This is a genomic window from Salinadaptatus halalkaliphilus (assembly GCF_006543045.1).
GTDB classification, from domain to species: Archaea; Halobacteriota; Halobacteria; order Halobacteriales; family Natrialbaceae; genus Salinadaptatus; species Salinadaptatus halalkaliphilus.
Window position 1 is genome coordinate 1 of the sequence record NZ_RBZW01000033.1, and the last position, 115343, is coordinate 115343.

107 protein-coding genes, 1 tRNA gene and 2 pseudogenes (1 of these 110 running past the window's edge) are annotated in these 115343 nt (G+C 63.3%); 68 read left to right on the forward strand and 42 right to left on the reverse strand.

All coding sequences use genetic code 11. The features are described 5' to 3' along the window. Positions 1-89: 89 nt before the first annotated feature. Positions 90-725, reverse strand: a complete 636-nt coding sequence (locus tag D8Y22_RS12870; protein ID WP_141465110.1) for a hypothetical protein — start codon at positions 723-725, stop codon at positions 90-92. 224 nt (positions 726-949) lie between these two features. Between D8Y22_RS12870 and D8Y22_RS12875 the strand changes: the two genes are divergently transcribed. Further along, on the forward strand, positions 950-1378 hold the full coding sequence (locus D8Y22_RS12875; protein WP_005580585.1) for a 30S ribosomal protein S12: 429 nt from the start codon (positions 950-952) through the stop codon (positions 1376-1378). A 2-nt stretch (positions 1379-1380) separates the two neighbouring features. Further along, the gene (locus D8Y22_RS12880; protein ID WP_141465111.1) at positions 1381-1989 is read left to right on the forward strand and encodes a 30S ribosomal protein S7; all 609 of its coding nucleotides are present in this window, start codon (positions 1381-1383) and stop codon (positions 1987-1989) included. Positions 1990-2304: 315 nt separating this feature from the next. Here the strand turns inward: D8Y22_RS12880 and D8Y22_RS12885 are convergent, their stop codons facing one another. The 3 genes from D8Y22_RS12885 to D8Y22_RS12895 all read right to left on the reverse strand — a co-directional run bounded on the left by D8Y22_RS12885 (position 2305) and on the right by D8Y22_RS12895 (position 4650). Next, a complete protein-coding gene (locus D8Y22_RS12885; protein ID WP_141465112.1) occupies positions 2305-3723 on the reverse strand; it encodes a heme o synthase in 1419 nt (472 codons plus the stop codon). A gap of 99 nt (positions 3724-3822) precedes the next feature. Continuing rightward, positions 3823-4149 (reverse strand): DUF7111 family protein, encoded by a 327-nt coding sequence (locus D8Y22_RS12890; RefSeq protein ID WP_141465113.1) that lies wholly within the window; start codon positions 4147-4149, stop codon positions 3823-3825. 87 nt (positions 4150-4236) lie between these two features. Beyond that, positions 4237-4650, reverse strand: coding sequence for a Rieske (2Fe-2S) protein (locus tag D8Y22_RS12895; RefSeq protein ID WP_141465114.1), 414 nt, complete (start codon positions 4648-4650; stop codon positions 4237-4239). Between the two features lie 91 nt (positions 4651-4741). Between D8Y22_RS12895 and D8Y22_RS12900 the strand changes: the two genes are divergently transcribed. Then, the gene (locus D8Y22_RS12900) at positions 4742-5851 is read left to right on the forward strand and encodes a saccharopine dehydrogenase family protein (protein ID WP_141465115.1); all 1110 of its coding nucleotides are present in this window, start codon (positions 4742-4744) and stop codon (positions 5849-5851) included. Positions 5852-5924: 73 nt separating this feature from the next. On the opposite strand, the gene D8Y22_RS12905 is transcribed toward D8Y22_RS12900, so the two are convergent. From D8Y22_RS12905 to D8Y22_RS22415, 6 genes are all read right to left on the reverse strand, one after another. Next, a complete protein-coding gene (locus D8Y22_RS12905; protein ID WP_141465116.1) occupies positions 5925-6809 on the reverse strand; it encodes an aminotransferase class IV in 885 nt (294 codons plus the stop codon). Continuing rightward, on the reverse strand, positions 6802-7488 hold the full coding sequence (locus D8Y22_RS12910) for an anthranilate synthase component II (RefSeq protein ID WP_141465117.1): 687 nt from the start codon (positions 7486-7488) through the stop codon (positions 6802-6804). Before D8Y22_RS12910 ends, D8Y22_RS12905 begins: the two co-directional genes overlap by 8 nt. Further along, a complete protein-coding gene (locus tag D8Y22_RS12915) occupies positions 7485-9131 on the reverse strand; it encodes an anthranilate synthase component I family protein (RefSeq protein ID WP_141465118.1) in 1647 nt (548 codons plus the stop codon). The genes D8Y22_RS12910 and D8Y22_RS12915 overlap by 4 nt, the downstream gene beginning before the upstream one ends. Positions 9132-9226: 95 nt before the next feature. After that, the gene (locus D8Y22_RS12920) at positions 9227-9865 is read right to left on the reverse strand and encodes a helix-hairpin-helix domain-containing protein (RefSeq protein WP_141465119.1); all 639 of its coding nucleotides are present in this window, start codon (positions 9863-9865) and stop codon (positions 9227-9229) included. A 118-nt stretch (positions 9866-9983) separates the two neighbouring features. Further along, positions 9984-10787 (reverse strand): shikimate dehydrogenase, encoded by an 804-nt coding sequence (locus tag D8Y22_RS12925; RefSeq protein WP_141465209.1) that lies wholly within the window; start codon positions 10785-10787, stop codon positions 9984-9986. Between the two features lie 127 nt (positions 10788-10914). Continuing rightward, positions 10915-11052 carry a hypothetical protein gene (locus D8Y22_RS22415; RefSeq protein ID WP_174811850.1) on the reverse strand — a complete coding sequence of 46 codons (138 nt, stop codon included), beginning with the start codon at positions 11050-11052 and terminating at the stop codon, positions 10915-10917. Between the two features lie 110 nt (positions 11053-11162). On the opposite strand from D8Y22_RS22415, the gene D8Y22_RS12930 reads away from it, so the two are divergent. Then, positions 11163-11717 (forward strand): GMP synthase subunit A, encoded by a 555-nt coding sequence (locus D8Y22_RS12930; protein WP_141465120.1) that lies wholly within the window; start codon positions 11163-11165, stop codon positions 11715-11717. Positions 11718-12067: 350 nt separating this feature from the next. Here D8Y22_RS12930 and D8Y22_RS12935 read toward each other — a convergent pair whose 3' ends face one another. The 3 genes from D8Y22_RS12935 to D8Y22_RS12945 all read right to left on the reverse strand — a co-directional run bounded on the left by D8Y22_RS12935 (position 12068) and on the right by D8Y22_RS12945 (position 14998). After that, positions 12068-13360: an RNA-guided endonuclease InsQ/TnpB family protein gene (locus D8Y22_RS12935; protein ID WP_141465121.1), complete on the reverse strand. Its 1293-nt coding sequence runs from the start codon at positions 13358-13360 to the stop codon at positions 12068-12070. A 195-nt stretch (positions 13361-13555) separates the two neighbouring features. Then, positions 13556-13768 carry a hypothetical protein gene (locus D8Y22_RS12940; protein WP_141465122.1) on the reverse strand — a complete coding sequence of 71 codons (213 nt, stop codon included), beginning with the start codon at positions 13766-13768 and terminating at the stop codon, positions 13556-13558. Positions 13769-13981: 213 nt separating this feature from the next. Next, on the reverse strand, positions 13982-14998 hold the full coding sequence (locus tag D8Y22_RS12945; RefSeq protein ID WP_141465123.1) for a PGF-CTERM sorting domain-containing protein: 1017 nt from the start codon (positions 14996-14998) through the stop codon (positions 13982-13984). A gap of 349 nt (positions 14999-15347) precedes the next feature. Between D8Y22_RS12945 and D8Y22_RS12950 the strand changes: the two genes are divergently transcribed. The 5 genes from D8Y22_RS12950 to D8Y22_RS12970 all read left to right on the forward strand — a co-directional run bounded on the left by D8Y22_RS12950 (position 15348) and on the right by D8Y22_RS12970 (position 22885). Beyond that, a complete protein-coding gene (locus tag D8Y22_RS12950) occupies positions 15348-15788 on the forward strand; it encodes a hypothetical protein (RefSeq protein ID WP_141465124.1) in 441 nt (146 codons plus the stop codon). A 75-nt stretch (positions 15789-15863) separates the two neighbouring features. Beyond that, positions 15864-18695: a DEAD/DEAH box helicase gene (locus D8Y22_RS12955; protein ID WP_141465125.1), complete on the forward strand. Its 2832-nt coding sequence runs from the start codon at positions 15864-15866 to the stop codon at positions 18693-18695. 67 nt (positions 18696-18762) lie between these two features. After that, on the forward strand, positions 18763-20781 hold the full coding sequence (locus D8Y22_RS12960) for a PAS domain-containing sensor histidine kinase (protein WP_141465126.1): 2019 nt from the start codon (positions 18763-18765) through the stop codon (positions 20779-20781). Positions 20782-20918: 137 nt separating this feature from the next. After that, positions 20919-21323 carry a response regulator gene (locus D8Y22_RS12965; protein ID WP_141465127.1) on the forward strand — a complete coding sequence of 135 codons (405 nt, stop codon included), beginning with the start codon at positions 20919-20921 and terminating at the stop codon, positions 21321-21323. A 59-nt stretch (positions 21324-21382) separates the two neighbouring features. Next, positions 21383-22885 carry a methyl-accepting chemotaxis protein gene (locus tag D8Y22_RS12970; RefSeq protein ID WP_141465128.1) on the forward strand — a complete coding sequence of 501 codons (1503 nt, stop codon included), beginning with the start codon at positions 21383-21385 and terminating at the stop codon, positions 22883-22885. Positions 22886-22980: 95 nt separating this feature from the next. On the opposite strand, the gene D8Y22_RS12975 is transcribed toward D8Y22_RS12970, so the two are convergent. Further along, positions 22981-25761 carry a hypothetical protein gene (locus D8Y22_RS12975; RefSeq protein ID WP_141465129.1) on the reverse strand — a complete coding sequence of 927 codons (2781 nt, stop codon included), beginning with the start codon at positions 25759-25761 and terminating at the stop codon, positions 22981-22983. A 283-nt stretch (positions 25762-26044) separates the two neighbouring features. Here D8Y22_RS12975 and D8Y22_RS12980 point away from each other — a divergent pair, with 283 nt between their 5' ends. The 3 genes from D8Y22_RS12980 to D8Y22_RS12990 all read left to right on the forward strand — a co-directional run bounded on the left by D8Y22_RS12980 (position 26045) and on the right by D8Y22_RS12990 (position 28935). After that, positions 26045-26662, forward strand: a complete 618-nt coding sequence (locus D8Y22_RS12980) for a hypothetical protein (RefSeq protein ID WP_141465130.1) — start codon at positions 26045-26047, stop codon at positions 26660-26662. A gap of 150 nt (positions 26663-26812) precedes the next feature. Beyond that, positions 26813-28075, forward strand: coding sequence for a HEAT repeat domain-containing protein (locus D8Y22_RS12985; protein ID WP_141465131.1), 1263 nt, complete (start codon positions 26813-26815; stop codon positions 28073-28075). After that, positions 28072-28935: a CheF family chemotaxis protein gene (locus tag D8Y22_RS12990; protein ID WP_141465132.1), complete on the forward strand. Its 864-nt coding sequence runs from the start codon at positions 28072-28074 to the stop codon at positions 28933-28935. Before D8Y22_RS12985 ends, D8Y22_RS12990 begins: the two co-directional genes overlap by 4 nt. On the opposite strand, the gene D8Y22_RS12995 is transcribed toward D8Y22_RS12990, so the two are convergent. Then, on the reverse strand, positions 28936-29130 hold the full coding sequence (locus tag D8Y22_RS12995) for a hypothetical protein (protein ID WP_141465133.1): 195 nt from the start codon (positions 29128-29130) through the stop codon (positions 28936-28938). 179 nt (positions 29131-29309) lie between these two features. Here D8Y22_RS12995 and D8Y22_RS13000 point away from each other — a divergent pair, with 179 nt between their 5' ends. From D8Y22_RS13000 to D8Y22_RS13015, 4 genes are all read left to right on the forward strand, one after another. Beyond that, positions 29310-29612 (forward strand): DUF7518 family protein, encoded by a 303-nt coding sequence (locus tag D8Y22_RS13000; protein ID WP_141465134.1) that lies wholly within the window; start codon positions 29310-29312, stop codon positions 29610-29612. Between the two features lie 129 nt (positions 29613-29741). After that, positions 29742-33329, forward strand: coding sequence for a chromosome segregation protein SMC (gene smc / locus D8Y22_RS13005; protein WP_141465135.1), 3588 nt, complete (start codon positions 29742-29744; stop codon positions 33327-33329). After that, positions 33322-34365, forward strand: coding sequence for a segregation and condensation protein A (locus D8Y22_RS13010; protein ID WP_141465136.1), 1044 nt, complete (start codon positions 33322-33324; stop codon positions 34363-34365). Before smc ends, D8Y22_RS13010 begins: the two co-directional genes overlap by 8 nt. A 72-nt stretch (positions 34366-34437) precedes the next feature. Next, positions 34438-34815, forward strand: coding sequence for a universal stress protein (locus tag D8Y22_RS13015; RefSeq protein ID WP_141465137.1), 378 nt, complete (start codon positions 34438-34440; stop codon positions 34813-34815). 538 nt (positions 34816-35353) lie between these two features. Here the strand turns inward: D8Y22_RS13015 and D8Y22_RS13020 are convergent. Then, positions 35354-36127: an IclR family transcriptional regulator gene (locus D8Y22_RS13020; protein WP_141465138.1), complete on the reverse strand. Its 774-nt coding sequence runs from the start codon at positions 36125-36127 to the stop codon at positions 35354-35356. Positions 36128-36274: 147 nt separating this feature from the next. On the opposite strand from D8Y22_RS13020, the gene D8Y22_RS13025 reads away from it, so the two are divergent. Both D8Y22_RS13025 and D8Y22_RS13030 read left to right on the forward strand, forming a co-directional pair. Continuing rightward, positions 36275-37471: an acyl-CoA dehydrogenase family protein gene (locus D8Y22_RS13025; RefSeq protein WP_141465139.1), complete on the forward strand. Its 1197-nt coding sequence runs from the start codon at positions 36275-36277 to the stop codon at positions 37469-37471. Next, on the forward strand, positions 37471-38454 hold the full coding sequence (locus D8Y22_RS13030; protein WP_141465140.1) for an MBL fold metallo-hydrolase: 984 nt from the start codon (positions 37471-37473) through the stop codon (positions 38452-38454). The genes D8Y22_RS13025 and D8Y22_RS13030 overlap by 1 nt, the downstream gene beginning before the upstream one ends. Positions 38455-38480: 26 nt before the next feature. Here D8Y22_RS13030 and D8Y22_RS13035 read toward each other — a convergent pair whose 3' ends face one another. Next, positions 38481-39431: a D-2-hydroxyacid dehydrogenase gene (locus tag D8Y22_RS13035; protein WP_141465141.1), complete on the reverse strand. Its 951-nt coding sequence runs from the start codon at positions 39429-39431 to the stop codon at positions 38481-38483. Between the two features lie 606 nt (positions 39432-40037). Between D8Y22_RS13035 and D8Y22_RS13040 the strand changes: the two genes are divergently transcribed. From D8Y22_RS13040 to D8Y22_RS13060, 5 genes are all read left to right on the forward strand, one after another. Next, positions 40038-41348, forward strand: a complete 1311-nt coding sequence (locus D8Y22_RS13040) for an MFS transporter (RefSeq protein ID WP_141465142.1) — start codon at positions 40038-40040, stop codon at positions 41346-41348. A 237-nt stretch (positions 41349-41585) separates the two neighbouring features. Then, entirely contained in the window at positions 41586-42533 is a 948-nt protein-coding gene (locus D8Y22_RS13045; protein ID WP_141465143.1) for a carbohydrate ABC transporter permease, read from the forward strand. Further along, positions 42530-43411 carry a carbohydrate ABC transporter permease gene (locus D8Y22_RS13050; protein ID WP_141465144.1) on the forward strand — a complete coding sequence of 294 codons (882 nt, stop codon included), beginning with the start codon at positions 42530-42532 and terminating at the stop codon, positions 43409-43411. The genes D8Y22_RS13045 and D8Y22_RS13050 overlap by 4 nt, the downstream gene beginning before the upstream one ends. A gap of 46 nt (positions 43412-43457) precedes the next feature. Then, a complete protein-coding gene (locus tag D8Y22_RS13055) occupies positions 43458-44534 on the forward strand; it encodes an ABC transporter ATP-binding protein (RefSeq protein WP_141465145.1) in 1077 nt (358 codons plus the stop codon). Between the two features lie 52 nt (positions 44535-44586). Beyond that, on the forward strand, positions 44587-45969 hold the full coding sequence (locus tag D8Y22_RS13060; protein ID WP_246084432.1) for an ABC transporter substrate-binding protein: 1383 nt from the start codon (positions 44587-44589) through the stop codon (positions 45967-45969). Here D8Y22_RS13060 and D8Y22_RS13065 read toward each other — a convergent pair. The 5 genes from D8Y22_RS13065 to D8Y22_RS13085 form a co-directional block, all read right to left on the reverse strand. Then, positions 45966-46520: an RDD family protein gene (locus D8Y22_RS13065; protein WP_141465146.1), complete on the reverse strand. Its 555-nt coding sequence runs from the start codon at positions 46518-46520 to the stop codon at positions 45966-45968. The two genes, D8Y22_RS13060 and D8Y22_RS13065, sit on opposite strands and share 4 nt — an antisense overlap. Positions 46521-46526: 6 nt before the next feature. Then, positions 46527-48011, reverse strand: coding sequence for an APC family permease (locus D8Y22_RS13070; RefSeq protein ID WP_141465147.1), 1485 nt, complete (start codon positions 48009-48011; stop codon positions 46527-46529). Positions 48012-48248: 237 nt separating this feature from the next. Continuing rightward, on the reverse strand, positions 48249-49436 hold the full coding sequence (locus D8Y22_RS13075) for an acyl-CoA dehydrogenase family protein (protein ID WP_141465148.1): 1188 nt from the start codon (positions 49434-49436) through the stop codon (positions 48249-48251). A gap of 256 nt (positions 49437-49692) precedes the next feature. Continuing rightward, complete coding sequence (locus D8Y22_RS13080; protein ID WP_141465149.1) at positions 49693-49968, reverse strand: MTH865 family protein; 276 nt, start codon at positions 49966-49968, stop codon at positions 49693-49695. Positions 49969-50069: 101 nt separating this feature from the next. Further along, entirely contained in the window at positions 50070-51050 is a 981-nt protein-coding gene (locus tag D8Y22_RS13085; protein ID WP_246084433.1) for an FAS1-like dehydratase domain-containing protein, read from the reverse strand. A gap of 245 nt (positions 51051-51295) precedes the next feature. On the opposite strand from D8Y22_RS13085, the gene D8Y22_RS13090 reads away from it, so the two are divergent. The 3 genes from D8Y22_RS13090 to D8Y22_RS13100 all read left to right on the forward strand — a co-directional run bounded on the left by D8Y22_RS13090 (position 51296) and on the right by D8Y22_RS13100 (position 54912). Beyond that, positions 51296-52897, forward strand: coding sequence for a class I adenylate-forming enzyme family protein (locus D8Y22_RS13090; protein ID WP_141465151.1), 1602 nt, complete (start codon positions 51296-51298; stop codon positions 52895-52897). Between the two features lie 43 nt (positions 52898-52940). After that, a complete protein-coding gene (locus D8Y22_RS13095) occupies positions 52941-53678 on the forward strand; it encodes a 3-hydroxyacyl-CoA dehydrogenase family protein (RefSeq protein ID WP_141465152.1) in 738 nt (245 codons plus the stop codon). Between the two features lie 226 nt (positions 53679-53904). Then, positions 53905-54912, forward strand: coding sequence for an MBL fold metallo-hydrolase (locus D8Y22_RS13100; RefSeq protein WP_246084434.1), 1008 nt, complete (start codon positions 53905-53907; stop codon positions 54910-54912). A 277-nt stretch (positions 54913-55189) separates the two neighbouring features. Here the strand turns inward: D8Y22_RS13100 and D8Y22_RS13105 are convergent, their stop codons facing one another. After that, positions 55190-56440 carry an acyl-CoA dehydrogenase family protein gene (locus tag D8Y22_RS13105; protein WP_141465153.1) on the reverse strand — a complete coding sequence of 417 codons (1251 nt, stop codon included), beginning with the start codon at positions 56438-56440 and terminating at the stop codon, positions 55190-55192. Between the two features lie 171 nt (positions 56441-56611). On the opposite strand from D8Y22_RS13105, the gene D8Y22_RS13110 reads away from it, so the two are divergent. Further along, positions 56612-58168 (forward strand): class I adenylate-forming enzyme family protein, encoded by a 1557-nt coding sequence (locus tag D8Y22_RS13110; protein ID WP_141465154.1) that lies wholly within the window; start codon positions 56612-56614, stop codon positions 58166-58168. Positions 58169-59005: 837 nt separating this feature from the next. Here D8Y22_RS13110 and D8Y22_RS13115 read toward each other — a convergent pair. Together D8Y22_RS13115 and D8Y22_RS13120 are read right to left on the reverse strand one after the other, a co-directional pair. Continuing rightward, positions 59006-59089, reverse strand: a tRNA-Ser gene (locus D8Y22_RS13115). A gap of 40 nt (positions 59090-59129) precedes the next feature. Further along, the gene (locus tag D8Y22_RS13120) at positions 59130-59876 is read right to left on the reverse strand and encodes a hypothetical protein (protein ID WP_141465155.1); all 747 of its coding nucleotides are present in this window, start codon (positions 59874-59876) and stop codon (positions 59130-59132) included. A 94-nt stretch (positions 59877-59970) separates the two neighbouring features. Between D8Y22_RS13120 and D8Y22_RS13125 the strand changes: the two genes are divergently transcribed. Then, the gene (locus tag D8Y22_RS13125) at positions 59971-60195 is read left to right on the forward strand and encodes a hypothetical protein (RefSeq protein WP_141465156.1); all 225 of its coding nucleotides are present in this window, start codon (positions 59971-59973) and stop codon (positions 60193-60195) included. A 51-nt stretch (positions 60196-60246) separates the two neighbouring features. Here the strand turns inward: D8Y22_RS13125 and D8Y22_RS13130 are convergent, their stop codons facing one another. The 4 genes from D8Y22_RS13130 to D8Y22_RS13145 form a co-directional block, all read right to left on the reverse strand. Then, a complete protein-coding gene (locus tag D8Y22_RS13130; protein WP_246084435.1) occupies positions 60247-60894 on the reverse strand; it encodes a uracil-DNA glycosylase in 648 nt (215 codons plus the stop codon). Positions 60895-60986: 92 nt separating this feature from the next. Continuing rightward, complete coding sequence (locus tag D8Y22_RS13135) at positions 60987-61286, reverse strand: hypothetical protein (RefSeq protein WP_141465157.1); 300 nt, start codon at positions 61284-61286, stop codon at positions 60987-60989. Between the two features lie 9 nt (positions 61287-61295). Further along, complete coding sequence (locus D8Y22_RS13140; RefSeq protein ID WP_141465158.1) at positions 61296-62372, reverse strand: Mrp/NBP35 family ATP-binding protein; 1077 nt, start codon at positions 62370-62372, stop codon at positions 61296-61298. A 49-nt stretch (positions 62373-62421) separates the two neighbouring features. After that, positions 62422-62751, reverse strand: coding sequence for a hypothetical protein (locus D8Y22_RS13145; RefSeq protein ID WP_141465159.1), 330 nt, complete (start codon positions 62749-62751; stop codon positions 62422-62424). A gap of 113 nt (positions 62752-62864) precedes the next feature. On the opposite strand from D8Y22_RS13145, the gene D8Y22_RS13150 reads away from it, so the two are divergent. Continuing rightward, a complete protein-coding gene (locus D8Y22_RS13150; protein WP_141465160.1) occupies positions 62865-63236 on the forward strand; it encodes a DUF5783 family protein in 372 nt (123 codons plus the stop codon). 6 nt (positions 63237-63242) lie between these two features. Here D8Y22_RS13150 and D8Y22_RS13155 read toward each other — a convergent pair whose 3' ends face one another. From D8Y22_RS13155 to D8Y22_RS13160, 3 genes and pseudogenes are all read right to left on the reverse strand, one after another. After that, positions 63243-64490 carry a CARDB domain-containing protein gene (locus tag D8Y22_RS13155; protein ID WP_246084436.1) on the reverse strand — a complete coding sequence of 416 codons (1248 nt, stop codon included), beginning with the start codon at positions 64488-64490 and terminating at the stop codon, positions 63243-63245. Positions 64491-64724: 234 nt separating this feature from the next. Further along, positions 64725-65480: pseudogene (locus D8Y22_RS23375) on the reverse strand (hypothetical protein); the annotation flags it as partial. 62 nt (positions 65481-65542) lie between these two features. Then, positions 65543-65926 carry a DUF7382 domain-containing protein gene (locus D8Y22_RS13160; RefSeq protein WP_217350886.1) on the reverse strand — a complete coding sequence of 128 codons (384 nt, stop codon included), beginning with the start codon at positions 65924-65926 and terminating at the stop codon, positions 65543-65545. Between the two features lie 214 nt (positions 65927-66140). Here D8Y22_RS13160 and D8Y22_RS13165 point away from each other — a divergent pair, with 214 nt between their 5' ends. The 17 genes from D8Y22_RS13165 (at position 66141) to D8Y22_RS13245 (ending at position 85437) form a co-directional block, all read left to right on the forward strand. Further along, positions 66141-67196: an ATP-binding protein gene (locus tag D8Y22_RS13165; RefSeq protein ID WP_141465162.1), complete on the forward strand. Its 1056-nt coding sequence runs from the start codon at positions 66141-66143 to the stop codon at positions 67194-67196. Between the two features lie 52 nt (positions 67197-67248). Beyond that, entirely contained in the window at positions 67249-68016 is a 768-nt protein-coding gene (locus D8Y22_RS13170) for a DUF7310 family coiled-coil domain-containing protein (RefSeq protein ID WP_141465163.1), read from the forward strand. After that, positions 68013-68525 (forward strand): DUF7311 family protein, encoded by a 513-nt coding sequence (locus D8Y22_RS13175; protein WP_141465164.1) that lies wholly within the window; start codon positions 68013-68015, stop codon positions 68523-68525. The genes D8Y22_RS13170 and D8Y22_RS13175 overlap by 4 nt, the downstream gene beginning before the upstream one ends. 66 nt (positions 68526-68591) lie before the next feature. Further along, positions 68592-70517 carry a type II/IV secretion system ATPase subunit gene (locus D8Y22_RS13180; protein WP_141465165.1) on the forward strand — a complete coding sequence of 642 codons (1926 nt, stop codon included), beginning with the start codon at positions 68592-68594 and terminating at the stop codon, positions 70515-70517. Further along, entirely contained in the window at positions 70514-72244 is a 1731-nt protein-coding gene (locus D8Y22_RS13185) for a secretion system protein (protein WP_141465166.1), read from the forward strand. The genes D8Y22_RS13180 and D8Y22_RS13185 overlap by 4 nt, the downstream gene beginning before the upstream one ends. A 74-nt stretch (positions 72245-72318) precedes the next feature. Continuing rightward, positions 72319-73449: a DUF7283 family protein gene (locus tag D8Y22_RS13190; RefSeq protein ID WP_141465167.1), complete on the forward strand. Its 1131-nt coding sequence runs from the start codon at positions 72319-72321 to the stop codon at positions 73447-73449. Beyond that, on the forward strand, positions 73427-73930 hold the full coding sequence (locus tag D8Y22_RS13195) for a DUF7285 family protein (protein ID WP_141465214.1): 504 nt from the start codon (positions 73427-73429) through the stop codon (positions 73928-73930). Before D8Y22_RS13190 ends, D8Y22_RS13195 begins: the two co-directional genes overlap by 23 nt. Then, a complete protein-coding gene (locus tag D8Y22_RS13200; protein WP_246084437.1) occupies positions 73927-74937 on the forward strand; it encodes a DUF7284 family protein in 1011 nt (336 codons plus the stop codon). The genes D8Y22_RS13195 and D8Y22_RS13200 overlap by 4 nt, the downstream gene beginning before the upstream one ends. Then, positions 74937-78263 (forward strand): DUF7286 family protein, encoded by a 3327-nt coding sequence (locus D8Y22_RS13205; protein WP_141465169.1) that lies wholly within the window; start codon positions 74937-74939, stop codon positions 78261-78263. The genes D8Y22_RS13200 and D8Y22_RS13205 overlap by 1 nt, the downstream gene beginning before the upstream one ends. A gap of 142 nt (positions 78264-78405) precedes the next feature. Further along, positions 78406-79371 (forward strand): cobalt-precorrin 5A hydrolase, encoded by a 966-nt coding sequence (gene cbiG / locus D8Y22_RS13210; protein ID WP_394348211.1) that lies wholly within the window; start codon positions 78406-78408, stop codon positions 79369-79371. Then, positions 79368-80267 (forward strand): precorrin-3B C(17)-methyltransferase, encoded by a 900-nt coding sequence (locus D8Y22_RS13215; protein ID WP_141465171.1) that lies wholly within the window; start codon positions 79368-79370, stop codon positions 80265-80267. The genes cbiG and D8Y22_RS13215 overlap by 4 nt, the downstream gene beginning before the upstream one ends. 17 nt (positions 80268-80284) lie before the next feature. After that, positions 80285-81331: a precorrin-3B C(17)-methyltransferase gene (gene cobJ, locus D8Y22_RS13220; protein ID WP_141465172.1), complete on the forward strand. Its 1047-nt coding sequence runs from the start codon at positions 80285-80287 to the stop codon at positions 81329-81331. A gap of 30 nt (positions 81332-81361) precedes the next feature. Next, entirely contained in the window at positions 81362-81628 is a 267-nt protein-coding gene (locus tag D8Y22_RS13225) for a ferredoxin (RefSeq protein WP_141465173.1), read from the forward strand. Then, positions 81625-82392: a cobalamin biosynthesis protein gene (locus tag D8Y22_RS13230; RefSeq protein ID WP_141465174.1), complete on the forward strand. Its 768-nt coding sequence runs from the start codon at positions 81625-81627 to the stop codon at positions 82390-82392. Before D8Y22_RS13225 ends, D8Y22_RS13230 begins: the two co-directional genes overlap by 4 nt. Before the next feature lie 55 nt (positions 82393-82447). Continuing rightward, complete coding sequence (locus D8Y22_RS13235) at positions 82448-83677, forward strand: CbiX/SirB N-terminal domain-containing protein (protein ID WP_141465175.1); 1230 nt, start codon at positions 82448-82450, stop codon at positions 83675-83677. 75 nt (positions 83678-83752) lie between these two features. Beyond that, positions 83753-84127 (forward strand): DUF3209 family protein, encoded by a 375-nt coding sequence (locus D8Y22_RS13240; protein ID WP_141465176.1) that lies wholly within the window; start codon positions 83753-83755, stop codon positions 84125-84127. Further along, on the forward strand, positions 84127-85437 hold the full coding sequence (locus D8Y22_RS13245; RefSeq protein ID WP_141465177.1) for an outer membrane protein assembly factor BamB family protein: 1311 nt from the start codon (positions 84127-84129) through the stop codon (positions 85435-85437). The genes D8Y22_RS13240 and D8Y22_RS13245 overlap by 1 nt, the downstream gene beginning before the upstream one ends. 33 nt (positions 85438-85470) lie before the next feature. Here D8Y22_RS13245 and D8Y22_RS13250 read toward each other — a convergent pair whose 3' ends face one another. From D8Y22_RS13250 to D8Y22_RS13260, 3 genes are all read right to left on the reverse strand, one after another. Beyond that, the gene (locus D8Y22_RS13250) at positions 85471-86616 is read right to left on the reverse strand and encodes a DR2241 family protein (protein WP_141465178.1); all 1146 of its coding nucleotides are present in this window, start codon (positions 86614-86616) and stop codon (positions 85471-85473) included. 2 nt (positions 86617-86618) lie between these two features. Continuing rightward, the gene (locus D8Y22_RS13255; RefSeq protein ID WP_141465179.1) at positions 86619-87515 is read right to left on the reverse strand and encodes a CbiX/SirB N-terminal domain-containing protein; all 897 of its coding nucleotides are present in this window, start codon (positions 87513-87515) and stop codon (positions 86619-86621) included. Positions 87516-87653: 138 nt separating this feature from the next. Beyond that, positions 87654-88007, reverse strand: coding sequence for a BsuPI-related putative proteinase inhibitor (locus D8Y22_RS13260; RefSeq protein ID WP_141465180.1), 354 nt, complete (start codon positions 88005-88007; stop codon positions 87654-87656). A 199-nt stretch (positions 88008-88206) separates the two neighbouring features. Between D8Y22_RS13260 and D8Y22_RS13265 the strand changes: the two genes are divergently transcribed. From D8Y22_RS13265 to D8Y22_RS13275, 3 genes are all read left to right on the forward strand, one after another. Then, entirely contained in the window at positions 88207-90414 is a 2208-nt protein-coding gene (locus D8Y22_RS13265) for a PAS domain S-box protein (protein ID WP_141465181.1), read from the forward strand. Between the two features lie 101 nt (positions 90415-90515). Next, positions 90516-91199, forward strand: a complete 684-nt coding sequence (gene nth, locus D8Y22_RS13270) for an endonuclease III (protein ID WP_141465182.1) — start codon at positions 90516-90518, stop codon at positions 91197-91199. 86 nt (positions 91200-91285) lie between these two features. Continuing rightward, the gene (locus tag D8Y22_RS13275) at positions 91286-91528 is read left to right on the forward strand and encodes a hypothetical protein (RefSeq protein WP_141465183.1); all 243 of its coding nucleotides are present in this window, start codon (positions 91286-91288) and stop codon (positions 91526-91528) included. A 51-nt stretch (positions 91529-91579) separates the two neighbouring features. Here D8Y22_RS13275 and D8Y22_RS13280 read toward each other — a convergent pair whose 3' ends face one another. The 3 genes from D8Y22_RS13280 to D8Y22_RS13290 form a co-directional block, all read right to left on the reverse strand. Next, positions 91580-92401, reverse strand: coding sequence for an NAD(+)/NADH kinase (locus D8Y22_RS13280; protein WP_141465184.1), 822 nt, complete (start codon positions 92399-92401; stop codon positions 91580-91582). 77 nt (positions 92402-92478) lie between these two features. Then, on the reverse strand, positions 92479-93789 hold the full coding sequence (locus D8Y22_RS13285; RefSeq protein WP_141465185.1) for a M28 family peptidase: 1311 nt from the start codon (positions 93787-93789) through the stop codon (positions 92479-92481). A gap of 92 nt (positions 93790-93881) precedes the next feature. Continuing rightward, positions 93882-94127: a hypothetical protein gene (locus D8Y22_RS13290; protein WP_141465186.1), complete on the reverse strand. Its 246-nt coding sequence runs from the start codon at positions 94125-94127 to the stop codon at positions 93882-93884. Between the two features lie 220 nt (positions 94128-94347). Here D8Y22_RS13290 and D8Y22_RS13295 point away from each other — a divergent pair, with 220 nt between their 5' ends. After that, the gene (locus D8Y22_RS13295; RefSeq protein ID WP_141465187.1) at positions 94348-94563 is read left to right on the forward strand and encodes a hypothetical protein; all 216 of its coding nucleotides are present in this window, start codon (positions 94348-94350) and stop codon (positions 94561-94563) included. Positions 94564-94590: 27 nt separating this feature from the next. On the opposite strand, the gene D8Y22_RS13300 is transcribed toward D8Y22_RS13295, so the two are convergent. Next, complete coding sequence (locus D8Y22_RS13300) at positions 94591-95319, reverse strand: DUF7117 family protein (protein WP_141465188.1); 729 nt, start codon at positions 95317-95319, stop codon at positions 94591-94593. Positions 95320-95580: 261 nt separating this feature from the next. Here D8Y22_RS13300 and D8Y22_RS22420 point away from each other — a divergent pair, with 261 nt between their 5' ends. From D8Y22_RS22420 to D8Y22_RS13325, 6 genes are all read left to right on the forward strand, one after another. Next, positions 95581-95727, forward strand: a complete 147-nt coding sequence (locus D8Y22_RS22420; RefSeq protein ID WP_174811851.1) for a hypothetical protein — start codon at positions 95581-95583, stop codon at positions 95725-95727. A gap of 450 nt (positions 95728-96177) precedes the next feature. Then, complete coding sequence (locus D8Y22_RS13305) at positions 96178-96453, forward strand: PadR family transcriptional regulator (protein WP_005576842.1); 276 nt, start codon at positions 96178-96180, stop codon at positions 96451-96453. 127 nt (positions 96454-96580) lie between these two features. After that, entirely contained in the window at positions 96581-97873 is a 1293-nt protein-coding gene (locus D8Y22_RS13310) for an MgtC/SapB family protein (RefSeq protein ID WP_141465189.1), read from the forward strand. A gap of 80 nt (positions 97874-97953) precedes the next feature. Continuing rightward, positions 97954-98304, forward strand: a complete 351-nt coding sequence (locus D8Y22_RS13315; RefSeq protein WP_141465190.1) for an ArsR/SmtB family transcription factor — start codon at positions 97954-97956, stop codon at positions 98302-98304. Then, entirely contained in the window at positions 98304-98600 is a 297-nt protein-coding gene (locus tag D8Y22_RS13320; RefSeq protein WP_141465191.1) for a DUF7521 family protein, read from the forward strand. The genes D8Y22_RS13315 and D8Y22_RS13320 overlap by 1 nt, the downstream gene beginning before the upstream one ends. Positions 98601-98786: 186 nt before the next feature. Continuing rightward, complete coding sequence (locus tag D8Y22_RS13325; RefSeq protein ID WP_141465192.1) at positions 98787-99137, forward strand: hypothetical protein; 351 nt, start codon at positions 98787-98789, stop codon at positions 99135-99137. A 56-nt stretch (positions 99138-99193) separates the two neighbouring features. Here the strand turns inward: D8Y22_RS13325 and purD are convergent, their stop codons facing one another. Both purD and D8Y22_RS13335 read right to left on the reverse strand, forming a co-directional pair. Next, entirely contained in the window at positions 99194-100549 is a 1356-nt protein-coding gene (purD, locus tag D8Y22_RS13330; RefSeq protein WP_141465193.1) for a phosphoribosylamine--glycine ligase, read from the reverse strand. A gap of 113 nt (positions 100550-100662) precedes the next feature. Beyond that, positions 100663-101820, reverse strand: coding sequence for an MFS transporter (locus tag D8Y22_RS13335; protein ID WP_141465194.1), 1158 nt, complete (start codon positions 101818-101820; stop codon positions 100663-100665). A gap of 526 nt (positions 101821-102346) precedes the next feature. Between D8Y22_RS13335 and D8Y22_RS13340 the strand changes: the two genes are divergently transcribed. The 12 genes and pseudogenes from D8Y22_RS13340 to D8Y22_RS13395 all read left to right on the forward strand — a co-directional run bounded on the left by D8Y22_RS13340 (position 102347) and on the right by D8Y22_RS13395 (position 114627). Further along, on the forward strand, positions 102347-103939 hold the full coding sequence (locus D8Y22_RS13340) for a methyl-accepting chemotaxis protein (RefSeq protein WP_217350887.1): 1593 nt from the start codon (positions 102347-102349) through the stop codon (positions 103937-103939). Between the two features lie 196 nt (positions 103940-104135). Beyond that, positions 104136-105293: a bifunctional phosphopantothenoylcysteine decarboxylase/phosphopantothenate--cysteine ligase CoaBC gene (gene coaBC / locus D8Y22_RS13345; protein WP_141465195.1), complete on the forward strand. Its 1158-nt coding sequence runs from the start codon at positions 104136-104138 to the stop codon at positions 105291-105293. Between the two features lie 225 nt (positions 105294-105518). Continuing rightward, positions 105519-106121 (forward strand): DUF7344 domain-containing protein, encoded by a 603-nt coding sequence (locus D8Y22_RS13350; RefSeq protein WP_141465196.1) that lies wholly within the window; start codon positions 105519-105521, stop codon positions 106119-106121. Between the two features lie 141 nt (positions 106122-106262). Next, positions 106263-106832 carry a hypoxanthine/guanine phosphoribosyltransferase gene (hpt, locus tag D8Y22_RS13355; RefSeq protein WP_141465197.1) on the forward strand — a complete coding sequence of 190 codons (570 nt, stop codon included), beginning with the start codon at positions 106263-106265 and terminating at the stop codon, positions 106830-106832. A gap of 155 nt (positions 106833-106987) precedes the next feature. Then, on the forward strand, positions 106988-108625 hold the full coding sequence (locus tag D8Y22_RS13360; protein WP_141465198.1) for an ABC transporter substrate-binding protein: 1638 nt from the start codon (positions 106988-106990) through the stop codon (positions 108623-108625). Positions 108626-108637: 12 nt separating this feature from the next. Further along, positions 108638-109588 (forward strand): ABC transporter permease, encoded by a 951-nt coding sequence (locus tag D8Y22_RS13365; protein WP_141465199.1) that lies wholly within the window; start codon positions 108638-108640, stop codon positions 109586-109588. Beyond that, positions 109585-110691 (forward strand): ABC transporter permease subunit, encoded by a 1107-nt coding sequence (locus tag D8Y22_RS13370; protein ID WP_141465200.1) that lies wholly within the window; start codon positions 109585-109587, stop codon positions 110689-110691. Before D8Y22_RS13365 ends, D8Y22_RS13370 begins: the two co-directional genes overlap by 4 nt. Further along, positions 110691-111830: an ABC transporter ATP-binding protein gene (locus D8Y22_RS13375; protein WP_141465201.1), complete on the forward strand. Its 1140-nt coding sequence runs from the start codon at positions 110691-110693 to the stop codon at positions 111828-111830. Before D8Y22_RS13370 ends, D8Y22_RS13375 begins: the two co-directional genes overlap by 1 nt. Further along, positions 111827-113113 carry an ABC transporter ATP-binding protein gene (locus D8Y22_RS13380; protein WP_141465202.1) on the forward strand — a complete coding sequence of 429 codons (1287 nt, stop codon included), beginning with the start codon at positions 111827-111829 and terminating at the stop codon, positions 113111-113113. The genes D8Y22_RS13375 and D8Y22_RS13380 overlap by 4 nt, the downstream gene beginning before the upstream one ends. A gap of 115 nt (positions 113114-113228) precedes the next feature. After that, positions 113229-113684, forward strand: coding sequence for a hypothetical protein (locus D8Y22_RS13385; RefSeq protein WP_141465203.1), 456 nt, complete (start codon positions 113229-113231; stop codon positions 113682-113684). A 3-nt stretch (positions 113685-113687) separates the two neighbouring features. Beyond that, positions 113688-113807, forward strand: a pseudogene (locus D8Y22_RS23240) (RNA-guided endonuclease InsQ/TnpB family protein); the annotation flags it as partial. Positions 113808-113886: 79 nt separating this feature from the next. Beyond that, positions 113887-114627: a creatininase family protein gene (locus D8Y22_RS13395; protein WP_141465204.1), complete on the forward strand. Its 741-nt coding sequence runs from the start codon at positions 113887-113889 to the stop codon at positions 114625-114627. A 170-nt stretch (positions 114628-114797) separates the two neighbouring features. On the opposite strand, the gene D8Y22_RS13400 is transcribed toward D8Y22_RS13395, so the two are convergent. After that, a protein-coding gene (locus D8Y22_RS13400; protein WP_141465205.1) for an ABC transporter permease crosses the window boundary here: on the reverse strand, positions 114798-115343 show its 3' end. 678 nt of this gene lie beyond the right edge of the window; the window shows 546 of its 1224 coding nt (coding positions 679-1224); its start codon lies off the right edge, out of view — the gene reads right to left on this strand; it ends in the stop codon at positions 114798-114800.

Genomic DNA, 115343 nt, shown 5'->3' on the forward strand with positions numbered 1-115343 from the left:
CCCTACGAAGAACTTCGCCGAGTCGTCAACAACAATGAGATGATCTCACGGACTCACGCTGTACCGGCTGTCGAGACTTCGGGGTAAACTCATACCTCACAGCGCTGGCCGTCCTCCGATCGACACTGGTCGCCGATCTCTTCGACCCGAACGGGGTTGTTGGCGAACTTCTTGGCGACGCCCTTGATCAGTCCCTTGTCGAACTCACACGGGTAGGGCGTCTCACAGGTCATACGCCCCTGATTGTCGTCCACGCTCTCGAACTCGTAGAATCCGATCTCCTCCCCCCGATGATTCTGGTGATACGCCTGATCGATCGCTCGCAACGCCTCGTCGACCTCCGAGAGTTCCGGCGGGAACTCGACATGTTGAGGGACGTTCTGTCCCATATTTCGCATTCTGATATCGCCGTACTCGTCGCGCATATCGTACAGCATGGCGAGTGGGATCGTCAGCGAGTACCACTCCTCCGGCTCGATCTCCTCGAGTCCGTACTGAGCGAGTTTGCTGGCGATTTCCTTGCCGACGAACGACGAGACCGACTCGCCAGCAGCGACGTAAGAGAGGGGGCTGCGACCGATCACCTCGGCGTCCTCGAGTGATCCTGTCCATCCGATTCGATCCGCGATTCCAGGGACCGCCCCACCTGACTGGGAATCGTCGGATCGACCGAGGAGTCGCTTGAACCAGGATGTCGTAACGAGTACCGTCTCGAGTGTGGCCATAGTGAGTGCAGAATATAACTGGCCCGACTAATAACTTATAGTAGTATCACAATCTGAAATCGCGACGGCAGCTACACACGCCGATTGGCACGGACGCCTCGAGAGCTGTCCCGCGGTGTCGAAACGCCCTCAGATTCCTTCGTTGACCCCGATCGAGCGCTCTCGGGGCGTAACGGTCGGTTCGAAACGCGTCGCTTAAGTGGCTTCGACGGATACCGGCTTCCATGGCAAACGGCAAGTACGCCGCGCGTAAGCTCAAGAAGGACCGCCAGAACCAGCGGTGGTCCGACTCTGACTACGCGCGCCGCGCCCGTGGACTTCGAGAGAAGTCCGACCCTCTCGAGGGAGCCCCTCAGGGTCGTGGTATCGTGCTCGAAAAGGTCGGCATCGAAGCGAAACAGCCCAACTCGGCGATCCGGAAGTGCGTCCGAGTCCAGCTGATCAAGAACGGCAAACAGGTCACCGCGTTCTGTCCCGGTGACGGCGCGATTTCGTTCATCGACGAACACGACGAAGTCACCATCGCCGGGATCGGTGGGGCGAAGGGTCGTGCGATGGGTGACCTCTCCGGCGTCAACTACAAGGTCGACAAGGTCAACGGCGTCGCGCTGAAGGAACTCGTTCGCGGGAACGCGGAGAAACCGGTGCGATAACTATGGCGGCAGAAGACCAACCCGATCCGGACGCCCCCGCTGGTGGCGCCGACGTCGGCGCGAAGCTCTTTGGCACCTGGGAGATCGACGAGATCGCCTACGAGGACCCCTCGACGGAACGCTACATCACGGTGACGCCGGTCGCCCACACCGCCGGCCGTCACGCCAGCAAGCAGTTCCAGAAGTCCCAGATTTCCATCGTCGAGCGCTTCATCAACCGACTGATGCAGACCGACGAAAACACGGGCAAGAAACAGATGACGCTCAACTACGTCCGCGATGCGTTCGAGCTCATCCACGAACGGACCGAGGAGAATCCGGTCCAGATTCTCGTCACCGCCGTCGAGAACGCCGCGCCACGCGAGGAGACCGTCCGCCTGAAATACGGTGGTATCTCCGTTCCGAAGGCCGTCGACGTCGCCCCCCAGCGCCGCGTCGATCAGGCCCTGAAGTTCCTCGCCGAAGGCGTCTACAATGCCTCGTTCAAGACATCGACGTCGGTTCCGGAGGCCATCGCCTCCCAGCTGACCGGCGCCGCGAACTACGACGTCCAAACCTACGCGATCAGCCAGAAAGAAGAGAAAGAGCGCGTCGCGGCAGCCGCACGCTAAGTCGACGCATCGTTTTCCGTTTTGCACCACCGGCCTCGAGCGCCAGCTTTCCTCGCTCGTAACGATCCGTTAGTCCCTCGAAGGACCGTGCTCTCGTATCGTTCCAAGCGTCGACTGATACGGTCTGCTGTACGTCATTCCCGGCACAATCGCGAGCCATCCTGTGGTGCCGCCGGCAAATCGTTACAGCAGTCCGTATACTGGATCAAATCGGCCTGCACGGCTTGATTCGTCCAACCAGTTCAGGTTTGGAACGCCACTCGGCTTCGAGCCGTATCGAGTGATCGTCGACATGAATCGGCGGCCGGTCTATGTCTATAGCACGAGCGCGTCGACGAGCACGGCAACGAGGACGGCCCCGAGGAAGGCGTTCGAGGCGTGGAACGAACGGAAGGCAGCGGATTCGGTCTGTTCGAAGTGAAGGACGATCGCGGTCCAGAGAAAGATCCCCCCGAAGACGGCGACCGTCGCGGCGTACAGCGCGCCGAGGTCGGTAAGCCACGCAAGGACGACCGTGCCGACGAGCGTCGCGGCGATGTAGTAGACGATGTGTTTGCGGGTTTCGGTCTCGCCGCGGACGACGGGCATCATCGGGAAGCCGCCACGGGCGTAGTCGTCCTTGTAGGCCAGCGCGAGGTTGTAGAAGTGTGCCGGCGTCCAGAGGAAGATGACCCCCGCGAGTGCGAGCGCCGGCAGGCCGATCTCGTTCGTGACGGCGGCCCAGCCGATCAGCGCCGGCAACGCCCCGGCAGCGCCGCCGATGACGGTGTTTTGAACCGTGTTGGGTTTGAGCAACAGCGTGTAGACGACGCTGTAGAACAAGATTGCGGCGAGACCGAGCGCGGCCGCAAGGGGGTTGATCGTCAGGAAGACCGCGAGCGAGGCGACGGCCAACAAGCCGCCGAAGGCCAGCGCGTTCCGAACCGGGATCAGCTCGGTCGCGAGTGGCCGATCCGCCGTCCGGGACATCTGCTGGTCGACGTCGCGCTCTAAGACGTGGTTGAACGTCCCCGAGGCGCCGATGGCGAGGACGCCACCGCCGAGCGTCGCGACGATCGTCACCGCATCGAGTGTTTGGCCGGCGGCCAGTGCCATTCCGGCGGCGGCGACGAGACAGAGCAGCCACATCAGCCGCGGCTTCATCATTTTGAAGTACGCGAACGCGGTGAGGCGTGCTCGAGCGAGACGTCCCTCGGGCAGCTCGCGCGTGGAACCGGCGGCCGACTCCGCCGGGAGCGGCTCGGGGTCGGGGAGCGAATCGTTCGCCTCCCCCGTCGCGAGCTCGAGGTCCCAGGCCAGTGCGAGGACGATCGCGCCGAAGACGACGACCCCGAGGGACAGATGGAGACCCGGAACGATCGCGCCGGGGCCGAGCGTCGCTGTCAGGGCGCCGACGCCGACCTGGACGAGATAGAGGACGGCGCCGACGAGAATCGCCGTACGGACACGGCGTGAAAGCTCGCCGAGAAGGGCTGCGACGGTCGTGGCTGCGACCAACAGACCGACGAGGACGGCGACGATCCGATGGCCCCAGGCGATGGCGAGTTGGGTCTGGGTCAGCGGATCGGCCGGGGTGTGACAGGTCGGCCACGTCGAACACGCCGCGGCCGCATCGGTCAGCGATGTCGTCGCGCCAGCGATCAACAGCAGATAGATGCCAAGCGCCGTCGCTGCGAGCAGTCCGGAAAAGCATCGGCGCGTCCCGATTGGGGGGGGAAACGGATCGGATGCCACAGCTAGTCTCGTCTGATCCCTTCGACTCCGGCTATTTAGAATTCTCGCTTCGTCCGGCGACGTGGGAACCGTCACAGCCCCGTGTCCGGGTGAGCGTGCTCACATTCCCATATCTTGTGCCGCTGCCGGTACCGGCAGCTCGTGCGGCGAGACTGCGAGTCGCTCGCCGACGTGGTCCAGCGCCATGTCGAACCCGTAGTAGCGCTCGAGTTCGTCGCCGTCGGCCGTCGGGCGGACTTTCAACATGGCGTAGCCCTCGCGGTTCTGTGCGATCGCTGCCGTTGCGCCCGTCTCGGTGCGTTCGAACTCGAGGAGTCGCTCGCTGTCGGTTTCGCGGTAGCTCGCAGCCACGTCGTCGGTTGCGGCCGTCCGATCGTCCGTTCGATCGCTGGTACTCGATTCCGGATCGGCGTCGGTGTGGGTCATAGCAGTTACTCGTGGGTCCAACACCGGGAAGCTGTCGATTGCTCGAGCGTGTGGTGTCGGCTGGCAACTCCGGCTCGAGGCGTCACCTCAGATTTTGACGTTCGACGTCGAGGTCATATCGTCGTCGTCATCGATCGGACCGGGGCCGAGATACTCGAAGTCTGGATCGGTGAGATAGATCTCGCCGTCCTCGACGGTCACCTCGAGCGGGGCGAGCGTCGCGCCCTCGCAGGGGCCGTACGTACAGATTCCGGAGTCCGCTTCGAAGTACGCGCCGTGATTCTCACAGACGATCTCGCCGTCTCGCATCGCCGCACCGGAGCCCTTGTCGAGAGCGATGTGGGTGAAGTGTTGACAGTAATTCTGCCAGCAGGCGACGCCGTCGTCGGTGTCGACGAGGACGGCTTCGTGGGCCTCGCCGTCGTCGTCTTCGATGCGAAAGAGCAGCGTCGACTCCGCGGGAACGTCGGAAACCGTCGCGATCGATCGATCCGAGTTCATCGGCGCGCCATTTCGGGTGCGATCCCCTGAACGTTTCGACTGCGGCCGGCGTCTGACGGAGGTTTAACATCCTGTCCGACAAAGGCCGGCTATGAACGCCTGTCTCGTCTATGGCGCGTACGGCTACACCGGCAGGCTCGTCTGTCGCGAGGCAGTCTCGCGGGGCCATACGCCGATCGCTGCCGGACGAGATGGACGCCAACTCGCCGGTCTGGCTGGCGAACTCGGGCTCGAACGCCGACGGTGCTCGCTCGAGGACGACATCGCCAGCGAACTTGCCGATGTCGACGCCGTGCTCAACTGCGCCGGCCCGTTCGTCGACACCGTCGATCCGCTGCTTGAAGCCTGCCTCGAGACGGGGACGGACTATCTCGACGTAACGGGCGAAGTCGCCGTCTTCGAACGGCTTCGGCACCACGACGCGGCGGCTCGAGACGCCGGCATCGGCTTGCTCCCGGGCGTCGGCTTCGACGTGGTTCCCTCGGACTGTCTGGCCGCCTTTCTGTCCGACCAGCTACCGACGGCCGACAGCCTGACGATCGGCGTAAAGGGGACCGGGCGTCCCTCGCGGGGAACCGCCCGCACGCTCGTCGATCTCGCGGGCACGGGCGGTGTCGTTCGGCGCAACGACCGGCTCGTCCGAGTGCCGACGGCCTATCGAACCCGACGAATCGACTTCGGCGACGGTCCCGAGCGCGCAGTCACGATTCCGCTCGGCGACGTCGTGACCGCCGCCCACCACACCGGCATCGAGACGATCGACATCTACGCCGCGGTGCCACCAGGTGGCCCGACCGCCATGCGCGTCGCCGGGCGACTGGGGTGGCTCCTCGAGAATCCGCTGGTCGAACGTGCGCTAACTGGCGTGGTCGACCGGCTCGTCGACGGACCCGACGCCCGGCAGCGATCGACATCGCCCGCCGTCGTCTGGGGCGAGGTGACCGACGGCAACGACCGCGGCGTGCGGGCCAGCCTCGAGACGCCGAACGTCTACACGGTCACCGCACGCGCCGCCGTCTCGGCCGCCGAACGACTGGTGGCCGACGAAACCGAACCCGGTGCTCGAACCGGCTTCCAGACGCCGGCCTCGGCGTTCGGCCCCGACTTCGTGCTCGAGCTCGAGGGGACGAACCGGGAGCGTCTCGAGCGTCGTGGTGACATCGACAGCGCGGATCGCCGACGCCTCGAGTCCGACGACTAATACCGATAGTAACAACTGAAACGGTTTACACACCAATCGGATCGCTATCGTGCGATTGGGTGTGCACTGACTTTCAGTGCCCACTATAGTAACACATTCGCTCGACGTACTCGTCGTACCGTTGCGAGAGTGTCTCGGTAATCGGTCCACGACCGAGGTCGCGACCGTCGAGCGTCGCGATCGGTCGCAGTTCCCATGTCCGGTTCGTCAGAAACGCCTCGTCAGCAGCGCGGACAGCCTCGAGATCGTACTGGCCGTCCCGGACCGGGACATCGGCGTCGGCCGCCAGCTCGAGGATCGTTTCGCGGGTGATTCCCGGCAGTACCGGTCCGTCTGTCGAGGGTGTATGAACAGTGCCGTCGCGGACGAAAAACAGGTTGCTCGTGGCACCCTCGGCGACGGTCCCCTCGAGGTCACAAAGCAGGGCCTCGTCGGCGTCGGTCCCGCGGAGTTCGGTCCGCGCGAGGATCCCGTTCAGGTAGTTGTGCGTCTTCGCGCTCGAGGGGATGGCCTCGTCGGGGATCCGGCGCGTCTCGACCGTCCGGACCGTCGCGGGATCGTCCCAGATCGACTCGCCCTCGAGACCACCACGAGGGAGGGGGTTCGCGTAGACGACGACCGTCGGATCGACCGCGGGCTGGGGCGTTAGCTTCCCCGGTTGGACGCCCCGCGTGATCGACAGCCGGACGTAGGCGTCCGCGAGGTTGTTCGCTGCCAGCGTCTCGTCGATCCGCTTGCGGAGGTCGGCGGCCGCAAGGCCGTGCTCGAGCGCCAGCGTCTCGCAGGTCGCCTCGAGGCGCTCGACGTGGCGTTCCCACTCGAGGATCGTCCCGCCGTAGGCTCGCAGCGTCTCGAAGGCCGCGTCGCCGTAGCGAAAGCCCCGATCGTCGACGCTGACCGTCGCCTCATCGGCCGGAACGAGGTCGCCGTCGACGTGATACAGGCGCTGGTCACTCATCGTGCGTGGTGGCGTCCGTGCTCCGTGGTGGGTTGCGTTCGGCGGCAAACCGACAGAAGTTCGCGACCATCCGTTTGCCGACGGTAAGCGAGATACCCGCGTCCGTCTCGCGGTACTGGCGGGTGAGAATGCTCTCGGGGTGGAACTGCACGCCGAGGTGTGGTTTGTCGCGGTGGCGAACGGCCATCAGAACCTCGCGCTCGTCGGCCGTCCGCGCCGTCTCGATCAGTGAGTGTGGCAGATCTTCGCGTTCGACTGCCAGCGAGTGATAGCGCCCGACCTGAAACGTCTCGGGCAAGCCGTCGAAGAGACCCTCGCCGTCATGGGTGACCTGCGAGGGTTTGCCGTGGACGACTTCGGGCGCGTGGACGACCGGCGCACCCTGGGCCGCACACAGCGCCTGGTGGCCGAGACAGACCCCGAGAATGGGATAATCCGTCTCGGCGAACAGCGGGATGGAGATGCCGGCCTCCTGGGGTGTTCCGGGCCCCGGCGAGACGACGATCCCCGTCGGCTCGAGCGCCCGTACATCGGCCAGGTCGATCTCGTCGTTGCGCCGGACGACGACCTCGGTCGCGAGTTCGCCCACGTACTGGACGAGATTGTATGCGAAGGAGTCGTAGTTGTCGACGACGAGGATGCGCGTCCTGCCGGCGGCCGTGTCGGCGGTCTCGCTCACGACGTCTCACCACGCGGTTCGTCGACGACGCCGTCCGTCTCGAGTGTCAGATCGGCGCGCTCGCCCAGTGCCTCGTCGACGGCGGCGATGAGCGCGCGAGCCTTATCCAGCGTTTCGTCGTACTCGCGGTCGGGGTCGGAGTCGTGGACGATGCCGGCGCCGACTCGGAGGTGGTACTCGGCGCCGTGGCGAACGAGCGTCCGAATGACGATGTTGAGCGTCGCCCGCCCGTGGAAGCCGAAGATGCCGACGCTGCCGGTGTAGGGTCCGCGTCTGGTCGCCTCGAGAACGTCGATGATCTCCATCGTCCGCGGTTTCGGCGCGCCGGTGATCGTCCCACCGGGAAAGACCGCCGCGATGGCGTTTGCGAGCGTTTCGTCCGGTCGCAGTCGGCCGGTCACGTTCGAGACGAGGTGCATCACTTCGGCGTAGCGGTCGATCCGACGGTACTCCTCGACCGCGACGGAGCCGTAGGCACACACCTTTCCGAGGTCGTTGCGCTCGAGATCGACCAGCATCGCGTGTTCGGCGCGTTCTTTCTCGTCGGCGAGCAGGTCGGCCTCGAGGGCGGCGTCCGCCTCGGCTGTCTCCCCTCGAGGACGGGTGCCGGCGATGGGCTCCGTTCGCACGAAATCCCCCTCCTGTGCCCGCGGCGGACCGTCGCTCGAGTTGGGAGTGTGACGGGCCTCGCGCTCGAGCAGCAGTTCGGGGCTCGCACTCACCAGATCGACGGCCCGGAACTCGAGCAGACAGGAGTAGGGAGCGGGGTTGACCCGACGCAGTGCGTCGTAGGCGGCGACGGGATGGACCGCAGCCGGTGCGACGAGCCGTTGGGAGATATTCGCTTGAAAGGTGTCGCCGTCACGAACGTAGCGTTTGACCTCGCGGACGCGGTCGGCGAAGGCCTCGCGACCGCACTCGCTCTCGAACGTCGCTTCCGGCGTCGAAACCGGGGGCGAACCGATGGTCGGCTCGCCCTCGTGAACCCGGTGAGCGAGTTCGAGCGCGCGTTCCCGGCCACGTTCGTAGGCCGATTCGATGGCAGCCGTCCGGGATGCAACGCCAGCCGCCCCTTCGAGTTCGATCGTCGGACAGGCCGTGATCCGCAGCGTCACGTCGCCGTCGACCGGTTCGTCCCAGGCGGCGAACCGATCGTAGACGCGAGCCTCGAGTCGGGGCAGATCGCGGTCGTCGACAGCCGACTCCGGTACGGACTCGAGTTCGCGGGCGACATCGTAGGAGAGCCAGCCGATCGCACCACAGGGGTAGGGAACGTCACACTCCCCGCGGGCGAGATCGGCCGACGCGAGCAGTCCCTCGAGGGCGGCCAGCGTCGGCGAGTCGGTGTCGGCGTCCGGTTTGGGGACGGCATCGGCCGACACCGTAAGCCGGTCGATCGGATCGACGCCGAAGTAGCCCCAGCCGGGCTGCCCACCGGTCGTCTCCAACATCGCCCCGTCGCCGTCGGTCCGTGCGCGTCGGTAGGCGAGAAACGGATCGGAAACGGTCGTCCGAACTTCGATCGGGCTTCTGACCGTGCGCGTCGGCGACTCGGCGGGCGAATCCGACCCACCGTGGTCGAGCCACTCGAGGACGGTCTCGCGAAACGTCTCGAGTGTCGTTACGACGCGCGGGTCGCTCATGTCGGCAGAGAGGGCATCGACGACTAATCCTCTTGCGGTTTCGGGAATCGGGAGCGGTGGCGCGCACAACGGAGAGAAAACGCGACGAGACGAGCTTATCGAACTTCGGCCCGGTCGATCCAGCCCTGAATGCGTTTCTCGGAGATGTCAGTTTGGCCGGCTAACTCGGCCGCATCACCCGCGGCGAGGTCGTCGACGGTCTCGACGCCGGCGTCGGCCAACCGGTCGGCGTAGGCCGGGCCGATTCCCTTGATGACGTCGACGGCTTCGCTTGCGGTCTCGGCCTGGTCCGGTGTCGCCGGCTCGGATGCCGTCTCCTCGTCGGTCTCGGCGTCGCGTTCCTCGCCCGTCCCGGTATCTGCAGCCGCCTCGTCTTCGGATTCGTCGACATCCTCGTCGGCGTCGACGAGCGTGACATCGTCGGCTGGCTCGGCCGTCTCGCCGTCCGTTTCGTCCGGCGTCTTCGGTTCCGTCGGCGCCGCGTCGGTGTCGGTTGGGCCCGCGGCCTCGGCTGGTTCGGCGGCCTCCTCGGGTTCGTCTGTCGGTTCCGTCATCGAATCGGTCGAACTCGAGGCCGTGGTCCCCGCGGCGGCCGCCTCGTCGTGGTCAGGTGTCGACGCCTCGGACGACGATCGCTCGCGCTCGACCGTAACGCCGACCTCCTGGGTCTCTCGGCGCTGTGAGTCCGTCTCGCCGAGTCCCAACAGCGACTTCAGCTTCTGGAGGAGTGCCATTAGGCGGATATTGTCGTCACCAACACTTAAATTCGGTTGATGAGGAGAGTGCGTCGCCGATACTCGAGTCGTTACTCTCCACGTCGTGGATTCCCACGTCTGGAGGCGCGGGAGGATCTCAAAGTTCCGCTCGTAACGCTTCGTTCATCGTCTCGACCGGCGCTTGCTCACCGCTCCACAGTTCGAGCGCCTCGACGCCCTGGTAGAGCAACATCCAGGCCCCGTCGACCGTTTTCGCGCCAGCGGCAGCCGCATCCTGTAGCAATCGCGTCTCGAGCGGTCGATAGACCGCGTCCATCACGGTCAAGTCGCCGTGAAGTGTCTCGGCCGGCACCGGCGTTGCGTCCTCCCCCATCCCGACGCTCGTCGCGTTGATCAGCAGATCGGCTTCTGCCAGCAGCGACTCGAGCGCTGCGAGGCCGTGGCCCGTCGCGCCGGGAACCTCCTCGGCGAGGTCGTACGCGGTCGATTCGGTCCGGTTTGCGATCTCGACTGTCGCACCCGCATCCGCCAGGCCGAACGCGATTGCCCGGCCGGCACCGCCAGCACCGACGACGACCGCGTCCGCGCCCTCGATAGCGATGTCGTGGTCCCGGAGGGCTCGCACCGCGCCCGCTGCGTCGGTGTTGTGGCCTGTCGGCGGGCCCTCCCCGGTAAAGTCGATCGTGTTGACCGCACCGATTCGCGCTGCCATCGGATCCGGCGAGACGACCTCGAGGGCGTCTCGTTTGAACGGGATCGTGACGTTGAGACCGTCGATCCCGAGCGCGTCGGCGCCCTCGATCGCGGACTCGATCGCTGCGGGTTCGGGTTCGAACGTGACGTAGCGGGCCTCGAGCTCGAGTTCGTCGTAGGCCGCCTCGTGCATCGGTGGTGACACCGAGTGTCCGACCGGATTGCCGAGGAGACCGAATACCTGCATCGTCATATCCGTACTCGGTTCCCGGAGGGCCAAACCATAATCGGTGTCGATCGAAGCGCCGGTGGTGGCATTCGCTACGGGTTATTCGTCACCGACAGACACCGTCGCGCAGTTCGACCGGGCGGGATTACAGTGCTGCGAAGACGAGCCACGGAACGATAAACAGGGCAACTGTCAACACGGCGAGAATCAAGCCGTAGCCGACCAGCGTGCTCACCGCGGTAATCCAGGAGGGATGGTCGAACTGGTTCACGTCGACTGCCATACCCGTATACTCCGGTGAGAGGTGTATAAACGTACCGGACCTCGAGCCGCCGCGTGCAACGAGTGCGCGTTCCGGTCCGTTTTTACCGAGTGACTGGCTAGAGCCCCCTAATGACGAAAATCGTCGTGGTGGACAACCACGGACAGTTTACGCATCTAGAGCGTCGCGCCCTCCGCGACCTGGGCGTCGACACGGAACTGATCGACAACGACACGCCACCAGCGGACGTGGAGGCCGACGGTGTCGTTCTCTCAGGAGGGCCGGATATGGACCGTATCGGTCGCTCGCCGGCCTACCTCGAGGCCGACGTCCCCGTGCTCGGGATCTGTCTGGGCATGCAACTGATCGCCGAAGAACTCGGCGGCCGGGTGGGTAGCGGCGAGTACGGCGGCTACGCGGATGTCACGGTCGACATTCTCGACGAAGACGATCCGCTCACGGGCTCGGTCTATCCGGAAACGCGTGTTTGGGCCAGTCACGCCGACGAAGTCACGGAACTGCCGGCAGGATTCGAACTGACGGCCAGAAGTGACGTCTGTGACGTCGAAGCGATGAGCAACACCGATCGCGACCTCTATGGCGTGCAGTGGCATCCGGAAGTCGCTCACACCGAGGAGGGTGAGGCGATCTTCGAGAACTTCGTCGATATCTGCGAAACGGCCTGATACGGTCTCTGTGTCCGACGGGCCCACAGTATCGATCAGGACGGATGCTGGTGTTTGATCTTCTCGGCGACCAATCCGGGGACGGACATCCGACACTCGCTACAGTGCCACTGGGCGACCGTCCCACTCGAGTCTTTTTCGAGGTCCTGTCTGATACGGATTGTTGTAGCGTTTTACCGGTGATCACCCGGACGGGGTCGGTGATCACCGGTAAAGAACTACAACGGTCCGTATGAATCGAAGGACGGCACCGCAGGAACAGGTGTGGGTCGTCTGAGCCATCGACTACCAGTACGGCCGACGGCTCGTTGAATGTTACCCCGCGCACGGTGGCGCGGGGAGTCCTGCTCTCACGAGGGCAGACTTCCTGTTTCGATGACGCGACTTGCAGACACGGACTCAAACTGAGCCGTGTCCGTAGCGGTCACAGTCTCCACAGGCGTTTCTTCGGGCCATCCCAGCCCTAACTCAGAAAAACCGCGTTGTAGAACGTTCATCGCCGTCGCAAAATCGCACGCGATTTTGCTGCCCGTCAGACGTAGTCTGACGACCGCGTTCGCATCCCTATCCGTTTCAAACCCACACGCCGGGCAAGAGTGTTCCCGTACCCAAATGGGCTTCTCAGTTTCTACACCGCACGACGAACACTCCTTCGTCGTCCCCCGAGACGGAACCTGCTCAACGTGCGTGCCGTACAACTCCGCTTTGTATTCGAGGAGCGTGATGAACTGTCGCCACGCCGCATCCTGCTTGTTGCGGGCGTTGTGCGACTGCTCTAACATTCCCTTCACGTTCAAGTCCTCAACGAATACAGCGTCGTACTCCCGGACGAGCCACGTTGTGATCTTGTGCTGGTAGTCCAACACCTTCCGCTTGATGTGGCGCTTGACCTTCGCCACTTCCCGCCGTTGCTTTTCGTAGTTGTTCGACCCTTTCTCCTTGCGAGACAGGTTGCGTTGCTCGCGCTGGAGTCGTTCGTACTCGTCTTCGAGGTCGAGCCAATCCACCGTCTTCCCATCGCTCGTGTGTATATAGTTGAGGATGCCAAGGTCAATCCCAGCGCTGTTCTTCGCGTCAAGCGAATCCACGTCGGGTTTCTCGGGCAAATCAGCATCGTTGGTTTCCAGCCCGAAGGAGACGAACCACTCGCCGGTCGTCTCTTTCTTGACCGTGATCTCTTTGAGTGTGGCGCGGTCAGGGATTGGGCGAGTGTACCGGATTTTCACCCAACCGATTTGACTGAAGCGGACGTATGCGTATTTGTCGTGGCCCCTCTTTTCATCGAGGTCGAAACCGGACTGGTTGTACGTCACGCTTCGGTAGTCGGTGGATGCTTGCCGTTTGAGCCGACCGACGTTGTACCCTTTTTGTTTGAGTTCGCTGAGGACGGTGAGGTTGTGGTGGAAGCGGGCGACGGTGGCTTGTGCGGCTTTCGAGTGTAGCTCGCTGAACACCGGCCATTTACGCTTCCATTCGGTGAGTTTGTTGTTCTGGTCGTACTCGCTCGGCTTGTCGTCCTCTGGGCTGTTCGTGTAGTCCCAGCGGACGTGGTTGTAGAGTTGGCGATGAACGTTCAGATGGTGTTCCAGTTCAGCCGCTACCTTTTGTGTCGGGTAAGCGTGGTAGCGGTAACTGTGTTCCATCGCTATCTCTTGAGTAGTCGTATTGTCACTTAATGGTTTGTGTCACCAGTTGTCGGCTTCATCCCCCACCACGGTGTTGACGCAAATCGAAGATTTGCGAAAGCCGAAAACCCACGGTTTTCGGAAGGTCGGGGTATTCGCCTCGCTAACCAGTATAAACGTTGGTTCGATCGGTCGGCGAGGGCGACCGCGACGTTACTCGTCCTCAAGCAGTCCGAGGTCCGTCGCGGCCATATCGGCGATGTGGGCTGCGATGTCGGGGTCGACCGTCGCGATATCCTCCCCGTCGTGGAGTCGCTCGTTGTGGTTTTCGATCGCGTCGGCAACGTCGGAGAGCGCGACTCGAGAAGAGGTATCGCAGTCGGTACAGACGATCGGGACCGTCGGATCGTCGTCGGAGGTCGTCATTGGATACCCCTCTGGTGGCAACCCTCAAAACGTAATTGGTTCGCTCGACCGGCGACGTTTGGTGGCCAGTAGGCTTATTTTCCCACACTCGAATCGATGGAGTAGGCGGGGATCGATAGTCTATCGGAGAGACACGACCGATCGATGTCCGTCGTCACACACCATGGTTCGGCTACGCACGTAGCCATTCCCTGTAACGGGCAACGGGGTGGATTATCCGCCACTTCGGCGGATCCGTTCTAGTACTGCAATCGTGAGCGCGCTGAGCACCGCAACCGTGCCGAAACCGGGCATGGCCTCTGCATCGTCACTCGAAGTAGCGGCGTCGTCGGCTGTGGCAGTCGAATCGTCACCCGGCGTTGCTGGTTCGGTGGCAGGCTCGGAGTCGGAGCTCTCGCTCGAGTCCTCGTCGAAGTCGTCGACGGTCGAGTGTACCGGCTCGCCGTCGAGCTGAACCACGACGACGACCTGGCCGTGTGAGCCGTCCGGATGGTAGGTCCAGCCGCCGCCCGTCTCCTCGTAGGGGCGGGCATCGTCGATCGGATCGACGTCGGTATCCCACGACTCGTGGGTCTGCTGGACGTAGCCGACGAGTTCGATGTCATCGGCGTGCTCGCCCTCGATCGTCGCGTCGCTGTAGCTGACGGTGTCGTTCTCGGTGAGGCCGTGCCACTCGAAACAGTGCGAATCGAGGTAGCCGTCACCCTGGGGCAGGTCGTCGGTCGTGCCGAACTGATCGCTGTCGAGCGGGCGGTCGTAGTTGTCCGTCAGCGGGTACTCGACGGTGAACGGATCGGCGTCGCCGTGCCACTCGAGTTCCTCGCCGGTCGGAACCGTGACCGTCGTACCGGGGATGGACTCGCCGGCGACCGGCTCGCCCTGCTCGTTGACCAGCGCGACGCAGAGCTTGCCCGAGCCCTCGCCGAGATACGGCGATCGATACTCGTCGCGCGGGTTGATGTAGCTGACCCAGCTGTCGTCCTCGGCAGCAGCTTCGAAGTAGGCGTCACCTTCCTCCGGAACGGGTTCGACGAACGCTTCTTCCGAGACGCCGTCCTGCGTAGCGACCGCGGTCGGGACATCGGCCTGTGCCTGAGCGGTCGGTTGGTCGGCGACGCTTACGGTCCCCGCGGCGACGCCACCAGCGAGAACGCTGACGGCGACGACGCCGGCGACCGCCACGAACACGCCGACCGCCAGCACGTGCCCAACCGCACTCGACGAACTCATCGCGTCCCACCTCTGGGGATGTGCGGCGCGGTCATCGACGGCGCTCGCGAATCGAAACACACCGCTGGTCGTCCCGACTCGAGCGACTGCTCGCCGTTCGAGGACACACTCGAGACCCGCGACCGTCGATTAGTCGGGTTTCGTGACTGTCGTGAGTTCAGACTGATCATTGGATCGTCGTAGCAAACGAACGACCCTCACTATACGCAGCATAACCGGCTGGAAGGGACTCCATAACCGACGCGTCAGCGATGGAAGGAGGGATGACGGGGCCAGCGTCGCCGCCGTGACGGCGACGCTTGCGTTCCCACCCCGAACCGGCTTCCCGACCACGCGCGTAGGGAGTCCGATGGAACTTCGATCACAGTCGAGTGACGCGGCGGACGCCGAATCGGTCGCCTCGAGCGCCGGCGAATCGAGCGCTTTCGGCCGCGTTCGAACGCTGGTACTCCTGCTCGGTGCTATTGCCGTCGCTGCCTACGTCGTCCGGCAGTACGTCGATCGTCCCGAAGCCGATCCGATCGACGAGCGCGACGACGATCACGTCTCCATCGGCGTCTCGGAGGGGGCGTCGTCCGACGCGATCGACGGGTCGGAGACGACGGTCGAGATGGCCGACTCGAGATCGGCGGCGGAGATCGAAAATCGGGCTGACAGAACCCAGGCCGAACCCGGCGAGATGGCCGTCGACGAAGCGATCGCGGACGAACTCGAGGGCGAGACGGACGAGAAGACCGCCGAGAGCGAGCAAGAAGACGCCGAGGACGCGGCCGACGACGACCGTGCGTAGCGTCACCGCTGGAGAGACGCTCGAACGAGCCACGGAGCGTGGCGCTTATGCGGCGCTCGCCCCTACGCTGGATCGATGACAGAGGGGGACCTCGCGGCCTTTACTCACCTCGGGGGGACGGTACGCGGGGCGCTCTCCGAGCGAGGGTTCTCGACGCCGACCGCACCACAGCGACTGGCGATTCCGCCGCTTGCGGCCGGCGAGAACACGCTCGTGATCGCCCCCACCGGGAGTGGCAAGACCGAGACGGCGATGTTGCCCGTCTTCGATCATCTGCTGGCCGGCGACGGCCCGCCCGAGGGGTTCGGGGCGCTCTACGTGACGCCGCTGCGGGCGCTCAACCGCGACATGCGCGACCGCCTCGAGTGGTGGGGCGAGTACCTCGATCTCGCGGTCGACGTTCGCCACGGCGATACGACCCAGTACCAGCGCGGCAAACAGGCCGAAAACCCGCCGGACGTACTCGTCACCACGCCGGAGACGCTACAGGCGATGCTCACCGGCGAACGCCTGCGCGACGGACTCGACGATGTCTCGCACGTCGTGATCGACGAGGTCCACGAACTCGCCGCCTCCAAGCGGGGTGCACAGTTGGCGATCGGCCTCGAGCGCCTGCGCGACCTCGCCGGCGGCTTTCAGCGGATCGGGCTCTCGGCGACGGTCGGCGACCCCGAGGAAGTCGGCCAGTTTCTGACCGGGGGACGACCGTGTGAGATCCGCGAGATCGATGTCGGGAGCAACGTCGACGTGACGGTTCGCCAGCCCGAAGTGCGGGCGGAAGACAAGGAGCTTGCCGGCCGGCTCATGACCGACGCCGAGACGGCAAGTCACGTCCGGCTGATTCGCGATCTCGTCGCCGCCCACGAATCGACGCTCGTCTTCGTCAACACCCGCCAGACCGCCGAGGCGCTTGGCTCGCGATTCACGGAACTCGAGCTCCCGATCGGCGTCCACCACGGCTCGCTCTCGAAGGAAGCCCGAATCGACGTCGAGGACCGGTTTAAGACCGGCGAGTTGGACGGGCTGCTCTGTACGTCCTCGATGGAACTCGGAATCGACGTCGGCCGGGTCGACCACGTCGTCCAGTACAAGAGTCCGCGACAGGTGACGCGGCTCCTCCAGCGGATCGGCCGAGCCGGCCACCGCCAGGACGCGGTCTCGAGCGGGACGATCGTCACGACCCGACCCGACGACAGCTTCGAGGCGCTGTCGATCGCCCGCCGGGCCCGCGCGGGCGAGGTCGAACCCGCCGCGATCCACGAGGGCAGCCTCGACGTCGTGGCCAACCAGATCCCCGGCATCGTCCAGAGCCGCGGGACGACGCCCGTTCGCGAGGTCCTCGAGACGATCGGGCGGGCCTACCCCTTCCGAGACATCCCCGAGGAGACGGTTCGAGAGATCGTCGCCGAACTCGACCGCAACCGAATCGTCTGGTTCGACGAAGGTGACGACCGCCTCGAGACCTCGGGCGGAACCTGGCAGTACGTCTACGCGAACCTCTCGATGATCCCCGACGAGGAGACCTACGAAGTCCACGACATCGCCTCGAGTTCCCAGATCGGGACCCTAGACGAGCGATTCGTCGTCAACTTCGCCCAGCCTGGCGAGGTGTTCGTCCAGCGCGGCGAGATGTGGCGCATCTCCGAGATCGACGACGACGAGGCGACGGTGACGGTCAGCCCGATCGAGGATCCCGCCGGCGAGGTCCCCTCCTGGACCGGCCAGGAGATTCCCGTTCCCGCCGCCGTCGCCCAGGAGGTTGGCGAGATTCGCGACGTTGCCCAGCCCCAACTCGAGGCCGGCGCGGACGCCAGCGCGATCGGACGGGAGCTGTCGGCCCGATATCCCGCCGACGAGTACACGCTCACCGAGGCCTGCGGGCAACTCGAGCGCCAGGCCGAGAGTGAGACGCCGATGCCGACGGCCGATCGGCTCGTCCTCGAGCGCCAGGGCCGCTCGATCGTGCTCAACGCCTGTTACGGCCACGCGGTCAACGAGACGCTCGGTCGGCTGCTCTCGGCGCTACTGGGCCAGCGGGCGGGCTCGTCGGTCGGCATGGAGATCGATCCCTATCGGATCGAGCTCGAGGTGCCGACGTCGATCGCGACGAGTGACGTCCTCGAGGTGCTCGAGGAGACCGACCCCGACCACGTCGAGACGATCGTCGAACTCGGGCTGAAAAACGCCGACGCGCTGGCGTTTCGGCTCGCGCAGGTGTCGGCGAGTTTCGGCGCGCTCAAGCGCTGGCAGGGATCGGGCCGCCTCTCGAACGAGCGGCTGCTCGCGGCGCTCGAGGGGACGCCGATGTACGACGAGGCGATCCGCGAGATATTCCACGAGGATCTGGCGGTCGAGGAGGCGAGTGCCGTCCTCGAGGGGCTTCAGTCGGGCGACCTCGAGATCGTCACCCACCGCGGACTGACGCCGATCGGTCAGGACGGCAACTCGGCCGGCAAGGAGCTACTCGCGCCCGAAAACGCCGACGCGAGCGTCATCGAGACCGTCAAGGAGCGATTGCAGAACGACAGGATCATCCTGCTGTGTACCCACTGTGGGGAGTGGAAGGCAAAGACGAAGGTCAAACGCGTTCCCGACCAGCCCGAGTGTCCCGAGTGTGGCTCGACCCGGATCGCCTCGCTCAATCCCTGGGCCGACGAGGTCGTCCAGGCGATTCGGGCCGAAGAGAAAGACGACGAGCAAGAGCAGATGACCGAACGCGCCTATCGTGGAGCCAGTCTCGTCCAGAGTCACGGCAAGCAGGCAGTCATCGCGATGGCGGCCCGCGGTGTCGGCCCCCACAACGCCGCCCGGATCATCAACAACCTCCGCGAGGACGAAGCCGAGTTCTACCGCGACATCCTCACCAGAGAACGGGAGTACGCCCGGACGAAGTCGTTCTGGGAGTGAGAACGACAGCCCCCACGGGTTGACATCCGGCGGTGCGCTTAACACCGTCACTGGCGAAACGACGCTGATGGAATCGGATCCCAGTTCGTCGTCCGGTTCGGGACCACCCGACGACGACCGCGGACAGCTCGACCGAATGGGATCACTGCTCGAGGCAGGAGCAATCCCAGCGTTTCGCCTGGAAACGGACGGGACGATCTGTCACCTGACCGATGCCCTTCTCGATCTGACCGGCTACGACCGCGACGAGCTACTCGGGTCGTCGTTTTCGTCGCTTGCGCCTGACGACGGTCCGGCGATCGAGTCGGTAGCGGCGGAACGCTCGAGTCCCTCGACGGTGTCGTGCTCGATGCGAACCGAGGCAGGATCGTCGATCGAGTGTGATCTCCACGTCGAACGTTTCGAGAGGACACACGGCGAGTCACGACTCGTCGGCATCGTCGAGCGACGGGCGACCGCGAGCGGGTCGCCCGACGAATCCGATCTCACCTACGGCAAGACCTTTCGGGCACTTGCCGACGCCGTCCCCGACGGGATCATCGTTCTCGATACCGACAGCAACATTCAGTACGCCAATCCAGCCGTCGAACGCATTCTCGGCTATACGCCGGGAGAGCTGGTCGGCTCGAGCAAGGTGCGGATCATCCCGCAGCGACTCCGAGAAGCCCACCTCGAGGCGCTGGCACGCTATCTCGAGACCGGCGAGCGAAACCTCAACTGGACGTACGTCGAACTGCCAGGCCACCACAAATCGGGGTACGAAGTGCCACTCGGTGTCTCACTCAACGACTTCGTCTACGACGGCAGCCGGTACTTCGTCGGCCTGTTTCGAGACATTACGGCCCGGAAAGAGACCGAACAGGCACTTCGGGAGAAGGTCGCCCAACTCGAATCGATCGCCTCCCTCGGACGACACGCCCTCGAGGCGGGGACGATCGACGACATCCTCGAACAGACGGCCAAGCTCGTCGACGCCGCACTCGACATCGATCGCTGTGCCGTCCTCGAGTATCGGTCCGACCGCGAGGATCGCTTCGATCTGAGAGCCGCCGTCACCGATACTGACGGCGAGGACGACACGTCGGCAGTCGATACGCTCGTCGCGGTCGCGGCCGGCACCGTCGACGCGGCGGGACCGATTGTCGTCGAAGACGTTCTGAACGATGCGCGGATCGACGATCGCTCCGGATCGGACGACAGCGTCCAAAGTGCAGCCGCGCTCCCGATCGGCTCACCGGCGGAGCCGTGGGGCATCCTGGCGATCGGTCGATGGGAGACACACCGAGTAGCCGACCACGACGTCGACTTCCTCGAGAGCGTCGCGACGATTCTCGCGACGGGGATCGAACGCCAGCGCTACGAGCGCCGGCTCAACGAAACTCTCGACAAGTATGAGACGTCCAACGAACAGTTGGAACAGTTCGCCTACGCCGCCTCCCACGACCTCCAGGAGCCGCTACGGATGATCTCGAGTTACCTCCAGTTGCTCGAGCGTCAGTACGCCGACGAGTTAGACGAAGACGCCGAGGAGTTCATCGAGTACGCGGTCGACGGCGCCGAGCGAATGAAAGCGATGATCGACGGCCTCCTCGAGTACTCACGGATCGACACGCAAGGCGATCCGTTCGAACCGGTCGATCTCGAGGCCGTCGTCGACGATGTCCTGGCAGATCTCACGGTGTTGATCGAGCAACACGACGCCGAGATTACGACCGAGTCGCTACCGACGGTCCGGGGTGACCCGCGCCAACTTCGTCAGTTGTTTCAAAACCTGTTTTCGAACGCGATACAGTACAGCGGGGACGATCCACCGCGAATAGACGTGTGTGCGTCCCGAGCAAACGGGATGTGGGAGATCGCGGTCCGAGACGACGGAATCGGTATCGACGCTGCCGATCCAGCGGCGGTGTTTGGAATGTTCGAGCGGCTCCACGGTCACGAGACACACGATGGAACTGGCATCGGTCTCGCACTCTGTCGACGAATCGTCGATCGCCACGGCGGAACGATTACTGTCGACAGCGACCCTGGCGAGGGATCGGTCTTTCGGTTTACAGTTCCACCGGACGACGTTTCCGCCTCGTAGTACCGTCCCGACCGTCGACTGCGGGACCGAACACCACCTCCCTACCGGACCCGACCCTGCAGTGTAGGCGGCGGACCACCCGTCGTCCCCGCATCTGGCCACAAGATATTATAAGAAACCAATCACGTATCTATTGCATGTCGTCATATACCGTGCTTCTCGTCGAAGACAGCGATTTTATCACCGAACATGTTAGCCAAACGCTTGCGTCGGAGCACGGATTCGACGTCGAAACGGTTGGATCCGCGGCAGACACCCGGACTGCAGTCGAAGATGGCGAGATTTCGTGTGTGGTCTCGAGTTACGAACTTCCCGACGAAACGGGAATCGATCTCGCCGCCTCGATCAACGGCGACGGCGAGACGAGCGTTCCGTTCATATTATTTACAGGAGATCCACTCGAGTCCCTGGCCGAGGAGGCACTCGAGGCCGGCGTCTCGGCGTTCGTAAGCAAGGGTGACCGTGCGTCGGGAACGATGGACGTCTTTGCGAATCGAATCAAACTCGCTATTCGGGCCCACGAGGCCACCCTAGACGAGTGACGACTGGACGCGGACAATCCCCCATGATCTATAAGTGAGTTCACTTTCGTTTACCAGTCATGGAGGGGCAGACCAAACGGATCGACAGTGGTGGAAGCGATCGGTCGGAGAGACGCGACGAGCCGACCGGTTCGACGCTGGGGCGGGTGGGTATTCCCCAGCTACTCGACGGGACCGGCCATCCGACGTTCGTCCTCGACCAGGACGGCGTCATCGTCGAGTGGAACGCGGCTATCGTCGAACTCACGGGCGTCGATCGAGACGAAGCCATCGGTCACAAACACGTCTCGGAACTGTTCTACCCCGACGGGCGTCGCGCCGATACGCTCGCGGACAAGGTCCTCGAGTCGCCCGAGCGGGCACACGTCGAGTACGGCGTCGACCTCCGCGACCCCGAGTGCCACCGGTACGGCGACACCAGTACGATGGTCGACCGCCACGACGAAGAGAAGCACATCGATTTCGCCGCGACGCCGCTGTACGACGGCGACGAACTGATCGGCGTCATCGAGATCGTCGTCGATCGCACCGAGATGGTCACCGAGCGAGACGCGACGGTCGAACTCGTCGAGACGGTTCAACGAACCGCATCGCAGATCAGTCGCGGTGATCTCACGGCCAGAGCCAGCCGGACGGATAGCTTCGACGCTCTCGATGCCGAGCTCGTCGCCGTTATCGACGACGTCAACGAGATGGCCGACAACCTCGAGACGCTCGCCGGCCGGGTCGACGAGCAGACACTCGAAATGGAACGGGCCGTCGGGGACGCAACCGACGCCGCGGCTGAGATCGAATCCAACGTCGACGCCCAACACGTCCACCTGGAGGACGCCGTCGACGAGATGCAGTCGTTCGCGGCCGGCATGCAAGAAGTCGCCGCGCAAGCGACCGAAGTCGACGATGCGGCGAGCGACGCGAGCGAGGCCGTCGACGAGGGCCTCGATGCCGGCGACGATGCGCGGGCAGCCGCCGAAGACGTCGTCTCGATCAGCGACGATCTCGTCGAGAGCGTCGGCGCCCTCTCCAACCGACTCGAGGAGGTCGAAGACGTCGTCGACATCATCGCCGACGTCGCCGACGAGACGAACTTACTCGCACTCAACGCGAACATCGAAGCGGCTCGAGCCGGCGAGAGCGGCGCCGGCTTCGCCGTCGTCGCCGACCAGGTCAAATCGCTGGCCGACGAAACGCAGTCACACACGAACCAGATCGCCACGCAACTCGAGGAGCTTCGAACGCAATCCGAACGAACGATCGAGACGGTCGATCGATCCGCAGATCGTATCGCGGAGGTCGACGACGAGATCGACGCCGTCATCGGCGCCCTCGAGGCGATCGACGGCTCCGTCGAGGACGCAACGAACGGGATCGCCGACGTCTCGCGGGTCATCGACGAGCAGGCCGCGACCGTCGAGGAACTCACCTCGACGATGGAGACCGTTCGCGAGCGATCCCACGACACCGAATCGGCCGTCGACCGAATCGTCGATGCGACCGACCGACAGGAACGGGTCGCCGACCGATTGGTCGAACGCGTCGACGCCCTCGAGACCGACGAGTAACACGGAATCGACTCATACGGATTCCTGTCCCGATGTCCCGGCCCAGCCCCCGCCCGGGTCGCGGCTGGGCCGGCACTGACGGACAGGAAACCGTATTAATTGAGATTCGCGATCAGAATTCCTTCCGCGCGGAGCACGACGCCGACGTCGCCGGTGATCCCCTGGAAAACCTCCTCGTGAGCCGTGATATCCTCGACGCCGGCACCAACTTTGAACTGGTCGGCATCCGGCAGCGAGCCAAGATCACGGCGCTCGTCGGGCGCTAACTCGAGGTCCTCGAGGACGACGGTGTCGTCGGCGGTCTGACAGCGGACGCGAACGATCGTCTCCCGTGGGAGTTCGTTCTGGACGACGAGAACGCCGGTGCCGAGGCCGATCAGCCCTTTCAAGGCGGCGACGATCGCGTCGGGGTCGCCGGATCGGATCGCCGCGGCGAGCGTCGCGGCTTTGAGTTTCGCTCGCTCGGCGGCTCGCCTCGCCTGTGTCGACAGTGTGGACGCATCCGGCGGGAAGTTCTCGGGGTCGTTGCGGTAGACGAGCAACACCAGCACCGACGCGAGCACGCCGAGCATCCCGAGGACGACCAGATACCACGGTAGGCCGTCGTCGGGGTCCTCGGTGGCGTCACTGGGATCGTCGTCCTCCGGTTCGGTATCGTCGTCAGACGGCGGCTCGTCGGGGTCGTCGCCGGTGCGGTCGACGGTCAGTGCCGACGGCTCGCGTTCGCTGACGTTGTCGGTGACGACCGAGAAGTCGTAGGCGCCGTCGTCGGGGGCGTCGATCGTCGAGGTCAGCGTCCGTGACTCCCACGGCTCCAACGCGACGCGATCGACGTGGACGGGCTCGGCATCGTCGTCAAGCAGGAACTCGACGTACTGTTCGTCGGGCTCGGTGCCGGTGTTGTTGATCGCCGCGGACAGCGTCACCGTCTCCGCGGCGTCGTCGTATTCCGTGTTCGTCTCCTGGACTTCGAACCGGGGCGCGCTATCCCGGACGGTCGCGATCGCCGTATCCTCGTCGTCCTCGCTGACGACGGCGACTTCGATTTCGGGGACATCGTCGCCGTCGGTCTCGTACGTAAAGCGTTCGGTCGTCCCCTCACCGGTATCCAGCGCGACGGTCGCGTTGTCTTCGACGTTTCTCGAGGTTCGATTCGCCGCTGTGATTCCGTTGTCGATACGCAACCGAACGTCCTGCTCGTCGAACGTGTCGCCGGTGTTCCGGATCGAGGCGATCGCGGTCAGCGTCTCGCTCTCGTTTACCGGCGTACTCACCTCCTGTAGGTCGACCAAGAAGCCGCTGCCGTTGATCCGCGGCTGGGCCGTATCCGCATCGCCCGGACTCTCGAGTCTGACATCGACCCGCGGTGGATCGTCGGAATCGGTCTGGTAGACGAAATCGGCCGTATCGAAGGGTTCGTCCGGATCGACGCGCATCGCCCGGGTATCCTCGAGATCGCCGTCGACGAACATATCGACATCGTACTCGCGACCGTTCTGTGAGAGCAGTTCCGGCTCGGTGTACTCGAGGAGTCCTTCGATGACGAGTTCCTCGCCTTCGTCGGGCCAGTTGCGGTCGTTGATCGTCGTCTCGAGGCGCTGTTCGTGGAGTCGTTCGCCGATGACGGGAACCGTTTCCGAGTCGGATTCGGCCGGCGTATCGCCTTCGATCGTGAGCACTTCGACGTAGACGCTCGGCGAGTCTCCCTCTTCGGTCTCGTACACGAACGTCTCGACGGCCTCACCGCCGGGGTCCAACGTGATCGACTTCGATTCGACGTGTTCGGTCTCGCCGCTCTCCGGTCCGACGCGGAACTCGACGACGAAGTCCTGTTGCCCGCGCGGATAGTCGCCAAAGCGGTCGATTTCGACATCGATCTCGAGCTCGTCGCCTTCCGCTCGTGGATCTGCCTCGACGATTTCGATCGCGGTTTCGGCCTGGTGAATGGTTATCGGTCTGTTGTCCTGGTGGTGGTCACCGACCGCCCAGACGGAGATTTCGTCCGCCGAGTAATCGCCGGCGACGGTCCCGTAGTCGAAGGTCTGGGTCGTCGACTCGCCGCGGTCGAGGCTGACGTTTTCGACGACTGTATCGAGTGGGTCCGCTTCGGCGTCGTCGACGATCTCGAGGGTGACGTTTTTGTCCGCACTCGCCCAGTCGCGGTTCGTCACTTCGACCTCGCCGGTGAGATTGAGTCCTTCCCCGACCGGCTCGAATCCGCTGACGATCTCCGGATCGAACGTTGCCGTATCGTACTCCGTATAGCGAATCGATTCGCCGTTTGCTTCGACCGTCGTGTTGCCTTCGGCCGTCTGGACGATGCCCGTGTCCTCGTCGACGACCAGCGTATCGTTGACGACGCTGCCATCGGTCACGACCAGGTTCGGATCGCCGGTGACCGTCCGGACGGGATTCGGCGTGTCGGAATCGTTGGGCACGACGCCGACATCGTGCCCACTCTCGGTCTCGACGACGCCGTCCTCGACGACGAGTTTGTCGTCCGATTCGTTCGTCGTCACGTAATGGAACGACTCGGGGACGGTACCGGCATTCGACTCGGTCACGACGTGGTCGTCCTCGAGTCGGACGACGACGGATTCGCCATCGTCGTCGTCGGAAAGCGAACTGACGCTCGAGACGGCGTCCGGACTCGCAGCGGCCGTCGACGCGCCGACGGCACCGACGAGCCCGACCGTACCCACCGCGACTACCACCAGCGCAACGAGCGCGATGGCGAGACGGACGGGGCGCTGACGCGTCCACTGGCCGGGGGACGACCGGACGCTCGAGTTCGCGATTCCACCGGGCCGTCGGGACAGCACCGTCGCTGCGGGGGCTACCAGCTGCCACGTGCCGCGTATAGGTCCTGTTGCCATAGTCTCATCAGCCTGCCTGAATTACAGCGGGGGGTGTATTGTCGGGCAGTTAGCAACCCACTCATATGATATTGCCGGCCGTTCGACTCGATCCACCCTCCGCATGGCCACTGATAACACGGAGCGAGAGGGGAGGGCGGTCGGCTCGACGGCCGACGCGTTTTTCATCCCCTAGTGCGACGCTTTCATACTAATGAACGAATCTCCTGGGTATACAGCCACCGACGGCGGGGGAGATCGGGACGACGGCAGGTGTTCTGGTGAGACATCTGCGAGGGGTGGTGTGGCGCCCGATCGACCGACGCGTCGGCAGGCACTCGCGGCCGCCGGGACCGTCTCGGTCGGCTCGATGGCCGGCTGTCTGGATTCGCTGCCGTTTCTCGACAACACCCGCGTCGAGGTCGAGCCCGAGGAACCGGACGACGACGATCCCGACGCCAGCCCCGAAGAGTTCTACTACATTCTCGAGGACAACGGCATCACGGTCGACGAACTCTACTACGATACGGAAGACGACGACATCATCCTGTTCTACGAATCTGACGCCGAAGACCAGCAAGAATCCGACGAGGAGGTCTGGCTCATCTACGTCCTCTTTCGGGACGGTCTCGTCGACCGAGAAACCGACGCCAACCACCTCTACACCGAGGTACTTGGCGGCTTCGACGGACAGGTCGAGGGGTGGGGTGCGAACTCGGAGTGGGCCGAAGACCACCTCGAGGGCACGGTCACCGATCTCACCGTCTGGAACGGCATCGTCGACACGATGGTGTATCCCGACGACGAAAGTCGGTACGATCACGGCAACGAAACCGATTCGGACATCGTTCTCGGGGAGGAGAGCGCCGACGGATCGCCGACCGGCTCGACGAATTCGACGACCGAGGAGACGGACGATTGACATGGGAGGAACGACGACGGACCGACGACGGATCGCCACCCGGCATATCGAAGGCCTGTCGCGGACCCGGAACCCGCGTGTCACCGCATCGACTACCCACAGTGCCACGACAGCGCCGGGACAGTGGCACCTCTCACGGAGGTAATTACAGTGGCGTTATTCGAACTCGAGCGAAACGCCGAATTCGACGAACTCATCACCTATCTCGAGGAGAGTTCCAACGCGGATATCCGCCGTCGAGCGGCCGAGATTCTCGGCAGTCTAGAGTCAGAGGCCGGCGGCAACAGCTATCCGCGCGATGACGTCGTCGACGCGCTCGTCGCGGCGGCCAAAGACGACGACAACGAGGACGTCCGCGCCGGCGCGATCGACGCGCTCGATCAGTACGGCCAGGAGGCGCTCGAGCGGTTTATCGGCGAGATTTCGGGCGAAGATATCGACGACGTCGCGGAGTGGAAAAAGGCCCAAATCCTGGCGAACGGGCTAGACGCGGAGCTGCCGGAGCTCCGGATGGCCGCCGCGACCGGGCTCGGTCGAATCGGCGAGACGAACGTCGTGGGAACGCTCGCCGAGCGGATGAGCGACCCCGATCCGCGCGTTCGAAAGCGAATCGCCCGCGCACTCGGTCGAATCGGCGCACCGGAGAGCGTCCCCGTACTCGCCGAGAAACTCCACGAAGATCAGTACGATGTCCGCATTGAGGTCGCCTACGCGCTCGCCGATATCGGCTCGACGAACGCGCTACGGGAGTTGATCGACATCGCCGACGACGAGGACGAAGTGCTTCGACGGATCGCCGTCGACGCACTCGGCCGGCTGGGTAGCGTCGAGGCCGTCGAAATCCTCGCCGAAGCGTTGAGCGACGAGTCCGATGCGGTTCGGCGGACGGCGATGTTCTCGTTGGTCCAGTTGCTCTCGGAGGCGCCGGCCGACGCGAGTCACACGGTTAGGGAGAAGATCGTCGACGAACTCGCCGAAGCCAACGAACGCGAAGCCGTCGAACCGCTCATCGAGATCCTCGATCGAAGTACCGAAACGGCCCAGCGACGCAACGCCGCCTGGCTGCTCGGTCGGATCACGACCGAAGAGTACCGATCGGCGGCCCAAGACGCCTTGATCCAGACCCTCGGCGACGACGACGAGATGACCTCGAAGTTCGCCGCGACCAGTCTCGCGCTGTTAGACGGCGAGGAACTCGAGGGGCGGCTGCTCGAGCTGGTCGAAAACGACCACAAAGACGAGGGGACTCGCTCGAAGGCACTGTTCGTGCTCGGAAAGATCGGCGGCGACAGCGCCCGGGACCGGATCTCGGGGTTCGTCGATCGGACCGAGAGCGACCGGTTGCGCAAACGGGGGTTCTCCGCGCTGTCGAAGTTGGGTGGCGTCGGCGCGCCGAGTGGTGATTTCGCATGAGCAAGTCCGAACAGAAACTGGCCGACGTCACCGGAAAGTTTACGCAGGTGGTTCGTGACGGCCGCAAACTTCAGGATACGAGTTGGTCGAACGGCCGTATTGTCCTCTCGAACAAGCGACTGGTGATCGTCGGCAACGATGGCAAGGAGACGATCCCCCTGTCGAAAATCACCTCGATCAGGGGTCGATACGACGTTAACCAGGCGATCGCGACGGTCTCGAACTACATCAGCGTCAACTACGGCCCGAACGTCTATCTCGTCTCGATGGACGAGGTCGACGAGTTCGAACTGCAGATCCAGAAAGCGATTCTCGACGGCGAGATCGTTCTCGTCCAACACCCTGCCGTCAAAGGCGGCGTCGTCCAGGACACCTCCTGGGAAAAAGCCCGCGTCAAGATCAACCCCGGCGTCGCAAACTTCGCCGTCGAAAGCGGCAGTTTAGTCCAGATCGAAGTCGACGACGTCGGCACCGTCGAAAGCGACGAGCGAACGATCCGCTCGCAGGAACGACCCGTCATCGAGGCCGAACACACCGAGGACGGCTCGAGCGTCCAGACCTACCTCTCGGGATCGAACCAGAACACGGCGATGCTGAAGTCGGTCCTCGACCGCGGCGCGGAGAAAAACGCCTCTCAGATCGATCTCTCCGGCAAAGAAGAGGAAGTGTTGATGGCGATTTACTCCGGCGTTTCGCCGTTCGAGGTTCCCGAGTTCCTCGATATCGACACCGACGAGGTCGAGGAAATCTACGAACGACTCATCGAACTCGATGTCCTGGAGGAAGTCCGCGTCCGTCGGGAAGTCGCATTGAAACCACGCGGGCGAAACATCGCCAGCGAAGCGATGAACAGCAAGTAACTAGCTTTCCTTGAGATAGCTCACGTCGCGCTCGAGTTCGTACCCCTGTGGTACCCCCACGTTCTCGAGACAGTCGTCACAGAGCGGTTTCGCGTAGGACCGATTGTTGGCCTTCCCCAGCACGTTGGCGTCGTCGAGTGAGATAAGTTCGTCACAGCGGCTGCACTCGACCTTGTCGCCGTCGACGATATTCATGTAGCAAGGTATCGTCGAGTAGACGAAATAAGTGTCCCGGCCGTTCTCCAGTGGTGCCGTCCGGCAATATCGACCGAAGCCAGCCGGAATCGACGAGCGTCGCCGCCCACCGAAAAATTACCAGCACGGTTAGCTGTGTCTGACATACGTTTATGTGTGAGCGTACAGGGCTAGAACGTATGTCGAACAATCGCGTCGAGCAACTCGAATCGACGGTTGCGGAACTCGAGTCGACCGTAGAGGGACTGACGGACGAACTCATCGAAGCCAAAGAGCGAATCCGCGTTCTCGAGGCCGAACTCGACGCAGAAACGCCGACCCGCGTGCCCGACCGACGAAGCGACGGCGAGGCCGAGACGGAGGAGTTGACCGCGGAGGCCGAACCCGACGACGTCGCTGCGGCGACGGCCGACGCCGACGAGGAGACGGCGGCCGGCGACGAAGCGGAAGACTCAGGTAGCGACGATATTATTGTCGCATAACTACGCGTTCGCACGATAGCGCCGACCCGGATCGCCCCGTCGTCGGTCGATCCAGACCTGCGTCGCGTCGACGTGGGGACGATCGTCCCGGACAGTGGCGCCGCCCACCGTGGAGGTCTCGAGAAGAGAATGTACATCAAGGCAGTCGTTCTGGACAATTTCAAGAGCTTCGGACGGAAGACGAAGATCCCGTTCTACGAAGATTTCACCGTCGTCACCGGTCCCAACGGCTCCGGCAAGTCGAACATCATCGACGGCGTTCTCTTCGCGCTCGGGCTGGCTCGAACGCGAGGGATTCGCGCGGAGAAACTCACCGATCTCATCTACAACCCCGGCCACGAGGACGGCTCCGCTACGGGCGGACCACGCGAAGCCACCGTCGAGGTCGTACTGGACAACAGCGACGCGACTCTCGAGCGCTCGCAGGTGGTCAACGCCGCCGGGAGCGACGACGTCGGCGACGTCGACGAGATTCGGATTCGTCGCCGCGTCAAAGAAACCGAGGACAACTACTACTCCTACTACTATCTGAACGATCGCTCGGTCAACCTCTCGGACATTCAGGACCTGCTCGCACAGGCCGGGGTCACCCCGGAAGGGTACAACGTCGTCATGCAGGGTGACGTGACCGAGATCATCAACATGACCCCACACGCGCGCCGGGAGATCGTCGACGAAATCGCCGGCGTCGCGGAGTTCGACGCCAAGAAGGAAGACGCCTTCGAGGAACTCGAGGTCGTCGAAGAGCGTATCGACGAGGCCGAACTCCGCATCGAGGAGAAACGCGATCGCTTAGCGCAACTCGAGGACGAGCGCCAGCAGGCTCTGCGGTACCGTCGACTCAAACGCGAGCGAGAGGAGTACGAGGGCTACAAGAAAGCCAGTGAACTCGAGGAGAAACGCGAGGAACGCGAGGCGACCCAGAACCGGGTCGAAGATCTCGAGGACGATCTCGCGGATCTCCAGCGCGAACTCGACGAACGCGAGGGTGCGGTCATGCGCCTTCAGGAGGATCTCGAGGATCTACACGCCGAAATCGAGCGTAAAGGCGAGGACGAACAGCTCCGGATCAAAAGCGAGATCGAGGAGCTCAAAGGCGACATTTCCCGGCTCGAGGACAAGATCGAAGCCAGCGAGGAACAGATCGAGGATGCCGAGTCGACTCGTCGTGAGGCGTTCGTCCAGATCGACCGGAAACAGGAGTCCATCGAGGACCTCGAGGGCGAGATGCGCGAACACAAACTCGAGAAAGCCTCCATCAAGACCGAAATTCAGGAGCGGGAGGCCGAACGCGACGAACTCGAGGCCGAGATCGACGCCGTCGACACCGAGTTCGACGAACTCAAAGCGGAACTGGCCGAGCGCAAGGACGACCTCGAGACGGCAAAGACCGAGCGAAACGATCTCCAGCGCGAGCAGGATCGGTTGCTCGACGAGGCGCGTCGCCGATCGAACGCCATCAGCGAGACGGAGTCGACGATCGAGGACAACCGCGAGCGCCTGCCCGAACTCGAGCAAGAGCGGTCGGACTTAGAACGCGAACTCGAGAAGGCAAAGACAAACCGCGAGAACATCGCCGAGGTCGTCGAGGATCTGAAAGCCGAGAAACAACGCGTCCAGTCGGATATCGACGACGTCGACGACGATCTGCAGGCCAAACAACAGGAGTACGCCGAACTCGAGGCAAACGCCGGCGAGAGCGGTGATTCCTCGTTCGGCCGGGCAGTGACGACGATTCTCAACGGCGGGATCGAGGGCGTCCACGGCGCCGTTGCCCAGCTCGGAACCGTCTCCGGCGAGTACGCCGTCGCCTGTGAAACGGCGGCCGGCGGCCGGCTGGCGAACGTCGTGGTCGACGACGACGTGGTCGGCCAGCAGTGTATCGATTATTTGAAATCCCGGAACGCGGGGCGAGCGACCTTCCTGCCGATGACCGAGATGAGCCAGCGTGGGCTGCCCAACGCACCCACCGATCCGGGTGTCGTCGGCTTCGCCTACGATCTGGTCGAGTTCGACCAGCAGTACGCCGGTATCTTCTCGTACGTGCTGGGCGATACGCTCGTCGTCGAGGACGTGGAGACGGCTCGCTCGTATATGGGCGACTATCGGATGGTCACCCTCGACGGCGACCTGGTCGAAAAGAGCGGCGCGATGACCGGCGGCTCGCGCAAGGGATCGCGCTACTCCTTTACCGGCGGTGGGGAGGGGCAACTCGAGCGCGTCGCCACCCAGATCACGGAGCTCCAGGAGCAACGCGACGCCTTGCGCGACGAGCTTCGTGATGTCGAGCAACGCCTCGACGACGCCCGTGACCGCAAGACAGACGCGGCCGACGAGGTGCGCTCGATCGAGGGCAAACTCGAGGGACTCGAGGACGACCGCGAGACGCTCGAGGCAGACATCGAGACCCTCGAAGCCGAACTCGAGGAGCTTCGCGAGGAACGCGAGTCCGTCGACGAGCGGATGAACGAAATTTCGGCCGAGATCGACGAGCGGACGGCGACGATCGAGGAAATCGAGGCCGACATCGAGGCGCTCGAGTCCGAACTCGCCGACTCGAAGATTCCGGAGCTTACCGACCAGATCGAAGCGCTCGAGGCCGAAATCGACGACCGCGAGGATCGGATCGACGACCTCGACGGGACACTCAACGAACTCTCACTCGAGAAGGAGTACACCGAGGACGCAATCGAGGACCTCCACGACGAGATCGAGACGGCCCAGAACCGCAAGGCCGAACACGAACAGCGAATCGAGGGCTACGAGGAGACGATCGCCGACAAACGCGAGGAACTCGAGGCCAAACACGAGGCCGTCGCCGACCTCGAAGACGAACTCGCCGAGTTGAAAGCCGAGCGCAGCGACTGCAAGGACGAACTGAGCGAGGCGCGGACGAAACGCGACCAGCAGCAAGACCGGGTTAACGCCGTCGAGAGCAAACTCGCGGACAACCGCGAACGCGTCGAGAACCTCGAGTGGGAGATCGAGAGCCTCGAAGCCGACGTCGGCGAGTACGATCCCGAGGACGTCCCCGATCACGAGACCGTCATCGAGATGATCGAGTTCCTGACGGCGGATATGGAGGCGATGGAGCCGGTCAACATGCTCGCGATCGACGAATACGACAAGGTTCGATCCGATCTCGAGGAGCTCGAGGACGGTCGGGCGACCCTCGTCGAGGAAGCCGAGGGGATCCGCGACCGGATCGAGCAGTACGAGACCCAGAAGAAACGGACGTTCATGGACGCCTACGACTCGATCTCCGCACACTTTACGGAGATTTTCGAGCAACTATCGGAGGGAACCGGCACGCTACACCTCGAGAACGAGGACGACCCCTTCGACGGCGGGTTGACGATGAAGGCCCAGCCGGGAGACAAACCCATCCAACGCCTCGACGCGATGTCGGGCGGCGAGAAGTCCCTGACCGCGCTGGCGTTCATCTTCGCGATTCAGCGGCACAACCCGGCGCCGTTCTACGCCTTAGATGAGGTTGACGCCTTTCTCGACGCAGTCAACGCCGAGCGAATCGGCGAAATGGTCGAGCAATTGGCCGACCAGGCTCAGTTCGTCGTCGTCTCCCACCGTTCGGCGATGCTCGATCGCTCCCAGCGGGCCATCGGCGTCACGATGCAACAGGATAACGTCAGCGCCGTCACCGGGATCGACCTGAGCGGCGACGGGAGCGACGAAGCGGAGGTGCCGGTCAGTGACTGACGGCGAGGGGCCACGGGCCTCGGAAGACGGCGAGGGGCCACGGGCCTCGGAAGACGGCGAGGGGCCCAACGATATCCCACTGAACATTGCCGGCCACGAGGACCGCACCCCACCGGGGGACATCGATGCGGACGAGGATGGGACGGACGGTACTGTCCTCGAGTTCTCCGAAACGGAGATAGATGGCGAGAACGCGGGCGCCGACGACGCCACGAACGGCGATGACGACGACGGCGAGCCGGTCGAACTACTCGTCCAGCTAGCGAAAGACGGCGAGATCGATCCCTGGGACATCGATGTCGTTCGGGTGACCGACAAATTCCTCAAAGTACTCGACGACCGGGATTTGCGGACCTCGGGCCGGGCGCTATTCTACGCAAGCGTCCTCCTGCGGATGAAAAGCGACGAACTGTTCGCGCCCGACGAGCCCGAGCAAGAAGACGTACCGCCCTGGGAAGCGCCCTTCGCCGACGACGGGGCGATGGGTGGCGGCGAGGGTGAAGGCGGGCCGTCGCCGGGGTTCGATCCGGTCGAGAACCTCGAGGCGGAGATGGAGCGGCGCCTCGAGCGCAAGCACGCACGGGGCAAGCCCGAGACGCTCGACGAACTCGTCCGAGAGCTTCGAAGCGCAGAGCTCGATACGTGGTGGAAGGAGTCACGCAGTTACGACACCAGTGACTCGCCGAGTGGCTACGATCGCGGCGTCCAGGAGCTGAGCTATCACGCCGAAGATCAGTTCCGGGTCGACGACGAGCCCACGAGCGACGACGTCACGCATACGACCCACGAGGAAGACATCGAGACGGTGATCGACGATGTCGAGAGCGTCCTCAGCGAGCACTACGAGAACGGGCGAGACGAGGTGTTGTACGCCGAAATCGACGACACCGGTGGCTCGCGGGTACTGACGTATCTCGCACTGTTGTTTCTGGCCCACCGCGGGCACATCACGCTCGAGCAGGACGAACTGTTCGGCGATCTCTGGATCCAGCAGGCGACCGTCGAGTCGATGGCCGAAGAAGCGATCGCCGACTAGGCCGACTGTAGCTGCCGTCGGCTGCAGGGGCGCTCCTGTAGTTTCTTTGCCGATCGGCCCCTGGGATCGGGTATGCAGTATCTCGTCGGCACCGACTCGGTGCATACGACGGCGGCAATCTGTGATTATCTCGCAGCGCGAGCAACGGCGACCGACGCGGTGTCGGTCGGTGCGGTTGCCCCGAGCGACGAGCCGACGGTCCGGCGGGACTGTCAGGAGGCGTTGAACGTCGCGACGGTTCGACTGGCGACGGTCGGCGACATCGACACCGTCCTCCGCGAGGGCGACCCCGCGTCGGAACTGCTCGAGGCCGCAGCCGAGATCGAAGCCGACGAACTCGTCGTGGGAGTTGGCGGCGACGCGTGCTCGAGCGAGCGTGGATCGACCGTCAGTGCCGTTCTCGACGGGGCGACGCGACCAGTCGTCGTCGTCCCGCTCTCCGAATTGTAGTTCCCGCTCGAGTCATATAGTGACGATAGCTCGAGGGACGATCGCTACCGGCCGGTCTGCTCCGGGCTCGCGGTGGAGTTAGTGGCAGTTCGATCAGACCGAACGCACAAATTAATAGTTGTATTTAGAGTGGTGTGGATCGGTCGATCGTCGCAGAACATCAGTATATATTATATAATAGTTCAGTATATAGAATCCGTCTGGTAATATTTAATTTATATACTGAAATATGATAGGTCGACTAGGAAAACTAGATACGAAAGAAGTCCTTGCGCATATAATAGCGCATATACATACAAAACCGTTTCGAGTAGTGATGGACTCAAAAACACCAGTTAAATTGTATTATATATGGAATTATAGTATAGAGAAATAATATGTCTTCATGTTTATTTTCGGTGGTGTTTATGCCGTGTACGTGATACCACGACACTCGGGTAAATCGATAGTAGCATTTGAACCGACCATATTTTACAGACATACATTCATAAATAGCCGGCAGAAATCGGGGATGGTAGCTGTTCAACACAGCGGAACGCTACGAGAACATCAAATTCACTTCGATCGTATTCGCCGCCGATAACAGTTGATTCCGAAGTTCGTCGACATCCCACTCGTTCTCGAGGCGGTGTTGGGGCCCGGAAACGGCAATCGCACCGTAGACGGTTTCGTCGTTGTCCATGATCGGGGCACCGATAGCGCTGATCCCTGGAACGTACTCGCTTCGATTGTAGGCGATTCCCGCGTCGCGGATGGACTCGAGTTCCTCGAACAGCGTTTCGCGGTCGGTGATGGTCTCCTCGGTGAAGGCGGGCAGTCCCCAGTCGTCGACGATCCGTTCGACCTTCTCGTCGTCGAAATGCGCCAGCATCACCTTTCCGCCGGCCGAACAGTGCAAATACGTCGGCGTGCCGACGTCGATGTCGGACGTGACCGATCGATTACCGTCGCGGGCCTGGATGATCGTGCCGAGGCCGTGCTGTTCTGTCGAACAGAGAACGCGTTCGCCGGTCCGATCGGAGAGATCGGCGCTGGGCGTTGCAGCGGCCTCGTACAGCGGTTCTGCGTGTTTGACATATTCACCGAACGAGAGGAATCGGAGACTCAATCGGTACTCGTCGCCCTCCTGAACGACGTAACCTTTCGACCGAAGCGTGCGCAGATGTGCGTGGACGGTGCTCTTTGCCAGCCCGGTTCGTTCGGTCACCGCCGTCACACCGGCGCCCTCGGCCCGCCAGAGCGCTTCGAGGACATCGAGTGTTTTTACCACTGCTTCGATTCTGCGGTCCCCCGACGTGCGTTGTGTTTCCATATAACGGTATTCGGCTAACATCGATAAAGTTGTTCCGCTCGATTGAACGCAGTGGGGTCGCCAACGAGTCGGGTACTGCTGGGGAGACGATTCGGCGACACTGTACGCCACACCAATATTTAAGTGGGCAGTTCTGTCATGTAGGTTATGGACTTTAGCGAACCGTCCGAAGCTGTGCAAATCAAAAAAGCACTCGATGATTTCATCGAACAGGAAGTCGCACCACTCGAGAGCGAACACGAGCAGTTTCTCGGAGCCGACTACGAGAAACACATCGTCGACGAGAACCACCGACAGGTGCCCGAATACCGTGAAATCGTCGAGACCATCCGCAAGAAATCCGTCGAAGCGGGCTTCTACGGGATGACGATGCCCGAAGAGGTCGGTGGCGGCGATGTCGATATCCTCACGCGAGCGATCGTCGGCGAACACATGTCGAATCGGCCACCGGGGTTCCACAGCGCGATCTTCGGCGGGGCGGGCGGTCCGACGCCGATCCTGCTCGCGTGTGACGAAGACCAACGCGAGGAGTATCTAGACCCGCTGATGGACGGTGAGATCACGACCTGTTTCGCACTGACCGAGCCGGGCCACGGTAGTGACGCTCATCACATGGATTCACGCGCCGAGAAAGATGGCGACGAGTGGGTCATCAACGGGCAAAAGGTGTACATTACGAACGGTCCGTACGCCGATTTCGCGATGGTCTTTGCCAGAACCAGCGGCGAAGATGGCGACCTCAGCGGCATTACCTGTTTCCTCGTCGACGCGGACAACCCCGGCTTCGAAATCGGGACGATCCACCGAGCGATGGGGATGACGCCGGGAACCCACGCCGAACTGCACTTCGACGACTGTCGCGTGCCGGAAGATCAGGTGCTCGGTGAAGTCGACCGCGGCTTCCAGTCGGCGATGGACTGGATCGGCGGCGGTCGGATCAACATCGCCGCCGGTTCGGTCGGTACCGCCCAGTTCCTGCTGGACATGTCCGTCGAATACGCCCGCAATCGAGAAACGTTCGACACGCCGATCGGCCACCGACAGGGAATCTCCTTCCAACTCGCGGAGCTCGCAACCGATATCGAACAGGTTCGACAGCTCTATCGCTACGCCGCCTGGAAGATGGACAACGGCGAACGCGCCCGCAAAGAAGAGTCGATGGCGAAACTCCGCGGGGCGAAACTCGCCAACGACGCCGCCGATATCGCGATGCAGGTCCACGGCGGTGCCGGCTTCATGAAAGACATGCCGATCGAGCGCAACTACCGCTCGGCACGCGTCTTCCGCATCTTCGAGGGGACCGACGAGATCCAGAAGCGAACGATCGCCCGCGAACTGATCTGATGACGCGTGCCAGCGATGGCTCGAGGGCGGTCCAGCAACACGTCTCGAGGCTCCACTTCGAGATCGAGTGGCCGCCGAAACACGCCGCCGCCTACCTGATCGAGGCGCCGAACCCGATCCTGATCGACGCCGGCGATCCGACCGACAACGCCGCAACGACGATGGGCGACGAGCTTGCCGCTCGCGGCTACGAGCCGGGTGACCTCGAGGCGGTCGTCGTCACCCACCCCCACAGCGACCACATCGGGCAGGTACCGCTCTTCCGAGAGGCTGGCGTTCCCGTTTACGCGGCCCACCCGGTGATCGAGCAACTCGAGCGCGACGTCGACGATCTGGCGGCTGGCGTTCGAGCGGTCGGTCGATCGGCCGGGCTTCACGGCGAGGCGATCGACAAGCAGGTCGATCGGGCACGGGACTCTCTAGAGCGCAACCGACGACTGCTCGCGCCCGACTACGTCGAGGCGTTTTCCTTCGAGGAGCCGCTCGCGGTCGCGGGCCGGGAGTTCGAAGTCATCCACACGCCGGGGCACCAGATCCACCACGCGAGCCTCGAGACGACGATCGACGACGAGCGCGTGCTGTTCAGTGGCGACGTCCTCATCGAGCCGTTCAGGGCCGCAGCGCTCAACGTGGGGCTCGACGACGGCGCCTACGAAGCCGTCGACGATTTCCTGACGTCGATGGATCGGCTCGACGATCGGGCGATCGATCGGGTGTATCCCGGCCACGGTCCGGTGTTCACCGACGCCGACGCCGTCGTTCGGGAGACTCGAAGCGACCTCGAGGAGTTGCTCGCGGAGACGCTCGAGGCCGTCGAGGCAGCCGGACCCGCGACGCCGATCGAACTGACCAAATATCGGATCGGCGAGAGTCGCCATCCCGCAGGGATGCTCGATACGCTGGGCGCGCTCGGGACCCTCGAGCGCCGCGGCCGTGTCGGCTTCGAGCGCCGAGATGGGGCGCGATACTATCGATCGACGTGAGCCTCGACCGACGACACCGAGGACGATCAGACGACTCGATTCTCGAGGTCGTCGCCGGAACGGAATCGGTCGTAGTTGCGAAGAAAGATGTCGGCACAGCGCTCCCAGTAGTGGGGCGTCACGCCGGCAACGTGTGGGGTGAGCAAGACGTCGTCACGGTCCCACAGCGGTGATTCGTCGGGAAGGGGCTCCTCCTCGAAGACGTCCAGCGCAGCGCCGCGAAGCCCGTCGTCCTCGAGTGCGGTCACGAGTGCGGACTGGTCGACGATCTCGCCCCGTGCGATGTTGACCAGGACGGCGTCGTCGGGGAGCGTCGCGAGCGCTTCGGCGTCGATGAGGCCGCGGGTTTCCTCGGTGAGCGGACAGGCGAGGACGAGGTAGTCGCTATCGCCGAGGACAACCTCGAGCTCGTCGGGGCTGTAGACGGCGTCGAGACTCTCGGGGGCGTCGGTTGGATCTCGCTTGGTCCCGATAATCCGCGAACCAAACGACTGACAGTAGTCGGCAACCTGCGAGCCGATCGCTCCGGTGCCGACGATGCCGACGGTTCGATCGCCGAGTTCGCCGGCGAAGTACCGATCCCACTCGCGGTCACGTTGCTGGCTGCGAGCGCGGTTGAACCGGCGTTCGAAATACAGCAGCCCGGTGAGGACGTGCTGGCCGATCGGTTTGGCGTGAACGCCCGATGCAGACGTCAGCATCACGTCACGGTCGGCCAACGCCTCGTGATCGTACGCGTCCGTACCGGCACTGAGTGCCTGGACCCAGCGGAGTCCCTCGGCGGCCTCGAGCGCCTCGGGCGGCAGTCGATGGGTCACAGCGATATCAACCTCGTCGACGAGCTCGAGGAATCGCTCCTCGTCGGTGACGTGCTCGATCTCAAGGTCGGGTCGGCGCTGCTCGATCGCCTCGACGAGCGGCGGGCCGCCCCCCTCGAGGACGTACGGTGTGACGACGATCGTTTCATCGGTTGGCATGACTCGCGGTAGGACCAACCGATACAAAGAAGCTGCGGCTCTCGTGCCCGTCACGACCTGTGGGACGCCAATCCACGACAGGCGACTGCCAACCGGGTACTCGGCTACGGCTGTCGGACGGCAGTCAGTGAAAATGAGGTTTCGAATTCACGGCCGTCGCCCTTGGGACGGCCGCAGGAGCGCGACCGATCGTCGACTCGTTCCGTCCGGCAGTATGACTGTAATTCCCCCCATCCGCGACGGGTTTCCATACACTTTTGAAGATATCAGCCAAACCGGGCGATATGACCTCCGACCTCGTGTCGCCGACCGGTCGCTTGCCCCTCGACGCGGCCAGTGCTGGCGACCACGCTGTGTGCCGGCACCACCCCGACCGCCGGCCGAGACGTGATCCACGTTTCGCTACGGGTTCCGACCGTGCGCCCACCCGCGGGCGAATCATGCAGACGGTAGTCGACAGCGAACCGTGATCGCCATCGTCTCCGTTCCCACCGGGCGACGGCACCGACGGAGCGATCGACTACCGGTCACCGACCAGTCAGTACTGGCTCGTCGTCTCTCGAGTCGAACCGACAGCTCCTCGAGCGCGGGCGTACTCGGACAGGTATGAGCGAGGAAGACTCGAGCGCGGCCCAGGAGACGTTTTCCCGCCGTGAGATCAGGACCGTCGCCCTCGCGATCATCGCGGGCGTCTTCTTCGGCGGTATCGCAACCGGCGTTGCCTTCCCGACCCTGCCCTTGCTCGACGAGACGCTTGTGATCAGTGCGGTGATGTTGAGTCTCATCCTCTCGGCGAACCGTATCTCGCGGCTGTTTATGAACACGCCCGCGGGAACTATCATCGACCGCGTCGGGACCCGGGTGCCGATGATCATCGGCCTCTACACGCAGGCGCTTGCCCCCTTCGGCTACGTCGTCGGCCTCTACACACCGTCGTACATCCTCGGCACGGTCCCGATCCTGGGTGAGGTGTCGCTTCCCGGCCTCGTCTTCGTCCTCTCGAGGTTCGTCTGGGGGATCGGGAGCGCGTTCGTCTTCCTGGGTGCGTTCGCGACGATCACGTACGTGACGACGACGGCCAACCGCGGCCAGTGGGTCGGGTACATGCGCGGCGGCCAGTCGCTTGGTTTTCCGACGGGGTTGGTCGTCGGCGGCGTGTTGACCGACATCGCCAGTATGGAGGTTGCGTTTCTGGTCGCCGGCGTGCTCGCGCTCGCCGCCGGCACTATCGCCGCGATCGTTCTGCCCGACGTACACAGCGGCGCAGACGAGCGTTCGGCGAGGCTTCGGGATATCCCCGCCCTCGTCCGCAGCCGCCCACCCGTGGCGTTGATCGGCTTCGGAAACTTCACCGTTCGATTCCTCTGGGGCGGCATCATCCTCTCGACGCTGGCGCGATACGCGTCGGTCCACGAGATGGAACTGACGGTCCTCGGTGCGGCGGGTATCAGCGGCATCGTCATGGGACTGGGTGTGGTGACGATGGGTGGGACGACGGTGCTGACCGGCTGGCTCTCGGATCGTCTTCAGGACCGCTCGATACTGACGCTGCCAGCCTTTTGCTCGATGTGTCTCGGATTCCTGATCATCGCGTACGTCCCGACGATCGAAGCGTTGCTCGTCGCCATCGTCCTCATCGGTGCGGGACTAGGCGCGGCAGCGCCCGCAATGCTTGCGATTCTCGGCGACGTCACACCAGGAGACGAACTCGGTCGCATGGGAAGTGTGTACAACGTGATGGGTGACATCGGCCTGAGCCTCGGTCCGCTCGTCGCGATTCCGGCTGTCGATCTCTGGTTTGGTTATCAGTTGACCTACGTCCTCTGTGCCGCCCTCGTCTTGAGCTGTCTGATACTCGTATCTGTGCCGCTGTTGCGCAATCCCGAGATCACGACGGGAACGATCGACGCCGATTGAGACGCGCTGTCGGAACGTTTTCCCGGCGAAACCGCTACCGTCCCGATTGCGCCAGTAACGACCGACAGCAAACCGTATGAAACCGCCTGCTGTCCGTCTGAGATAGTCGTTTCGAACGGCCGGTTCTGATTACCCTCGCTCGCTCGAGAGCCGAGACCACAGCGACCAGCCGTGTTTTCCTCGTAATCACCCGACAGCAACGAAACTGTTAACAAATATGCCGTGTATTGTCATCCCATGGCAATCGACACGGAGCCAGTTGATCGGTCCCGTCGGTTCTTCGAAGACGGGTTCTCGATCGGCCGATTCGAGATCACCTCCGACGACTTCTGGGGGTGGTTGACGATCTTACCGGTGTTGGCGTTGTACACGCTTATCGCGCTCATCCCGATCGGGTTCGCGATCCTCGCTTCACTACACAACGTGCCGCTGTTGAATCCTGAGTGGGAGTTCGTCGGACTCAGCAACTACGTTGAGGTCTTCCAGCTCGATCGGTTCTGGGGCTCGATGTGGCGCGGTGGGGTGTTCATGGTCGGCTCGACGATCATCCAGTTGGCCGTCGGCGTCTGGATGGCACTGGTAATCAACAAGCTCACGCGGGGTAGTCGGCTCCTGAGCACGCTCGTGTTTACGTCCTACCTCATCCCGACGATCATCGTGACGATGATGTTCCTGTTCATGCTCGATCCGTACGACGGCGTGTTACACGCCGCTGGCGTGCGACTGGGGATCTGGGAAGGGTTCCTGCTTGGCAACACCAGCCTCTCGATGGGAGCAGTCATCCTCATCAGTAGCTGGAAGTTCTCGGCGTTCGTGACGCTGTTTACCCTCGCACAGCTGCAGTCGATCCCCGACCGCTTCTACGAGGCTGCGAAAGTCAGCGGTGCGACGACCTGGGAGATGTTTCGTGACATTACGCTCCCGCGGATCTTCGGTGCGATCCTGGTGGTGATCTTCCTGCGTGCCGTGTTCATGTTCAACAAGTACGACATCATCTGGCAACTCACCCAGGGCGGTCCCGGGAGCGCGACGACGACGATGCCGATCCTCGCCTACACGGAGACGTTCGACGCCAACGCCTACGGACTCGGGAACGCAGTCGCGATCGTGATGTTCCTGTTCTTGCTCGTCAGCGGTATTCTTTACCTGAAGTACGCGAACCCAAGCCAGGAGGTCCAAACATGAGTACCGAACGCGATTCCGACACGTTCGGCCGGTCGTTTCGCATCTCACACACCTACCGCAGCGTCGCCTACAAACTCGGGCTCTACGGCAGCGCAGCCGTCCTTGTGGCGATTCTCGGATTCCCCATCTACTGGATGGCCCAGAACGCGTTCAAGACCCGACTCGGCATTCAGGAAGGGATCACGTTTCTCCCGTCGGCGGAGACCTTCACCGTCGAACAGTTCGAGATCATCTTCAATCCGACCGTCGGACGGTACCTCCTGAACAGTTTCATCGTCACCGCAGGCGTCGTCATCACCGTCATCGTCGTCTCGTTGATCGCCGGCTACGGGCTCGCGCGCTTCGACTACAAACACAAGGTCAAGACGGCCCGATTCTTGCTCCTTGGCTACATGTTCAGCCCGATCGTGCTCGCGATCCCGCTGTATCTCATCTGGGATACCCTCGGACTGCTCAACCGATACGTCGGGCTCATCCTCGCACTGAGTGCCGTCTCGATGCCCTTCGCAGTCTGGCTCATGTGGAAGTACATCCAGACCATCCCCGAATCGATGGAGGAGTCCGCCTGGGTCGCCGGCGCCTCGAGATGGCGCGGGTTCCGGGACGTGATCGTTCCCCAGACCAAGCCCGCGATGATCGCGAACTCGGTGTTCGCGTTCGCCATCGCATGGGGTGACTTCACCTTCGCACACATCCTCATGCCGGACAACGAGGCGACGACGTTTCCACCGGGTATCTTCCGGCTCTTTCACTCCTCGTGGGAGACCGGCTGGGCAGAGTTTATGGCGGTGAGCCTGCTGGTGTCGCTGCCGCCGCTTCTGTTTGCGTTCTTCCTCCAGTCGTATCTCCTGCAAGGGTTCAAGATTCGAGCACTCTAAGGAGAATAGTTAACTAATATCATACCAACACAATACAATACGAATCATGGTCGACGTTACAATCGAAAACCTGACGAAAGAGTTCGGACAGCTCGTGGCAGTCGACGACTTCTCCCTGACGATCGAAGACGGGGAGTTCATCACCCTCGTGGGTCCCTCCGGCTGTGGCAAGACGACGACACTGCGGTGTGTCGCCGGCCTGGAGAGCTCCACCTCCGGCCAGATCAAATTTGGCGATCACGACGTGACCGACTACCCGGTCCAGCAGCGAGGGATCGCCTTACTGTTCCAGGACATCGCACTCTACCCGCACATGTCGGTCCGGGAAAACATGGCGTATCCGCTGAAACTCGAGGGCGCGAGCAAAGAGAAACGAAACGACCGCGTCCGAGAAGCCGCGGAGATGTTACAGATTACCGATCAACTCGATAAGTACCCAAACGAGCTCTCGGGCGGCCAACAACAACGCGTCGCGCTCGGCCGATCGATCGTCCGCCAGCCGACAATGTTCCTGTTCGACGAACCGATGAGCGACTTAGACGCGAAGCTCAAACACGAACTGCGGCCGCTGTTTGCAGAGGTCACCGAGAAGGTCGGCTGTCCGACGATGTACGTGACCCACGATCAGGAGGAGGCGATGACGATGAGCGATCGGATCGCCGTGATGAACGACGGCGAACTCGAGCAGGTCGGGACTCCGAACGAGGTATATAACGAACCGGAAACGGCGTTCGTCGGCGAGTTTATCGGCCGACCGAACATGGAGTTTTTCGACGCGTCGGTCTCGCGGCGAAACGGCTCGCTGGACATCGACATCGGCGATGCAACCTACGAAATCGGGGCGAACCAGGCGCTCGACCAGTACGACGGGGGCAACGTCCGTATCGGCATCCGTCCACAGGACATCACGGTCGTCGAGGACCCGGACGACGGGCTTACCGCCGACCACGTCTTCGACGAAACGCTCGGCGACCAGACTCACAGCCAGTTCGAGACGCCGCTTGGACGGATTACCGTCGTGACGCCACCACAGTTCAGAGGGAACGAATCACAGTACGGCCTCCAGCTCGAGCCCGACTACATGAAAACGTTCGATCCCGACAGCGGACTCCGCGTCGATTAACCGGCAAGGTAGACGGTATCTTTATAATGGTTGTTAACATTGTACGTGGTATATGTCAGAAAGAGACATACATAGGCGGACGGTACTCGGTGGTATCGGTGCAGGGGCGGCCGGAATGGCCGCAGGGTGTTTGGGAGGTGGCGACGACGAAGACGGCGAACTTCACATTCTGACCGATTTCTCGGGTGATCAGTGGGAGGCATACTGGGAAGAAGATCTCATTCCGAGTTTCGAAGAGCAGACCGAGGTCGAGATCAATCTGGAGTACGCCGGCTTTCAGGGGACGGGCGAACAGCGACTGGCAACGCTACTGCAGTCGGGCGAACCGCCGGAGTTCTACCACGCGACGACCTCCGAATTCGGCGACCTGATCAACCAGGGACTGACGCGACAGGTCGACGATATTGTCGACGATCTCGAGGCAGAATGGGGTGATGCGCTGTACAAGTACACCTTACAGCCGATGACCGGCGACCGCGACGACGAAACTCACTCGATCCCCCACGGCGTCTACGTCGGCGGCTGTTTCAACTATCGGTCGGACGTCTACGAGGCGCTGGATCTCGAGGTACCCGAGACGTGGGAGGAACTGGTCGAAAACGCCCGCATCATCGACGAGTCAGACGAATTCGAGGAGATGCGTGGCTTCGGGCTGCCCGCGGTTCCTCAGGGCAAGTCCGCGTCGGACTTCGCGAACTGGTTGTACAACTCCGGCGGTGACGTCTGGCAGGAAAACGGCGGCGAGATCGAACTCTGGTTCGACGAGGAACACGTCATGCCGATCCTCGATACGCTGCAGGAGTTGGCCCAGTATTCGCCCGACCCCTCGAGCGTCGACTGGGGATCGACGATCGAGTACTGGATCGCCGGCCGGTTCGGACAATGTTTCATGAACAACGCCTGGCTCTGTGGCCCATCGTTTTTCGCCGGTGCCGAAGAAGTCGCGCTCAACACCGATCAGGCACTGATTCCGACCCGGGAAGGCGCCGATCCGGTTACGCGCGGGTGGGTCCTCGTCAACGGGACGCCGATCATCGACGGCTCGAGCAACCCCGACACCGCAGGGGAGTTCAAACGCTACATGTACGGGCCCGAGCGACACGTCGAAGTCAGTCTCATCGAGCCGATGCGATTTATTCCACCATACGAGGAAATCATCGAGACCGACGCCTACCAGAACGCCGAAATCTTCCAGGTCGCAGACGGCGCGTTCCTCGAGAAGAACCAGTTCATCATGGACGAAATCGTTCCCGAACTCGACAGTCCCGAGCTTCCCTCGACGCCGGAAACGTTGCAAGTCGGCACCTTCGACATCCCCGGCGAGTTGACAAACCGCGTGATAGTCGACGAGCAAGATCCGGAAGACGCCTACGAGTGGGCCGTCAACGAGTACGAACAGCGCTACCAAGATGCCCAAGACGACGCGAACTACTAACCGTCGCGTTGGCTCGCGGATCGGTCGTCGTCCGACCGAAACGGCGTCTCGGCGTCGAACAACGAGGGTGCATCGGTCTCGGGGCGGACAACGACGGTCGCGGCGAGTCGATCGCCCAGTCGACGGCCGTCGCCCGACCGTCTCGCCAGCACCCAACCGAGCAGATACCCGATCGGCAGCCAATCGACGTAACGCAGTCCGTTGCGGATCGCTGCTCCCCGAACGGTGAGGTCGGTTCCGTCGTCGGTGACCACGAGCAGATCCATCCGTTTTTTCCCCGGCGTCCGAGCGAGTTTCCACTCGAACAGAAACGTATAGAGCAGATAGACCGGGACGAGCCCGACGATACTCAACAGGAACGCCTGGCCAGGTTCCGCGAGGAAGAACTCCAAAAAGACGACCATCAACACGGCCAGGATCGCCGTCTCGACGACGAGATAACAGATCAGCAGGTCGATCACCGCGGCGATCGCTCGCCGGCCCAACAGTGCGGGCGAGGCCGACTCGAGGTCGGGTTGCGGTCGTCGACTCGTCGGAATCCAGTCTAGCATGTCAACTTACTCCTCCGCGGGCGACGGCTCGGTTTCGCCGTCGTCGAGCTCGCCGGAACCGTCGGCATCGCTCCTCGAGTCGGTGGCACGCGACCCGGATTCCGCGCGTTCTTCCTCGTAGTCGTGCAGCGATTGCATCCGTTCCCGAAGGTCGACGTCCTTGTGCGTTCCCAGCCAGCGGACGCGGTACCGATAGGCGGGATAGGCGAGGAGCATCCAGCCGAAGATGATCGCGAGTACCCAGCCGAGCTCAAGCGAGACGCCGGCCAGAAAGACTGTCGCGACGAGTGCGCTGGCGATGGCGACGAACTTCAAGACTGGACGCGGTAGTTTGTAGATCGAGTACTCGTAGCGACGTTCGAACCGTTTTGGCAGGTTCCACAGCGCGACCGAACTGATGATCGCACCGATCAGCGAGGTGATCGACAGCACCGCCGCCATGATGACAGGCGTCGTCTGGCTCATCGGCACCACCATGAGCAACGCGGGAATCGCAAGCAGCAAGATCGCACGGTAGGGCGTCTCGTAGTCGGGATGGAGCTTCGCGAAGTAGAGGGGAATCGCCTCGTCACGGGCGGCACGCATCAACTGTCGCGAGTAGGCCGTATAGAGCGTGTTGATCGAGGTAAACGCCCCGACGACGGCCGCCGCCGCGACGAGGTAGGCACCCCACCACGGCAGGAACTCGAAGGCGGCCATCGCGACGCCGGCGTCCCGGTTCTCGACGTAAAACTCCGTCGGGACGACGCCCATCGCGACGACGACCAGCGTGACCATGAGTCCGATCGAGATTACCGCGCTCAAGCCAAGCACCCGGGGAATGTTCTCGACCGGGTTCTCGAGTTCCTCACCGAGGTCGGTCGCGAGGTTGAAGCCGTGCATCGCGATCGACAGCGAGATGATCGCGACGAAGAAGGGGCCAACGCCAGCGTCGAACATTCCGGTGTAGTTTGCGGCGTCGATATAGAACGAGCCGGGGACGATAAACAGCACCATCCCGCCGATGATGATCGCGACGAGGATCATCTGTACCTGTGCGACGATCCGGATACCGAGTACGTTCAAGACGATGAACGGAATCATCACGGCGTACATCAGCGCCCACATCGGAATCCAGTCGAACGTCGGGAAAAAGCGCATAAATTCGGCGAAGCCGAAGGCGAGATAGAGTTGGCCGAGCCAGATCGATGGGATGACGAGCCAGGGCAACAGGAAGCCAAAGAACGGACTGATGAGACGCGAGCCGTAGACGTAGCTCCCGCCGGCAGCCGGCATCGCACCGCCGACCTGCAGCGTACTGAGGATGCTGAACGTGACCGGCAACACCACGAGAACCATTGCGATAGCGACTTCGGGACCGAGCCCGTCGTCGGCGATGAGATGTGCCGGCAACAGAAACGCCGTCATCGCGATCACGTTGCCGACCAGTAACAGCGTCCCGCCGAACAGCCCGATCTTCTGGTCGATAACGCTGAACTCCGCATCGGCCATCTCACTTACCCCCGCTCGCGAACGGACGCCCTCGTGGCGGGAGGTGCCACCCGACGACGTCCCTCCTCGAGCCCCTGGTGATCGCCAGCAGTTGCTTGGCTCGAGTCATACACAGACGACGCCGTTCGTGTGACGTAAATCTAGCGGGTGGTTCACACGGCCACCGGTACCACTGACCGTAGGCGATGGGTCGGACCACACTCGTCGGAGCGACGCCGAATGGCATCTGCATCGCGTTCACGTGTAGGCCTGCAGATCCGTGAGTTCGTAGCCCACGACCAGTTTCTGAATCTCGGTCGTCCCATCGGGAATCGTCATCGTCCGAGCGTCGCGATAGTAGCGCTCGAGGGGGTAGTCCTTCGAAAGCCCGTTACCCCCGTAAACCTGCAGAGCGTCGTCGGTCACCTCGACGGCCGTCTCGCAGACCCACCCCTTCGAGAGCGAGGAGAGCATCCGGGCCTCGGGGTCGCCCGCAGCGATCTTCTGGGCCGTGTGTCGGGTCAGCAGTCGCCCCGTCTCGAGGCCGGCACGAATGTTGTAGAGTTTCTCCTGAACGAGTTGGTGTTGGCCGATCGGCTGGTCGAAGACCTCGCGGTCGGTCGCATACTCCAGTGCGGCCTCGTAGGCGGCCTGCATGATACCGACCGAGATTGCGGCCATCCCGTTTCGCATCGAAGCGAACATCGTGTTCAACGGATTGGCGCCGGCGCCGCCGCCGGTGGCAAACGACGACTCGTTGGGATCCATCCGACCGTCGCTCATCGCTTCCATCACCGCCCGCGAGAGTTTGTTCTCCTGGGGCACGCGGCAGTCGTCGAAGAACAGTTGGCCCGTCGGCGACCCCGTCCAGCCCAGCTTCTCGAGTTTGCGGGTATCGAAGCCGGCGGTCTTCTGGTCGACGAGGAACATGTCCCGCTGGTCGGCTTCGTCGTCCCAGGCGACGACGAGCGCGATATCGGCGATGGGTGCGTTCGAGACCCACGTTTTCTCGCCGTTGATGACGTATTCGTCGCCGTCTTTGACGGCGGTCGTGTTTGGTACCTTCGTGTCCGATCCGCCTTCGGGTTCGGTGATAGCGAAACAGCCGACGAGCCGGTCGGTTTCGAACTCCTCGGCGTAGGCCTCGCGCGTGCCTTCCGAGAAAATCTCGAACATCGTCACCGGCAGCGACATCCCCATCGTCACCTGCAGGCTCGGCCAGACCCGTGAGACCTCCTCGCTGACGATCGTGCTCGCCAGCGGATCGTCGAAGCGCTCCTCGGCGTAGGGGCCGACATCGATCTCGGCCATTTTCTGCATATAGTCGATCGCGTCCTCCTTGGAGAGCGCCTCGCGGTCTACCTCGGGGAGGTCCGGTGCGATCTCCTCGTCCATAAATTCCCGAACCGAATCGCGGATCATCTGTTGTTCATCGGTAAGCATCATCGCGTATCACGTGGTGTCGTAACGTGTATGTCATTCTATATACTGTTAAATGTTACCGTAGATACCAAAGCGACGTGACACCGACAACCTGGCCGGTGATCTATTCGGTGTGACCGGAGGCCAAAAATGCCACCAGCGACGCGACATCGTGTTCGTCTCTTCGGCCCGCCCCTCTCATACGGTTTCCTGTAGTCAATTACCGCCGATCGCCGACCCCGTTCTGGCGGTCGACGGTAAATAGTGATAGTAATCCATATCAGCTGGGCAGTTCGCCAGCGTCCTGCAGTCCGTCGACGATGTCGTCGGCGATTTCTTCAGGCGCGTCGTATGGAAATCGATCTCCAGTATCGCTGCCGTCGGAAGCGTTCTGGAGTTCCATAACCGACATCGAGAAGTCGCCCGATTCGAACGTCGTTGCCGGGCCGTTCGGTAACGCCGGCAGGAGTTCCATCGGGTTGGAAACGGGGTAGTCCGCACCCTCGAAGGCATCGATTAGCTGTTCGCGGATCGCTTCGGGATCTGGTTCGGACATGGTACGTCTCTCGACAACAACAGCCAATTATATAATAGTTTCCAGCGGCGTGACACGCCGTTGGTTTTCGCCCACTGGAGTTATGACCGGCCGAGCGTCGATTACTCCTCGAGCGTCGCCGTTGCCGTGCCAGTCAGGAGCGTCTCGCCGGCGGCGGTCGCGGCCTCGAGGGTAACCTCGACGGTTCCCGCGTCCGAGATGTCGGTGATCTCGCCGGTCGCGACGATGGTATCGCCCGGGAAGACCTGCGACTGGAAACGAACGCTAAAGGAGTCGATATCGGCGAGGGCAAACCAGTCGGTCGCGACGCGGGAGGCGACGCCGGCGGTGAACATCCCCTGGCCGAAGACGCTCGGATTGCCCGCATCGCGGGCGTAGGGTTCGTCGTAGTGGATCGGATTGAAGTCCCCGCTCGCGCCCGCGTACTTGACGAAATGTTTCCGTTCCAGATCCTCGACGACGACCGTCGGGCCGGTGTCACCGACCGATGCGTCCGCGAGCGACTGGAGGGTCTCGACGGACTCGGCGTCCGGAGCCGAGACATCGCTTGCACCATCGTCGTCATCGCTTGCTGGCGCGTCGTCGTCGCCGTTGTCGACTGCGCCTTCCGTTTCGATCACGGTCGAGCGATCCGTCAGAACGAGTTCGTCGTTCTGGTCGCGGTAGGTCGTCTCGTAGATGGCGAACGTCATCGTTCCGGCGCGACCGCCGTCGCGCTGGTAGACGTCGGAAAGCGTCGTCGTCCCCGTCAGAACGTCGCCGACCGTCAGTGGCCGTTCGAACTCGTAGGTCTGTTCGCCGTGGAGGACATACTCCGGCTGAAAGCCCAGGTCGAAACCGTAGCCACCCTGGTCGTGAGCCTGATACCGCGGGAAGCGACTGACTCGAGCGTAGGTAAGGGGCGCAGGAACGTCCTCAAGACCGGCCGCCCGAGCGGCTTCGGCGTCCCGAAACGCCGGGAGCGGATCCGTGATCGATCGGGCGAACTCCTCGACCTTGCCGGGTTCGATCCGGAAGCCCTCGACCGTGACGCGTGATTCGCCGATACGTTCTTCTAACTCCTCGATGGGGTCAGTTGGCACGGGACTCACCTCGGTGTCCGATGGGAGTGTCGATCGTCGTCTCCGTCGCTGTCGACAGACACCGCGTGTGGGTCCGTCCGCCCGTCCGTCCAGAGTGGTTCGGTACCATTTGCAGTACGGTTTCGAGAGCGTCGTCATAATTGTGTTTGTCGCGGAAGCGCTATCAATCAGTTCGCCGACGGTTCAGTGTGAACTGGTGCCAGTATCCATATGTTTTTGAGGCGGACCGAGAAACGAGGTGACATATGGATCGCGAGATCGTGCCAGCCGCGACGCTGCTGGAATCACCCTACGACGGAAACATCGCCCACTTCCTCGAGCGGACCGTGACCAACTATGCCGACGAGACGGCGATCGAACACGCCGGCGACCGAGTCACCTACCGCGAACTCGACGCGCTCGTCGATCGGTACGCCCGCGGACTTCGGGCGTCGGGACTCGAGGCGAACGACCGGGCCTGCGTCTACATCCCCAACAGTATCGACTTCTGTGCGGTTATCTGGGCCTGTTGCCGGGCCGGCGTCGTCGCGAGTCCGTTGAATCCCGCCTATCGACGCCGCGAGATCGAGTACCAGGTCGACGACGCCGACGCCGACGCGATTGTCGTCGCCGGCGACCCCGACGACCACGTCACGACGGCCCTCGAGCCGTTGGACGCAGAGATTCTGTCGACCGCCGAGTCCGACGTCGATAACACCTCGTGGGCGTCATTACCGGCTCGGGCCGACGCGTTCGAGCAGGACGCCGACGGCGCGTTCCCCGTCGAGCGGGGGGACGACGACGTTTTCCTCCAGCCCTACACCTCCGGGACGACGGGCGATCCGAAGGGCGTCTTACTAACCCACCGCAACTTCCGGGTCCAGATCGCCAACAGCGTCTCGAGCTACACCGCGAGCCCGATCCAGGGCGACGGATTGATTATCCTCCCGATGTACCACCTCACCGGCTTGCTCCACATGCTGACGGCGCTGTCGGCCGGTCGAACCCTCCACCTGCTCCGTCCGGACCAGTGGGATCCCGAGCGGGTGCTGCAGGCGCTCGAGGAGCACGACGTTCCGGCGTTCGTCGGCGTCGCGACCATGTTCAACGACCTGCTCGACGCCTACGACCCGGACGAGTACGACCTCGAGAGCCTCGAGCGCGCCGGACAGGGCGGGGACAAGCTTCCGAAGGCGGTGCAAGCGGAGTTCGAGGAGCAGTTCGGGGTTACGCTCTCGGAGGGGTACGGTCTGACCGAGACGACCGCGGCGACCCACACGCTCCGTCAGTCGACGCTCGGTCACCGGGCGGGGAGCATCGGTCAGCCGGTCGGCCACACCCGTTCGAAGATCGTCGACGAGACCGGCGACGAACTGCCGGCAGGCGAGGAAGGCGAGTTGCTCGTCCAGGGCCCACAGGTCATGAAGGGATACTACAACCTCCCCGAGGCCAACGAGAAAGCGTTCACCGACGACGGCTACCTCCGCACCGGCGATATCGCCTGGCGAGACGAGGACAACTACCACTACATCGTCGGCCGCGAAAAGGAGATGATCCTCACCGCGGGCTACAACGTCTACCCACGCGAGATCGAGAACGCGCTCTACGACCACCCCGATGTCCTCGAGGCGGCGGTCTTTGGCGTTCCCGACGAGCGCCGTGGCGAGACGGTTGCCGCAGCCGTGACGACGACCGACGATGCGACGGTCACGACCGACGATCTCGAGGAGTACGTGCTCGGCGAACTCGCGCCCTACAAGCATCCGCGATACGTCGAGATCCGCGAAGAGCTGCCGAAAACGGGCAGCGGCAAGGTCCAGAAGCCGGTGTTACGCGAGGAGTTTTCGGAGACGTACGTCAACGAGTAACCCAACCGAAACTATTATCCTCACACATGTGTGTCGTGAACCCATGGCACAGCAGTCAGTAGCCGTCGTCGGCGGCGGCATCATGGGTAGTGGCATCGCGCAGGTACTCGCACGCAACGGCTACGAGGTTCGCGTTCGCGAAATCAACGACGAACTGGCCGAGGCAGCACGGGATCGACTCGTCTCGGGCAACTACGGCCTCGACGACGCCGTCGAGGGCGGCTATCTCAGTACGGACGAGAAACAGGCAGTGCTCGACCGACTGACGTTTACGACCGACCTCGAGGCGGCGACGACGGGTACCGACTTCGTTATCGAGGCGGTCACGGAAGATTTGGCGATCAAAGGAAAGGTGTTTCGCGACCTCGACGACGTGACCGACGAGCAGCCGCTGTATTCGAACACGAGCGGGTTCTCGGTGACGGCGATCGCCAACGCCGTTTCTGACCCCTCCCGCGTCGCGGTGACACACTTCTTCAATCCGGTGCCGGTGATGTCGATGGTCGAAATCGTCGAAGCGCCCGAAACCGACGACGCCGTCGTCGAACGCGCCGAGGAACTCGTCGAGGAACTCGGCAAGACCAGCGTCACGATTTCGGACGATCCCGGCTCCTACGGCTTCATCGCCAACCGCTGTTACGCGGCCATGCGCGAGGAGGCCCAGAGACTCGTCGACGACGGAATCGCTACCGAGCAGCAAGTCGACACGGCCCTCGAAGAGGGATACAACCTCCCCGTCGGTCCGTTCTCGCTACGTGGCATCGGCGAGGAGTGGGACTGATACGGATTGCTGTAACGATTTACCGGCGAAACCGCAGACGGGTCGCGGTTTCGGCGGTAACGACTTACAGTAAACCGTATGAGACGGTCTGTTGTAGCCAATTCCGGCGCGACCGCAAGATCGATCCTGCGGTCGCACCGGGTCATCGGTACAGCAAACCATAGAAGACGGTCGCCGTTTTTCTGCGAGGTCAATATTTATCACGGTCGCCGAGCAACGGTTCGGCGTGTCACGGACGACTCGGCCGGATGGCGCTACCGGCGACTCGGGGGTACGACGCCTCGAGTTCTCTATGGAGTGGCCGCCAAATCATACAGTCGCGTACCTGGTCGACGGCGACGAGCCGCTGCTCGTCGACGCCGGCATGTACGGCAACAGAGGACAGGAGGAACTGCTTGCGGGACTCGAAGCCTGCGGATATCGCCCGGCAGATATCGAGCACCTGCTCGTGACCCACACCCACGTCGACCACGTCGGCCAAGTCCGGACAGTCCTCGAAGCGGGTGATCCAACCGTCTACGCGCCCACGCGAGTGCGCAAGTGCTTCGACCGCGAGCTCGGGGCCGTCGCAACCGAGATCGAACGAAACCTCGCCGAAGCCGGCCTCGAGTCCGAGGCGCTCGAGACCGCCGTCGACCGATTTTGCGAGATCAAAGGCGACATGCGAACCGCGCTCCCGCTCGAGTGTGTCGATGTCTGGATCGACGCGGGCGAGCGCGTCGACATTGCCGGCCGCGAATTCGAACCGATCTACGCGCCCGGTCACCACGTCACCCACTGTTGCTACGGGACGACCCTCGGCGAGGACGACGTCGTCTTCGCCGGCGACATGGCGATCGAACCGTTTCGCGCAGCCGCGATCCACTCGAACTTCGACGATCACGTCTCCGACGGAATCGACGCCTATTTCGACGCCCTCGACCGACTCGAGGCGTATTCCTTCGATCGGGTCTATCCCGGTCACGGGCCGGTCCACGAGCGGTACGCCGAGGCGATCACGGACGCACAAACCGATCTCGAGGCCCGACTCAAGACCTGTGTCGACAATCTCGAGGCGTGTACCGCCGACGGAGACGCCGCGACGGCGATGGAGCTCGACGCCGAACGAGTCGACGAGCGTCCCGACCAAGTGCAACAGCTGCGTGAAATCGTCGCGATACTCGCCACGCTCGAGCGTCGCGGCCGCGTTCGGTCGTCCCTCGAGGACGGTGTTCGATTCTACGAACCCGTCTGATACGGCCTGCGCCGTCTGATACGGCCTGCGATAACGTTTTACCGGCGGGACAGCGGTCGTGCTGCGATCCCAGCGACACACCGGGACAACGGACCGTCTGAGAGCGCGCTTCGGAAGCGACTCTTCGCGGTTACATTTTCGGTATCACGGCCCTGGGCGGGTCGGGGTGTCTGCGGGCAGAGCGCGCGCTTGATTCGGGTCCGGACGGTCGAGGGTTGGTCCTCGAGGGAGCGTCCAAAAAAGCGGGTAGAATGTCGATGGTATGTACGAGCGTCGATTAGCCGTCGAGTTCGTCGATACGCAGGTCCTCGTCGAACTGCAGCGCGTTTTCGACTTCGGTTTCATCGATGTCTTCGAACGCCCAGCGGGCGATCGAGCGACGGTGGACTTCGTCGGCGCCGTCGACGATGCGGAACGAGCGGACGTTCTCGTAGAAGTGTGCGATCGGGAGGTCCTTCCCGATGCCGTTGCCACCACAGCACTGCAGCGCGAGGTCGATCGCTTCGTTCGTGACGTTCGCGGTGAACATCTTGGCCATCGCGACTTCGATGCGGGCGTCACTGCGGTCGAGTTCGCGGGCGGCGTGACGGACCATACAGCGAGCGGCGTGCAGTCGCGTCTCGGCGTCGGCGATGCGGTGACGGAGTGCCTGTTTTTCCTCCAACGTCGAGCCGAAGGCTTCGCGTTCACTGAGGTAGGCTTTCGCGACCTCGAGAGAGCGTTCGGCCATCCCCGAGTAGCGCATACAGTGGGTGAGTCGACCGCCGCCAAGTCGCATCTGGGCGATTTCGAAGCCGGCGTTTTCCTCCCCGATGGTGTTCTCGACGGGGACACGGACGTTGTCGAATTTCATTTCGGCGTGGCCGCCCTCGCGCTCGGTGATGCCGTGGCCGCCGAGGTGGGGCACGTTGCGGACGACTTCGACGCCGTCGGCCTCTCGAGGGACCATGATGATCGAAGTTCCTTCGTAGGGGTGGGCGTCGAGGTCGGTCCGGGCCATCAACAGATAGTAGTCGGCGTCCATTCCGTCGGAGGTCCACCACTTGTGGGCGTTGATGACCCACTCGTCGCCGTCTTTGACGGCCGTACTCTGGAGCATCTTCGGGTCCGAACCGCCGCCTTGTTTTGGCTCGGTCATGGCGAACGCCGTCTGGATATCTCCCTGGACGAGCGGTCGGAGCCACTCTTCTTTCTGCTTTTCGGTGCCGACCATCTCCAAGGTGTGCATATTCCCTTCCTGCGGGGCGTTCGCCCGAATCGCGAGGGCGCCGATGAGCGACCGGCCGACCTGCTCGAACGACGGCAGCATGTCGCTGAAGTCAAGCCCCTGGCCACCGTACTCCTCAGGAACCTGCGGCGCGAACAGGTCGCGTTCTTTGGCCTGATCCCAGAAGTCCTCGATTTCGTCCATCGTGATCTTCTCGCCCGTCGCGAGGGCCTCCCGTTCCCGCGGAAGGACGACTTCTTCCATGAAATCTTCGACGCGCCCTGCGACCTCCGTTGCTTTCTCGGAGTCGTGGTACTCCATACCTGGGGATATACCCACACCATTGTAAATGTACGACAAAGCGGTCAACGAAACCTCCTCCCTCGTGTGGTTATCTATACCATACGGCTGCCGTCGTCGAGACTCGAGACCCGCTTCGAGAGTTGGTCAGCTGGGGTACATTTTTATCGCCGGTCCGTGGTATATAGACGCATGGAGCTCGACGACCTATCCGACCGTGCCTGGGAAGGCAACGCTGCGCGATTGCACGACGAGACGGCTCGCCACCACGGCGACGCAACCGCCATCGAATACCACAGCACGACGCTCACTCACGAGGAACTTCGTGAGGAAAGCGCCCGCTTCGCCGGCGGCCTCGCCGACCTCGGCATCGAGCCGGGCGACGTGATGCTACAGTACCTGCCGAACTGTCCGGCCTACCTCATCGGTGCACTCGGCGCGATGAAAGCCGGCGTCGCCGTCTCGCCGGTCAATCCCCAGTACCGACGCCGCGAACTCGCCTACCAACTCGAGGATACCCAGGCGTCGGTCGTGGTTACCCACGCAATGTTGCTTCCGCACCTCCGAGAGGGACTCGAGGAGATCGACTGGGATCCGGTCCTGATCGGCGTCGCCAGCACCGACGACGATATCCACATGTTCGAGTCGGTTCGTGGCGAAGAAACGTTCGTCGAACGAGCCGACGACGACATTGCGTTGCTGCCGTACACCTCGGGAACGACGGGCAAACCCAAGGGCGTCCAACTCACCCACCGTAACTTCCGCGCTCAGATCTGTGTCACCCTGCGTCCCGGTGGCGAACTCGAGGCCGAGGAAGTGCGCAGTCTCGTCTGGTTACCGCTGTATCACATCACCGGGTTTACCCACACCGCCTGGCAGCCCCTCATCCGCGGCGGGCGAGTCTACCTGCGAAGTGCGGCCAACTGGGACGGCGAGGCCGCGATGGAACTCATCGAAGCGGAGGCGATCACCCACTACGTCGGCGTCACTGCGATGTACGTCGACATGGTCAACAGCGACGCCTTCGGCGAGTACGATCTCTCGAGTCTCGAGACCGCGGGCGAAGGCGGCGCGAAGATGTCGATCGCCGTCCAGGAGGAGTTCGAGGACGTCGCCGGCGTCGATATCGGCGAGGGGTACGGCCTCACCGAAACCAACGGCTCGACGCATACGCAATCGCGCTCGACGTATGGACTCCGGCATGGAACGATCGGCCAGCCGCTGCGGATGACAGACTGCAAGATCGTCGACGATTCCGGCGACGAAGTCCAGCCGGGCGAGGAAGGCGAGCTCCTCGTCCGCGGTCCACAGGTGATGAAGGGGTATCACGAGATGCCCGAGGCGACCGCGGAGGCCTTTACCGAGCGGGGCTACTTCCGAACCGGCGATATCGCGCGCCGGGACGACGACAACTACTACGAGATCGTCGACCGGAAGAAGCACATGATCAACACCGCCGGCTACAACGTCTATCCCAGCGAACTCGAGGAACTCCTCTCGGAACACGATGCCGTCGCCGAGGGGGCAGTGGTCGGGATTCCCGACGAACGACGCAACGAAGTGCCCAAAGCCTACGTCGTCACCACACCGGACATCGAACCCGGTGTCGACATCACCACCGAGGAACTCACGGAGTACTTCCTCGACAACGTCGCCGCCTACAAACACCCCCGCGAAATCGAGTTCATCGACGAACTCCCGCGAACGACCAGCGGAAAGATTCAGAAACACCGACTCGAGGACGAGTAACGGAACCCACCCAACTGCGTCTCGAGTCACTGGCTCGAGAGCCACGAGTCGGCTCGCGACCCGAGAGGTGGCTCGAGGTCGTGTGTTGGCGGACAGCCACGGGTGTTCGGACCGTAGTATGTCGAATTTCTGAGTGGTCAGCCTCAGGTAACTCCAACTGGACAACGACTCTACCGGGCAGTCATTTTAGCCACATATTATCTTCAACTATACTTATATATTTGTTTAGATATGGATGTACTTCGAGACCCACTCCCGGTCAGCTCGAGTCGGAAACTCGTTTACGGATTGTTCCCATCGGTCGTTCTCGAGGGAGGCCCGTTATCGCCCGTGGAGGCACACTCTCCGGTAATATCTCTCGCACTACCGCGGAGCCACGATAGATCGGTCGTGATCTCACCGACCACCTGTGACCCGCTACGGACTGTCACAAGATTATGTGCGTTCGACACAACGTAAAACATAACTGCAGTATGATATAGTCGAGTCGATAACCGGACACAGTATCGTATCGACTACGTTTCGTCGCAGGTGTTCGCCGAGACGGTCGTCTTCGCTTCGCTCGACTGCTGTGACTCGTCTCAGCGACTATTCTCTCCCAGGAAGCGGGGGATGGGATTCGAACCACGGTCGGAGCAAAGCTCCTCCCTGATTCAAATCTCATCGTTCTCGCTGTCGCTCACGAACTTGTTCGCGACTGTAACGGTGAGGATGGGATTTGAACCACGCCCAGACGTGCTCGCTCCGCTGCGCGCGATCGGTCTAGTTCAAATCCCACCGTTTCGTTTTCCACTCGACAGACTCCTCGCTCCGCTCGTCGTTTTGTCTCCTGGAAAACGGTGGGGATGGGATTTGAACCCATGAGGCTTGACAGCCACCTGCTCTCAAGGCAGGCGCGTTAGGCCGCTCTGCCACCCCACCTCGTACTCGCCTTCATCGTACGTTCAAAAATGGTTGTCGATTATGCGCGCTCGAGCGTGCCACCGTCGCCGACGGACACCCCGAGGTCCGCGAGGGCCGCCGCCGTCGCCTCGCCACCGCGACGCCCGGCGGCCTGTCGGGCCTCGAGGATCGCGATCGTTTCGCGAAGACCGGATGGAGTCCCGATCGAGGGTCGCATCGACGAGAACCCAACCCGCAACTGCGCGTCGGCACCGCGTCGCGCGAGGGTCGACAGCGGCGTCGTTGCATAGGCGTCGGTAAAGTCGATCGTGTCGGTGGCAGCCATCATATATACGTCCCCCTCGGAGGACGGCCCGAGGACGACATCGTCCCGTCGCAACGCCATCGCCGTCTGGTCGACGTCGGAGCGTTCTATCAGCGGCACCGTCGGCTCGAGTACGCCGACGCTGTCTGCGCCTTCACGCTCGAGGAGGTGGGTCACGGTGTTGCCGACGCGGGCCGACCGATTCGAGCCAACCTGGCGCTCGAACCGGACATCGTCGACATCGACGCCCTTGAGGGCAGTGTCGACTGCCTCGCGGACCGCCGATTCGGCGCTCTCGTCCCCAACGGCGTCGGGAAGCGTCGTCTCGTCACGATAGTTGATCAGCAGTTCCCCGCCACTGGCCGCCACGGCGCTGACGACGTCGCTGACGGCGGCCTCGTAGAGGGCAACAGCGTCCGATTCGGAGAGTGGCATCGTTTCGACGAGCGACGACAGGACGAGTCCCGCACGCGGTGGGTCGACCGGCACGACGACGATCATAGTCGACCCTGCGTGCTCTCGGCCCTTGAACGCGACGCTCGCCGCGCTCGGCGACAGCGAACGATATATAGTGATTGGCCCAGTTGTCAGGCGTATGGACGATCAAACGGAGACGATCATCGGACTGATCGGTGTCGTCACGATCCTCGCAGTCGGTACTCTCGGCGTCTACGGCTTCGCATCGGGCTACCTGCTCGAGTCGGCCGGTACACTGTTCGTGCCAACGATCGCAACGCTTGCCGTCGCCGCCGTCTTCGTCGGGGCGCTCGTCGGCCTCGGCGCACGATCGAAACGCTGGCGGCAGAACCCATACTGGTGACGACGCGTACTGCAGACATTCCACTCGCGACCGCTCCCTGATCGTGACGCTCTACCGCTCGCGACGCCCCTTCGTTTGCCGATAGTCACTCGCCATCAGGTCTACGAAGTGCTCGAGCCAGGTCTGGGTCTGTTCGTCGGTCTGCTCGCCGGGCTCGACCATCGGCACGAGTTCGAACCCGCGACCCCGGATCGTCGTCGCGTGGACTTCGGGAAGGGGCAGTTCGTCGGCCGGCGTCGTCGTATACTCCGTCCCAATTTCTGCGAGTGCCCGCTCACCGATCGGAATCAGGATCTCGGGGTTAATCATCCGGATCTCGGCGTTGAGATACGGCTCGCAAGTGGCGATTTCCGCGTCGATCGGCGGTCGCGCTGGATCGCGACATCGGGTAAGATTCGTCAGGTAGACGTTTTCGACCACCGGTCGGTCAGGCGGCGAGGTCGCATCACAGAGTCCGAGGCGCTCGAGTAGTCGACGGAGGCCGCTCGAGTCGTCGTCCTCGTCTGCGGTCGATCCGATCAACGGGACGCCGGTCGCGTCGGCTGCGGAACTGGGTCGCTCGCCGACGAACAAAAAGTCCGCACCGACATCGCCGTAGCCGTGGACGACCTGCGTGCGCGGCTCACAGAGCTCCGGGCAGTTGCGACAGGCCTCGTCCATGCCGTAGGGGTTCGCTCGCGTCTGCTGATTCGCGTCCACATTCGGGTGTCGGTGGGCGAGGGTAAAAACGACGCGGGTGGCTCCGGTCCCAACCAGAAACACCGAACGAATCGCCGATCGCGTCTAGGCGACTACCGCTCGAGACCGCCACGCTCGGTGACCTCGAGGATGAACTTGACGTTGCGAACGATCTCCTCGGGCGAGGTTTCTTCGTCGGGATCGTAGAGGTCGCTGGTTCGATAGAGGATATTTGCAAGCTGTTTGCGTTCACTCGAGTCCCCCCGAACGTCGTCCCCGATGGCTCGGAGAGTTTCGACGCGCTCGCAGTCGGGTTCGAACTGCTTCTCGTTCGTGGGACTCGATCTGTCGTCACCGCCAGTAGCTGATCGCCTTTCGTCCTCGAGCGTCGATCGGTCGTCCTCGTCGGTCATACGAGGCTGTTACTGATCGAGCGAGGCCGCTTCGTTGGGCCGACCCTGGGAGACGCCACGTCGATGGACGATGCCCGTATTGTTCGCGACGTTCTCGGTGATCGTCCGGAAGGCATCGCCAGTGTCGCCCTCGGCGGCGAGGACCGTCGGCTCGCCGCCGTCACCGCCCTCGCGGACGGCCGGATCGAGCGGCACCGAGCCGAGGAAGGGCATCTCGTGTTCGTCGGCGAACTCCTCGCCGCCGCCAGAGCCGAAGATGTCGTGTTCGCCCCCACAGTCGGGGCAAGCGAACGTCGACATGTTCTCGGCGACACCGAGCACGACCGTCTCGTGTTTGGCGAACATCTCGAGACCCTTGCGAGCGTCGTCAAGTGCAACGTCCTGTGGCGTCGTGACGATAACGGCACCCGTCACCGGCATCGTCTGGAGCATCGTCAACTGGGTGTCGCCGGTTCCCGGCGGCAGGTCGACGACGAGGTAATCGAGGTGCCCCCATTCGACATCTTCGGTCAACTGGGTGATGACCTTGTGGACCATCGGACCGCGCCAGATAACCGGATCGTCTTCGCCAGTGAGAAAGGCCATACTCATCAGCTTCACACCGTACTTCTCCGGCGGGACGAGGGTTTCGTCCTCGGTCGCCATCGGCGGCTCGTCGGCGTCGACCATCCGCGGGACATTCGGCCCGTAAACGTCGGCGTCGAACAATCCCACGCGCGCGCCCAACTGCGAAAGTCCGGCCGCAAGATTGACCGCGACGGTCGATTTCCCGACGCCACCCTTGCCTGAGGCGACGGCGATGACGTTCTTGACGTTTGGCAACACCTGGTCCTCGCTTTCGAAGTCGTCCCGATCGGGGATACTCGCTGAGAGCTCCGGCTCGAGTCCCTCCTCGAGAAGCAATTCACGGATCTCGCTGGCAAGGTCGGACTCGGTCGGCGAGTACGGTGCACCGAGTGCGAGGTCGATATCGACCGTCTCGTCCGCGACTGAAATGTCGTTGACGAGTCCGAGCGAAACGATATCGTCGCCGAGTTCCGGATCCTCGACCGTCCGAAGGCGGTCGCGAACGGCGGCTTCGTCCATGTCGGTAGGTACCGCCGGGCGTCGAAAAGGGTTGTGTTCGTCCGGTCCGTCACCCGCCGGCGTTGAAATCGAAACGCGGCCCGCCATAGGTCGGCGGCTCCGGCTCGAGTTCGACGCCTTGCTCGAAGCGTACGAAGTTGAGATAGAACGGCCGTCCACAGCCCGCCGTCTCCGCACCCTCGAGGTCCGTCACGACGCCGTCCTCGCCACAGACGAACGCGATGCCATCGGCGTCCTCGAGGTCATCGCCGCCCGGTTCGGCGTACTCCCAGCCCGGTTGTTTACGCTTGGTGACGGATCGATCCGCGAGGTCGGGCGCCCGCTCGACGCTCGTGACGGCGCTACAGTAGGGGCAGGTGTATCGGACGGCGACAGTCATCAAGCGATCTAGGGGCGTGACGACTGTAAGCCTACGGGACGAGACGCATATCCCAAACTCTCGCGTGGCTTGCTGTCAGAACCGTTTACCGCCTCGAGCGCCCAGCCCCTGCCATGACCGAGTTCGATCCCGAAAAATTCGAGGACAAGTACGTCCACTACTTCGAGGAGCTCGAGGCCGCCTACTCGAACGCCTACCAGCAACTTCACGGCCAGTACGATTCGACCGTCCTCAAGGCCATCGATCGCCAGGTACTGAGCGAGAGCGAGCCCTTCTACGTCGGTGACGAGTCCACCGCCGACAGTATCGACACACAGTCTGAGAGCACCAACGATAGCCCGTTTCGACTCGAGTTGCCCGACGATCCCGGCGCTCGCGTCGGGACCGTCGCCGACCACGACCGGTTCGACATCGTCCTCGAGGAACTCGTCGACCAGATCGAACGCGAGTTAGCACGCCAGTTCGACCTCGAGTCCGAGCGCTGAGCCACGTTAGCGCCGACGGCTGGCGATCCCCGCGGCGATCACGACCGCGACGAGTGCGACCGCGGTGCCGAAGCCGGAAATTCCGTCGTCGGCGTCGACAGCTATCGTCGCCTCGAGTGCGTCGTCGGGTGACTCGACCACGAGGCCGACATCACCGGTCTCGTCCGCGGTCGTCTCGAACTCGAGGGATTCGGACTCGCCGACCGCGAGTGTGACCGATTGCGTCGCGACGGCCTCGCCGTCGACGACGAGTGATACGTCGGCATCGTCTTCACCCCCGCCCACGTTTTCGACAGTGGCAGTGACGGTCGTCGTCTCGCCCACCGACACCGTCTCGGGCGCCTCGAGGTCTGCGAGGACAAACTCGGCGGGCTCGAGTATCTCCATCGTGGCGGTTTCCTCCTCGTCCTGCAAGACGACGACGTGAGTCGCGGTTCCTTGCTCGTCGTGAGCGTAGATGATCGATTCCGTCGAGCCGCCGGGTTCGACGGTGACCGATTCCGTCGCCACCTCGTCACCGTCGACGCGGAGATCGACCGTTTCCGTAACCGGCTGGTCGGCGTCGTTCGTCAACTCGAGGTCGATCGCGTACTCGCTATCTTGGGCTGCCGCTTCGGGCACTGCGATCGACTCGAGGCCGACGGTTCCCGGCTCGTATAGCGTTAGCTCGCCGACATCGGTCTCGTCGACAGCGACTGACCCGGCCTCGTCGGCGGCCCACTCGAGTGTCTCGGTCGTCTCCCCGTCGGCGTCGACCGGGACGGTTGTCGTCGTCACTGCCGTGCCGTCGACGGACACCGTCGCCGTCTCCGAGCCAGGACCACCGGTGTTTTCGTAGGTTACCGTCGCCTCGACGAGCGCACCGTCGACAGCACCCTCACTGTCGAATTCGGCGTCGACGAGTTCGATGTTCGGCGGCTCGAGCACCTCGACGGTGACCGTATCGCTCTCGCCGGCGACGGTCGCCGTAACGTCAGTTTCGCCGATCGAATTCGCCTCGAGCGTGCCCGCCGAAACGCCGGCAACGGCCGTTTCGGAATCGTACTCCGCAACTTCCGAAGCAGTGACCGTCGAGCCGTCCTCGAGGGTAAGTTTGACGGTAACGTCCGTGGTTTCACCCTCGCCGATGGCTGGTTGGGCCACCTCGAGGTCGACGTCTTGAACCTGCCACTGAAGAATGGGATACTCGTCGGTGGTCGTCCAGAAGTTATCGAAGTCGAGATCCATGTTGGCTTCGGCGTCGGCACCTGTCATTTGGTCGGTCTCGAGGGCGGTTCCAACGTCAGAGTTAGGGGCACCTTGTGTTTGATCGGTAGATTCCGTATTCCAGTAACCTGTCTGTAGTGATGCATCAGCCAATACCATTCCCGCCAGACTACCCGTTTCATCGCCAGCACTGGACACTTTTCCGATATTATACGTATCAGACACATATGCATCCGCTTGCCCAACCAGACCTCCTGCTGGATCGCCTTTAGCTACTGTAGCAGAGGAATACGAATTCCGAATTTCTGCACGGGCAGTGTGTCTTCCGACAAGCCCCCCTGCCCGTTCATCTGCTGAGGTCCTAATTTCTCCATCAGTATATGACTGAATGATTTGATGATCAATCTGATGGTCACCAGCTATACCTCCAGTCCGCTCATCACCGAACACATTCGCACTACTTCCTGAGTACCGTATGACTCCGCCCTCAGTTCCCTCGCCTGCAACTCCGCCGACTTGGTCAGTCCCTTCAACACTTCCAGATGTATATACGCGCTCTATTTTACCATAGTTTTCACCAGCAACAATACCAACACTGAACTCCGAGCTCTTGACATTAGCACCCTCTATATTGAGATTTTTGATGATACCCTCATTAGCATCAAAAAGTCCAACTCCCGATTCAGATCGGTCTACTGTGAACTCAGTAATCGTATAACCTTGTCCATCAAGTGATCCACGAAATGGTTCTCCGCTTCGATCACCGATTGGTTCAAAACCAGAACCACCGTGCCACGATCTGGTTTCACTAGCATCAATGTTCTCCCCTAGAACATAATGAGCATCAAGGTCTTGATTAATTGCTTGAAGTTCATCAATAGTAGTGATAATATATGGGTCGTCTTCAGTTCCCTCTCCAGACAGTGTTTGTTGAGTCGCACCATTATTTGCGGCAACAGGAGATACAAGAAATAGCCCTATACTAATACCTAAAATACACATCACTAAAAGAGGGACTTTGTTATTGATATTGCCCATGGGTCCTTTCTTTTATTTCTAATATACGCATATAAAATCTCATGTTAGAGATCTATAGTTTATTATCCAGAGTCAACTACTAGAAGTTCCTCATTCGGTTCATCATCAGCCCAATTGGTCCCTGTCGGTGGCTGTATCTCGAACTCAATTGTACCAGTATGCTGATCTGGCGGTAATTCTAAGTTTTCATCTTCAAAATTGAATCTAGCCTGATTATCCGCTCCTGTTCCATCACTTGTGTCCTCTACTATAGCATCATCCATTCGTGCATCGCCTGGAACGGCTACGACCGTAGCATCCGGCACTTCGTTGCCATCTGCATCAACAACAAATACGTCAAACTCATCTACATTACTTCCATCAATATCGACCTGATCTTCTTCAAACTCTACGTCAACCTCAGTGTCTCCTTCGAATGTATCGATACCCCCTAGAATCTGCAACATGATCCCGAGCGAGACGACACCGACAATTAGCGCAATGACGAGCCTGATCGGTAGCCCCTCTATCGCACGGTCGTCGTCGGTAAGCGAACGCCTCGAGCTCGAGTCTCTCGTCGTGGGTTTCGACTGGTGTCTCATACCCTACCCCGCTTGGGCTCGGTATCTGCCTTAAACTCGAGGGTGAAATTTGAAGTGGGAAAGGGCGGCGACTGTGGCTATGAGTTTCGTCATCGGACGCGGGTCGGACGCCGAGACGGTGCAGGCGGGCCACGTCGGCCAGTATCGTGCACTCGACGGCAGCGAAGGAGCCGATTTGTACGTCGATCTGGACGGACCACACGCGATGTTGGTCGTCGGCAAGCGCGGCTACGGGAAGTCGTTCACGATGGGCGTCCTCGCGGAAGAACTCGCGCGGACGAGCGGTGTTGCACCGGTGGTCGTGGATCCGATGGGGGCGTTCTCGACGCTCGCCGACGGCGGAGACGACGAGACGGTTCCCGCCGATGTCGTCGAGACACCGACGATCACGGCCGACGTGCTCGATCCCCGATCGTGGTGTTCGTTGCTCGGACTCTCCCCCGAGAGCGGTGCCGGTGGACTCGTCTGGGAGGCCGCCCAACGAACCCACTCGCTCGAGGCGATGGCTGAATCTCTCGAGGCCAGCGACGCGCCGGAGGCCGACGTGCGTGCAGCACGAAATCACATTCGACTCGCCCGATCGTGGGATGTTTTCGATCCCGATGGACTCGACGGGGCGGCACTCTCGGGGACCGAAATCACGGTGCTCGACGTCTCGGGGCTCGATTCCGCACCGATGAACGCCGTCTGTCGCGGTATCGGCGAGGCCCTGTATCGCGCCCGAGTTGACGAGCGGATCGATCGATTGCCGTGGCTGTTGATCGACGAAGCACACACCTTCTTCGACGGCGTCGCACAGCAGGCCCTTCGGACGATTCTCACACGCGGGCGTGCGCCGGGTGTCAGTCTCGTTCTCGCGACACAGCGCCCGAGTGCCGTCTCGGAGACGGCGATCTCCCAGTCCGACGTGTTGATCTCCCACCGGCTGACCTCGGAGGCAGACCTCGAGGCACTGAGTGCAGCCCAGCCCACCTACATGAACGAGTCACTCGATGATCGGCTTCCGACCGACCCGGGCGAAGTGGTCGTCATCGACGACGCGACCGAAACGATCCACGCGGCACAGGTTCGACTGCGCAAGACGCCACACGGCGGCGGTAGCCCCAGTGCTCGCGACGTGGTCGATCTGGAGTAACGATCGCGATGCTCGCACTCGAATTTAAATACGGTCGCGCGGGAGAGACGGCATGACCGATATCGACCGGCTCGAGCAGCGTCTGTCGGCCGTCGAACGCGTCGTCGTCGATGGCGACGTAACCGTCGACGAACTCTCGGAACTGACCGCGATGGCCGACGTCGTCGAGCAACTCGAGACCCGTCTGCACGAACACGAGCAGCGACTCGCCGACCTTGAGGCTGCCGTTCAGTCGCTCGAAGGCTACGTGGGCAACGTCGAGTCGATCAACGACGACGTAGCACGACAGGCGGCTACAGCAACGGCGACGACCGATCGACTCGAGCGCCGTCTCGACCGACTCGAGGTCGAACTCGACGATCTGGAAGGCGGGCTGCTCGAGTCCGATGACCGCGGTCACGCTATCGAAGCTGCCGAGAGTAACGAATCTGAGGTGAACGAAAGCCAAGACAAGACACAAAGCGGGAAGTGTGACACTGTCAGGACAGACGACTCCGACAGTCTCGACGATACCGAACATCCACAAGCGGACGAGAGAACAGCGACCAGCTTCGAGTTCGGCACAACCGAAACCGACGGTTCAGGGGGAAATCGAGAACTCGAGCCCGAACAGACAGTGGCCGAATTGTTCGAGGACGACGAAAAATCGAAACCGACCGTCGACGATGGCGTTGACCGGCCGGCCTCGTCGGCGAATCAGTCGGCAGTCGAATCGGCCGTTGGACCGGAGCCCTCTCGATCCGGGACGGGAGACACAGATACGAATACCGGCGGTGACGCCCGCGGGTTGTTGGGCTCGATTCGGTCGCGACTCTCATGATCCGATACGTCCTGGCGGTGCTGTTGACGGTCGCCATTCTGGGCCTTGCGACACCGGCGATCGACGAGGCGTCGACCGACAACTCCGAGCGTCAGCTCCAGACGGCGATTTCGGATATCGAGGAAGCGGCGGTCGATCTCGAGACGAACGAGCAGGTCTCCCCGCCCGAGCACCCCGATCCACAGCGCGTCCTCGAGCTGTCGATTCCGGCTGGCTCGCTCACGACGGAAGGGGTGTCACACTTCGAGATCGAACCCGTCGAGGACGTCAACGTGAGTATCGCGCGATACGTGCTGGATGACGGAACCCAGCACCAGGAAATCATCGAGCAACGGATCGTCTACCGCGACCGGACGGACAACCGGACGACCGAAATCGGCGGGAGCGGCGTACAGACGCTACGAGTCGTGTTGCTGGCGGACGAAAACGGCGAACCGGTCGTCGTCGCAGAGCCACCCGAGGCCGACGGCGCGATCGCGTCGTCGTTGTCTCTCCGGGCCGTCGAGTGACGGCTGCGAGCCGAGGGGAGCGCGTCGGTCCGTGGGTTTAAATCAGATTCCGAGCCCAACGGAGATATGTCTACGGAACGGACCGGTGGAACGGTTCGTGGCGTCCTCTCGAGCGTCGGCCTCGGCGGCTTGTTCGAGACGATATCGGGTGGCGCCTGTGACTGCGGACACTGCTACGAGGACCGAACGCTCGTCGTCGATGCGACAGCCTGTAGCGGCGACCTCGTGGAATCACCGCGTTGCCGCCGGTCGGTCATCGAACAACTGGCAACCCGTGAGACGTCCTCGATCGTCGTCCACGGGAACGGTTTGAAACACCGCTACGACCGGGAAGAGACGGCCTTTCTCGGCGCAGCCGGCCGATTCATCGAACTGCTTGGCGATCGCGACACCGTCCTTGCACGAGCGGTTGCACGGGATCCCATCGACGCCGCGAGAGGGCTCGAACAACGGGTCGACGGTATCGGCGATGTCGCGGCGGAGTCGGGACTGATCGACGCCCTCGAGGGCGTCGAGCGCTACGGCGAGGCGCTCTCACCGCGTGTCGGCCTCGAGATCGCGAGCTACTACGTCGATCGCTCGATCGACGACGGTACACGGCTTGTCGACGTTACCGACCTCGAAACCGGGAGTACGGCCCGCATCTACGAACGCGCACACCGGTTGCCGCGGTACGAACTCGACGTGGTTGATCTGACGTTGTCGCCACGGGAACGGGAGGTGCTCGTCGACGGTTACGAAGCGATCGCGGAAGGATGGGTACAGGGTGACCGTGCCCCATCGCGTGCCATCGAGTTCGCCTCGGACGAACCCGTCGATCCGACCCTGACGACGATACTGGAGAAACACACCGAGGGATACGGGATTCTCGAGGACCTGTTTGCGGATCCAGCCGTCACGGACGTCTACGTGACATCGCCAGTGACGGCGAACCCCCTCCGAGTCGAACGCGATGGAGAGACCATGGAGACGAACGTTCATCTGACCGGAACCGGGGCAAAGGCGCTGGCCTCGCGGGTCAGACGAACGAGCGGGCGGGCGTTCTCACGGGCGAAGCCGACGGTCGATGCGACGGCGTCACTGGCCAACGGTCGCGGACTCCGTATCGCGGGCGTGACGGATCCGGTCGCCGATGGTATCGCCTTCGCCTTCCGCGAGCAATCGGACGACCGGTTTACCCTCCCCGCACTCGTCGCAAACGGGACGATGTCGCCGGCGGTGGCTGGCTTTCTCTCGACGGCGATCGAACGCAACGCGGCGACGCTGATCGCCGGCACTCGCGGTGCCGGAAAGACGACACTGCTCGGTACGTTGCTATACGAGGTGACGCCGGATACGCGGACGGTCGTCATCGAAGACACCCCGGAGCTGCCCGTCGACCCACTGCAGTCGGTCGGCCGAGACGTTCAGGCGCTTCGAACCGGGGCGAGCGACGGGCCAGAAATCGCGCCGGCTGAAGCATTACGGACGGCCCTGCGGTTGGGAGACGGTGCGCTCGTCGTCGGCGAGATCCGGGGCGAGGAAGCCCGCGTCCTCTACGAGGCGATGCGGGTCGGGGCCAACGCCAACGCCGTCCTCGGAACGATTCACGGCGACGGTGCTGAAGAGGTCTACGAGCGCGTCGTCGCCGATCTCAAAGTAGAGCCGTCGTCGTTCGGCGCGACGGACCTCGTCGTCACGGTTCAGGCCCACCGTACGCCGAGCGGGCGCAGTCGCCGAGTCGCCCGCATCGAGGAAGTACTCGGCGACGGCGACGACATCTGGTTCGAGCCGCTGTACGACCTCGAGGGGACAGCGGCGACGCCGACCGGCCGAATCGATCGCGGCGAGAGTCGCTACGTCCACGCCATGGCTGGGCCGACCGAGGAGTACGCAGATGTCAGACAGGCGATCGCCGACCGCACGGCGTTTCTCGCACAGCTCGCCGACGACGGCCGAACGACGCCACCCGAGGTCGCTACCGCCTACACCGATCGGGGCAACGGTAGATGACGATACTGACGACCGTCGTACGCGGGCTCGCGGGACTCTACCCCTACGAGGTCGATGCAAGTGCCGATCTCGTCGATTCAGTTCGATTCGTCGAGGCGGCCTACGATGCCGAGACGATCGTCAAAGCGGGGTACGGCGCAGGTATCGTCGGCGCACTCCTGCCGCTACCGCTGGTGCTGTATGGCGTTTCCGTACCGTTGGTCGCGACACTCGTCGTGACTGTGTCGCTCGCGTCGATCCACGCTGTCCACTCGTTCCCACACCTGCTCGCCGCGTTTCGTCGCACCGAAGCCCTGGGTGAGACGCCAAACCTCGTCGGCCGAACGGTGTTGCGAATGCAAATCCAACCGTCGCTCGAGACCGCCGTCAAATTCGCTGCCGAGACCGGCCGGGGACCGCTCTCTCGCAGTCTCGAGACCCATTTCAATCGAGCGAAGGGCACACCCCAGGCCGGTTTGCTCTCGTTCGCCGAGGAGTGGTCCGAGTACTTCCCGGCGTTGCGCCGATCATCGACGCTGTTGGCGACCGCACAGGACGCTCCAGAAGGAGAACGGGCACGCACGCTCGATAGATCGCTGACGGCGATTCTCGACGGAACGCGCCGACAGATGGCCGAGTTTACGGCCGCGATTCGGGCGCCGACGACGATGCTCTTTGCGTTCGGGATTCTGTTGCCGATGGCGTTGATCGCGGTCGTTCCCGTCGCACCGATGGCGGGAATCACGCTCAACATCTGGATGTTCGTCCTCCTGTACAACGTCGTCTTGCCAGCCATCCTGATCGCAGCGGCGCTGTGGCTGCTCGTTCGTCGGCCGGTCGCGTTTCCGCCGCCGACGATCGACCGCGATCATCCCGACCTGCCGAACCGTCTCTGGCTTCGAGCCGGCTGGGGGCTACTCGCCGGTGTCGTTACCTACGCCGCCGTCGAGATCTTCGGCCCCGAATCGCTCTCCGTGATCGTCGCATCGGGCGTCGGCGTCGGTGTCGCATTGCTCGCCGTCTACGGCCCGATCCTCGAGCTTCGCCACTACGTGCGCGACGTCGAGGCGAACCTGACTGACGCGCTGTACATCGTCGGGCGACAGGTGGCCGAAGGCGAATCCGTCGAGTCCGCGATCGATCTCGCGGCCGATCGGGTACCGGACGAAACCGGCGACGTGTTCGAACACGCTGCAGGCGTCCAACAGCGGCTGCATACGAGCGTCGAAGCGGCGTTTCTCGGCGAGTACGGTGCCCTTCGAGATATCCCGAGCCAACGAGCCCGAAGCATGGCGGCACTGCTCGCGATTGCTGGCGACGAGGGCAAACCCGCCGGTCGGGCGATCGTCTCGATGGCCGACCACCTCGAGGAGTTAGAGGAGGTCGAAGCCGAGACCAAGCGCGCGCTCGTCCGCGTGACGAGTACCCTCGATAACACCGCGGCGTACTTCGGGCCGATGATCGGCGGCGCGACCGTCGGGATGGCGGATATGCTGTCGGTCGAGGAGTTCGACAATCTCGAGGGGTTCGACGAGGCTGCGACGCTTGCGACGGACGAACTTGGCGTCGTCGTCGCGGTCTACTTGATCATGCTCTCGTTCATCCTGACGCCGCTGTCGTACGCGCTCCGGTACGGCATGGACCGAACCCTGTTTGGCTACCACATCGGTCGTGCGCTGGTCTCGTCGATGGTATTGTTCGTGCTGACGGTCGCACTGATCGACATCGTACTGGTCGATCCGATGTGATACGAACCGGATCTGCAGTCGGCTGCCGGTGACTGGTGCTGTGGTTTATATACCAGAGGGCGGCCAACCAGGGTATGGATTTCGAGGCACCGGCCGACGCCTGGTACGTCTACGTCGGCGTCGCGATCATCAGCGTGGTGGTTGCGGGTCTCGCAGTGGGGGTATCGACGGGTCCGCCACCCGACGCCGAACAGGCCTCGAGCGCCATCGAGGGCGCGACCGGCAGCGAGTACGCTGCAAGCGGCTCCTACGAGCACGACGCCGAGATCGTGACGATCGACCACCAGACGTTGACGATGGAAAACGACCACGGCACCGCCCACTCGAGTTTCGCGTACGGAACCGTCGTTCCGGTCAACGGCCACGAGCGGCTCGAGAACATCGCGTACGGCCAATCGTTCGAAGACGCCTACGCGGACGAACTGGACGATCCGACCAGCCACGCCACGCTCGAGTTCTTCGCAGCCGTCGAAGACGCGGATGCCGAAAACAGCGGCCGGGAGCTGTACGCCGACGGCGAACTGACCGCCCGAACGGTTGCCGTTCGAAACGACGAGGCGGTCGCCGTCTCGGCCGAACCGATGAACGACGCCGATCTCAGCGAGGATTTCGAGGACGAGTTCGAGGACGAGGACGACGTCGAATCAATCCCAGCGGATTTCTACGTTCAGGCGGAGGGGAAAGCGATCGCACCGATGACGGTCGAGCTCGAAGCGAGCGAGCAACCCGACCTCGAGAACGACGAGACACTGCTCGAAGCGCTGTTTGGCGTCGTCGGCGCGGTCTTCGATTGGGACGAGAGCGTCGTCGACGCCGTCGTCGACTTCTGGAACGACTACATCTGGTGTCGGATCGATCCCGGTGTCGACTGTCCCGACTACGATGTCGAGTTCTATCAGGACCACGACGCGGAGGTCTTCGTGTCGCACTCGGGTGAGACGGCAAGCGAGCACGTCCGCCCACTCGCGCCGCTCGAGGACGTCGAGGATCTCGAAGCACTCGAAACCGAAGATGTCTGGCTCGGAACGTTTCCGGTCGACGTCGAGATTCGCTACACCGGCGGCGAGTTGCTGTGTGCGGGAACGCTCGAGGACTGGGACGATTCGGTCGAGTGTGGCCCCGACATGACTCTGGAAGACTACGACGAACCTCACTGGCACGAGACCCGAGGTGATGTCCACTATGTTACGCTCGTCACGGTCTAGGGCACAGACCGAGCCGATCGCGGCAATCGTCGCCGTCTCGATATTCGCCCTTGCGCTTGGCCTCTATGCCGTGTCGGCACAGGGACTGCTTCCGGGAACCAGCCACCAGGTGACGGCGGACCAGACGATCGATCGCGTCTGGCACGAACTCGAGGACGACGGCTTGTTTCACGCACACGACAACGCCGACGATATCGAGGACCGAGTGACGAACGAATCGCTTCCGGCCGGCGATTCGGTCGCCATCACCGTCACTGCGATCGACGAGCACGAACAACGGCGGGTCGCCTGGGCCGCGTTTCCACCGAACTACAATCCGGAGGAAGGAATCGCGACGGGCACGGACCGCGTCGAACTCGAAGCGTATCTCGAAACCGAGGGAGTGCCCGACGACGCGAGCGTGGCCACCCAATCGATACCGGTGGCCGTCGAGAACGAGGCCGACGTTCGATCGGGGACGCTCCGGGTGAGTGTATGGTGAGCCGTGATCGAGCGATTTCGACGGTGATGGACGTCTCGCTGGCGCTGTTGATCGTCAGTGCAACCGTATTGATGATCGGGATCTTTCTTCACAGCGACGATGGATCGATCGACGGTGACAGAGCGGACCGAGCCTATCAGACGCTCTCGGGATCGACCGTGACGATATCGTACGATATGACTCGGGAGAACGAGTCGGGACACGCGCCAATCGAGAGCGAGCACTTCGACCAGCCCGAGGGACTCGAGCCCGACGAGACACCGGAACTCTATACCGTGACAGTCTACGACGCTGCGACTGCGTTGCTCGTTGAGGCGGCGCTCGTCAACGTCGAGTACGACGGCCGACAGCCACTGGCCTACGGCGACGAAGTCGAACGCTCGGTCGATGCTGGAACACGGGGACAACTCGTCGGAGCAGACGACTCGATCTACGCCGTCGCGACGTGGGAACCCTACGCGAACAGTACGATCAACGGCAGCGCAACGATCGGCGATCGACCGCCACGGTCGGCCGATATCTCGAGTACGAGCGCAACGGTGTCGACGAGACTCTCCGGTGTCGATCACGAGGCGATCGCGGAAGGGTACTACGCAACCGGCGTCGACGGCGCCGCCGCCGAAATCGCGGCACTGATCGTCGACGCGCTGTTTCCGGTCGCCCAGACCCAGTACACCCTCGAGTCGACGCTGACGGAGAACTCGATCACAAAATACGACTACCGCAAACTCGCGTTGGCGTTCGGTGGCGAGGACCTCGAAGACGATGTCGACGACGAGATCACGGGCACGAACCCGAACACCGAGAACGCAAACGAGCTGCTCGCGGATGCACTCGCCGAGACGATCGCCGAAGATATGCGCGACGATCCAGTTCGCGACGACCTCGAGCGGACACGTCGTGCGAATCGAGGCGATCTCGAGGGATTCACGCAGGACGCCGAACCGTTGCTCGAGGGGTACGTCGCCGTCGAAACTGTCGACATCACGGTCCAGGCCACAGAATAATGACCGGGAACTCACCACGCCCACGAACCGTTTCGCTCGCTTCGGACGACCGCGCTCGGATACCGTTCGCGATGATCGCCGTGTTGTTGCTCGTCACCAGCGTCGTGACGATCGGCGCACTCGAGCAGCGATCGGCACCCGTCATCGAACAGGAGGCCGATCTCGTCGCCGATCGAACCGAAACGGCGGCGCAAGCCGAATTACGGTCGGCTGCCATCGACGCGAGCCATCAGGCGGTCAGCGCGCCGGTCATCAACGCAAGCGAGAGCGAAATTGACGCGATCGACGACCGGCAGGATCAGCCGGTCAACTTCGAGCAATATCTGAAACTGCTCATCTACCTCGAGGCCCACGATCGGTTACCAGCAGCCGGCCAGAGTCTCGGTCCCGACGCGTCGTCGACGGTTTCCATGCCGGACGTGACCAAACACGGCGACGGTGCGACCCTGAGCCCGGACGATGCTATCGACCGCGTCGATCTGACGATCGGCGACCGTCCGGGGACGGAACTCGAGCCCGGGCTGGTCGAGGTGACGATTCGCGATGTCGAAATCGATGTCGATGTCGCGGGCGATCCGGTGCCGGCGGCGTCGAACGAAGTGACGACGACGATCGGAACCCCGGCATTTCAATTGAACGAGCGTACCCAGACCTACGAGTCGACGCTCGATGCGGGCTTTTTCGACGAGTCCGGTGACGAGTTGGACAACGAACTCGACGGCCTCGGGCAACGGATGGCTGCCCGCCTGTACGCATTTGCATACTTCAAAGCAGGCTGGGATCGGATGCACCGCACCCAGCGGCCCGCCGATCACGACTTCGAGCGGGTACTCGAGCCCAACCATACGGAGGTGCTCGCGAATCACGCCATCTTCGCGACCCAAGAGGACGTGTTCGGGACACAGGATCCCTACGCAGAGCGAACGTTGCGACCCGGATACACCTGTATGGCCTATCAGATGGGAGAGTCAATGCGGGACGACGACGATGATGGGGCAGTTGGTGGTGACGACGGAGCGGGCGACGATATCGTCGACGGCGACGAATTCGGGATGGACGACGATGTCGAGGACACCGAGGAAAACGAGTCGATAGATATCGAGGCACAGCTCTGTGATGGCGGTGCCGTCCAGAAGTGGTTGTTCGGCGACGAAGCGACCGGGGAGCTACCGGAGATGCCGGAGCTCTCCGAGCTGATCCAGGAGGGGCTCGGCGAGATGGACGTGATGAACCAGCAACAGGAGGTGCCGATCGAGACCCTCGCGGGCGTCTCCTATCAGTACTACGACGTTCAGACACACGGCGACAGCGTCGACGAGGAGGCGTTGTTCGAGGAGTCAACTGCAGATCTGTTGGATGTCGCCGAAGGCGAGGGGAAAGAACGCTACGACGACGAGATCGATCCTGGCGACACGCCCTCGCTCCAGAACGACGGGAGGAGTATTCAGCGGATAGCTGACGAACTCTACACCGTCGATATCGATACGACGGGTGGGGATGCTTCGATCGCAGGCCAGGTTCCATCGGCCGGCAGCCCGCCCTCTGGAAATCACTCACTCGATAGCTTCGACGTCGAGATGACCGACATAACGGCTATCGAGGTCGATCACGAGGCGTATCCCGATCCCGACGATCCGTCGACGACGGATACCCACGACCGACCGATCCATCACGTCGATGCCCGCGCCGATATCGAGATCTACGCGGTCGAAACGTGGGAACACGACGAACCCGACAACGCCGCGAAGTATGGCGAGTTACCCGAAACAAAAACCGAGGATCACAACGAAACCGTGACGGCCGACCTCTCCCTCGAGGTCACCAGTGAGTACGATTTCGAAGAGGTTGGATTGTACAAAGACGAGTTCGAAATACAGTCCGAACCCGATCTCGAGAGCGATTATCGCCACCTCGAGTCGGCCGATATCGACCTCGACGAATTCGAGCACATCGAGAACGAGTCGGTCATCGAGCCGACCGACGCGAACGCGACCACGACGGTCGGCTACGACGTGAACTTTCTCCAGGTGTTCGTCGACGCGGCGCTGGACGTGACTACCGGCGTCGATCACTACGGGACGCTCGAGGACGATCTCGAGGCGAACGTTGGACGGCTCGACGGAAACAGCGTCGGGACGACGGGGTCGGGCAGCGATACGTCGACGAATCGATCCGATGTCGCTGCGCAGTTTCAGGGTCAGATACTGGACGAGGCATACGACGACCGGTACGAGCTCGAGGCGATGAAAGCCAGTCGCGAGACCGGGAAACTAGAGGACGACCTCCTCGAGGAGTTGAACAGCACTGATGAGGCCTTTACCGACTGGTATCACGAGGACAACAACAGCTACACCGTCGATCGGGTCGATATGTTGGACACGGACGAGGAGCCGGTCTACGGCGCAATTACCCACATCGAGGACGTCGAAAACGAGTTCGTCTACGCGAACCTTTCCGCAGATGGTCCCGAGGATACGTTCGCGACCCCGGGCGAGTTGGCCACCGCACAGGTGCGACTGGCGTACTTCGATCGGCTCTATCACTACATCGAGCGGATCGCAGACCAGTATCAGGAACAGGTCGGTGAGCTCGAGGACGAGGTCGACGATTTGGGGGGTTCGTTCGATATGGGCGACGATCTACTCGGGTTCGTTCAGGATGTCCTCAATGCGGATGTCGAACGCGATCCCGAGGAGATCGAGGGATCGCCGGTACTCGACGACGCCCACTTCGAGGTGTCGGGATCGCCGACGTACATGACCCACGAGAACGTCTCCGAAGACGAAGATCCGGCGGTGCGGCCGGCAAACGCGACGATAACTGATTTCGACGCGGAAACGGAACACGTGCCGTTGACGATTCAGAGTGAGAATCGGCTTCCCTGGCCCGGGTTACCGATTACCGCTGTACCGCCGACCTACTGGTTCTTACAGAGCAACACGTGGACCAATACGATCCGTGGCGAGTACGCTCGGTTCGAGGTCAGTGCGACGGTGGGCGATCCCGCCGATGCGGATCGGTTGACCTACGTTCGGGAACGCCGACCCGTCGAGCCCGAGTTACACGACGGAACCGAGGTAACGCTTGGTGTGAACGAACCGATCACCTTCGAGAGCGCGACGGAGGTCGTCGTCGTGATGCCGGGCGGTGTCGTCCAGACCGGCGCCGTCCCCGCCGTCGCCGATACGGAGCCAACAGCAGGTGGCCAGACCGCCTGCTCGCCGACGTGGGAATACACCGGGCCGGATTTCGACCCGGTAAACGATACAGCACCCGAAAGCGTCTGCGATCATCCCGAAAACGCGACCGCCGAACTGCTCGAGTAGCAGCGCTCGATTCGTTCGTCTCGAATTATCAGTGGTATCTAGAGGTAAACTAATATTGTATATGAGAAACGCAGCTTGTATTAGGGAGGACGACTATGGGTTCGCTCGTGAGCACTCGAGCCAGACAGCACGGAGGATGGATATGAGTTCAGAGCCGGACGACAGCGGCGGTCACTGTTCGACGGCCGACAGCGACGGTGAAGTCGCCGAAGAGATCGCGATCGTCTCCTTCGAGCGCAAACTCGAGACGGCCAGGGAAATCGAGGCTGAACTCGCGGATCGGTACGCGTCGATCGATATCCTCGAGTACCACGGCGAGATCTTCGAGGAGTACTGGGGCGAGTACGACTGTTTCGTCGGCTTGATGGCCTCGGGGATCGCGATGCGCAAGACGGCTCACTTGCTCGACGACAAGTGGGAGGATCCGGCGATCTGTGTCGTCGACGAGGAACTCACCTGGGCGATCCCGATTACGGGTGGCCACCACGGTGCAAATCAGGTCGCCCAGGACCTGGCGACGATGGGCGCCGTACCGGCGATGACGACGGCCTCGGAGGCAGCTGGCAAGCAGGGCGTCGAATCCCGTGCGAAAGCGATGGATACCCACGTCGTAAACGGCGACTCGACAGTGAAGACGAATCTCGCCGTTCTCGACGAGAATCTCGGTCCCGTTGCTCGGCTCGAGGGGCCTCGCGCAGTCCTCGTCGGCGACGACGTCACGGTACTCAAACGCAACGCCGACGACGGCATCGTGCTCGGGACCGGCAGCGTCTCCGGTGCGAGCAAAGAGGCTTTCCTTGCGGCCTGGGATCAGGCGCTCGCCCGGACCGACTACGGCGTCGGCGACGTCGAGTTCGTCGGGACGGCGACCCGAAAGGAAGACGAGGACGGGTTGCTCGAGGCCGCCCAGGAGCGCGATCTCGGTGTCGTGGTCTTCGACAAGGAGACGCTGCTCGAACACGAGGGGCCGACGCCGTCGAAATCCAAGGAGCTGATCGGCTGGCCCGGCGTCTCGGAAGCCTCGGCGATCGCGGGCGGCGCCGAGCAGGAACTGGTACTCGAGAAGATCAGTTACGAGAACGAAGTGACGGTGGCGATCGGTCGATGAGCTCGGACGTCGACGGAACGACCGGCGACGCGGAGGCAACGAGTGGCGATGACGCTGGGACGCCCGACGACCACGGCACGCTCTACGTCGTCGGGATCGGACCCGGTTTGCCAGATCAGATGACCAAGCGGGCAAAGCAGGTCGTCGAATCTTCGGAGGTCGTCATCGCCTCGAGCCTCTACCAGGAGTTTCTGCGCGATGACGGCACCTTGCCGGCCGAGGATGCCGTCGACGACGATGGCGTCGCGACCCGCGAGGACGGGTTCGAACAGGAGATCGTTCGCTCGACGATGGGACGCCAGATCGAACTCGCTCGCGCGGCCTTCGAGTACGTCCGCGAGGGGAAAGACGTCGCCCACGTCTCCGGTGGCGATCCGTCGGTCTACGGCAAGTCCGACCTAATCTTCAAGATGGCCGACGAGGAGGACGCGACGGACGTACCGATCGAGATCGTCCCGGGGATGACGGCGGCACTCGGTGGTGCAGCCAACGTCGGCGCGCCGCTGTGTAACGACTTCTGTACGATCTCGCTGTCGGACAAGTGGCGCGGCTGGGACGAGATCGAGGAGAAACTACGTGCTGCCGCGATCTCGGGGTTCGTGATCGTGCTGTACAACTGCTGGCGCAACTACGAGAAGGCAGTCGAGATCGTCCGCGAGGAACGGACCGACGACGCCCGTGTCGCGATCGTCAACGACGCGGGTCGGGCTGACGCCGGCCGCAACGGCGAAAGCGAGTTCATCACGACCCTCGGTGAGGCCGCCGACCACGACGACAAGGTCTCGGGGATGGGCACCTCGCTAATCATCGGCAACCACGAGACCGAAACCTGGCGCAACGACGATCGAACGTACCTCGTCACGCCCCGCGGTGGGCGTGACGTCGACGACTTCTAACCACAACACGAGAAACTATGAGTACTGACATCAACGCGGACGCTGACGCCGAATCGACGTCGAACTGTGGCGCTTCGACGACCGAAACCGAAACCGAGTCCTCGAGTTCGAGTTCGAAATGTGGCGCCTCCTCGAGCACGAGCAACACCAGCGACGCCTCGAGCCCCTCCAAATGCGGCGCCTCGAGTTCGTCGTCGGGTTCTACGGGCTCGAGCTGTGGGGCCTCGAGCTCGGACGACGACGCGAGCACCGAACAGGAGGTCGGGGCGACCGTCGACGACTTCGACGCCGACCCCGGCCAGCTGGTCGCCGTCGGGCTCGGTCCCGGCCACCCGGAAGGGATGACCGAACGGGCGAAGGCGGCGCTGCTCGAGGCCGACCACATCGTCGGCTACACGACCTACATCGAACTCATTCCCGACGAGATCACCGAGGAAGCCGACGAGATCTACGATACGCCGATGTGTGGGGAAGTCTCCCGGACCGAGGAGTCGATCGATCGCGCGCTCGCGGGCAACGACGTGGCGATCGTCGGCAGCGGCGATCCGAACGTCTACGCGCTCTCGGGGCTGGCACTCGAGATTCTCGAGTCCAAGGGGGCGACGGCGTCGATGGTCGAGTTCGACGTGGTGCCCGGCGTCCCGGCGGCCCAGTCGTGTGCAGCGCGTCTGGGTGCCCCGCTGGTGAACGACACCGTCTCGGTGTCGCTGTCGGATCACCTCGTGCCGATGCCCGAAATCGAGTCGCGGCTGCACTCGGTCGCGAGCGAGAATTTCACGATCACGATCTACAACCCCTGGAGCCGCAAGCGCCGCGACAACTTCCAGAAGGCCTGTGAAATCCTGCTAACCCACCGCGATCCTGATACCCCGGTCGGCATCGTCCACGGGGCCGGTCGCGAGGACGAGCAAGTGATGATCACCGACCTCGACGACCTCGAGGAGTTAGGCGAGAGCGAGATCATCGACATGACGACGACCATTGTCGTCGGCACCGAGGACACCTACGTCTGGGACGACCGGATGGTCACCCCACGCGGCTACGAGACGAAGTACGACTACTGAGACGAACGCTCGAGCGCTACAACACTACCAATGCCACGATACGAAGTTACCATCGAGAAAGACGCCTGCGACGGCATCTTCGCCTGTTTGACCCGCGACCCGCGATTCGTCGAGGGTGAGGACGGCCTCGCCACGATCGATCCGGGTGCAGATCCCGTCTACGACTGTGAGGGCGAGGTCACCGACACCGACGAGCGAGTCGTCGCGACGTTCGACGACGACCGCATCGAGGAGGCCAAACAGGCCGCCACGGCCTGTCCGACGGACGCGATCGTCGTCGAGGAGGTGGATCGATGAGCGAGACGGAATCCGCGATCGAGGACGACGCCGACGCTGAAGCGACCGACGGCGACGCCAGCCTCGAGATCGAGGCGCCGGCCGACCCGCTCGTAGGCCACCCCGCCACGGCGTACTTTTGGGGTCACGTCGCCGGCAGCGGTGATGTCGAAGATAACGGAATCGAGGTCGTCACCAACGACGAGCGCTCGGCGCAGGTGCTCGCGGCGATCGCGGGCGGCGACATCGAGCACGGGACGACGAGTCGCGACTACGCCCACGACACGTCGATTACCCGGACCGAAGACGAGTACACGCTCACGATCGGTGCCGATAGCGACGATACGGGCGCCACCACCACCGACAGCGACGAATCGGGGCTGCTCGGGCGCAGCGGCGCGCTCGGTCTGCCGGTCGACGGCCGTGGCAACTACCGGTTCGGGGCGTTCTCGAGTCACGATCGGGAACTCCTTCGCGGACTGCTCGAGGGCTGTGGCACGATCTGTTTCAAATCCTCGAGTGGCACCGTTGGCATCTCGTTCGTCCACGACGATCGGGAGCTACTCGAGTTGACCCAGGAGCTGCTCGAGGAGTGTCCCGTCGAGGCGACGTACGGCGACCTCGGTGAGACGTCTTCGGGAGGCTACTGGTTCGGCGTCGACGACGACGCTGCCTCCGACTTCGGCACGTGGCTCTACGACGACTGCGAGGCGACGGGGCTGTTCGCGCCGAGTCGCCGGCGGAAACTCGAGCGCAGCCTCGAGCAAGCCGAAGCCGACGAGTAAGCCGCCGACCGCCACACAAGGGACGAACGAACACACTATCGACGGATCCACACGAATGAGCACACCACACAACGCGTCCACGCCCGCAGCCTCGTTCGACGACGAGGCCATCCTGCTGGTCGGGCACGGCTCTCGCCGCGAGAAGTCCAACGAACAGGTTCGCGAGCTGGCAGCAGACCTCGAGTCACGGCTCGGAATTCCGGTCGATGCCGCCTTCCTCGAACTCGCGGCGCCGTCGATCGACGAGGCTTTCGCCGACCTCGAGTCGGTGACCTCGCAGGTAACCGTCGTCCACTGCTCGCTGTTTGCCGCGAGTCACGTCAAAAACGACGTGCCGCTGTCGATCGAGCAGGCCCGGGCGAGCTACGACCTCGAGATCAACAACGGCGCACACCTGGGCATTCATCCGGCGATTCTGGACCTACTCGACGACCGCGCTGCCGCCGTCGAAGCGGCGTTGGGCGCCGACCGCACCGAGGACGACGTCGCCGTCGTCCTCTGTGGCCGGGGCTCGAGCGATCCCGACGCCAACGGCGACGTGCACAAGCTGGCACGGCTGTTGTACGAGGGTCGTGCGTTCGACCGCGTCGAGGCGTCCTTCGTCGGGGTAACGGAACCACTGCTCGAGGACACTCTCCACGGACTTTCGAAGCACCGACCCGACGCGGTCGTCGTCCTGCCATACATGCTCGGCGACGGCGTGCTCACCCAGCGCGTTCGCGATTGGACCGGCGAGTTCGACGACGACTACCCCTACGTCGACGCGCTGGCGGGCGATCCGCTCGGAACCGACTCGCGGCTGCTCGACGTCTTCGCCGATCGCTGGCAGGAAGCCCGGACCGAGAGCGTCGAGATGTCCTGTGACACGTGCAAGTACAAAGTCGATCTCGAGGGCTACGAGGAAGACGTCGGCGGCGCTCGCGCCATGCTGCGTGCACTCGCTCACCAGGAGGCTCACGCGGATCGCGACGACATCGACGACGATCCCCACACGCACGACGCACCGGCGAAACACGTCACGGTCTGTACGAACCGGACCTGTGCCGAGATGGGCTCGCCGGCCGTCCTCGAGCGACTGCGCCAGCAAGCCCGCGACTCCGAGCACTGCGACGTCCAGATCACGCGCTCGTCCTGTCTCGATCGCTGTGGCGACGGGCCGATGGTCGCCGTCTATCCGGACGGCATCTGGTACGGTGACGTGGCGGCCGAGGACGCCGAACGGATCGTCGCCGACCACCTCGATCGAGATCGCATCGTGAGCGATCTCGTCGATCAGACGCTTTAAAAGCGAGACGGTACAGCTACACGACTGTCAGGTATTTCGACCACCCACCACCGATACAAACCACATCCAGCACCCATGTCCTGTCACGAAATCGAAGCACTCAGACTCGGGTTGATGAACGTCCTCGGCGTCGGGGACGACAGCGCCCGCGAACACGCACAGAACGAACTCGAGGGTCACCTCGAAGGACCGATCGAAGGTCTCGTCGAGGCAGACACCCTCGCCGAGATCGAACGCCACCTCGACGCGGCACTCGTTGACCTCGAGGAAGAGGTCGCCGCCATGGAGAGCGACGACCCCGAGTACGACTACACGCGAGGTCGCCTGCTCGAGGTGCGAAACGCGGAGCGGGCTCTCGGCCGATTGACGAGTCAGGGCGAGAGCATCGTCGACGGCCTCGGCGACGCACACCACATGCTCCACGAAACGTTCCCAGTCGAGGACGACTGATGTCGACGACAAACACCGATACCGAATCCGATCGGACGGCCACATTCGAGAGTTACCCACTCGGCACAATCGATCCCGCTCGCAGCCGTCACATGTGGACGCGTTCTGCCGTCCACGTCGACGGCGACCTCGTCGTCGCCGGCCAGTGGAACGGGACCGTCACCGCCTTCGATGCTCCGGAAACGGAACCCGGGTCGCTCGAGTGTCGCTGGACCGTCGATCACCCGGATCACGCGGTCGGAATAACGACGCTGCCGGGTGAAGATGCGGCCGAGACGGGGACCGACGACGCGGTGATCGTCGCCGGTCGCGGCAAAACGGGGACGATCGCGGCCTATGACGCCGCGACCGGTGACCGGCGGTGGAGCTACGACACCGTCGACGATGTCGGTGAACACGTCCAGGACTCGATCTTCTATCTGCCCTACGTCGTCGCGCTCGAGTCGGCTGGCGCCGACGCGGACCCAATGCTGTACGCGGCGGCCCGCCGGTACGAACGCGACGGCGAGACGAGGCAGTGGCACAGCGTCGTCCTGGCGTTCGACGCCGACGGCACCGTTCGGTGGCGCTACGAGACCGACGCCTCGCCGATCGCGATCGATCTCGCCGAGGATGGAACGCGTCTGGCTGTCGGCTACAACCGCTGTATGGGCGACCACGACACCGGACTTGTGATGCTCGAGGCCGAAACCGGCGACCTCGCCTGGACGTGGGATCCGGGGACCGAGGGCGACCGTCGCGTCGGCGACGTCGCTATCGACGGCGAGACTGTCGCAGTCGCGAGCCACGGCGACAAGCGCGGCTACCTGCTCGGTCCCGGCGGCGCCGAACGGTGGGCCGTCGACCTCGCGACCGAAACCGACATCGAGGGGGAGACGCTGTATGCCTATCCGAATCACGCCGCTGCGAGCGACGGGCGGGCGACGTTCGTGACGGGCAACACCTACGCGATCAAGAGTCGCGAGACGGAGAACCGACATCCCAACGAACACCGGATCGCCACGTTCGACGGAGCCGGGAATCAGCTGTGGGACACCGCGGTCCGGGGCTTCGTCCACGGACTCGCGACCGACGGCGACCGAATCGCCGCCCCCTGCGCCCAGAACTTCCGGGTCCGGGACCCCGACACCCACGCCGTTCGATGGTTCGACCGTGACTCGGGACAAGACGGCTGCGAGCGTCTCGAGAGCGTCGCAACCGCGGTGGCCGTCGACGGCGAGACGATCGCAGCGATCGAAGAACCCGTCGCCTACCACGACGACGGCCGAATCCGCGGCGAATATGCGCTCCGGGTCGGCTCGCTCGAGTAACGTCCGGGGGATCTCGACGGAAACGAAGACGATTTATTCGTTCGTTCGTTCGACCGCCTTGAGTCCGTCCGCTCCGAATCGTTTCGCGCGGAGGTATCGCGCCCGGTACCGGTTGGCACCGTCGCCAACGTCGGCTTCGCGGATTTTGTCGGTTCGATCCTCGGCGACGGCGTCGACGATCGCCGAGAGCTGGTTCAGTTCGCTCGGGGTCACCTCGAGTTCGTAGGTTCGCTCGCGCTCGCTCTCGAGGATGGTCCACTGGCGGGCAGCGGCGACGACGAGCGAACAGGGCTCGCGACAGGGAAACGGGCCGTCGCCGCCGTCGACGGCGAGTTCGTCGTCCTCGTCGTAGTGCCACTCCCGGCGGCACAGACACTCCGTGTCGACACAGCAGGCTTCGGCCACCCACTCGAGGGCCTCGCGGGGGAGTTCCTCGAGAATATCGTAAATGCCGGTCTGGCGGGCGGCGGTCTCACGCCAGTGAGAGATATCGAGGTCGCCGTGCAGTTCGCGATGCCAGTTCGCGATCGTCGCCGGATAAAAGAAACCGACCGTCTCGACGAGTTCGTCGCCCGAGAGGCCGGTAAACGCCCAGCCCGACGCGAGTGTCGGCGCCGTCTTCAGCGGCCGATACCGTCCGTCGGCGTCCTCGGTCGCGATCGCGCGAGCGTCGCGCGGATCGTCGAAGACCTCGAGGTCGGCGACATCTGCGTCGGCGTCGGCGACGTGCCAGCAGTCGTAGACGCGCTCGCCGTCCGTATCGGCGTCGTCGAGATCGCGGAATCTGGTCGTGATCGCTAGCTGCCCCCATTCACGGTCGATCCCCTCCTGGAGGCCGGCGTATCGCTGTGACACAGTCAGTGGATCGTCGATCGAGACGTGCTCGAGGCCGTCGTCTCCGCCGGCGATCGGCGCTCGTTCACACCACCGGAGAAACGCCCGCCGAGCAGTTCCGTCGCCGCCGACGCGTTCCTGCCAGTAGTGCCAGTTCGTCACAGAGGCCGGAATCGTCTCGAGGATATCCCGGAGAACCGACTCGGAGGGAGCCGTCCGGTGGAGATCCGGCGTCTCGAGGGAGTACTCGTCGTCTGCGGCCGTAATTCGAAGTCCATCGAACTCGATGCCCCCGTCGGCGGCAGCCTCGAGGATGGCGTCGACGGGAATGGGGTCGGCCGACACGGTCAGTCACCCACGGTCGTCGTCGGTTTCCGATCGTGGTCGGTATCGCCACCGACTACGTGCTCGCTTTCGACGACATCGTCAACGTCGGCACCGGCGTCGTGGGCTCGCTCGAGTAGTACCGACGCCAACAGGTCCTCGGTCCCAACTGCGCCGGCGTACCAGACGCGGTGGCCGTCGACCGCGGCCGGCACGTCCCAGCCCGTCCGGTAATCGTCGGTCAACCCGACGTCTTCAGGAATGTCCTCCTGTGTGTGGTAGCCGTCGGCGATAAAGAGCGGAACGAGCACGACATCGTCGCTCTCGAAATAGTCGGTCACGTCGTCGACCTCGGGTTCCTCGTCCATGAACAGCGCTTTCACCTCTGCGAAGCGGTCCCGCGTGCGGATGCGCTCGGTGTGATATTCGATGGCCTTCGCGGAGTTTTCGTTGCGCTCGGTGCCGTGGCCGACGACCGCGAGACCGACCCCATCGCCGACATCGGGATCACCGGTCACACTCTCTGCGCGCTCGACGATCACGTCGGTCATCGCGTCGTGCGTGCCGACGGGCCCGCAGTAGTGGATCGTCTTCTCGACGTCGGTCGCCTCGAGAGTTACCTGCGAGGCGTCGGTGCCGTCGGAGTTCCACAGCGCCGGGTCCCAGCCCTCGAGGCGGAGTTCCCGCGGGATCACCTGTTCGGTGAAATAGCCTTCGCTGATAAACAGCGGGACGACGAACACCTCCTCGGACTCGAGCGTTCGGACGACCTCGCGAAAGTGCGGTTCTTCCTTCCAGAAGGCTTCGCGGACCTCGTCGAACGCGCTCGTCTCGCGGATGGCGTCGGCGTGGGCGTAGGTCGGACTCGAGGCGTCCGGATTCAGATGCGATCCGTGCGCCGCGACGACCAGGGCTTGCATATCGAGGGGTTAGGCGGGCGGTCGTTTATACCCTGTGTCGGGGGCATCGTTTGCTTTCGTCGCGGACAGACGTGTGGACGTGTCCACCGAGCCCGACAGCGACTGGGCGAACCTGTGACGAACGGACGCCGCCGATGTTCACGACGACACCGTAAACTCGCTTCGTGCTTCACAGTCCGTCTCTCGTGCGCGCAACTCGGCGACGGCAGTGTACTCGCCTGGACGGGGATTTTCCCACTCGCCTTCGTAGGTCGTCGTCTCGCCCGCCTCGAGCCGGTCCGTACTGAGCAGCTGTGCGAACATGCGGCCGTCGGTAAAGCGCCAGATCTCCCGTTTCTCGTCCCGAACGACGAACTCGGTCTTGCCCGAATCCGAGAAGTTGATCTCGACCGGCTCGCTGCCCTCGTTTCGGACGGTAAACGCGAATTCGACCGTCGGCGATTCCCCGGCGGTGGGCTCGACGGTCACCGCGAGCGTTCCCTCGAGTGTCATAGGACGAGAGTGGCCCCGAAAGCAGATATATGCAAGGGCTGCAGGGAGACGGATCGTGAACCGACGCGTCGGCGGCATCTGTCCGTCGACCGAGACAGGTGTCGAGCACGTTCTTCGAACAACCGAACGGCGGATTTCCAAATTGTGTTGGAGATGCTATTATCCACGAGACGGAGAGAGTACACTGACGGTGACTGTTATGGAGTTGGATTCGGAGTCTTCCGGGACGGACTGCAGTTGTGCGCATATTCAACCGGTATCGAGTACGACGCCCGTCGGCGAAACGATCGAAGAGACGATATTCGAGAGCGTGGACGACGGGATTCTCGTCGTCGACATCGAACACGATGCCGACGGTATCGAGTTTTCGTATCGAAACGCGAACTCGGCGTTCGAGTCGATGACCGGACTGTCGACCGCGGATATTCGCGGCAAGTCCCCGGAAGACGTCCTCGACGAGTCGATAGTCGGCGAGGTTCGCAAAGAGTATCGTCGCTGCATCGACGCACGCGAGACGATCACGTGCGAAGCGACGCTCGATCTCCCCGCCGGCCGAAAGACGTTCGAGACGAAATTGACCCCGCTGTTCGAGGACGGAGCGGTACACCGAATCGTTGGCGTCGCTCGAGACACGACCGAGCGCAATCGACGGGAACGCGAGCTTCGACGAACGAAAGCGTTGCTCACGGACATCGAGCAGACGGCCAACGTGGGCGCCTACGAGGTAAATCTCGAGACCGACGACGTTCGGTGGACCGAGGGAATGCGTCGGCTCTTCGAGGTCGACGACGACTTCGAACCGACGGTACGATCGAGCCTCGAGTTCTTCCACCCGGACGACCGTGACGAGATCGCCGAGTTGTATCGATCGCAGCTAGACGACGGCCAGTGTCGGTCGATCGAAGCCACCGTTCTCACCGCGACCGGGACCGAACGAAGCGTGAGTGCGTACGGGTACGTCACCGACATCGACGGGACGGCGTATCTCCGCGGGTACGTGCGGGATATCACGGCCGAAAAGGGCGACGAACGCGCACTCCGTCGGAGTCGTGACTATCTCTCGAAAACGGAAGCGATCACGGCTATCGGCGGCTGGGAGTTCGACTGTCGGACGAACGACCTCCGGTGGTCGGCAGGGACGCGAGCGGTGTTCGAGGTGGCCGACGACTATCAGCCGACGATCGCGGACGCGATCGAATTCTACCACGCCGAGGATCGGGATCGAATCCGATCGCTGATCGACCGCTGTCGAACACACGGGGAGCCCTACGACGAGATCCTCGAGGTGCGGACGGCCGATGGAAACCAGCGGTGGATTCGATCCCTCGGCGAACCCGTCGAATCCAAGGGCGATGTGGTGGCGTTACGCGGCGCGGTGCTTGACGTCACCGAACCGAAGCGGCGAGAAGAACAGTTACAACACTACAAACGGGCGATCGACGCCTCGACCGACCTCATATACGCGATCGATCTCGAGGGAGAGTTTCGCTTTGCCAATCCGCCGTACTGTTACTACCACGGGGTTGACCAAGACGACATCGTCGGTCGATCGCTGGGGGATATCCTCGGCGAGTCGGACTACGACGCCGTTCAGGAACGTCTCGAGCGCGCCGCAAACGGGGAAACCGTTCAGTATCGAACGACCAGAACGCACCCGACCAGGGGTGAACGGACGCTGGACTGTCGGTACTACCCGTACAGAGACGACGGCGAGATCACCGGTATCGTCGCCATCCACCGGGACGTTACCGCCCGAGAAGATCGCGCGACGCAGTTACAGGTCGTGGATCGGCTCCTTCGGCACAACATTCGCAACGATCTGACGGTCATCCGCGGACGAGCCACCGACCTCACCGACGCGGTACCGCCGACCGCCACGGACGCAGCCGAGGAGATTCTCGAACAGACCGACGACCTGCTGCGAACGACCGAGAAAGCCCAACCGATTACGAACGTCCTAACCGCCGACTCGGAACGCGATTCGGTCGATATGAAGACGCTGGCCGAACGGCTCGCCGACGCCTACGCCGACTGGGAACCCGACGCCGACGTGACGGTGACTGCACCGGAACCGACGACCGCGACTGCGGTGCCCGAGTTCTCCAGGGCACTCGAGGAACTCGTGAGAAACGCGATCATCCACAACGATTGCGACCGTCCGACGGTCGATATTCGCATCGACCAGGCGCCCAAAGAGGTTCGAGTGAGCGTTCTCGACGATGGGCCTGGCATCCCAGAGACGGAACGCAACGTGTTGGAACACGGCAAAGCGCCGACGGACCTAGTTCACGGCAACGGACTCGGACTGTGGATGGTATACTGGGTGGTCCATCGATCCGGCGGCGAACTGACCGTCGCCGACCGTCGCTCACGGGGGACGAGCGTGACCGCCCACCTTCCCCGGTAACCGCCTCGCCACCTCGACGAAAGGGCATCGACCTTCTCGGTCGGAATGGATCGGCCCGCGAAAACCGAACGCTGAAACCGACCGACTCCAACCACATCCGTATGGGAACCCCTCGAGAAACCCGCCGGGAGCAGGCCGAGGAGGTCGTCGACCGCTTAGAGACCGAGTATCCGGACTCGACGATTTCGCTGCGGTACGCGAACCGCCTCGAGTTGCTGATCGCGGTGATCCTCTCGGCACAGTGTACGGACGAACGGGTAAACGAGGAGACGAAACACCTCTTCGAGCAGTACGACGGCCCCGAAGACTACGCGAACGTTCCCGAAGACGAACTCGCCGAAGACCTGAACTCGATCACCTACTACAACAGCAAAGCCGGCTACATCAAGAACTCCTGTGAGACGATCCTCGAGGAACACGACGGTGAGGTGCCGGATACGATGGACGAACTGACAGCGCTCTCGGGCGTCGGTCGCAAGACCGCAAATGTCGTCCTCCAGCACGGCCACGACGTCGTCGAGGGGATCGTCGTCGACACCCACGTCCAGCGGCTCTCGCGGCGACTGGGCCTGACCGAGGAGGAGCGCCCCGAGTCCATCGAGGAGGAGCTGATGGAAATCGTTCCGGAGGGCTACTGGCAGCAGTTTACCCACCTCTGTATCGACCACGGACGTGCCACCTGTATGGCCCGAAATCCGGACTGTCACGACTGCGTGCTCGCCGACATCTGCCCCTCCGAGAAGGGCGACAGCGAGATCGACCTCGCTTCGGGCGACCCCTGGTAACGGCGGCCTCGAGCGCGTGTTTGGACCCGACCATCGCAAGCCCAACACTGTTTCGACGACCGGCGATACTTCCGGTCGGGACTACAATGGCCAACGATACTGACGAGACCGGCAAAGACGAGCACGGACGGGACATCGAACTCGCGAAAGAACGATCCGAAGATGAAGACGAGGACGAACTTCCCGAGAAACAACAGGAAGCCCGCGAGCAAGCCGACGAGGAACGGCGACGACAGGATATCGAGCACAAGTCGACCGACCGGGAAAACGACGCTCTCGAGAACACGAACCCCGATGACCACCGAGACGAAGAACCATACAACAGCTGATCGCCCGCCGTTCCCTTCGATCGCTGCTCGTTTTCGGAGCGACGTGGCTCGTTACTGCGAGACGGGAGCCGAAAGCGTCGCGACCGACCCGCCGGGCGAAATAACGACGCGGCTACCGACACCGATCGTTCCGATCGACTCACCGTCGACGACGAGTGCGACCGCTCCCGTGTCGCGCTCGACGGTCAACACGAGGTCGTCGGTCGGGAGCACCCATCGTCGCGTCCGCCTGACGAACGGCGCAATCGGGACGACTGCGACGCCGTCGACGACCCGCGAGAGTTCCGGCCCGTCGATGGCGCTTGCGTATCCGTGGCTCCCCGCCGGCGTCGCGACCACGACCCCGTCGGCCCTGAACGACGCGACCGATTCGTCCCGACTCTCGACGCCGAACTCGGAGATTCGCGCCGGTTCGTCGGTCACCAGCGTCACGTCGAACGCCGCTCGAGTCGACTCGACCGCCTCGAGAGTGCCGTGCTCGTTGTGGCTCTCGCCGCCGCTCCCGTCGGTCGTCGGCTCGATGGCGACCTCGAGCAACTGGTGGCGGCGAACGGTCGCGTCGCCCTCGAGTGCCGTTTCGAGTGCCACACCAGCCCGGTCGTGCTCAGCGGACTCGATACCGCTGATCGAGCCCGTCGGAAGCACCGGACAGCCGAGGCGTTCGCGCGCGATTGCCGACAGCGTCGATTCGTCGGGGACGATCACGACCGTCGGCTCGAGGGCGAGAACGTCCTCGATTCCACCGGTAACGAACTCGGCATCCCACGTATCGCAGACGCCCTCGAGGGCGGTGACATCGAGCGGCGTCCGCCCGTCATCGGGCTCGAGAACGCCGACGGTTGGCTCGTCCCCAGGCTCCCACGCGCGGCTCATACGTCGGCGTTCTCCCGGCCCGGTCAAAAGGTGTCGGATTCCGAGCCGAGAAAGCGATCGTCGGAACTGGTCGTGGGCTACGTCTTGAAGGGCCAATCGCCGGTGATCCGCATGCCTTTCGCCAGACCCTGCTCCGCCAGCGCAGTCGCGATCGAGTCGGGCTCGCGGTGATCGACGGTTCGCGCCTCGCCCGCGAGCTCGACGACGAGTGCGGTCAGCAAGATCGCCTGCTCGCGGAAGGTCCGTCGCTCGAGTTTCTCGAACGTGTCGGCTTCGGTGTGACCCCAGCCGCGGCCGACGCTGTCGTCGCTCGAGGAGACGTGATAGCCGGGGACGCCGCGTTCGACGAACGGCCAGTGGTCGCTATGGGGGCCGAGCGTCGGTACGACCTCGATCGGGTGCCCGTAGCGGTCGGCAACGGCGTTCGCGGCGGCCGCGAGGCTGTCGAAGCCGTTGGTCTGACACGAGAGCGTGCGGCTGCCGACGACACCGTCGAGGTTGATGACCGCCTCGATCGCCTCGCAGTCACAGGATTCGGCGTACCGCGTCGAGCCGACGAGGCCGACCTCCTCGGCGCCGAAGGCGACGAACTCGACGCGGCTCTCGAGGTCGTCCTCGCGGGCGGCGAGTGCGGCAGCGAGTTCGACGACCATCGCCGTTCCCGCGCCGTTGTCCAGCGCACCCTCGGCGATGTCGTGGGCGTCGACGTGACTCGTCACGAGTACGCGTCGATCGGTCTCGGGACCGAGTTGGGCACGGACGGTCTGGCTCTCGGCGTCGTGGATATCGGCCTCGACCTCGAGGGTGATCTCGTCGCCGTCGTAGCGCCTGACGAGTCGGGCGCCAACCTCGCTCGAGACGCCGACGGCCGGAATATCGCCGATCGGGTTCTCGTCGGTGCCGACGCTGCCGGTCGGCGGGAGACAGCCCGCGACGTGGTTTCGGTAGACAAAGCCAGCGGCGCCGGCCTCGACGGCGTGATAGTACTTCTCCCGGCGGTGGACGTACCGCTCGGCGTGGTCGGGGATGTCGCTGCGAACGACGACGATCGATCCCTCGAGGTCGCGATTTTCGAAGTCTTCGGGCAATCCGTAGCCCAGATCGACCAGCGGCGCCGTGACGCGCTCGGCCGGACTTCGCGGCAACGCGATCGATCGAAGCCGTTCGTCGTCGGCTTCGATTGCACTCTCGCCGCGCGTCCAACCCTGGATCTCGAACGACTCGAGTCGGGCCTCGCGCGCCCCTGCCTGCTCGAGCGCGTTTCGTGTCAGTATCGCCGCTTCGCGTTCGCCGTCGCTGCCGGCCATCCGAGTGCCGATATCGACTAGCCCCTCGAGATGGGTCCAGCCGATGTCGCTGGTGAATCGATCACCGATCCAATCGCTCATAGCGGGTAGTCGGCGTGCAGTCTGGTAATGCTACCGCTCGAGGGCCACTCACGAGGCCGTTCGGACGCCGCGGATCTCTCGTCTGATACGGTTTACTGTAAGTCATTGCCGGCGCAACCGCGACCCGGGCGGCGGTTGCGCCGGTAAATCGTTACAGCAATCCGTATGAGCGCCGCGGCGCCGACGCCGACGATAGCACCGAGTCCGAGACCCGGCAGGAAATGTTCCGTCCCACTGACCGCCGCGAGACCGAGTCCGAACACGAGCAGCGGGACCAACAGCAAGACGGCTATCTCAAGGACGAACACGTTCAGCAGCCGCGCTTTGCCGTCGGTCATAAACGCCATGGACCTGAGATACCGATTACTGTAACGGTTTACCGGCGTACCCGCGGCCCGAGCGACGAGTGCGCCCGAAACGACGTACAGGAAACCGTATGTGACGAGCAGATTACTGATTGTATTGTGGAGGCACTCGAGTCGCAGCCGCTGCTCGAGCGTTTGCGAGCCGGCAGTTGCAGGCCGTATCGAAAATGGCCAGTCCGTTGATGCGTGTGGCATGAAAGTCGTCTTCAAACCCGGGAATGCTTACGAAGAGATCAACTGCTTCGATTTCCGGGAGTACGAACAAGGTGTGGTGTTGCACGACGAGAAGGGGTACAACATCGGCTACGTCCCACACGAGATTCTGAGTCACATCGAACCCCACGCCGGCGAGGAGGTCGCGTTCGAAGACGGCAAACCGCCATCGTCGGACGACGAGTACGACGAGTGACGAGCGATCCCCGCTTTTCGGCACCGGTTACGTATCGACGCCGCCGACCTCGAGGCGCTCGAGGCGATCCTGGGCGCGGGTGAGCGCGGCATCGTCACCGCGAAGACCGTCGGCGAGCTCGCGGGTAGCCTCGATTAGTTGTTCGGCCGTCCGTGGCTCGACGTCGCCATCGAGCATGCGGATGCGCTTGACGTGCTCGCCCAGGGTTTCGACGGCCTGTCGTTCGCTCGTCGCGTGGTCCCGGTCTGCAGCCCAGGTGCGGACATCTCGGCGGTACTCCCGAACGGCGTTTGCGTACGCGAGCCCCCGTCCGCCACGAAGCGATTGTGGAACCTCGTCGACGGCTGGGCGGTCGCCGCCGTCTGCATCCCGGAGCAACGACAGGAAGTACAGTTCCTCTCGCTCCTCGAGGGAACGGCGCCGAGAGACGGCGTCGGCGACGTGGCGAAGTTCGGCCGCGACGAGGTACGTATCGTCGAGTGGCTGGAGCGCTCCCGCCTTGATGAACCCGCGTTGGCGAACGTACTCACGAGCCGTTTCGTGGGCCCGGTTGGCGAGGTCTTCGGTCGGGACGTCGTCGATATCGGCCCGCACCTCGGTCAGGTCGAACGCGACCCGAAGATCGGTGTGTTCGGTGCGTTCGTCGAGGCCGACACTCTGGAGACTGCCACAGGCCGGACAGCCAATCGACCCCGTCTCGTAGTACGACCACCGGGTGCCACAGGATGTGCACTCGCGTTCGCCCCTGATCTTCATGTCCCAGCGTAGGCGAATCCAAGCAAAAGGTCTCACGGACTCGTACGGACCGTCGGTGGCAGTCCCCGGTACAACCGCCGATATACTGCCGGGCAAACGATAGTAACGACTGCAACTATCGTAACGACTGAAACATGATTACTGCCCGACACCATACCGTTGCCCCACTTATATCGTCAGACGAGGTGCAACGAGCGGTCGTGTGCGCTCGAGTCGAAACGTCCCAATGACCTTTTTGGGTTCGGCCCGCTAACATGTGGTATGCGTGACGAAGACGAAATCCGCGAGCAGTACGAATTTCTCACAGAACACCTCGAGAGCGAGGAGATGAGTCACGATGGCGTCAAACGGATGTTCACCTATTACAAGCGTGCTATCGGTTGGGTGCTCGAAGAAGAACACATGTAACCCGAAGTGAACGAACGTATCACATCTCGAGGCTGTGTCGTTACCTTTAAGTATGCACAGCGGAATTTGTCTGGTGACGCTTCGCTTGGAGGGCCGAAGCGTCAGCGGGGACCAATTCAGGGCGGCAAGCGATCGCGTGACGTTTTTCCCGTCACGCGATCTGCTTTCCTGTTTACTACGAGACACTAATTGGTAGCGTCGAGACCCATCTAATGACGAGCGAATCGGCCTTCATTCGGCGTCTTAGAGTATAAGAATACGAATAGAAACCCACTGGAGTGTAAACATGAATTTCATATTATGCAACCACCAGTGCGCGATACGTCACGGTAGTTATCATTTTGGTTGAGCCTTCCACGTCTTTCGTTCGCCAGTAAGGCTCCGGTTTCGCTCGATAAAACCCGATAGCCTTATTAAAATTCGACAGTAAGTACGGGTGGTACGTTCCCAATGTACGACCTGACAGGATTTCAGCGTGACTTGCTCTACGTCATCGCTGGCGAGGAGGAACCACACGGATTGGCGATCAAAGAAGAACTCGAAGAGTACTACGAAAAGGAGATTCATCACGGCCGGCTCTACCCAAACCTGGATACCCTCGTCGACAAAGGGCTCGTCGAGAAAGGCCGTCGCGACCGTCGAACGAACTTTTATACCCTCACCCGGCGCGGCCAGCGCGAACTCGAGGCCCGCCGCGAGTGGGAAGCCCAATACGTCGACCTCTAATCGGTCTCGAAGCTTCGACCGATAGGCGACGGACGAGTCACCGACCATCGGTTTGGCGACCGATCTGCGTTTGCACTGCGCTCGAGTCAGCAGACCCCTTATATGATCTCGCGAGGAACGTCAGGAAGTGAACGAGGTTCCCCTCCAACTGGCGGACGCGCCACTCGACGAGACGGTGGTCCGGATCGCTCTGGCAGGTGCATTGGGAATGTTTCTGGGCCTCGAGCGCGAGTGGTCCCAGAAGTCCGCCGGCATTCGAACCTTCTCGCTCATTAGCCTGCTTGCGGCGGTCTTTACCCTACTAGTCCTCGAGACCGACATCGGCGAGAGCCTGTTGATTCTGGGCGGCTTGCTCGTCATCGTCCAGGGCGTGTTGCTCGCGGTACAGGGATTGCTCGGGGAGGAAGACGCCGGGCTCTCGCTGACGACGTCGGTCTCGATGCTCGTCGCCTACGGCGTCGGCGCGCTCGTCGCGGCCGGCTTCATCATCGAGGGAATTACGGTCGCCGTCCTCTCGTCGCTGTTGCTCGTGCTCAAACGCGAACTCCACGAGTTCGCCTGGGGACTCACCCGCGAGGAGATGCGCTCGACGACCGAGTTCGCCATCCTCGCGTTCGTCATCTACCCCCTGTTGCCCGCCGAGATCACCCTCGATCTCGGCCCGGTGACGATCCCGCTCGAGCCCCAGGTCATCTGGCTGATGGTCGTCGCCGTCGCGGGAATCGGCATCGTCAACTACGCGATCGTCTCGACCTACGGCGGGCGTGGCATCGCCGTGACGGGCTTTTTCGGCGGACTGGCCTCCTCGACGGCCGTCGTCGGGACGATGCTCGATCACGTCCGCCAGCGACCCGAGGCGGGGTCCTACGCCGTGGCCGCCATCCTGTTGGCAAACGCCGCGATGGCAGCCCGAAATCTCGCCATCGCCGTCGGGTTTACGGTGGGCAGCGGGACAGCCATCCTCCTCGAGGCGATCGTGCCGCTGGGAGCGGTTATCCTGCTGGCGTTCATCGTCGCTGCCCTGACAGCGGACTGGCGCGAGTCCGGGCCGATGGAACTCGAGAGTCCGTTCTCGCTGACCAACGCGCTGGCTTTCGGCGCGGTGTTTCTGATCGTGCTCGTGTTCGGATCACTGGCCGAGACCTGGTTTGGCACCCTCGGTTTCTACGCGACCGCCATCGCCAGCGGCTTCGTCTCGAGTGCCGGCGCGACCACGTCGGCTGTCGTCCTCTATCGCGGCGGGCAACTCGGCCCCGCAGAAGCGACGATCGCCATCCTGCTGGCGACGGTCTCGAGTATCGTTGTCAAGGCGCTGCTGGCCTCGACGTCGGCCAATCACGACTTTCGGAATCAGGTCGCGGCCTACAGCGCGTTGCTGTTACTCGGCGGGGCGGCGGCGTCGGTACTGATCGTCATCTAGAGGTGCGATCGGGCCGGTCCGTTCGCTGGGCCAGCAAACGTGAAACGACCTTTATTTCGTGTCGGCCAAAATGATCGTTCGTGGCCGACGATTGTGACCCCGCTGCCGTGTTCGCCCTCCTCGACGACGAGTACGCGCGGACGATACTCGCGGCCACGAGCCAGCAATCCATGACAGCAACCGAACTCAGCGATCAGTGTGACATGTCGCTCTCGACGGTGTACCGACGGACCGAGGACCTCGAGACGTGTGGCTTGCTCGAGACGCGAACCGAGATCGACGCCGACGGTCACCACACTGCGGTGTACAGCGCCCGACTCGAGCGACTGACGGTCGAACTCACCGACGGTGTCTACGACGTTAGTCTGTCGACGAAATCGAGAACACGCGAGTTCGCGGACGCGTTTACCGATCTCTGGGAGGGGTTGTGATGGTCGGCGTCTCCCAACAGGTGGCGATGGATATGCTGACGGTCTTGTCGCTTGGCCGGGTCGTTCTCGGACTGGTCATCACGACGCTTGCGATGATCGGATACCGAAACAACCGTAGCCATCCGATGCTGGCGCTCGCGGTCGGCGTCGCCTTCCTGACGTTCGTGCAGGTCCTCCTGTCGATCGTCATGGCCCGACTGGGAGAACCGTATCTGATCTCGCTCTCGACGATGCTTGCGGAGCTCGTCGGACTCTCGCTGATTCTGTACTCGATCGTACTCGCTCGGCGACAGTGACGACCGGGTGGACAGAGAGGATCCTCGAGTGAGACGAGCTGTTGTAATCGCTTACTGCCGATCGCCCGAACGGGTCAGCGATCGGCGGGACATCGTTACACCGGTTCGTACGAGCCGCCCTCGTGTCTCGATCGTCGCACACGAAAGCACCGACCTCTTTTTGCGTCCGTGCAAACGTCCACTACGATGATTGGGGCGTTCACAGTTGGGAAGAAAGCGGTAACGTTCGGCTACAAACGCTACGGCGTCCCTGGTGCGGTCGCCTCTGGCGGCGCCGTCCTGGCAGGATACGTCCTCGTCCGACGTGCGCTTCGGTCGACGACAGAGGCCGACGAACACACCCTCGAGTCGGCCATCGACGCACAATCGATCCAGCAGGCCGTCGACGAGGGCGGTCTCGAGGCCGTCGCCGACCGGGAGGCCCTCGAGGAGTCGGTCGACACCGAGGCGTTTCAGGCTGGCGTCGACGACCTCCAGTCGTCGGTGCGTGAGGAAACCGACGAGTTCGGAGACGACCACGCGCGAGAAAACGAGTAGACGACCGAAGAAAGACGAAGCGACGCGAGACTGACGAGCGCCGGGAGCGATCGTCGTTACTCGCGTCGCAGTTCCTCGACGTGGTCGATCCGTTGCTCGACGAGATCGGCTTTCCCGATGTCGTGGCGCACGTGCAGTCCCTCCTCGCCGGCGACCGCGAGCGCGTCCTCGGCAATTGCTTCGGCCTCGCTGATCGAATCCGCGACGCCGACCAGCGCGAACGATCTCGAGGTCGTCGTGTAGATGCCGTCCTCGCGGGCGTCCACGCTGGCGTAGTAAAGCAGTGCGTCGCCCGCGCTTTCTTCGTCTACTTGCACCTTCGCGCCGGCCTCGGGGTCCGTCGGGTATCCCGACGGCACGGCGTACTTACACACCGTCGCCTGCTCGGCGAACTCGAGTGTCGGCACCGCCTCGCCGTCTCGAGCGGCCGTGAGAACCTCGAGGAAGTCGGTCTCGAGGACGGGCAGCGTGTTCATCGCCTCGGGGTCGCCAAAGCGGGCGTTGAACTCGACGACTTTCGGCCCCTCGGCGGTGATCATGAACTGGCCGTAGAGGATGCCCCGGTAGTCCTCGAGGGCGTCGACGGTGCCCTCGATGATCGAGACCGCCGCTTCGTAGTCGGCTTCGGTCATGAAGGGCAGTTCGCGGGTCGGGGCGGAGTAACTTCCCATGCCGCCGGTGTTCGGTCCCTCGTCGCCCTCGTAGGCGCGTTTGTGGTCCTGGACGGCCGGCGCCGTCTCGACCGTGCCGTTGGCGACGAACGCCTGGATCGTGACCTCCTCGCCGATGAGTCGTTCCTCGAGGACGATCCGATCGTAGTCGGAGTCGCGAATGTAGGCCTTGCCCTCCTCGGGAGTAACCTGGTCGCCGATGACCTTGACGCCTTTCCCGCCGGTCAGTCCGACCGGCTTGATCGCGAGGTCGCCGTCGTACTCGTCGATAAAGTCGCAGGCGGCGTCCATGTCCTCGAACGTCTCGAAGTCCGGACAGCCCGGCACGTCGTTGTCCTGCATGAACTCCCGCTGGAAGGCCTTGTCCGTCTCGATCCGGGCGTCGGCTTCCTTCGGGCCGAAGGCGTAGATCTCGGCGTCCTCGAGTGCGTCGGCGACACCTGCCTCGAGCGGCGCTTCGGGGCCGACGACGGCGAGCGTCGCGTCGACGGACTCGGCGTAGTCGACGACGGCGTCCGGATCGGTCGTCTCGAGCGTCTCAAAGCCGGCGGCGAGGTCGGCAATGCCGGGGTTGCGATTGCCCGCACAGGCATAGAGCTCGGCGTCGCTGTCGCCTCGCGCCTCGCTGTCCTCGGACGCAGCCCGACTGCTCGAGGCGCAACGCGCCTCGCTGCCTGCGAGCGCGCGAGCGATGGCGTGTTCGCGGCCGCCGCCGCCGATCAGGAGCACGGTTTCTGACATAGTCGATAGCCACACGCACGAACCTGTAAGCGTTGCTCTTTGCTCGAGTGAGAATAGTCACGTTTGTGCATATCACCGTGGCAGTATCCGTATCACGTGGGGTGGCTTCGTCCTCACCGGGGCAACCCCGTCGTCCGCTCAAGGGTCGCGAGGACGACGACGGTGGCGACGAGGACGACCGCGGCGCTTGCGAACACCTCGTCGTAGGTGAACCCGGACTCGATAAACCACCCCAGCACGGACGAGCCGACCGCCTGGGTGAGCATCCAGACCGAACTGAACACGGCGTAGGCGCTCGCCCGCGTCGAGTCGGGAAACGCCTCGAGGAGGAAGGTATCGACGGCCGGGAACAGCGCGTGGACGACGAAGCCGATCACGCTCGAGAGGACGACCAGCGCGAGCAGTCCCTCGACGTGAGTCAGGGCAAACAGGAGCACGGCGAACGTCGCGACGATGCCGAGCAGGTACGGTATCTGCGGGAGTCTGTCGGCAAGATCGCCGCCGACGTAGAACGCGGGGACGCCCGCGGCGAAGACGATGGTGAGCATCGCGCCCGCCGCCCCGCCCGAGAGTCCCTTTGACTGCATGTACAGTTCGTAGAAGTTGAACACGCCCTGCCAGACGAACACCGCCAGTCCGACGGTCGCCAGTGCCGTCACGATGAGTCGCCACTCCGAGAGCGCGCCGGCGACGAAGTCGCGGTCTTCACGGCCAGCATCCGGCAGATCGGTGCGTCCCGCGGCAACCCACGTGGTGACCGTCATCACCGCCGCGCCGACGGCGATCGTCCACAGCGAGAGTCGCCAGTCGACGACCATCGTGAGGATCACGAGCGGCGCGGCGATCACCGCGGCGAGCTGGCCGGCCATCCCGTGAATGCCTACCATTCGACCGACGCGCTCGGGGAACAGTTCGCTCAACAGCGGATTCGCCGAAACGAAATAAATTCCGGAGGCGACCCCCATGGCGAACGCCCCGACCATCAGATGTGGGACCGTCACCGCGGTCGCGGTAAACCCGGACGAGACGGCGAGGATCACGCCGGAGGCGAGCACGACCCGATGTCTGGGAACCTTCGTGAGCAACCAGCCGGTCGGCAGCCGAAGGGAGGCGCTGCCGACCCACGCCAGCGTCACGATCAGTCCGGCCGTCGCCTCGCCGATAGCGAACTCGGCGATAAACACGTCGAGCAACGGCGCGAAGATGATCCTGGCGAGATTGAGGAGGAAGACGAGACCACAGAGAGAGGCGAACAGTCGTACTCGAGCCACGATCAGTATTTCTAATAGGGTCTCTCAAGGCTTCCGAAAGCGGACAACTCCCGACAACTGTACCCGTCGGTCGCTTTGGGAAGCGGCAAAAATGTAGAATTGACGGACAAAACGTACTTTTCGATATGAACACAGCAACGGTGTATGTCGGGCAGAGTCGGAAGAATAACGGATCGGGCGATCGACACGGCCGAACTGCGTCGGGCCGTCCAGGAGTTCGTCAGGTACGTCCCACGCGGAGAGTCGATCGGAGAGAACACCTGGAACGGCCGGCATCGGTCCATTCTGTTTCTCCTGTGGGCGCACGTACCGATACTAGTCGCGCTGGGGCTGTACGACGGCTACGATCCGTACTTGACGGGGGCAACCTACAGCGCCGCTCCGCTCTCGATCGTAGCACTCGAGGTCGGTGCGATCGGCGTGTTGGCGCTGCTTGCTAGCTGGTCGCGACTCCGTCGGCGCACACGAACCGTCCTCGCCGCACTCGGATTGATGACGTGTTCAGCCGTTCGCCGCACTCGGATTGATGACGTGTTCAGCCGTGCTCGCTCACTTCTGGGGCGGGTTCATCGAAGCGCACTTTCACTTCTTCGTGATGGTAGGCGTCATCGCGGTCTACGAGGACTGGGTGCCTTTCCTGCTGGCGATTCTCTACGTCGCCGTTCAGCACGGTCTCTTTGGCATGATCGCACCGGGTGCCGTCTACAATCACTCGCCGGCGATCGAGAACCCGTGGGGGTGGGCGATCATCCACGCCGTGTTCGTCCTCGGCCTCTCCGCCGCGATCGTCCTCCACTGGCAGTCGATCGGGCGCGCACGCGAAGAGACCGAGACACAACTCGAGCACCTCCGGCAGCGCAATCAGGAGATAGAGGATCTCGAGGAGCGACGCGCAGAGATCGAGGCGGCAAAGACCGACGCCGAGGAGGCAAAAGCGGAGGCCGAAGCCGCGACGGCCGAGGCCCGAGCGCGCCAGCAGGAGGTCGAGCAGTTGAACGAGCAGCTGCTGGTCCACGCGGCGGACGTCGCCGCTTCGATGGATGCGGTCGCAGACGGAAACTTCACGGCCGAACCGCCCACGGACACCGACATCGAGGCCATCGAGGAGATCAGCGACGCGTTCGAACAGATGACCGACGAACTCGCGGCGACCGTACTCGATCTGCGCGAGTTCGCAGCCACCGTCGAGAGCGCGACCCAGTCGGTTCAGTCAGACGCCGTCACACTCGAGCGCCAGCAGCAACGACAGGCCGAGGACGTTCGAGACTTCGCGACTGAGCTTCGTGATCTGGCCTCGGATCTCGATAGTTCGACCGACGAACTGGGCGATCTTTCGGCGACGATCGAGGAGATTGCCGCGAACGCCGATCAGGTCTCGAACGAGGCGGCGACCGCGGCCGCGGCAGCAGCCGACGGTAACGAGTCAGCGACGGCAGCTATCGAGGCGATCGAGGCGATCGAGCAGCGCATCGACGAACTCGCCGACCTGATCACCGTCCTCGACGATCGGATGGACGACGTCGCTGATAGCACGGCGCTGATCGAAGACATCGCCGACCAGACGAACGTGCTGGCGCTCAACGCGAGCATCGAAGCCGCCCATTCCAAGGATGGGGGTGAGGGATTCGCCGTCGTGGCCGACGAGGTCAAAGCCCTCGCCACCGAGACCCAGGACCACTCTACGGCAATCCAACGGACCATCGGTGAGACCGTCGAAGACGTCGAACGCGTCCAGCGTGAGATGGACCGAACCAAGGCACGTCTCGAGACCGGAAAGACGACGGTCAGCGATGCTGGCGAGACGTTTTCGACGCTCTCGGAGACGGTCGAAACGGTCGACACCTCGGTCGACGAGGTGGCCGTTGCGACCGACGACGGCGCGCGTTCGACCGAAGCGATCGTCGACGCCGTCACGAGGGTCGCCGATCGCGCTCGAGCAATCGCCGAGCGGAGCGAATCGCTCGCGGATCGCGCCGAGGAGAGCACGACGACGGTGGCCGAGGTTCGCTCGCAACTCGACGATCTGGCCGACAGAACCGCGACCCTCCAGCGCCAACTCGAGGCGTTCGAATGCGAGAGCGACGACGCCCAGTCACCGACCGTCGACGCGGACGACTGACGGTTTGCGATCGACCTGAACGATGCCAGATCGTCGACGGGGCGGTGCCGAATCGGTGACGTGGGTCGTTCGGGATCAGTGGCGTAGATGGCTCAGAAACGGCGACGTGGACGGTGGCGACGCGATCAACCGTGACCGCAGAGCGACGCATCGACAGCGAACAGTATAACACGCTCTCCGTGCGAACACCACGCACATGCTCGAGGGAGTCAACGTCGCGCTCGGGGTGACGGGGTCGATCGCGGCCGTCAAGACGGTCGAACTGGCCCACGAGTTGCGACGACAGGGCGCCGACGTTCGCGGCGTGATGACCGCCAGTGCACAGGGGATTATCCATCCGTGGGCCGTCGAATTCGCGACCGATACCGACATCGTCACGGAGATCACGGGTAGCGTCGAGCATGTCGAGCTCTGTGGCTACGACGGTTGGGCAGACGTGTTCTTGATCGCGCCGGCGACCGCCAACACGGTCGGCAAGATCGCCGGCGCGGTCGACGACACGCCCGTCACGACGTGTGCGACGACCGCACTCGGTGCCGACACGCCGGTCGTGATCGCACCCGCGATGCACGAGCCGATGTACGACCACCCCGGCGTGCTCGAGGCGATCGACACCGTCGCCGAGTGGGGCGTCGACTTCGTCGATCCCCGCGTCGAAGAGGGCAAAGCGAAGATCGCGAGCGAGGAGGCCATCGTCGCCGATGTCGCCCGCGCGGCTGGCGATCGACCGCTCGAGGGCAGCCACGTCGTCGTCACCAGCGGCGCGACCAGCGAGCCGATCGATCCCGTTCGGGTGCTGACGAATCGCGCCTCGGGGACGATGGGACGGGCGGTCGCGAAGGCGTGCTACGCCCGTGGCGCGGATGTCACCCTCGTTCACGACGGCCCCGACGTCTCCTACGCCGATGTCTGCCAGGTCGAAAGCGCCGACGAGATGCTCGAGGCGACCCAGACTGCCTGTGAAATGGCCGATACGCTCGTCTCGGCGGCCGCTATCGGGGATTACACTGTCGATGCGAGCGACGGGAAGATCCGGTCGGGCCAACAGCTCACCCTCGAGCTCGAGCCGACGCCGAAGCTCATCGACGAGATTCGCGAGCGCCATCCCGACCTGCCGATCGTCGGGTTCAAAGCTGAAACGTCGGGCGACGAATCGGCGATGATCGAACAGGCTCGCAAGACCCTGGAGCGAACGAACCTGGCGTTCGTCATCGCTAACGACGCGAGCGTGATGGGGGAGTCGACGACGGCGGCGCTGCTGGTACATGCAGACACTGCGGCACGGTACGAGGGCACGAAAGCGGGATTGGGCGGGGAAATCGCCGACTCGATCGCGGCGATCGTCGGCGAATGAGACGAACGGTTCTCGCTGTGTTCCGGCAACCAAATCACGGCTCGTGGTCGCGCCGGAATTGACCACAGTGGGTCGTATGAAGGGAGTCATGGATCGGCGCCGACAGGGTGAACGGACTTTCTTCGAGGGGGTCAGGGGAATTATATAGGAGGCGTTCATGCCACGATGTAATGGGAATCCGCTCGCGTAAGAAATATCGAACAATCGCTCTCTGCAGTACCTCATATGGCGTTACAACAGCGTGAACCTCCCGCCGACGACGTCGAGTCCGCGGAGCTCGAGGAGTTGCCAAAAGGGGAGATCTTCGAGGTACTTCGCAACCAGCGACGGCGGTACGTCCTTCACTATCTGAAACGCGACGATCAACCGGTCGAACTCGGGGATCTCGCCCAACAGGTCGCCGCCTGGGAGTACGATACCACGCTCGAGGGCGTCACGCCAGCCCAACGAAAGCGCGTCTACACGACCCTCCAACAGACGCATCTGCCCAAGATGGACGAGGCAGGGATCCTCACGTTCGACTCGGACCAGGGTGTCATCGCCTCGACCACGCGAACGCACGACATCAGCGTCTACCTCGAGATCGTCCCCGGCCACGAGTTCGCCTGGCGGGAGCTGTATCTCTCACTGGGCGCGATCAGCTGTGCGCTGGTCGCGGCGTTGTGGATGGGAATCTATCCGCTGACGGTGCTCTCGAATCTGGCCTGGATGGGGATCGTCGCCGTGACGGTGACGGCGACCGCGATCGTCCACATCTACCACGAGCGGACGATGCGGCTCGGCCACGGCACGCAGCCACCGGAACTCAGCTACGGGACCGACGACTAGCGGCTTCCCACGCCTGCACTGCTGGGTCGAACCAGTTGGCGGGTATCGGTTCGATGCCTCCAACGGCTCGGAGAGGAGGCAAAATCCAATCCGAACCGGACGGATCGTCAACTTTTACTTTACTACCGACCGACCTGCGACATGGATCAGTTGAAGCGGTCGCTCCTCGAGGCGCCGATCATCGAGAAGAACGGATACCACTACTTCGTCCATCCGATCAGCGACGGGCTCCCGAAGCTCGATCCGGGACTGCTTCGCGAGATCGTCATCGGCATCATCCGCAAGGCCGAACTCGAGGCGGTCGATCGAATCGTCACCCCGGCGGCGATGGGGATCCACATCTCGACGGCCGTCTCGCTGATGACCGACATTCCGCTGACGGTTATCCGGAAACGCGAGTACGGGCTCGAGGACGAGGTCGCGATTTCCCAGCAAACCGGCTACTCGGAAAACGAGATGTACATCAACGATGTCCGCGAGGGCGAGCGCGTCCTCGTGCTCGACGACGTGCTCTCGACGGGCGGCACGCTCGCGGCCGTCCTCGAGGCGCTCGACGGCATCGGTGCCGAGGTCGTCGACACCGTGGCGGTCATCAAGAAGGTCGGCGGCGAGAACAAGGTCGACGACGCCGGCCGCGATGTCAAGACGCTGATCAACGTCGACGTCGTCGACGGCGAGGTCGTCATCGTCGACGAGACGGGCGACGACTGATCGATCTACTGTAACGACAGACTGGCGCACCCACGGGGCTGTCGCGGTTGTGCCGGAGACGGCACGCAGCAGTCCGTATGACGATCGGTTCGATGCGGTGACCGGTCGCCGCCGCGTCCAACAGTCTATTTACACCGGCGTGTGTGAGGTGGGGTATGGACGGGTCGGAGGGGCACGCAAACGCAGGAACCCGGCGGGCATTTCTCGGATGGGCAGGGGCCACGGCGACGGTTGGGCTGGCCGGCTGTATCACCGCGATCGAAGACAGAATCGACGCCGATAGCGAGGGCGCCCAGCAGATCCAGCGCGGACTCGAGGCGGCGGGGATCGAGCCACCGGTCGAGACGACGATCTACGCCAACGCCGAAAACAGCGAGCGGGTGCGCTGGACGCAACTCGTCCAGCACGCGCTGAACGAGACCGGTTTGTTCGACGTCGGCTTCGAATCCCTCGAGTGGAGCCAGTACGAGCAGCTCTGTTTCAACATGGCCGAGAACGAGGAGAACGCACTCGTCTCGCTGGATGTCAGCGGCGGCTGGGACCCCCACTCCTACGTCGAACCGCTCTTTCACTCGGCCAATCACGCGCCGGCCGGCCTCAACTTCAATCACTTCGCCGCCGACGGCGTCGACGAGTTGATCGAAGACGGACTCGCCGAGGACGATCCGGACCGTCGTCGCGAGATCTACGCCGAATTGCAGCGCGAACTCGTCGAACACGTGCCGGTGTCGCCCATCCGGTTTGGCGAGTCGGTGACGGTGTATCGCCAGGATAGCATCGACGACTGGCGACAGTATCCGCTTCCGGGAAGCGAGTACGAGTCGGTCTATGCACCCTATGCAGGGGTCTCCACCGACGCCGACGGCGGCGAACTCGTCGGCGACGCCGTCGCGGTCGTCTCGAACACTGACCCGATCAACATGCACGATACGACCTCGAACATGGCGACGGGGCTGCTCTACGAGGGACTGCTCGCGGTCGACTTCGATGGTACGCCGCAGCCCCAACTGGCGGCCGACTGGACCCAACTCGAGGAGACTACCTACCGATTCGATCTACGCGAGGACGTTAACTTTCACAACGGCGAGACGCTCACGGCCGAACACGTCCGATTCTCTCTGGATCGCTACGAGGGGACGCCCCGCGAAAACGATGTCTTCGAGTGGTACGACCACACCGAAATCGTCGACGAGACGACCCTCGAGATACACCTCACCGAACCCTACGGCCCCTTCGAAACGTCGGTCGGCCTGCCGATCGTTCCGCTCGCGGCCGACGAGGACGACGGCGTCGACCTCTCCGCGACGCCGGTCGGCACCGGCCCCTACGAGTTCGCCGATCGAAGCGACGGCGAGTACTGGGATCTCGAGCGCTTCGACGATCACTGGTTCGACGGCGACGACGATGTCCCCGCCGAGGCGCCGATCGAGACGGTTCGCATGCGGATCATCGACGAACCGGCCTCGAGACAGGCCGCCCTCGAGACCGGCGAGATCGACCTCGCGACGGGAGTCCCGACCGAGAGCGTCGGCGGCTTCGTCGACGACGATTCGTTCGCCGTCGAACGCACCGTCGCCGGCCAGTTCGATTTCTTGATCTACCCCCGTTACCTCGAGCCCTTCGATCGCACCGAGGTCCGACGGGGTATCGATCGACTCCTCCCGCGAACACGAATCCTCGAGGACGTCTACGACGGCTACGGCTCCGTCGCGTACACGACCGTCCCGCCGTTGCTCGAGGCGTTCGCCGATCCGGATCTCGAAGACGAGATCGTCGCGGAGTACTTCGAGTGAACGACCAGCCACATGAGCCTCGGAACCTACGCGCTCAGACGGACGCTGCTCGCGGTGCCGGTACTGGTCGGTGTCTCCGCGATCACCTTCTCGTTCGTCCACCTCGTCCCCGGGGATGCGATCGATGTCCTCGCGGGCTTCCAGGGCGTCGATCCCGAGGCCAGAGACGCACTCCGCGAGGAGTACGGTCTCGACGACCCGATCTGGCGACAGTACCTCGCCTGGGTGACCGACGTGCTCGCCCTCGAGTTCGGCGAGTCGCCGATCACCGGCCGTGACGTCGGGGCGACGATCGCCGAGCGACTCCCACGAACGCTGGCACTCGGTGTGGCGGCATGGCTTCTATCGCTTGCGATCGGCATTCCAGCGGGCATCGTCGCCGCCCTCAACCACGGTCGTCCCGCCGACGAACTCACGCGACTCGGCGCGCTCGCCGGTATCGCGACGCCGAACTTCTGGCTCGGGCTCGTACTCCTGTTCATCTTCGGCGTTCACCTGGGCTGGGTCCGCGTGACGCCGCCCGACGCCGGACTGGCGAGTCTCGAGATGCTGTGGTTCATGGTGTTGCCGACGATTACCCTCGGAACGGCTTCCGCGGCGCTGATCACGCGATTGCTCCGGGCGTCGATGGCTCGAGAGCTACAGAAAGCGTACGTTCGGACCGCACGCGCGAAGGGACTTCGCGAGCGGACGGTGGTCCTGAAACACGTCCTGCGGAACTCGTTGACGGCGGTCGTCACCGTCGCTGGCTTACAGCTCGCCATCCTCGTCGATGGGGCGGTCGTCGTCGAGCAGGTGTTCGCCTGGCCGGGGATGGGACAACTCGTCGTCGACGCGGTCGATCAGCGCGACGTCCCGCTGATCCAGGCGAGCGTCCTCGTGATCGCGGTCGCCGTCGTGCTCGCGAATCTGCTCGTCGACCTCGTCTACGCCGCACTCGATCCACGGGTTCGATACCGATGACCGACCGCGAACCGACCGCCCGGCGGGGCCGCCTTCGCGTCGAGGGGTTCGAATCGTCGACCGAGCGGTCGCTCGAGGACGACACCGCCTGGCCACGGTCGGTGGAACGCGACCGAGAGCAGTCCCGTACCGAAGGATCGGTCGGTCGATCGCGCTCGCGGTGGCGAGACATCTGGCGGCGCTTTCGCTCGGATCGAACGGCGCTCCTCGGGGCTGCGATCGTCGCAATTCTTACCGTTCTCGCCGTCTTCGCCTGGCCGCTCGAGGTGACGACACTTGGCTACCGAATCACGTTGCAACCGTTTGCCCTCGCGCCCTACGATCCGGGCGAGTTGTACGTCGGACCGACGAACGCGGGACCGTCGCTCGCCCACCCCTTCGGAACCGACTGGGCCGGCCGTGACCAGTTCTCGCGGGTGCTCGCCGGCGGGCGCTACAGTCTGAGTATCGGCGCACTCGCCGTCGCGCTCGCGCTCTGTGTCGGCGTGCCGCTGGGTGCGATCGCCGGCTACGTCGGCGGCTGGGTCGACGAGGCGATCATGCGCGTCGTCGACATCCTCTTTGCGTTTCCGTTTCTCGTGCTCGCGATCGCGATCGTGGCGGTCCTCGGCCAGGGCTACTGGAACGTCGTCGCCGCCCTCGTGATCACGGGTTGGCTCTCCTACGCCAGACTCATTCGTGGCGAGATTCTCTCGGTCAGGGAAGCCGAGTACGTCACCGCCGCAAAAGCGCTGGGGGCGTCCGACCGACGAATCGTCGCGCGCCACGTCGTCCCCAACGCCGTCGCGCCGGTGATCGTCCAGGCGACGCTGAACGTCGGGACGGTCGTGCTCGCGGCCGCCGCGCTTGGCTTTCTCGGACTGGGCCTGTCACCCGACAGCGCCGAGTGGGGGACGATGCTCGCGGACGGTCGCTCGTCGCTGCTGCAAGGCCACTGGCATATCACCGTCTTTCCCGGTCTGGCGTTGTTCGCGTTCGTCCTCGCGATCAACCTCGTCGGCGACGGCCTCAACGACGCGCTCGAGCCCCGACTCGAGGACGGCGAGTCGCGTACAGCTCACCGGGGGTCCCGAACCCACGACGTCGAACGGAGGGATCGGTAGTGGCGCTGCTCGAGGTCGAGAACCTGACGATTCAGTTCTACACCGACGACGGCGTCGTCCGCGCGGTCGACGGCGTGAGCTACGAGATCGAGGCCGGCGAGACCGTCGGCCTCGTCGGCGAGAGCGGCGCCGGCAAGAGCGTCGCCAGCCGCGCGCTGCTCGGCCTACTCGAGGACGGCGAGGTCGTCGCGGGCGAGGTTCGCTTCGACGGCCGAAACCTCCTCGAGCTGTCGTCGGCCCGACTCCGCGAGATTCGGGGCAACGAGATCGCGATCGCGTTCCAGGACGCCGACGCGGCGCTCAACCCCGCCTACACCGTCGGCGAGCAGATCGCCGAAGCGATTCGGGCACACGAAACCGTCACCGACACAGCCGCCCGCGAACGATCGATCGCCCTCCTCGAGCGAGTAGGCATTCCCGAGCCGGCGAGCCGGTATACGGACTACCCACACCAGTTTTCTAGCGGCATGTGCCAGCGCGCGATCATCGCGATAGCACTGGCCTGTGATCCCGACCTGTTGATCGTCGACGAACCGACGCGAGGACTCGACGTCACGGTACAGGCGCAACTCCTCGAATTACTCGAGGATCTCTCAGCCGACGGCGAGATGGCGATTCAACTCGTGAGCCACGATCTGGGCGTCGTCGCCGATCAGTGCGAACGCGTCCTCGTCATCTACGCCGGCAAAATCGTCGAACGCGGGCCGGTCGAGGATCTCTTCTACGAGCCGAAACATCCCTACACTGCCGGGCTGTTGGCCTCGATCCCGCGAATCGGTGACGGTCGCGACCGGCTGGCGTCGATTCCCGGCCGCATGCCCACTCGAGTCCAGCGACCGACGGGCTGTCAGTTCCACCCGCGCTGTCCCTACGCCGAGGCGGTTTGTGCGAGGCGCGATCCGGAACTCGTCGACACTGCCACCGGCACGCCCGTCGACGACGGTGAACCCGACCGCGAGGGGCCGACGACCCACGCCGCGGCCTGTCACGAACACACCGGCGACCTCGAGGAGGGCCTGGACTACGAGGTCCGGATCGTCGACAGTACCGACGATGACGGCTGTGGCGAGTCGGCGAGCGACCCCGGCGACGACTCAGCCGCTGTAGACAACCCGTCTCACGAGGGTGAGCTGCGATGACCGACCCGCTGCTCCAGGCGAGCGATCTGTCCGCCCACTACACGACGACCGACGGCTTCCTCGAACGCCTGCTTGGCATCGGCGACACCGTTCGGGCGGTCGACGGCGTCGACCTCGAGCTGTCGGCGGGCGAGACCCTCGGGCTCGTCGGCGAGAGCGGCTGCGGGAAGACGACGCTCGCCCAGACGCTCGTCGGCCTCCGTGAGCCGACCAGCGGCTCGGTCACCTATCGCGACAAACCCCTCGCGGCGTGGTCACGGGCGGCGCTCCGGACGAACGTCCAGTATCTCTTCCAGGACCCCCTCGCCAGCCTGAACCCACAGCAGCCGGTCACCGATATCGTCAGCGAGCCCCTCGCGATCCACGATATCGTCCCGGCGGACCGTCGAGACGACCGCGTCGCGACGCTGCTCGAACGCGTGGGGCTCGATCCCCTCACCGCGAATCGCTATCCACACGCCTTCTCCGGCGGACAGCGCCAGCGGATCGCACTCGCTCGCGCACTCGCGGTCGAACCCGAACTCCTCGTCTGTGACGAGCCCGTCTCCGCACTCGACGCCTCCGAACAGGCCAGGATTTGCAACCTGCTCGCCGACCTGCAAGACGAGTTCGGCCTCTCGTATCTGGTCGTCAGCCACGACCTCTCGGTGGTCGAGCACGTCGCCGACCGCATCGCCGTCATGTACCTCGGCGAGATCGTCGACATCGGCCCGTCCGACGCCCTCTTCGAGGACGCCGCCCACCCCTACACTGAGGCGCTGCTGTCGGCGATCCCCGAACCCGACCCGTGCTGGACCGGCGAGCGGATCGTCCTCGAGGGCGACGTCCCCTCACCGATCGATCCGCCCGCCGGCTGCCGGTTTCATACCCGCTGTCCCGTGGTCATCCCGCCGGACGAGTTCGACCTCGAGCCGGCGGCGTTTCGATCCATGTTGACGCTTCGCAAGCGACTCGAGGTGGGCGAAGACGACTGGCTCGAGTCGCTCGTTCCTCGAGACGGGCGCCACGGCGATACCGCCACCGGAACGACCGAGGCGATCCGCGATCGGTTCGACATCCCATCGCCGCTCGCCGATCCCGAGGCCGAGGCGATTCTCGAGCGGGCGCTCGAGGCCATCGTCGCAGGGAACGTCGGCGGCGCAAGCGAGCAGCTTGGGGCGGCGTTCGAAACGCCGTGTGAAACGATCGAGCCCGAGTTACAGGCCGAGGGAGATCATCGGGTCGCGTGTCATCGGTTCGACGACGACCGCGCCGGCGACCGACGATCCCGCCCGTCGGAGTGAGCCCCGATCGGTCGGCGGTGAGCTACGCCTACCGACTCGCCAGCCAGGACCGCCCGGTTCGTCCATCCAGCCCGGGGCGATGCGTTTTTGCCCGCCGCGTGCGAGCCTCGACGCGATGACCGGGGCCGGCGAGTCGCGAACGATCGACTGGGCGGCGCTGAGTCACGCCCTCCTCCCGCGACGGCTGCGGACTCGAGCGATTACCGTCAGCGTTCGAACCGACGCGGACGTCTATCACCGCGGCGATCCCGTCGCGGTCGAGATCGACCTTCGGAATCGATTGCCGGTCCCCATCAGGTTGCGAACGGACTCGCCGAACGTCTGGACGTGGACCGTCGACGGCGAGCCGGTCGACGCTCGAGACGTTCCCGATCGACCCGGCTCGATCCACTTTGATCGCGGCGAGCGGAAACGATTTCACCGCCGGTGGAGCCAGCGAGTACGGGTCCGAGACCGGGAATGGAAGCCGGTCGAACCGGGAACGTACACGATCGCGGCCCGTCTCTCGAGGGGGGATGCGGCTGCTCGAGGGCTCGCCGATCGGACCGCGATCGAGATCGTCGAACGCTGACTTCAATACGCCCTGAAGTCCGGGACGGTGACGCCGAATCGGGGATACACTCCGTACTCTGACGAGTCAGAGGCCGAGTCCACGGACAAGCCCCTCCCTCAACGAGCGAACCCGTCAGGGTGAGCGAAGTATGGTAGGGTAGTTGACACGAAGACTGCCCACGGACGATGGTTACAAGAGACGACCGCCCATCGACCTCCGTATGGATCTTCGGTCGGCATCCTGGACCGACGTTCGCGACGCGGAGACCGACCTCGCGGTCGTTCCCGTCGGCAGCACGGAACAACACGGCCCTCACGCACCGCTGGGGACCGACATCGTGACGGCCGAAGCAGTCGCCGACGCCGCGCTCGAGGAATTCGACCGCGAGGTCGTCCGCGCGCCACCGATTCCGGTCGGCATCGCCGAGGAACACCGGCAGTTTCCGGGCACGATGTGGGTTTCGCCGGAGACCTTCCGGAACTACGTCAGCGAGGTCGTCGCGAGTCTGGCCCACCACGGCTTCGATCGGGTCGTCCTCGTCAACGGCCACGGCGGCAACGTCGACGCCCTCCGCGAGGTCGGCGCGCGCGTGACCCGCGAGGGGACGGCCTACGCCGTCCCGTTTACCTGGTTCGAGGCCGTCGGCGAGCACTCGAGCGACATGGGCCACGGCGGCCCCTTGGAAACGGCACTCCTTCGACACTGCGAGCCGGAGCTCGTCGACGAGGACCGAATCGAAGCGGCCAGTGCCGGCGCTGCCGATGGCTGGGGTGAGTGGGTGAGTCAGACGAACCTCACGTACGACACGGCTGAGTTTAGCGACAACGGCGTCGTCGGCGATCCGACGGAGGGCACCGAGGGGCGAGGCGAAGCGCTGCTCGAGCTAGCGAGTGAGTCACTCGTCCGATTGCTCGAGGCCGTCGCCGAGCGTGACATCTCGCGACCCCCAAACCGGGAGTGAGACGGATTGCTGTACCGATGTCCCGGCGGTGAGTCGAACTGTGTGAGACGAGCCTCGGTCGAGGAGCGAAGCGAGTCAACCGGTGCAACCGCAACCCGGACAGCGGTTGTGCCGGAACTGACGGACAGTAACCCGTATGAGACTGACCGCTGTGGGCGGCAACAGCTCGGTCACTCCCGACGGAGCGCCTCGATCGGATCCACTTTGGCCCCGCGCCAGGCGGGGTACAGCCCGGAGACGATACCCACGCCGATCCCGACGGCGATAGCGAGGACGATCCAGTCGACCGGGTAGGCCATCGGCCACTCGAGGGCCCGTACCCCGAGGTAACCGGCGCCGAGCCCGAGTGCGACGCCGCCGATCGCGCCGATGATGCCGAGGACGACGGATTCGACGAGAAACAGCTGCATGATGTCCCGTCGGCGGGCACCGACCGCTTTCATGATGCCGATCTCGCGGGTGCGTTCGGTGACGCTGACGATCATGATGTTGGCGATGCCGATCGAGCCGACGACGAGGGCGATGGCGGCGACGGCGCCGATAAACAGCGTCAGTTGGTCGACGATATCGGTGAACTGCTCGATGGCGTCCTCGACGGTTTGAACCTGAATTTCGTCGTCGTCACCCTTTAGTTCCGCTGCGTGGGACTCCGCTTCGATGTAGTCGACGACCGCCGCTTGAGCGGGATCGACCGTCTCGAAGCTCTCGGCACCGAC

Coding starts and splice junctions, on each gene's coding strand:
- D8Y22_RS12870 (WP_141465110.1), bottom strand. CDS start 725: ATGGCCACACTCGAGACGGTACTCGTTACGACATCCTGGTTCAAGCGA.
- D8Y22_RS12875 (WP_005580585.1), top strand. CDS start 950: ATGGCAAACGGCAAGTACGCCGCGCGTAAGCTCAAGAAGGACCGCCAG.
- D8Y22_RS12880 (WP_141465111.1), top strand. CDS start 1,381: ATGGCGGCAGAAGACCAACCCGATCCGGACGCCCCCGCTGGTGGCGCC.
- D8Y22_RS12890 (WP_141465113.1), bottom strand. CDS start 4,149: ATGACCCACACCGACGCCGATCCGGAATCGAGTACCAGCGATCGAACG.
- D8Y22_RS12895 (WP_141465114.1), bottom strand. CDS start 4,650: ATGAACTCGGATCGATCGATCGCGACGGTTTCCGACGTTCCCGCGGAG.
- D8Y22_RS12900 (WP_141465115.1), top strand. CDS start 4,742: ATGAACGCCTGTCTCGTCTATGGCGCGTACGGCTACACCGGCAGGCTC.
- D8Y22_RS12905 (WP_141465116.1), bottom strand. CDS start 6,809: ATGAGTGACCAGCGCCTGTATCACGTCGACGGCGACCTCGTTCCGGCC.
- D8Y22_RS12915 (WP_141465118.1), bottom strand. CDS start 9,131: ATGAGCGACCCGCGCGTCGTAACGACACTCGAGACGTTTCGCGAGACC.
- D8Y22_RS12920 (WP_141465119.1), bottom strand. CDS start 9,865: ATGGCACTCCTCCAGAAGCTGAAGTCGCTGTTGGGACTCGGCGAGACG.
- D8Y22_RS12925 (WP_141465209.1), bottom strand. CDS start 10,787: ATGCAGGTATTCGGTCTCCTCGGCAATCCGGTCGGACACTCGGTGTCA.
- D8Y22_RS22415 (WP_174811850.1), bottom strand. CDS start 11,052: ATGGCAGTCGACGTGAACCAGTTCGACCATCCCTCCTGGATTACCGCG.
- D8Y22_RS12930 (WP_141465120.1), top strand. CDS start 11,163: ATGACGAAAATCGTCGTGGTGGACAACCACGGACAGTTTACGCATCTA.
- D8Y22_RS12935 (WP_141465121.1), bottom strand. CDS start 13,360: ATGGAACACAGTTACCGCTACCACGCTTACCCGACACAAAAGGTAGCG.
- D8Y22_RS12940 (WP_141465122.1), bottom strand. CDS start 13,768: ATGACGACCTCCGACGACGATCCGACGGTCCCGATCGTCTGTACCGAC.
- D8Y22_RS12945 (WP_141465123.1), bottom strand. CDS start 14,998: ATGAGTTCGTCGAGTGCGGTTGGGCACGTGCTGGCGGTCGGCGTGTTC.
- D8Y22_RS12950 (WP_141465124.1), top strand. CDS start 15,348: ATGGAACTTCGATCACAGTCGAGTGACGCGGCGGACGCCGAATCGGTC.
- D8Y22_RS12955 (WP_141465125.1), top strand. CDS start 15,864: ATGACAGAGGGGGACCTCGCGGCCTTTACTCACCTCGGGGGGACGGTA.
- D8Y22_RS12960 (WP_141465126.1), top strand. CDS start 18,763: ATGGAATCGGATCCCAGTTCGTCGTCCGGTTCGGGACCACCCGACGAC.
- D8Y22_RS12965 (WP_141465127.1), top strand. CDS start 20,919: ATGTCGTCATATACCGTGCTTCTCGTCGAAGACAGCGATTTTATCACC.
- D8Y22_RS12970 (WP_141465128.1), top strand. CDS start 21,383: ATGGAGGGGCAGACCAAACGGATCGACAGTGGTGGAAGCGATCGGTCG.
- D8Y22_RS12975 (WP_141465129.1), bottom strand. CDS start 25,761: ATGGCAACAGGACCTATACGCGGCACGTGGCAGCTGGTAGCCCCCGCA.
- D8Y22_RS12990 (WP_141465132.1), top strand. CDS start 28,072: ATGAGCAAGTCCGAACAGAAACTGGCCGACGTCACCGGAAAGTTTACG.
- D8Y22_RS12995 (WP_141465133.1), bottom strand. CDS start 29,130: ATGAATATCGTCGACGGCGACAAGGTCGAGTGCAGCCGCTGTGACGAA.
- D8Y22_RS13000 (WP_141465134.1), top strand. CDS start 29,310: ATGTCGAACAATCGCGTCGAGCAACTCGAATCGACGGTTGCGGAACTC.
- smc (WP_141465135.1), top strand. CDS start 29,742: ATGTACATCAAGGCAGTCGTTCTGGACAATTTCAAGAGCTTCGGACGG.
- D8Y22_RS13015 (WP_141465137.1), top strand. CDS start 34,438: ATGCAGTATCTCGTCGGCACCGACTCGGTGCATACGACGGCGGCAATC.
- D8Y22_RS13020 (WP_141465138.1), bottom strand. CDS start 36,127: ATGGAAACACAACGCACGTCGGGGGACCGCAGAATCGAAGCAGTGGTA.
- D8Y22_RS13025 (WP_141465139.1), top strand. CDS start 36,275: ATGGACTTTAGCGAACCGTCCGAAGCTGTGCAAATCAAAAAAGCACTC.
- D8Y22_RS13030 (WP_141465140.1), top strand. CDS start 37,471: ATGACGCGTGCCAGCGATGGCTCGAGGGCGGTCCAGCAACACGTCTCG.
- D8Y22_RS13035 (WP_141465141.1), bottom strand. CDS start 39,431: ATGCCAACCGATGAAACGATCGTCGTCACACCGTACGTCCTCGAGGGG.
- D8Y22_RS13040 (WP_141465142.1), top strand. CDS start 40,038: ATGAGCGAGGAAGACTCGAGCGCGGCCCAGGAGACGTTTTCCCGCCGT.
- D8Y22_RS13045 (WP_141465143.1), top strand. CDS start 41,586: ATGGCAATCGACACGGAGCCAGTTGATCGGTCCCGTCGGTTCTTCGAA.
- D8Y22_RS13050 (WP_141465144.1), top strand. CDS start 42,530: ATGAGTACCGAACGCGATTCCGACACGTTCGGCCGGTCGTTTCGCATC.
- D8Y22_RS13055 (WP_141465145.1), top strand. CDS start 43,458: ATGGTCGACGTTACAATCGAAAACCTGACGAAAGAGTTCGGACAGCTC.
- D8Y22_RS13060 (WP_246084432.1), top strand. CDS start 44,587: ATGTCAGAAAGAGACATACATAGGCGGACGGTACTCGGTGGTATCGGT.
- D8Y22_RS13065 (WP_141465146.1), bottom strand. CDS start 46,520: ATGCTAGACTGGATTCCGACGAGTCGACGACCGCAACCCGACCTCGAG.
- D8Y22_RS13070 (WP_141465147.1), bottom strand. CDS start 48,011: ATGGCCGATGCGGAGTTCAGCGTTATCGACCAGAAGATCGGGCTGTTC.
- D8Y22_RS13075 (WP_141465148.1), bottom strand. CDS start 49,436: ATGATGCTTACCGATGAACAACAGATGATCCGCGATTCGGTTCGGGAA.
- D8Y22_RS13080 (WP_141465149.1), bottom strand. CDS start 49,968: ATGTCCGAACCAGATCCCGAAGCGATCCGCGAACAGCTAATCGATGCC.
- D8Y22_RS13090 (WP_141465151.1), top strand. CDS start 51,296: ATGGATCGCGAGATCGTGCCAGCCGCGACGCTGCTGGAATCACCCTAC.
- D8Y22_RS13095 (WP_141465152.1), top strand. CDS start 52,941: ATGGCACAGCAGTCAGTAGCCGTCGTCGGCGGCGGCATCATGGGTAGT.
- D8Y22_RS13105 (WP_141465153.1), bottom strand. CDS start 56,440: ATGGAGTACCACGACTCCGAGAAAGCAACGGAGGTCGCAGGGCGCGTC.
- D8Y22_RS13110 (WP_141465154.1), top strand. CDS start 56,612: ATGGAGCTCGACGACCTATCCGACCGTGCCTGGGAAGGCAACGCTGCG.
- D8Y22_RS13120 (WP_141465155.1), bottom strand. CDS start 59,876: ATGATCGTCGTCGTGCCGGTCGACCCACCGCGTGCGGGACTCGTCCTG.
- D8Y22_RS13125 (WP_141465156.1), top strand. CDS start 59,971: ATGGACGATCAAACGGAGACGATCATCGGACTGATCGGTGTCGTCACG.
- D8Y22_RS13135 (WP_141465157.1), bottom strand. CDS start 61,286: ATGACCGACGAGGACGACCGATCGACGCTCGAGGACGAAAGGCGATCA.
- D8Y22_RS13140 (WP_141465158.1), bottom strand. CDS start 62,372: ATGGACGAAGCCGCCGTTCGCGACCGCCTTCGGACGGTCGAGGATCCG.
- D8Y22_RS13145 (WP_141465159.1), bottom strand. CDS start 62,751: ATGACTGTCGCCGTCCGATACACCTGCCCCTACTGTAGCGCCGTCACG.
- D8Y22_RS13150 (WP_141465160.1), top strand. CDS start 62,865: ATGACCGAGTTCGATCCCGAAAAATTCGAGGACAAGTACGTCCACTAC.
- D8Y22_RS13155 (WP_246084436.1), bottom strand. CDS start 64,490: ATGACAGGTGCCGACGCCGAAGCCAACATGGATCTCGACTTCGATAAC.
- D8Y22_RS13160 (WP_217350886.1), bottom strand. CDS start 65,926: ATGTTGCAGATTCTAGGGGGTATCGATACATTCGAAGGAGACACTGAG.
- D8Y22_RS13165 (WP_141465162.1), top strand. CDS start 66,141: ATGAGTTTCGTCATCGGACGCGGGTCGGACGCCGAGACGGTGCAGGCG.
- D8Y22_RS13170 (WP_141465163.1), top strand. CDS start 67,249: ATGACCGATATCGACCGGCTCGAGCAGCGTCTGTCGGCCGTCGAACGC.
- D8Y22_RS13175 (WP_141465164.1), top strand. CDS start 68,013: ATGATCCGATACGTCCTGGCGGTGCTGTTGACGGTCGCCATTCTGGGC.
- D8Y22_RS13180 (WP_141465165.1), top strand. CDS start 68,592: ATGTCTACGGAACGGACCGGTGGAACGGTTCGTGGCGTCCTCTCGAGC.
- D8Y22_RS13185 (WP_141465166.1), top strand. CDS start 70,514: ATGACGATACTGACGACCGTCGTACGCGGGCTCGCGGGACTCTACCCC.
- D8Y22_RS13190 (WP_141465167.1), top strand. CDS start 72,319: ATGGATTTCGAGGCACCGGCCGACGCCTGGTACGTCTACGTCGGCGTC.
- D8Y22_RS13195 (WP_141465214.1), top strand. CDS start 73,427: ATGTTACGCTCGTCACGGTCTAGGGCACAGACCGAGCCGATCGCGGCA.
- D8Y22_RS13205 (WP_141465169.1), top strand. CDS start 74,937: ATGACCGGGAACTCACCACGCCCACGAACCGTTTCGCTCGCTTCGGAC.
- cbiG (WP_394348211.1), top strand. CDS start 78,406: ATGAGTTCAGAGCCGGACGACAGCGGCGGTCACTGTTCGACGGCCGAC.
- D8Y22_RS13215 (WP_141465171.1), top strand. CDS start 79,368: ATGAGCTCGGACGTCGACGGAACGACCGGCGACGCGGAGGCAACGAGT.
- cobJ (WP_141465172.1), top strand. CDS start 80,285: ATGAGTACTGACATCAACGCGGACGCTGACGCCGAATCGACGTCGAAC.
- D8Y22_RS13225 (WP_141465173.1), top strand. CDS start 81,362: ATGCCACGATACGAAGTTACCATCGAGAAAGACGCCTGCGACGGCATC.
- D8Y22_RS13230 (WP_141465174.1), top strand. CDS start 81,625: ATGAGCGAGACGGAATCCGCGATCGAGGACGACGCCGACGCTGAAGCG.
- D8Y22_RS13235 (WP_141465175.1), top strand. CDS start 82,448: ATGAGCACACCACACAACGCGTCCACGCCCGCAGCCTCGTTCGACGAC.
- D8Y22_RS13240 (WP_141465176.1), top strand. CDS start 83,753: ATGTCCTGTCACGAAATCGAAGCACTCAGACTCGGGTTGATGAACGTC.
- D8Y22_RS13245 (WP_141465177.1), top strand. CDS start 84,127: ATGTCGACGACAAACACCGATACCGAATCCGATCGGACGGCCACATTC.
- D8Y22_RS13255 (WP_141465179.1), bottom strand. CDS start 87,515: ATGCAAGCCCTGGTCGTCGCGGCGCACGGATCGCATCTGAATCCGGAC.
- D8Y22_RS13260 (WP_141465180.1), bottom strand. CDS start 88,007: ATGACACTCGAGGGAACGCTCGCGGTGACCGTCGAGCCCACCGCCGGG.
- D8Y22_RS13265 (WP_141465181.1), top strand. CDS start 88,207: ATGGAGTTGGATTCGGAGTCTTCCGGGACGGACTGCAGTTGTGCGCAT.
- nth (WP_141465182.1), top strand. CDS start 90,516: ATGGGAACCCCTCGAGAAACCCGCCGGGAGCAGGCCGAGGAGGTCGTC.
- D8Y22_RS13275 (WP_141465183.1), top strand. CDS start 91,286: ATGGCCAACGATACTGACGAGACCGGCAAAGACGAGCACGGACGGGAC.
- D8Y22_RS13280 (WP_141465184.1), bottom strand. CDS start 92,401: ATGAGCCGCGCGTGGGAGCCTGGGGACGAGCCAACCGTCGGCGTTCTC.
- D8Y22_RS13285 (WP_141465185.1), bottom strand. CDS start 93,789: ATGAGCGATTGGATCGGTGATCGATTCACCAGCGACATCGGCTGGACC.
- D8Y22_RS13290 (WP_141465186.1), bottom strand. CDS start 94,127: ATGACCGACGGCAAAGCGCGGCTGCTGAACGTGTTCGTCCTTGAGATA.
- D8Y22_RS13295 (WP_141465187.1), top strand. CDS start 94,348: ATGAAAGTCGTCTTCAAACCCGGGAATGCTTACGAAGAGATCAACTGC.
- D8Y22_RS13300 (WP_141465188.1), bottom strand. CDS start 95,319: ATGAAGATCAGGGGCGAACGCGAGTGCACATCCTGTGGCACCCGGTGG.
- D8Y22_RS22420 (WP_174811851.1), top strand. CDS start 95,581: ATGCGTGACGAAGACGAAATCCGCGAGCAGTACGAATTTCTCACAGAA.
- D8Y22_RS13305 (WP_005576842.1), top strand. CDS start 96,178: ATGTACGACCTGACAGGATTTCAGCGTGACTTGCTCTACGTCATCGCT.
- D8Y22_RS13320 (WP_141465191.1), top strand. CDS start 98,304: ATGGTCGGCGTCTCCCAACAGGTGGCGATGGATATGCTGACGGTCTTG.
- D8Y22_RS13325 (WP_141465192.1), top strand. CDS start 98,787: ATGATTGGGGCGTTCACAGTTGGGAAGAAAGCGGTAACGTTCGGCTAC.
- purD (WP_141465193.1), bottom strand. CDS start 100,549: ATGTCAGAAACCGTGCTCCTGATCGGCGGCGGCGGCCGCGAACACGCC.
- D8Y22_RS13340 (WP_217350887.1), top strand. CDS start 102,347: ATGACGTGTTCAGCCGTGCTCGCTCACTTCTGGGGCGGGTTCATCGAA.
- coaBC (WP_141465195.1), top strand. CDS start 104,136: ATGCTCGAGGGAGTCAACGTCGCGCTCGGGGTGACGGGGTCGATCGCG.
- D8Y22_RS13350 (WP_141465196.1), top strand. CDS start 105,519: ATGGCGTTACAACAGCGTGAACCTCCCGCCGACGACGTCGAGTCCGCG.
- hpt (WP_141465197.1), top strand. CDS start 106,263: ATGGATCAGTTGAAGCGGTCGCTCCTCGAGGCGCCGATCATCGAGAAG.
- D8Y22_RS13360 (WP_141465198.1), top strand. CDS start 106,988: ATGGACGGGTCGGAGGGGCACGCAAACGCAGGAACCCGGCGGGCATTT.
- D8Y22_RS13365 (WP_141465199.1), top strand. CDS start 108,638: ATGAGCCTCGGAACCTACGCGCTCAGACGGACGCTGCTCGCGGTGCCG.
- D8Y22_RS13370 (WP_141465200.1), top strand. CDS start 109,585: ATGACCGACCGCGAACCGACCGCCCGGCGGGGCCGCCTTCGCGTCGAG.
- D8Y22_RS13380 (WP_141465202.1), top strand. CDS start 111,827: ATGACCGACCCGCTGCTCCAGGCGAGCGATCTGTCCGCCCACTACACG.
- D8Y22_RS13385 (WP_141465203.1), top strand. CDS start 113,229: ATGACCGGGGCCGGCGAGTCGCGAACGATCGACTGGGCGGCGCTGAGT.
- D8Y22_RS13395 (WP_141465204.1), top strand. CDS start 113,887: ATGGATCTTCGGTCGGCATCCTGGACCGACGTTCGCGACGCGGAGACC.